Origin of the sequence: Amycolatopsis acidiphila (assembly GCF_021391495.1) — a bacterium.
Lineage (GTDB): Bacteria > Actinomycetota > Actinomycetes > Mycobacteriales > Pseudonocardiaceae > Amycolatopsis_E > Amycolatopsis_E acidiphila.
Window position 1 is genome coordinate 6,536,597 of the sequence record NZ_CP090063.1, and the last position, 112,869, is coordinate 6,649,465.

Consider the following 112,869-nt stretch of genomic DNA (forward strand, 5'->3'; position numbering starts at 1 on the left):
CGCGATCCTGGTGGAGCGCTTCGGCGAGGACGCCGACCTGATCGGCGAGCTGCGCGAGAAGATGTGGGCGCAGGGGCGTCTGGCGTCGAAGGTGCGCGCCGGCAAGGAGACCGACGGCGCCAAGTTCGCCGACTACTTCGACTTCTCCGAGCCGTTCACGAAGATGCCCTCGCACCGCGTGCTGGCGATGTTCCGCGGCGAGAAGGAGGAGGTCCTCGACCTCACCATCGAGCCCGAGGAGCCGTCCGACGAGCCGCGGGTCGGCCCGACCGAGTACGAGCGGCGGATCGCGCAGCGCTTCGGCGTCGCCGACCAGGGCCGTCCCGGCGACAAGTGGCTGCTCGACACCGTCCGCTGGGCGTGGCGCACGAAGATCCTGCTGCACCTGGGGATCGACCTGCGGCTGCGGCTGCGGCAGTCCGCCGAGGACGACGCGGTGCGCGTGTTCGCGGCGAACCTGCGTGACCTGCTGCTGGCCGCGCCGGCCGGCACGCGCTCGACGATGGGTCTCGACCCCGGGTTCCGCACCGGCGTGAAGGTCGCCGTCGTCGACGCGACCGGCAAGGTCGTCGCGACGCACACCATCTACCCGCACCAGCCCGCCAACAAATGGGACGAGTCGATCGCCGTGCTGGCGAAGCTCGCCGCGCAGCACCAGGTCGAGCTGATCGCGATCGGCAACGGCACGGCCTCGCGCGAGACCGACAAGCTGGCACTCGAGCTGATCAAGAAGCACCCCGAGCTCAAGCTCACCAAGGCCGTGGTCTCCGAGGCCGGGGCGTCGGTGTACTCGGCGTCGGCGTTCGCCTCACAGGAGCTGCCGGGCATGAACGTCTCGCTGCGCGGCGCGGTGTCCATCGCGCGCCGCCTGCAGGACCCGTTGGCTGAGCTGGTCAAGATCGACCCGAAGTCGATCGGCGTCGGGCAGTACCAGCACGACATTTCCGAGGTGTCGCTTTCGCGTTCGCTGGACGCCGTGGTCGAGGACTGCGTGAACGCCGTCGGGGTGGACGTCAACACCGCCTCGGCACCACTGCTGACCAGGGTCTCCGGGATCACCTCGAGCCTGGCCGAGAACATCGTGAGCCACCGCGACTCCAACGGCCCGTTCCGCTCCCGCGAGGTGCTCAAGCAGGTGCCGCGCCTGGGCCCGAAGGCGTTCGAGCAGTGCGCGGGCTTCCTGCGCATCCGCGAGGGCGACGACCCCCTCGACTCCTCCAGCGTGCACCCCGAGTCCTACCCCGTGGTGCAGCGGATCCTCTCGGCCGCGGGCAAGCAACTGCGCGAGCTGATGGGCAACGAGCGGGCGCTGAAGTCGGTGCGGCCCGAGCAGTTCGTCGACGAGAACGTGGGTCTGCCCACGGTCACCGACATCCTGTCCGAGCTGGAGAAGCCGGGCCGCGACCCGCGTCCGGCGTTCAAGACCGCCACATTCGCCGAGGGCGTCGAGAAGCTCGCGGACCTCAAGCCCGGGATGCGGCTGGAGGGCGTGGTGACGAACGTAGCCGCGTTCGGCGCGTTCATCGACATCGGCGTGCACCAGGACGGGCTCGCGCACGTGTCGGCGTTGTCGAAGAACTTCGTCAAGGACCCGCGCGATGTGGTCAAACCGGGAGACATCGTGAAGGTCAAGGTGCTCGATGTGGACATTCCGCGGAAGCGGATCTCGCTGACTCTCCGTCTCGACGACGAGGTCGGCGGGAAGCCCGCGCGGCAGCAGGGCCAGGGTGAGCGGCAGGGCCAGGCGCCGCGCAAGGGCGGCGGGCAGCAGTCCCGCAACCGCCGGGACTCGGGTAACGCCGCCGCTGGCGCACTGGCCGACGCACTCCGCCGAGCCGGTTACGGACGCTGATTCCCCGGACCGGTGCTCACCCTGCGTCAACGGCCGGCGGGCGTTACACGCCATCCGGCGGAACAATTCGCCCCCGGCTGGCGCAAGGGCGGGCACCGGCTCATCATCAGACCATGGGCTGGGCCGATTATCTGGCTGACCGTTCCGCCCGGCGCTGGTTCTACGGACTCGCCGGGCGCCTCGATCCGGGCTGGTCCGCTCTCGCGGTGGATCCCGGGTTGTGGCGCGCGTACGACCGGCACGCGTCCGCCGTGGCCGACGCGGTGCGCTGCGAGGATGATCTGGTGGCCCGCCAGGAGCCGGTGAGTGACCTGGTGCTGATCGCCTCCCACGCCCATGACGTGTGGACCGGGGCGGATGCGCGGGGCTGGACGCCGCCCGCCGACGTCTCCCGCTGGACGCCCGAGGAGTGGACCGGCCTGCGGTTGCTGGCGTGCTTGCGGCTGGCGGCGGCGGAACCCCGCGGTCCGCGGCTCAGCCCGGCGGCGGCGGAGTTGCGCCGTGAGTCGGTGGCGGCCCGCAAGCGCGTGCGCTGACGCGCGCCGGCCCGTGCCGCGGGCGCGAATGTCCTAACCGTTCACGGTTGGACATACGAAAGGTGCTAGCGGGGTAACGGTGCCGCCCAGACGATCCGATCCGGTGATTCACTTCCGCGTTCTGGGGCCACTCGAAGTCGCGGTGGCGGGCCGCGCAGTGACACTGGGCGGCCCCAAACCCCGCTTGCTGCTGGCGGCGCTTCTCCTGCAGCCCAACGTGGTCGTCTCCACCGACGCACTGGTCGAGGTGCTCTGGCCGGGCTCGGCGCCACGCTCCGCGGCGGCGAACATCCGCACCTACGTCCATTCCCTGCGCCGCCGGCTCGCCGAAGCCGCCCCGGAGCTCGAAGAAAGAATTCACGGCCGTGCGGGCGGTTATGTCGTCACGGTTTTCCGGAAGAGCTCGATTCCGCACTGTTCGAACGGCACGTCACCGTTGCCGAAGCCGCATCGGACCCGCACACGGCGCTCGCCGCTCTCGGCCGCGCCGCCGCGGTCTGGCGCGGGGACGTGCTGGAGGACCTTCCCCACAGCCACAAAGGGAATTTGTGTCGATCCCGGCACGTGGTTCGACGCGGAGCTGCGCACCGGCGTCGCGCTGGTGGAGCTGGCGGCGGCGTGGGGACTGGACGATCTCACGTGGCGGCTCACCGCCGCCTTCACGCCGTACTTCGATCTGCGCGGACATCACGACGACTGGCAGCACACGCACGAGATCGCGCTCGCCGCGGCCCGCCGCGCCGGAAACTTGCACGGCCAGCCGATCGTGTTGCGCAACCTCGGTCAGATCGACCTGTACCGCGACGCCGGGCTCGGTACCGTCCGCCACGTCGGTGGTCAGAACGACCGCGCGCTCGACCACCGCCATGAGACGCTGGCACTGTTCGCCCGCGCCGGGGATCCGCATGGCGAGGCGGCCGCGCGGATCGCCGTCGGCACGGTGTGGCTGGCGCAGAACTGTTACGCCACAGCGGATCGCTGGTTCTCCGACGCGTACGAGCTGGCCGCGGGGATCGGTGACCGGCACCGGGAATCCCATGCGCTGCAACGGCTCGCGCTGCTGCACCAGAGCCGGGGCAACCTCGGCGCGGCCCGCGAGGAGCTCGACCGGGCGATCGCGATCTTCGACGAGCTGGGCGACGACCACTGCGTCGGCTACGCCCACCAGAGCCCCGGCAGGCTGTACCTCGTCAGCGGCGACCTCGCGCACGCCCGGCTACTGCTGGTGAACTCCCTGTCGGTGCATCAGCGCAACGGCGACCACCGCTCCGAGGCGGAGGCGGCCGAGCTGCTCGAGCGGCTCGAGCAGCCGGTGAAGGCGCGCGAATACCTGCTGCTGTCACTGGGTATCTGGCGGAACCTGCAGGCGGGAGTCCAGGAGGCCGCGCTCACCGAACGCCTGCGGGCGCTGGGCGGTGCCGTCGATCTGCTGAGCATGCCGGGCGCCTGACCGCGGGGCATTGACCACAAACTTGGTCAAGGCCATCCTGTTCCCCACGAGCGAGTCGGGGAGGCACCGATGAGCAGTTTCGTGGTGGTCGGCGGCACCGGGCGGACCGGAAGCCGGATCGCCGAACGGCTCACCGCGGCGGGGCACGACGTCGTGGTGTCGAGCCGGGAGCCGGCGGGCGCGGAGGCGGTGCGGCTGGACCTCGCCGCGCCCGACCCGGCGGTGTTCGCCGGCGCCGACGGGATCGTGATCAGCGTCGAGCCCCCGAAGGACGCGGCCGACGCGGAGGCGGTGATGCACCACGGGGTCGCCGCCATCGCGGCGGTCGCCGCGCGGGAGGACGTCCCGGTGGTGCTCGTCTCGCAGATCTACGTGACCAGGGCGGCGGAGCATCCGGAGATGGCCGCCCGCATCGAGGCGCGGGCGCGGGGCGAGCAGACGCTGCGGGACAGCGGCGCGCAGTACACGATCGTCCGGCCGAGCTGGCTGCACGATCTCGCGACGGGCGGGGTCCGCATCGAACAGGGCGACACCGGTGAGGGCCGCATCAGCCGCGACGCGGTGGCGGCGGCCGCCGTCGCCGCGCTGTTCGACCCGTCCGCCTCGGGCAAGACGTTCGAGCTCTACGACGACCAGGAGTCCCCGGAGCCCGACTGGTCGACGGTGTTCGCGGCGCTGAGCCCGGACCCGGAGTCGGCGGACCTCTAGGGAACGTCCGCCAGCGGTTCGAGCACCGGCTTGCGCAGGTGCTGGTAGATGATCGACGTCCGGAACCCGACGATCTCCCGGCGGCTGGTGAACCGGTCGAGCAGGAACGCGTGCAGGTGGTCGATGTCCTGCGCGGTCACGTGCACGAGGAAGTCGTCGCTGCCCGCCATGGTGAACACCGACAGCACCTCCGGCAGCCGCGCCACCGACCGTTCGAACGACTGCACCACCGACCGGCTCAACGGCCGGACCTGCACCGCCACCATCGCCTGCACGCCGCGGTTCAGCGCCGGCAGGTCCACCTCCGCGTGGTAACCGCGGATCACCCCGCGGGCGCGCAACAGCCGGGTGCGCTCGAGGCAGGTCGAGGGCGCGATCCCCAGCTTGCGCGCGATGTCCCGGTTGGACTGGCGGGCGTCCTCCTGCAGATTCCGGACGATCGCCGAATCAAATTCGTCCACGTTCGTGCCGACTCCATCCTCGCCGAACGATGTTCGGCGCCAGGCCCCTCCTCGGTGATCGTCATCCTAGCTTCGAGGCATGGAGCATGAAGATGTGACGATCCGGCGCGGGCGCCGGTCGGGCTGACGATGATGATCGCCGTGCACTCGCGGGTGCTCGGCCCGGCGGTCGGCGGCGTCCGGCTGCGCCGCTACGCCGGCTGGCGCGACGGCCTGGAGGACGCGCTACGGCTGGCGGAGGCGATGACGTACAAGTGCGCCGCGGCCGGACTGTCGTTCGGCGGCGGGAAGACCGTGATCGCGCTCGACGAGGACGTCCCGCTGACCCCGACGCTCCGGCAGGCGGCGCTGGAGGACCTCGGCGAGTTCATCGAGTCCTTCGGCGGCTCGTACCTCGCGGGCCCGGACGTGGGGACCGGGCCGGCGGACATGGTGGTGCTGCGCCGGAAGACGGCCCACGCGTTCTGCGTGCCGGAGGAGCACGGCGGCACCGGGTCCTCGAGCATCCCCACCGCGGCCGGGGTGCTCGCGGCGCTGCGAGCCGGGGTGCGGCACGTGTTCGGCGCCGACTCCGTCGACGGTCTCACCGTCGTGGTCAGCGGGATGGGGTCGGTGGGTTCCCTTGTCGCGGCGGGACTTCCAGGAGCACGGATCATCGTGTCCGATGTGGACGAGACCAAACGCGACGATCGCTTCGAGTGGGTCGGCCCCGGCGAAGCGCTGCGCACGCCCGCGGACATCTTCGTACCGGCGGCTGTCGGCGGGGTGCTCGGCCCCGACACCGCCGGGGAGGTCGAAGCGCGACTGGTGGTCGGCCCCGCGAACAACCAGCTGACCACCGACTCGGTCGCGGATCTGCTGGCGGCGAAGGGAATCACGTGGATCCCCGACTTCGTCGCGAGCGCCGGCGGCGTCATCTACACACTCTGCCGCGAGATCGAAAAGCTCAGCCATGACGAGGCGATGACGCGCGTGGAGACGATCGGCGCCACCGTCGACACCATCCTCACCGCGAACACCACCCCGCTCGCCGCAGCCATGGACCTGGCGACCGCTCGACTCAAAACCACCTGACGGCTGGTCCGCGCCGATGCCCGGCGGCACCGGCGCGGACCAGCTCCCTACTCGCCCTCGGTCAGCTGCTGGTTCGCGGGCCGGTCGCTGAGACCCTTCTTCACCGAGTCGAGGATGGCGAGACCCTGGCCGACCAGGCCGGACGCCAGCTCGCCCAGCCCGTCGGCGCCGTTGAGGATGTTGACGTTCGCCCCGGACAGGCCGCGCGCCGCCTCCTTGACGATCTGCGGCAGCTGGTCGATGACCATCCGGTCGAGCGCGACCCGGTTGTTCGACGCGGCGGCTTCGGCCTGGACACGGATCTTCTCCGCCTCCGCCTGCGCCAGGATCCGCACCCGCTCCGCCTCCGCGTCGGCGGGCTTGACGACCTCGGCCACGAGCTGCTGCTGGCGCAGCTCGGCCTCGCGCTGGGCCAGTTCCGTCTGCATCGCGATCACCTCACGCTGGGCCTGCGCCTGCGCGAGCGGCCCGGCCTGCGACGCCTCGGCCTGCGCCCGGTCGACCTCCGCCTTGTACTGCGCCTGCACGACCGCGGTCTGGCGCGCGTACTCGGCCTGCCGCCGCTGCGACTCCTGCTCCGCCTCGGCCGCGGCCTGGTTGGCCTGCGCCTGCGCGATCTGCGCCTGCCGCTGGATGGCCGCGTTGTGCGGGGCCGCCATCGCGGCGATGTAGCCGAGCTTCATGTCGTCGATCGACTGGATCTGCAGCGAGTCCACGGTCAGCCCGATCTTCCCCATCTCGGCCTTCGACCCATCGAGCACCTCGGTGGCGAGCTTCTGCCGCTCGGTCACGATCTCCTCGACCGTCATCGACCCGATGATCGAGCGCAGGTGCCCGGCGAAGATCCGTCCGGTCAGCACCGACATCTGGTCCTGATCGGACAGAAAGCGCTGTCCGGCGTTGACGATGCTCTCCTCGTCGTTGCCGACCTTGAACGCGATCACCGCGCGCACGTTGAGCGCGATGCCCTGTTTCGTCACGCACGCCTCGGCCACCTCGGCCTCACACATGGCGAGCGTGAGGAACCGGACCTTTCGAAAGAACGGCATGGCGAAGCTTCCGTGCCCGGTCACGACCCGGAACGGACTGTCCCCCATGCTCCCCTTGCCGCCCGAGATCAGCATCGCCTGATCGGGCGCCGGAACGTGATAGCCGAACATTTCGCAGTCTCCTCGTCATCGAGCGCCGGGAAGGTCCGACCAGGGCACGACGCCGACGGTCCGCGCCCCGCGCGATTCGACGACGAGGACGCATGTGCCCAGCGGGAGCGGTTCCTCGGACCAGGCCAAGTAGATCTCCGTGCCACCGCGAATCCGTAACCGCACCTCGCCGGGGCCGTCGGGGCCCCGGGTCGCGTGGACGAGTTCGCCGACCCGGCCCACGGCGGAGGAATCGCCGTTCACAGTGCGAATCTACGCCTCGCGAGGATCAGCGGCAGGAGAATTCGACATCCGGGCAAATGGGGTTGATTCCCCCAAATCCCAGAAGAGTCCCGCCATCATGCGAAGCGCTTCACGCGCGACCGGCGCCAGCAGATGCTCGTCCGGCGCGTGCTGCGAGCACGCCGGGTAGGAGTGCGGAAGCCAGAGGGTGCACAGCCCCAGCTCTTCGGCGAACGCGTCGTTGGGAATGCTGCCACCGAGGTTGGGCAGCAGTGCCGGCTGCGCACCGGTCGTGGCCGCCACCGAGCTTTCCGCCCAGCGCACCCAGGCGTTGTCCGGGTCGGTCCGGGTCGGCCGCATGGTGCGGCCGACTTCGACCGTCACCATCGGAAACCCGTGCCGGTCGAGGTGTGCGCACAGGACCGGGCCCACACTGTCCACTTCGGTCCCCACGACCGAACGCAGCTGGCAGTGCGCGTGCGCCGAGCCGGGGATGGCGTTGACGGGCGTGTCCGGGTTTCCCGCCGACAGCGACAGCACCTCGACGGTGTTCCACCCGACGAGCCGTTCGGCCGGGCTCAGCCCGGGTTCACCCCAGCCGTCGTCGATCGCCGGATCGTCCGGACCGCCGCCGATTTCGATGTCCCGCAACGCTTTTCGCACGTTCTCCGGGATGTCGGGCGGCCGGAGGCCCGGCACCAGGATGCGGCCACGCGCGTCGACGATCGTGGCGAGCGCATTGGCGAGCACGGTCGCCGGGTTGCGCAGCAGGCCGCCCCAGTTCCCCGAGTGGTGCGCGCCGTCCCGGAGGTCGAGCCGCAGGGTGAACGGCGTCGACCCGCGGGAGCCGAGGAACAACGTCGGCCGGCCGGCGGCCACGCGCGGGCCGTCCGAGGCGATGAACACGTCCGCCGCGAGCTCGTCCGGACGCAGTGCGCACACCTGCCGCAGGCCGGGCGAGCCCGCCTCTTCCCCGGTCTCCACGAGGAACTTCAGGTTGAACCCCAGCTTTCCGCGCACGAGCAGGACCTGTTCGAGCGCGGCGAGGTTGATCGTGTGCTGGCCCTTGTTGTCCGCCGTGCCGCGGCCGTACCAGCGCTCGCCTTCGACGACGACGTGCCACGGGTCCAGCCCGGGCCGCCAGCGTTCCGGCTGCCCTAGTACGACGTCGCCGTGTCCGTAGCAAAGCACGGTGGGCAACGCGGCGTCCTCGTGCCGGGTGGCGATCAGGAACGGCCAGCGGCCCGCCGGGTTCGCCACGATCTCTGTCGTGCAACCGAACCGGGCCAAGGCCGGGGCGAGCTCGTCGGCGAGGTAGCACCGCAGGACGTCCTCGGCGGCCGGATTCTGGCTCTCCGTGGGAAAAGCGACGCGGCGGCGCAGCTGTTCGAGGAACTGCCCGGAATCGAAGTAGCCGCTGACGGCCTCGATCGCGGCAGCCCGGCTCCCGGCCGCCGTCACAGCTTGAGCGCCAGCTCGTCCAGCCCGCCGGCGAAGGCCTCGCCGATCTCCCGCAGCTGCTCGGTCTGGATGGTCAGCGGCGGCGACACCGCCAGCGCCTTGCCGAGCGGGCGCAGCAGCACACCCCGCTGCCGTACCAGCATTTGCAGGTCGTTCACCGCCGAGGGCAGCCGCCGCAGCAGCTCGGGATCCAGCTCCACGGCACCGAGGAGCCCGATCCCCGCCCGGACCTCGGCGACCAGCGAGTGCTCCGCGAGCGGCGCCAGCGCCTCGGCCAGCACGCCCTCCATGGTCCGGCCGCGCTCGACAAGCCCATCGCGCTCCAGCAGGTCGATGTTGACCAACCCGGCGGCGCAGGCAGCTGGGTGACCCGAGTACGTCGCGCCGTGGCGCAGCGCGTTGCCGCCCCGCTCCCAGAACGGCTCCGCGACCCGGCCGTGCGCCACGACGCCGCCGAGCGGCAGGTACCCGCTCGTCACGCCCTTGGCGAAGGTGATCAGGTCGGGCTCGGCGTCCCAGCGCTCGACGCCGAACCAGGTGCCGAGGCGGCCGAACCCGCAGATCACCGCGTCCGCGATGGCGAGCACGCCGTACTCGTGGCAGACCTCGATCACGCCCCGCAGGTAACCCTCCGGCGGCGGGAGCACGCCACCGGCACCGATCACCGGCTCGAACAGGAAGGCCGCGACGTTCTCCGGCCCGACCCGCAGGATCTCCTCGCGCAGCGCGTCGACCGAGTCGTACCGCACCCGGGAGGACGACGGCAGGATCTCGCCGAACCCGCTGCGGTTGGCCTCGATACCTGCGATACCGGTGCCGATCCCGTTGGTGCCGTGGTAGGACTGCGCGCGGCTGATCACGTGCACGCGGCCGGGCTCGCCCTGCGCGTCGTGGTAGCGGCGGGCGATCTTCACCGCGGAGTCGATGGCCTCGCCGCCACCGGTGGTCAGGAAGACCTTCGCGTCGGGCAGCGGCGCGAGACCGGCGATCCGGTTCGCGATCGCGCGGGCGGGCTCGTTCGCGAAGTCGCCGAAGATCGAGTAACCGGCGAGCTTGCGCATCTGCTCGGCCGCGGCGTCGGCGATCTCGCGGCGGCCGTGCCCCACGTTGACGTACCAGAGGCTGGCTGTGGCGTCGAGGTAACGGTTGCCGTCGGTGTCGTAGACCCACACGTCCTCGCCGCGGTCGAGGACGAACTCGCCCTCCCGCACGGCCGCCATGTCCGAGAACGGGTGCCACAGTGCTGTCTCCATGAGATCAGCATGGCGGGCGGCGGAGCACTTTTCCAGGGTTGAGGATCCCGCGCGGATCGAAGGCCTGTTTGACCGCCTGGTGCACGGACAGCCCGACCTCGCCCAGTTCGGTCTCCAGCCAGGGCTGCTTGAGCGTGCCGATGCCGTGCTCGCCGGTGATCGTGCCGCCGAGGCGCAGGCCGAGCTGCATGATCGCGTCGAAGGCCGCCTGGCCGCGTCGCACCGAGTCCGGATCGGCGGCGTCGAACACGACCGTCGGGTGCATGTTCCCGTCGCCGGCGTGGCCGCAGCACGGGATGCGCACGCCGTGCTCGTGCCCGATGGCGGCGATCCCCTCGACCAGCTCGGCCAGCCGCGACCTCGGCACGCACACGTCGTCGACCAGCTGATCGCCGAGCTCCCCGACCGCGTCGCCGACGAGCCTGCGCGCTTCGATCAGCAGGTCCGCCTCGGCCTGGTCGGTCGCGACGAACACCTCGGTCGCGCCGTGCTCCCGGGCGACCTTCGCGAACGCGTCGAGATCGTCGTGCGCCGCCGGACCGCGGTCGGACTGGGCGATGAGGACCGCGCCGACGTCGTCCGGGAAGCCGAGGTCGCGGTAGGCGGAGACGGCGTCGACGGTCGCGGAGTCCATGAACTCCAGCACCGACGGCCGCCGCCCGCTGCTCAGGTAGTCGCCGACCACCCCGCACGCGGCGGCCGGGGTGGCGAAGAAGGCGAGCGCGGTCAACGGTCTCTCCGCCGCGGACCGCAGCGCGACGGTGACCTCGGTGACGACGCCGAGGGTGCCCTCGGAGCCGGTGAACAGCCGTACGAGGTCGTACCCGGCGACCCCCTTCGCGGTGCGGCGGCCGGTGCGCAGGATCCGCCCGTCCGCCAGCACGACCTCCAGCTCCCGGACGAAGTCGCTGGTCACGCCGTACTTCACGCAGCACAGGCCGCCCGCGTTGGTGGCCACGTTGCCGCCGATGGTCGAGATCTGCCATGACCCGGGGTCGGGCGGGTAGAACAGGCCCTTCTCGGCGACGGCCGCGGACAGCACTGCGTTGATCACGCCGGGCTCGACGGTGGCGGTGTGGTTGAGCTCGTCGATCGCGAGGATCCGGTCCATCCGCTCCAGTGACAGCAGGATCGCGCCCTCGACCGCGGTGGCCCCGCCGGACATGCCGGTGCGCGCGCCCTGCGGGACGACGGGGATCCGGTGCTCGTGCGCGAACTCCAGGACGCGGGCGACCTCGGCGGTCGACCGCGGCCGGGCGAGCGCGGCGGGTCGTCCGGCGACGACGAACCCAGCGCGATCGGACCGGTAGGCCTCCAGCACGTCGGGGTCGGTGGTCACGTAATCGGCTTCGATCATCGGGCTCCCCTCGTCGGCTCGACCATAGCGTTACTCATGCTTGGCATTTCTTACTTGGTTGAGGTACCGTTTCCTCGTGCAGGTAAGAAGCTTCACCGCCGAGGCGCGGCGGACGCAGATCGTGGGGGCGGCGATCGAGGTGATCGCCGAGGTGGGCTATCCACAGGCGTCGTTCGCGCGGATCGCCGAGCGCGCGCGGCTGAGCAGCACGCGGCTGATCTCGTACCACTTCGCGGGCAAGAAAGAGCTGATCGAAGAGGTCGTGGCGCAGCTGTACCGGGAGATCGGCGGCCACATGTCCGAGCGGGTGTCCGCGGCGGCCACGCCCTTGGCGGCGCTGCACGCGTACATCGAGGGGTACGTCGAGTTCGTCGCCGGGCACCGGACGCAGATGAAGGCGCTGCTGAGCATCTTCCTCAACGGCGCGCTGGAGTTCGACCCGGCCGAGCAGGAGGCCGTGGTGCTGTCGCCGGTGGAGCAGATCCTGCGGGACGGCCAGGCCGCGGGTGCCTTCCGCCAGTGCGACCTGCGGGTGGCGGCCGCGGCGGTGCAGCGGAGCCTCGACGGGATCCCGCTGATGCTGGAGTCCCATCCGGACCTGGACCTGGAAACCTGTGCGCGCGAACTCGTGACCCTCTTCGACCACGCGCTGTGTGCGTCATGAGCGGGGAGCAGCGTGGCGGCACGCGTAACGCCGAAGCCTCACCCGCACCCGCACGGCGCCTGCGGCAGAGCGGCGTCATGGCGTTCGACATCGCAGCGCCGATCGGGTTGTACTACGTGCTCCGCGCCGCTGGGGTGAGCGTGTACCTGGCCCTGCTGGTCAGCGCCGTGCTCCCCGTACTCAGCACCGTCGTGCAGATCCTGCGCCGGCGCAGGCTCGACCAGCTGGGTGCCTTCATGGCCGGGATGATGATCATGTCCGCCCTCGTCGCGCTGATCAGCGGCAGCGAGCGCTTCCTGCTCGCCAAGGACGGCTGGCTCACCGCCGTCGCCGGTCTCTGGATGCTGGCCACCACGCGTGCGCGCCGCCCGTTCGTCTACCACTTCGCCCGGGTGCTGCTCGAGGGCAGGGTGGGTCCGCGGGGCGAGTCCTTCGAGTCGCTGTGGGACCGGCTGCCCGCGTTCCAGCACCTCTGGCGGGTGGCCTGCGTCATCTGGGGCACCGCGACCCTGCTCGACGCCGGCGTCCGCATCACGATGGCCTACACGCTGCCGGTCAACCTGGTGCCCGCGCTGAACGGCGTGCAGTACGGCGTGCTGTTCGTGCTCCTGCAGGTCGCGACCAACATCTACTACTTCCGCGCAGGCCTGTTCAACCCACGCTCCCGGCTCTACCAGCCACTTCAGCCCGCGGGCTGAACAGCCGGTTGCTTGCGCGGCTCGGGCACGATCTCGATCCGTGGCGGTGGCGGCTCGACCTGCAGCAGCGGGGTCGCATCGGCGAGGAGCTGCTGCGTGGCGTGCAGCTGATCGGTGGTGCGCCGGCGCAACGCGTCGAGCGCGTCGGCCTTGCGTTGTGCCTGATCGAGCAGCTGCCGGGCCTTCTCCTCGGCCTCGGCGACCAGCCGTTCACACCTGGCCGCCGCCTTCTTCTCCTGCTCCTCGACGGCCGCGATGGCCGCCGCCCGGCGGACCCCCATCGCCTCCTCGAAGTCCTTCTCGACGTCGTGCCGCCGCCGCGCCGCATGCTCGTCCAGCCGGTGCCTGGTCTCGGCTGCCTCGCTGGTCAGCGCCGCGACCTGGGCCCGCGTACGGCGCATCAGCTCTTCGTGCTCGGCGGTGGCCTGCTTGCGCCGCGCGTCCACCTCCGCGACCAGGTGTTCGTGCCGCTCCCGCAGCCGCTGCGCGGCCTGCTCGGCCGCCGCCCAGCTGCGCTCGGCGGCGGCACGCGCCCGCTCGGTGATCTCGGTGGCCTCGTCCTCGGCCAGCTCGACCATCCGCAGCAGCCGTTCGCTGAGCCCGTCCGCCTCGATGGGCGTGCGGCTGATGCGGTCGATCTTCGCGCGCAGCCGGTCGTTCTCACTGCGGAGATCTTCCAGCCGCCGCGCGAGGTTCTCCGCGCTGGCGGCCGCCGCGTCCCGATCGGCGATCACCATCCGCAGGTCCGCCTCGACCCGCTGCACGTACTCCCGGACCTGGCGCGCGTCGTACCCGCGCCAGGACCGGTCGAAATCCGTACTGAGCGGAACCAGATCCTCACGAGAGTCAACGCCGGCCATCAGCACCTCCCGAAGCGACAGTCCTTAGTGGACTATCAAGTCAAAACCCGTTATTGCCAAGCATCCTCTTTCCGAGGCCGTCCGTCCACCAGCATGGCCGCATCGGCGTAATTTTCCAGTGTGACGCCGTCCGCCTTCCCCTGGAGGTCACCGGTCAGCATGGACCGCCAGGGCCCGGCGAGCATCAGCTTGGTCAGCACGTTGCCCGCCGTGATCATCGCCCGGCCCTTGGGCAGGAACAGGTTTGTCCCGCCAGGCATGGGTTTCCTGTTCTCCGTGACGTAGCGGTCGAGAACGTCACGGTAGCGGGCGAACGCCCGAGCGTGCTCACCTCCGGCCGCCGCAAGCTCGGCCGCGAGGACGTAGGCGCCGACGACGGCCATGCTCGTGCCCATGCCGGCCGACCCGCCGAACGCGGCGTCGCCGACGAGCGCGACCCGGCCCCTCGACCACTCCTCGATGGTGACCATGCTCTCCCGGTCGAAGTAGAAATCCGTTGTCTCCCACATGGATTCCAGCATCCGGGGCACCTGCCAGCCCTCGCCGGCCATCGCCTCGGCGACTATCTGCTTCTGCCGGGCGACGTCGCGCCGGTCGTAGTCGAGCGGCGGCCCGGCGAAGAAGAACATGCCTCGCGTCCGCCCGGTCCGGGTCGGATAGAGCGCCGCCCGCTTGCGGCCGGGCATCACGTACATCAACTGCCAGTCCGTCAGCGGGACGTCCGCGTCCGTCGCGAAGATGACCTTGTAGTACCCCTGGTCCCGGGTGAACCCGGACGCGGGGCCGAAGGCGAGGCGGCGGACTCCCGAATGCAGCCCGTCCGCGCCCACGACGACGTCGAACCGACGTGACGTCCCGCCGGCAAACGTCACGTCCACCCCATCGGCGTCCTGACGCAGTGCGGCGATGGACTCGTCGAAGAGGTATTCGACGTCTTCGCGAGTGGCGTCGTACAAGATCCGGCCGAGGTCGGCGCGCAGGATCTCGATGTCGGCGATGATCCCGCCGGAGTGACCGCTCAGGTCGCTGCCCCAGTTCCACAGCCGCCGGTTGTCCCGGTCGACCGCACTCATTCCGACCACGCCGGTGTGGCAGGCGCGGACCTGCGGCATCAGACCCATCCGCTCGATCACCTCGCGGGCCACGCCGCGCAGGTCGACCGCCTGCCCGCCCTCCCGTGGTGCCGGGGCCCGTTCGACGACGGTGACGGTGCAGCCGTAACGGCGCAGCCAGTAGCCCAGCGTCGGTCCGGCGATGCTCGCTCCAGAAATCAGTACGTTAGTCATGCGTACACCGTACGAACACTTGCGGTACGATGTAAAGTTTCCTAGTGCACCTACTCCGAAGTGCGAGAACACAGACAAGCGCACTAGTACACTGAAGGGCTCCAGAATGCCGCACCCGTACGCCAGGATCGTCGCCGAGCTGCAGCGCCGAATCGCCACCGGCGAGCTGCGCCCGGGTGACCGGGTCCCCTCGACGCGCCAGCTGACCCAGGAATGGGGCGTCGCGATGGCCACCGCGACCAAGGCGTTGTCGACCCTGCGGCAGCAGGGGCTGGTGCGGGCGGTGCAGGGCGTCGGCACGGTCGTCGCGGACGGGCGGCGGGCTCCGCGCGCCGAGCCCGAGCAGGAGCTGACCCGAGAGCGCGTGGTGGCCGCGGCCATCCAGGTCGCCGACGCCGAGGGCATGGCGAACGTGTCGATGCGCCGGATCGCGACCGAGCTGGGCGTCGCGACGATGTCGCTGTACCGGCACGTGCCCGGCAAGGAGGAGCTGGTCGTGCTGATGGTCGACACCGCGATCGCGGAGGAGAGCCTGCCGGAGACGCCGCCGGACGGCTGGCGCGCGCGGCTCGAGCTGTCGTCGCGGCTGCAATGGCGCCTCTACCGCAAGCACCGCTGGCTGGCTCCGGCGATCTCGATGACCAGGCCGCAGGCCCTGCCGAACGCGCTCAACCACACGGAATGGTCCCTGCGGGCGCTGGCGGGCGTGGAGCCGAAGGCCAGGCTCTACGCCTACCTGACCGTCTTCGGCTACGTCCGCGGGGTGGCGATGAACCTGGAGGCCGAGGCCCAGGCGGAGCAGGACACCAGGCTGACGCCGGACGAGTGGATGGACACCCAGGAGGACTTCCTGAAGCCGCTCGTCGACAGCGGGCGGCTGCCCGCGTTCGCCGAGCTCGTCACGCACGACATAGATTTCGAGCTGGAGGACCTCTTCGAGTTCGGCCTGGCGCGGGTACTCGATGGGCTGGAGAAATTGGTCGTACCGCCGATGCGGTGACACGCAGGGTAGCTCCGTGATCGTTCCCGGGTCGACGCCGTAGCCTGACCGGGTGACCGGGACGGAAAACCAGGCCGAGGGACGTCTGATCGCCGGCCGGTACCGGCTGGAGCGCCGCATCGGCGGCGGGGCAATGGGCGTCGTGTGGCTCGCGAAGGATGAGCTGCTCGACCGGACCGTTGCGCTGAAACACCTTCTCCTGACCGCCGGACTGAGCGCCGAGGAGGCCGAACACGCGCGCAAACGCTCCTCGCGCGAGGCCCGGATCGCGGCGCGGCTGCAGCACCGGCACGCCATCACCGTCTTCGACGTCGCCGACGACGACGGCATGCCCGTGCTGGTCATGGAGTACCTGCCCTCGCAGAGCCTCGCCGAGGTGCTCACCGCGCGCGGCCCACTGCCGCCGGAGGAGGTCGCCCGCATCGGCGCGCACGCCGCGTCCGCGCTCGCCGAGGCCCACGCCGCGGGAATCGTGCACCGGGACGTGAAGCCCGGGAACATCCTGCTCGGCGAGGACGGCACCGCGAAGATCACCGACTTCGGCATCTCGCGCGCCACGGACGACGGCACCCTCACCGGCAGCGGCGCCTTCGCGGGCACGCCCGCGTTCCTCTCGCCCGAAGCCGCCCGCGGCGAGCGGCCGACCGCCGCGTCGGACGTCTTCTCCCTCGGGGCGACGCTCTACGCGATCGTCGAGGGCCGCTTCCCCTATGGCGACTCCGACAACCAGATGGCGCTGCTCTACTCTGCCGCCGCGGGCCGGGTGAACCCGCCGCAGCAGGCCGGCCCGCTGACCGCGGTGCTGGACCGGATGATGCGGGTCGACCCCGAGGAGCGGCCGACCATGGCCGAGGTCGCCACCGAGCTGGAGAAGCTGGCGAGCCCGACGCCGGAGGAGCGCCGCCGCAGCCGGGCGCTGGTCTGGGCGGGGGCCGGCGCGGTGGTGCTCGTCGCGGCCGTCGTGACCACCCTGCTGCTGGTGAACAACGGCTCCGGCGGGCAGAACGCGTCGCCGCCCGCATCGTCGGCCCAGCAGCCGGCGCCGTCCTCCCAGCAGCAGGCTCCGCCGCCGACGACCGGCCGGACGACCAGCTCGTCGTCCTCGGCTCCGCCGTCGAGCACGTCGCACCCCAGCACGAGCGCCGCGACCACCACCGATCCCGTGCAGTTCATGCGCGACTACTACGCGGCGATGCCCGGCGGGATCAGCGCCGGCTGGGCCAAGCTCAGCCCGGCGATGCAGGGGCAGGTCGGGTACCCGTACTACCAGCGGTACTGGAGTGAGATGAGCAGCTTCCAGGTCGTCAGCGGCCCCCAGCTGGTCGGCGCGAACACCGTCGAGTCCACCCTCGACTTCGTGCAGCGCGGCCAGCACTTCCGGGAGCGCCACCGGGTGACGCTGATCGAGAGCGACGGCCGCCTGCTCGTCAACAGCGACTCCTCGTCGAACGCCTAGGGCAGGTAGTACATCGGGTTCGGCAGCTTCACGCCCTTCTCGGCGTGGCCGCCCTCGAGGTCGCTGTACTGGTCGCCCAGGTTGAGCACGATGTCGGCCCCGGTCGACTCGATGTGCGCGCGGGTCTCGGACTTGTACTGCACAGTGGTGCACGTCAGCCCGCAGTCAAGGTATGCGGGCGCGGTGCCTTCGGGCTTGAAGTAGGCCTCGGCCGGCGCGGGGTAGCCCTCGTTGGCCAGGTTCTTCAGCGAGGCCGGTCCCTGGTGCTGGCTGCGCCCGGTCAGGAAGTACACCTTGACGCCGTGCTGCGCGGCCCAGTTGGCCAGGTGCAGCGTCGGCTTGATCGCCGGGAAGGTGCCGTTGTCGATCGCCTGCTGCTGCTTGACCGGGTCGAAGCCGAAGTCGTTGTCGGCCTCCCAGCCGTAGGTGACCTCGGAGGTGTCGTCGACGTCGAGCACGATCGCCGGGTTCCGCACCCCCTGCTGCAGCCGCCGCGCGAGGTACTGCTGTGCCTGGTCCGCCTGGCGCTGGGTGTCCCGGGCCCAGCGGCTGGTGTCCGACTCGTGGTGGTGCCCGGCCGCGTCCACGGTGTCGCCGTAGTAGGCCTTCACGTCGAGCTTGACCTGACCGATGTTGGCCGGCTCGTGGCTCCCGCCGCCCTGGGTGGCGAGCGCGGTGGCGCCGCCCGCGACGGTCGCCCCGATCGCGGCCGCGGCGGCGAGCTTCACCAGACCGGACATCCTGCGCACAAACATGTCTTGGCTCCCAACGTGAAGTGAACGTTAGGCAAACTACGTCATCACGCAGGAATCCGGGACGCTTGGCACAAAAAATTCACGGGCGAGCGGCCGATCCGGGTCAGCACGACCGTCGCCTCGCGCGGGCCGCCGAGCTTGAGCCGCTTGCGCAGGGCGTCCGGGTCGAGGTCCAGACCGCGCACGAGGATCTCCAGTCGGCCGATCTCGTGCCGCTTCAGCAAGGCCCGCAAGGACTTCTCCTGGTACGGCCCGTGCTCGACGATCCGGAACGCGCGCACCCCGGGCGGCGGCTCGTCGCCGGTGAGGTAGGCGATCCGCTCGTCGAGCTGCCACAGGCCGTGCCGCGCGCCGTAGTGCTTGACCAGCCCGGCCCGGACGACGGCGCCGTCGGGGTCGATGATCCACTCCCCCGGCTCGCCCGCGCCGACGTCGTCCGGCTCGTCGCTGGTGACCGTCCACTGTGGACCATCGCTGCGCAGGACCGTCGCCCGGCGCGCGGCGGTGGCGAGGTCGCCGGTCCACAGGCACGCCTCGCGGACCTGCCCGTCCAGCGACACCAGCTCGACCTCGTCCGCCCACGGCAACGCGGCCCGGTCCAGGCCCGGGGACACCTTGACCGCCAGCTCCCGCCCCGCGTACACCTCGGCGAGCTCGCCGAGCGGTGGCGCGAAGTCCTCGGGCCGCCAGCGCCGGCCCCTGGCGTCGCGGCGCGCCGGGTCGGCGACGACCACCGTGCCGCGGCTCACCGGACGCAGCGCGTCCGCCCGCACCAGGGGCACGCCGGGGCAGTTGTGCCGGGCCATCGCCAGCCGCACCTCGTCGAGGTCCGACCCGACCACGCGCCGGGCGACCCGCGCCAGCTCCGCGAGGTCGGCGCCGATCGAGCAGGTCACGTCGTGCACATCCAGGCCTTCGAGCCGGGCCGCGCGGTGCCGCGCCACCGCCGACGCGCTCGCCTGCTGCAGCGCGTCACCCGTGAACAGCCAGTCGTCCGCGTCGAGCTTCGCCCGCGCTTTCCGGCGCAGTGCCACGGTTTCCAGCACGGCGGCCGCGCGCTCGCCGACGATCCGGCGAGCGGCCTCGACGTCGGCGATGCGCGTGGGGTCCAGCTCCGCGCATCCGGCGAGCGCGTTCCTGCCCTCGGCCGAGCGCAGGAACGCGACGTCGCCGAGCGAGAACGCGTAGGCCAACTACAGCTCGACCGGCGCGGACGGCTTGCGGCCGGTGATCATCACGTTGTAGAACAGCTCCCGCGGCAGCACCTTCGACAGCAGCTTGCGGTCCAGCGCCGACAGCCGCAGCCACAGGTGGTAGGCGAACATCCGCCACCGCACGGTCAGCTTCTCCTGCGGCACCGCGGCTTCGAAGGTGCGGATCGGCCAGCCCGCCAGCGCCGCCGCGAACTCCTCGGTGACCGCCTTGACGTCCACCGCGCCGGCGCCGAGCGACATCCGCTCCAGCTCGCTCGGGTCGAAGGTGTGGATGTCGACCACGGCCTCCAGCGCGGCGGCCCGCGAGGACTCGTCGAGCTCCTCCTGCGGACGGCGCCACGAGTTCAGCGGGCCGAGCTTCGTCACGTTCGTGGTCAGCCACCAGGTGAACTGGCCCAGCTTGCGGGCGTAGAAGTCGCCGACCTTCGTCGGCTCGCCCGCGAACACGAACCGCCCGCCCGGCTTGAGCACCCGCAGCACCTCGCGCAGCGCGGCGGGCACGTCCGGGATGTGGTGCAGCACCGCGTGCCCCACGACGAGGTCGAAGCTGTCGTCCGGGTACGGGATCCGCTCCGCGTCCGCGACCCGGCCGTCGACGTCGAGGCCCAGCTTCTCCGCGTTGCGCAGCGCCACCTGCACCATGCCCGGCGACAGGTCGGTGACCGAGCCCTTCTTGATCACGCCGCCCTGCATCAGGTTCAGCAGGAAGAACCCGGTGCCGCTGCCCAGCTCCATCGCCGTCGGATAGGGCTGGCCGTCCTCGCCCGCGACCGCGTTGAACACGTCGGTGGCGTAGGAGATGCAGCGCTCGTCGTAGGAGATCGACCACTTCTCGTCGTAGGTGCCGGCCTCCCAGTCGTGGTAGAGGACGTTGGCCAGCTTCGGATCGGCGTAGGCGGCCTGGACCTCTTCGGCGGTGGCGTGCGGGTTCGGGGCGGGATCGGACACGTCATTTCCCTTCGAAGGTGGCCTTGCCCGGGCCGTTCTCGATGAAGGACTGCATCCCGTTGGTCTGGTCCTCGGTGGCCCAGAGCGCGGTGAACAGGTACGTCTCGAGCTTGAGCCCGCTCGCGAGGTCGCCGTCGAGACCGCCGTCGATCGCCGCCTTCGCGTTGGCGAGCGCGACCGCGGGGCCGTTCGCGAACTGCGCGGCCCACTTATGCGCGGCGGTGTAGACGTCGTCCGGCGCCACCAGCTCGTCCACGATGCCCAGGCTCAGCGCCTCCTCGGCCTTGGCGAACCGGCCGGTGAACACCAGGTCCTTCGCCTTGCTCGGGCCGACCAGCCGCGCGAGGCGCTGCGTGCCGCCGGCACCGGGGATGATGCCGAGCAGGATCTCCGGCTGGCCCACCTTCACGTTGTCCCCGGCGATCCGCCGGTCCGCGGCCAGCGCCAGCTCCAGGCCGCCGCCGAGGGCGTAGCCGGTGATCGCGGCGACGGTCGGCTTCGGGATCGCGGCCACCGCGGCGACCGTGTTCTGCAGAGCCGTGCCGAAGGAGCGCATCTCGGCGTAGGACCGGGCGGCCATCTCCTTGACGTCGGCGCCGCCGCAGAAGGTCTTCTCGCCGCCGTAGAGGATCACCGCGCGCACGTCGGCCCGCTCGGTGGCCTCCTCGGCCGCCTCGCCCAGCTCGGCCTGCACCTGGTTGTTGATGGCGTTGACCGGCGGGCGCTCCAGCCGGATCGTGCCGATCCCGCCGTCCACCTCGAGCCGTACGAACTCGCCCACGCTGGCTTCCTCCTCAAATGGTTACTGGCCGGTACCCTACCGCCGCCGCGCGAAGAACCGGTCGCCCGAGCGCTCGAGCAGCAGGTCCTGGTCGAACGTCTTGGACAGGTTCTCCGCCGTCAGCACATCGTCGATCAGCCCGGCCACCACCGCACGGCCGTCGCGCAGCAGGAGCGCGTGGGTGAAGCCGGGCGGGATCTCCTCGACGTGGTGCGTCACCAGCACCATCGCCGGGGCGTCGGGGTCGAGCGCCAGCGCGGACAGCCGCGCCACCAGGTCCTCGCGGCCGCCCAGGTCCAGGCCGGCGGCCGGCTCGTCCAGCAGCAGCATCTCCGGGTCGGTCATCAGGGCACGCGCGATCAGGACCCGCTTGCGCTCGCCCTCGGACAGGGTGCCGAAGGTGCGCTCCGCGAGATGCGTCACACCGAGCGCGCCGAGCAGCTCCAGCGCGCGGTCCATGTCGAGGGTGTCGTACTCCTCGCGCCACCGGCCGAGGACCGCGTACCCGGCGCTGACCACGACGTCCCGGACCAGTTCGTCGCCGGGGACGCGGCCCGCGAGCGCGGCCGAGGTGAAGCCGATGCGCGGGCGCAGCTCGAAGATGCCGACCTTGCCGATCCGCTCGCCGAGCAGGTCCACGGTGCCGGTGGTGGGGTGCAGCTCCGCGGCCGCCAGGCGCAGCAGCGTGGTCTTGCCCGCGCCGTTGGGGCCGAGCACCACCCAGCGCTCGTCCAGTTCCACGGCCCAGTCGAGGCCCGCGAGCAGTTCGGTGCTGCCGCGGCGGACCCCCACGCCCGACATCCGCACCACGAGGTCGTCAAGGTTGTCCGTCTCGCTCACGCGCCCATTGTGGTCATAGTTGCCGGTCCCCATGGCAGCGGCCCCGTACCAGAACGTGAGACGTCACGAGGGGTAGCCGGAAGCCGTGGCAGGATGCGGTTCGTGATCGCTTCGCCGTCCCAGCAGCTCGCGGGTGACTTCTGGCGTGATCGCACCGTCGACCTGCTCCTGGTCGCGTCCTGCGGCTGTACCGGCCCGTCCGCCGTGTCCCGCAGTCCACTAGTTCCAGGAGCCTTCGTTGACCCAGTCCGTCCTCGACATCGAGATCCATCCGCAGCTGTCCGGCGTGCTCACGCACGAGCTGCTCGACCCTTCGCGTCTACTGTGGACCTCCAGTCAGCTGGCCGCGCTGACCGGCCGGGTCGCGCGTGAGCTGACCGGCCCGCTGCACGAGATCCTGCACTTCGACGTCGACCAGCGCTGGTGGGCCCGCCTCGCGCTGACCGACGGCGTGGAGCTGTGGCTGCTGTCCTGGCTGCCCGGCCAGCAGACCAAGCCGCACGACCACGGTGGCGCCGCCGGCTCGTTCACCGTCCTGCGGGGCGAGGTCACCGAGGAGTACCGCTACCCCGGCGGGCCGATCCGGACCCGCACCCACGGGACCGGGACGGGCATCGGGTTCGGCGCGGGACGCGCACACCAGGTGACCGGCGCCGGGACCGAACCGGCCGCGACCGTGCACGCCTACTCGCCGCCGCTGGTGCCGACCAGGGAGTACCGGTCGCTGGCCGATGTGCCGGCCGAGATCCCGCCGCTGCCGGTGATACTCGAACGATGAGGGATGACGACCGCAGGGAGGAATCACTCCGATCGGCACAGCCGGCTCGTGCCTCGCGGCCATTGTCGCTCACCGAGGAACGAGGGGAGGCGAGAACGGCCGTGAGCGTGGAGGAGATGCTCGCGGCCGCCCGGTCCCGGCTGGACCGGGTCGACCCCGCGGGCGCGCGGGCGCTGCAGGAGCAGGGCGCGCTGATCGTGGACATCCGGCCGGCCGACTACCGGGCGGCCGAGGGCGAGATCCCCGGCTCGGTGCCGATCGAGCGCATCCACCTGGAGTGGCGGCTCGACCCGGCGGGCTCGCACCGGTTGCCCGAGGCGCGGGCCGAGCGCCCGGTCGTGGTGGTCTGCAACGAGGGCTACGCGTCGAGCCTCGCGGCGGCGTACCTGCAGCGCCTGGGCGTCCGGGCGACCGATCTCGACGGCGGCTTCCGGGCCTGGGCCGCGGCCGGGCTGCCCACCCGGGACGGCCCCACCCCGGCCGTGCCCTGACGCGTCCCGCTACGCCAGGACCACCTTCCCCAGCTCCGCCGCGGTGGCCAGCAACGGATGCTTCGGCAGCACCCGCACCGTGTAGCCGAGCGAACCGGCGTGCGGCAGCCGCAGCGTCGCGGTGAACAGGCCGATGCCGGCCTGTGTCATCGGCACCGTGACCGGCTCGTGCAGGTCGTCGGTGTCCCCGACGCGGCCGACCACCGCCTGGACGTCCACTTCGGACACGTCCAGGCCCGCGAGGTCGATGCGCGCCTGCACGTGCACCTCGCTGCCCACGACGAGGGTCTCCGCGGTCAGCTCGGTGTCGAAGATCTTCACCTGCGGCCACAGCGTGTCGATCCGCTTGCGGTACTCCGACAGCGACCGCGCGCCCTCGAAGGAGTTCCGGGTCGCGGCGTCGACCGTGCTGGCCGCCGGGTGGTAGCAGGTCTCGACGTACTCCCGCACCATCCGCGACGCCTGCACGCGCGGCCCGAGGGTGTCCAGCGTGTGCCACACCATCGACATCCAGCCCTCGGGCACGCCGTTCCCGTCGCGGTCGTAGAACAGCGGCGCGACCTGCTGCCCGAGCAGGTCGTAGAGCGCCGCGGACTCCAGCTCGTCCCGGCGCAGCGGGTCGCGGATGCCGTCGGCGGTCGGGATCGCCCAGCCGTTGCTGCCGTCGTAGCACTCGTCCCACCAGCCGTCCCGGATCGACAGGTTGAGCCCGCCGTTGAGCGCCGACTTCATGCCCGACGTGCCACACGCCTCCAGCGGCCTCGTGGGGTTGTTCAGCCACACGTCGCAGCCGCGGTAGAGGTACCGGGCCATCGACATGTCGTAGTCGGGCAGGAACACCATCCGGCGCCGGACGTCCGGGTCGTCGACGAACCGGACGATCTGCTGGATCAGCTGCTTGCCGCCCTCGTCGGCCGGATGCGACTTGCCCGCGACGACGATCTGGATCGGCCGGTCCTCGTCCAGCAGCAGCGCCCGCAGCCGTTCGGGGTCGCGCAGCATCAGCGTGAGCCGCTTGTAGGTGGGGACGCGGCGGGCGAACCCGACGGTCAGCACGTCCGGGTCGAACACCGTGTTGATCCAGCCCAGCTCCAGCGCCGACGCGCCGCGCTGCAGCCACGCGTCGCGCACGCGGCGCCGCACCTCCGCGACGAGCTTCTGCCGCAGATCCCGCCGCAGCGCCCACAGCTCCTCGTCGGACACCCCCTGCCGGCTCGGCAGCTGCCCACGGTGTCCCCATTCCTTGTGCTTACCGCCGAGCAGCGCGGTCAGCTCGCGGGCGACCCAGGTCGGGCCGTGGACGCCGTTGGTGACCGACGTGATCGGCACCTCGTCCTCGTCGAACCCGGTCCACAGCCGGGCGAACATCCGCCGCGAGACCTTGCCGTGCAGGGCCGACACCCCGTTGGCGCGCTGCGCGAGCCGCAGGCCCATGTGCGCCATGTTGAACATGCCCGGGTTGTCCTCCGCGCCGAGCGCGAGCACGCGGCGGGTCTCGATACCGGGCAGCAGGCGCCCGTCGCCGAAGTAGTGCTGCACGAGGTCCACCGGGAAGCGGTCGATCCCGGCGGGGACCGGCGTGTGCGTGGTGAACACCGTGCCGGCGCGCACCGCGGAGAGCACCTCGTCCAGGCCCAGTCCGTGCTCGGCGATGATCTCGCGCGCCCGCTCCAGGCCCAGGAAACCGGCGTGGCCCTCGTTGGTGTGGAACACCTCCGGCTGCGGATGCCCGGTCAGCTCGCAGTACCGGCGCACCGCGCGCATGCCGCCGATCCCGGCCAGGATCTCCTGGCGGATGCGGTGGTCGGCGTCGCCGCCGTAGAGCCGGTCGGTGACCCGGCGCAGGTCCTCGTCGTTCGCGTCGACGTCGGTGTCCAGCAGCAGCAACGGCACCCGGCCGACGTGCGCCTGCCAGACCTGCGCGTACAGGTCGCGCCCGCCGGGCATCGCGACGTCGACCAGCACGGGCTCGCCCGCCTCGTCGGTCAGCAGCTCCAGCGGCAGTGCGTTCGGGTCGATGACCGGGTAGTGCTCGAGCTGCCAGCCGTCCAGGGACAGCCCCTGGCGGAAGTAGCCCGCGCGGTACAGCGGTCCGACGCCGATCATGGGAACGCCCAGGTCGGACGCGGCCTTGAGGTGGTCCCCCGCGAGCACGCCGAGGCCGCCGGAGTAGTTCGGCAGGGCCTCGTGCACGCCGAACTCCATGCAGAAGTAGGCGATGCCCTTCGGCGCGTCCGCCGCGGCCTGGTGCTCCTGGTACCAGCGGTCTTCGGTGAGATAGCGCTCGAGATCCTCCGTCGCCGCGCGGGCCCTCGCCAGGAAGTCCTCGTCCGCGGCCAGCCTCTCGAGCCGGGCCGGTGCGACGGCCAGCAGCATCCGCAGCGGGTCCCGGACCCGGCGGAACAGCTCGTCGTCCATGGACGCGAACAGGTCCCGGGTCGGCGGATGCCAGGTCCAGCGCAGGTTGGTCGCCAGGGCCCGCAGGCCGGCCAGCGATTCCGGCAGGCTCGCGCGAACGGTGAACCGACGGATTGCTCTCATGAGGATCGACGATATCGGTTACTGTCCTGTGTCCGAAGCTGATCAGGGAGCGGGTGGGATGCGCGCAGGGGGACTGGCTGTCGCGATGGCCGGGGTGCTGGTACTCGGTCTCACGGCGTGCGGCGGTGGTGCAACGAACACCGCGGCCGCTTCGGTGGCAGGCCTGCCCGTCACCCACTTCCAGAGCGGCCTGCGCGCGAACGCTCCCACGCCCGACCTGCAGGTGGAGAACGCCGGCGACGACGAGGCCGACAAGCTCGCGACCGCCACGATCGCCGACGTCGAGGACTACTGGAGCAAGCAGCTGCCCGACGACTTCGGTGTCGCCTTCGAGCCGGTGAAGTCGCTGCTGTCCTACGAGTCGAACGGCGCCAACCAGGAGAACGGCTGCGGCGACACGAAGCGGAACGTGAACGCGTTCTACTGCGGTCAGGACGACTCGGTCGCGTGGGACCGGGGTGTGCTGCTGCCCACGATGATCCAGCAGTTCGGGCCGTTGTCGGTGGTGACGGTGCTGTCGCACGAGTTCGGCCACGCCGTGCAGTACCGGCTGCAGGACAAGGCCGGGATCACCCGCAGCACGCCGACGATCGTCAAGGAGCAGCAGGCGGACTGCTTCGCGGGCAGCTACTACCGGTGGGTCGCCGAGGGCAACAGCAAGTACTTCACGGTGTCCACCGCGGAGGGGCTGAACTCGGCCCTGTCCTCGCTGTTCCTGGTGCGCGACAGCGCGGGGACCTCGGCCGAGGACAGGCAGGCGCACGGCACGGCGTTCGACCGGATCTTCGCGTTCCAGCTCGGCTTCGAGAAGGGGCCGAAGGAGTGCGCGGGGATCAACATGGAAAACCTGCAGCCGCGGCTGACCGAGCGCCCGTTCGACCCGGACGACAACAACAAGGGCACGCTCGACATCGACGAGCAGACCGTCGGTTACCTGCAGGACAGCCTGAACGCCGCGTTCGCCGGGGCGAATGTGGCGGCGCCGAAGATCGTCGACGGGGGTGGCAGCTGCCAGGGTGGGCCTGCCACGCCGCCGGCGTCGTACTGCTCCTCCGACAACACGGTGAACATCGACCTGGCGACCCTGGCGGAGCTCGGCAAGCCGGTGGACCAGGACGCGGAGTGGAACGGCCAGGACAACGGTGGTCGAGGTGACTTCGCGGCCCTGTCGGAGATCGCCTCGCGGTACGCGCTGGCGATCCAGAACGGCGTCGGCGCGTCACTGGACAACGCGAACGCCGGTCTGCGGACGGCATGCCTGGTAGGCGCCTGGGCCGCGGCGGCGAACAAGCTGGGGGACACGAAGCTGCGCCTTTCCGCGGGTGATCTCGACGAGGCGATCTCGGACCTCCTGCGCCCGGACAGCCTCGTCGCGGCGGACGTCAACGGCAAGCGGGTCGATGCGGGCTTCACCAGGGTCGAGGCCATGCGCACGGGATATCTGGAAGGTTCCTCGCCGTGCAGTAAGCAGTACGGCTGAGGTCAGCTGCCCAGCCCCCAGCCGAGGCTCCCCCGACGCTGCCCAGCGCCCACCAACGGCGACCCGGCAACGGCAGCCAGGAATGGCCGCGCCCGGCCGCCCCCTTACCCCGATCCCCGCGTCCTTCAGCGGTCGGGGTGGGGCGGCCCACCTCGCGCTCCGCGCGAGGTCCCCGAAACCCCCGCGCCGCGCGCGGGGGAAAAGATCAAGAGAGTCCTCGCCGGACGGGCAGGCTCAAAGATGAGCCAGGAAAACCGCCTACGTCACCTTCTCGACGTGGTCGAGTCGTGTGGCCATCCCGTCGCCTGCGGTCTGTGCATATCACTTTGACCCAGACCCGCAAGCTTTGGTCTTTGAAGCTGCGGAATCGTCCCGTGTCAGGCGACGGGATGACCACCCAACTCTGGGGGTTTACCTGAGCTACCGCTCAGAACAGGGCCGACGCCAGGTCGCGCCTCGCCTTGGCCACTCGCTCGTCCGCCGGGTCGAAGAGGTCGAACAGGCCCACCAGGTGCTCCCGCACTCGGTTGCGGTCGTCGCCGAAGGTGCGGCGGACCGTGCCGATCAGCCGCGCGAACGCGTCCTCGACCTTGTTCTCCGCGACCTCGAAGTCCGCAGCCGCGAGCTGGGCCTCCAGGTCGTCCGGGTTGGCGTTCGCGCGGGCCACGGCCGACGGGTCGGCGGCCTCCGCACGGGCGGCGAAGCGCACCTGCGTCAACGCCGCCTTCGCGAGCTCGTTCGCCGGCTCCACGTCGAGGATGCGCTGGTACGCCGCCTCGGCAGCCGCGTAGTCGCCGCGCTCGAAGGCGTCCTCGGCCTCGGTGAAGCGCGGGTCCTCCGGCTCCTCGACCTCTTCGGGCCGGGCGTCCTGAACCCCCGGCAGCTTGTCCTTGAGCGCGTCGAGCAGGGCGCCCAGCCACTTCTTGATCTCGGGCTCCGGCAGCGCGCCCGCGAACGCGTCGACCGGCTGGCCGCCGGCGATCGCGACGACCGTCGGGATGGACTGCGCGCCGAACAGCTGCGCGATCCGCGGGTTCGCGTCCACGTCGACCTTCGCGAGCACCCACGCCCCGCCGGACTGCGCCGCCAGGCGCTCCAGCACCGGGCTGAGCTGCTTGCACGGCCCGCACCAGTCGGCCCACAGATCGACGATCACCAGCTGCTGCAGGGACCGTTCGACCACGTCCGCCTGGAACGAGGCCTCGGTGACCTCGAAGACGGCACCGCCGCCACCGGCAGGCGCCTGCGGCCCTGCCCCGGGCGGCGAGGCGGCCGGCTGCTGGCGCGCGGCGTCCGCGCGTGCCTTCAGCGCGGACAGATCGACCGCACCCGACAGCGCGGCCGACATGGCTGCTGAGTTCGCTGCTGATCCGCGTGGGTTCGTCACGGTTCCATCCTGGCACGCGTTCCCGCGGGAATCACCGCAGGTGCTGTTCCACCCGCTCGACCTTCGCCGTGAGCTGCCCCTCATAGCCCGGCCGGATGTCGGCCTTCAGCACGAGCGACACCCGCGCGGCGCCCTCACCTGCCGCCTCGACGGCGCGTTTGACCACGTCCATGACCTCGTCCCAGTCGCCCTCGACGTTGGTGAACATGGCGTTCGTCGAGTTCGGCAGGCCCGAGTCCCGCACCACCTTGACCGCCCGCGAGACGGCTTCGCTCACCCCGCCGTCCGGGTCTCCGCCGGCCGGGCTGACGCTGAATGCGACGAGCATGGCGTTCCCTTCCCTCGTTATGGGCACTACCCTGCCCCATCGACCGGATACGCGCTGGTAGCTTCCCAGCTCATGAACCGCCCACTGCCGTTCGACCCGATCGCCCGCGCCGCGCAGCTGTGGGAGGACCGGGTCGGCCCTTCCGGCACGATGGCCGCGGTCACCGGGCTGATGCGCGTCCAGCAGATCATCCAGTCCGCCGTGGACGGCGCGCTGAAGCCCCACGGGCTCACCTTCGCCCGCTACGAGGCGCTGGTGCTGCTGTCCTTCGCCCGGCGCTCGAGCCTGCCGATGCGGGTGATGGGCGAGCGCCTGCAGCTGCACCCGACGAGCGTCACCAACATCGTCGACCGGCTGGAGCGCGACGGGCTGGTCAAGCGGGTCCCGCATCCGACGGACCGGCGCACGACGCTGGTCGAGATCACCGACGACGGTCGCGCCCGGCACGTCGAGGCGACCAAGGCGGTCACGTCCATCGACTTCGGCCTGGTCGGCCTCACGCCGAACCAGACCACTCAGCTCACCGAGCTGCTGACCAAGATCCGCAAGGCGACCGGGGACTTCGAGGACTAGCGGAAACAGCCCCCGCCCCGGACGACGGGGCGGGGGCTTTCCGGAATCAGGCCGCGGCGGTCTCGCGGACGAACAGGCCGGTGCCGCCGTAGCTGAGCCGGCCGGGGCCGTCGAGCTTGCCGGTGCGCAGCGCCCACTTCTCGAACCACCAGGTGAACAGCGGCGGGATGCTGGCCAGCAGTGCCATCAGCAACGTCTTCGGCTTCCACCCGAGGGGCTTGAACACGGCGAGCGTCACCAGCACGTAGCAGATGAAGATCACCCCGTGGACCATGCCCAGCACCGGGACGCCACCCTCGTGGGACGCGGAGAAGCCGTACTTCAGGATCATCCCGATCACCAGGGCGGCCCAGGAGAACGCCTCGGCGACTGCGGCCACGCGGAATACGAGAGCGGCCTTGCTGGACACTGCTTTCCTCCTCAGTGGATTACACACAAAAATCGCCCGGCTACGTGACTCCGTAAGAGACGGATCCCTTACGTCAACCACACTGTCGGACGTTTCGGTGTCCAGTGTGCGCCGTGACCGCGCTCACCGGAACATCGGGGGTCGTGATTGTTCTCACGGCCCCCGATGCCCGTGACTAGCTCGCGCAGGGCGAAAGTGGCGCCCCACCAGGGCCGGTCGCCCAGTTGGCACTGGTGGCATCCGTGGTGAGCCGGAAGTCCAGCGTGGAGCCACGGGTCAACTGCTCGAGCCCGATGTAAGCACGGTCACTGCCGACCCCGTTCACCCGCAGCCCCTGCACGTACTGGGTCCGCGCCGCGTCCGCACCGCCGGCTTCGAGCACGATGTCCCGCCCGTTTTCCAGGTGCACCACGGCCTTCGGGAACTGCGGCGCGCTCAGCACGAACTGTCCGGTGCCCGGCACCGCGGGGTAGAGCCCGAGTGAGCTGAAGACGTACCAGGCCGACATCTCGCCCAGATCGTCGTTGCCGGTCACGCCGTTGGGCGCGTTCGTGAACAACGTGTGCGCCGCCCGGAGCACCGCGGAGGTCTTCCACGGCTGCCCGACGAGGGTGTACATCCACGGCGCGTGCAGATCCGGTTCGTTGTTCGGGTTGTACCGGAACTGGTTGTAGTAGTTGTACGGCCCGGTGACCCATTCGTCGCGCACCGTGCCCGCCGGATCGGCCAGCAGGTCGGGGTAGGCGAAGAAGTCGTCGAGCCGGGCCGCGGTCGCCTGCGGCCCGCCCATCCGCTGCACCAGCCCGGGGATGTCCTGCTGGGTCAGCCACTGGTACTGCCAGGCCGTGCCCTCGTGGAACCCGTCCTGGCCTTCCGGCGTGTACGGCCCGGTCGCCGGGGTGAACCAGTCGCCGCCGGTGACCTTGGGCCGCGGGAACCCGGTGAACCCGCGGTCGGAAACGGTGCTGTCCCACAGGTTCTGGTAGCTGTGCCCCTTCGCCGCGAGCTGCTGCGCGTCCTGCGTCCGGCCGAGGCCGCCCGCCATGATCGACAGCGAGCAGTCCGCCAGCGCGTACTCCAGGGTCGCCGAGGCACCGTGCGCCGGGTCGGTGTCCTGGCCCTTCTTCGGGAAGTCCGGGTCGTACTGGACGAACCCGTTCGCCTGGTAGCTCTCGTTGCCCGCCCGGCCCTGGAACGGCGACGAGGCAGGCGGGAGCTGCGTGGAGTTCTGCAGCAACGCCTGGTACGCCTGGCCTTCCATGCCACGCAGGGCGCCGAACCGCCACAGGTCGACCAGGAACGGCGTGACCGGGTCGCCGGTCATCGTGTTCGTCTCCTGGTTCGCGTAGGCCCACCGCGGCAGCCAGCCGCCCTGGTCGTGGATCGCGAGGAGGCTCCGCGCGATGTCCCGTGCCCGGTCCGGCCGCAGCAACGCCAGCAGCTGGTTCTGCGAGCGGTAGGTGTCCCAGAGCGAGAAGTACTGGTAGTACGTCCAGCCCACGGCGCGGTGGACCTGGTCGTCGAAGCCGCGGTAGCGGCCGTCGACATCGTTGCCGGTCAACGGTTGCAGCAGCGTGTGGTACAGGGAGGTGTAGAACACCGTCCGGTTGTCCGTCGAGCCGCCAGTGATGTCCACAGTGGACAACTCGCGTTGCCAGGTTCGCTGGGTGGTGGCCTTCACACGGTCGAAGGACTGGCCGCCTTCGGCCGCCAGGTTCCTTCGGGCGCCGTCGGCGTCCACATAGGAGATCGCCGTGGTGGCGGTGACCGAGCCGGGGTCGGCGAAGGTGAGCCACGCGCCGCGCAGGCCCGCCCCGCCGGAGGACTCGCGGCTGCCCGGGGTGCCACCGGTCGGCGACCAGGTGCCGTAGGAGGCGAACGGCTTGTCGAAGGTGGTCCGGAAGTACGTGGTGTACGGCTTGCCGCCGCAGAACGCCTGCGACTCCACGGTTCCCTCGACCGTCCGGTCGTCCACGACCCGGACGCCGCTGCCGGTCACCGGTTCCTTGTCGTTCGCCTGACCGGTGTTGACGAACACGTGGGCCGGACCGGCCTGGTCGAACGTGTAGCGCTCGACACCGGTGTGGGTCGTCGCCGTGGTCTCGACGTCGATCCCGCCGTAGCCGGTGAGGTGCACCTTGTAGTAGCCGGGCTTGCCGACCTCGCCGTCGTGGGTGTACGGCGAGGCGTACCGGGTCTGGTCGAAAGTGGACGGATCGGCGGGATCGAAGGTGCCGGTGGTGGGCAGGGTCGACACCAGTCCGCCCTGTTCCCAGCACCCGGCGCCGGAGAGGAAGAAGTGCCCGAACCCGCGGATCGCGGTGTCGGTGTACTGGTATCCCGCGTAGTGCGAGCCGATCGGGCTCACCTGGGTCATCCCGAACGGCGCCGAGGCGCCGGGGAACGTGTTGCCCTCGTCCTGCGTGCCGATGAACGTGTTGACCGCGTCGAGCGCGTCCGTCGGCGCGGCCGCCGCCACTGGAGTGACGACGGCCGCCGGAACGAGGGCGGCAGCGAGCACTGCCACCAGTTTCCGCATGGCTATCCGATTCCGATCGCGAACACGTGCAACTGTCCGCCCGAGACGCTTGACGGCAGGGTGACGCTCTTGACCGTCTTGCCCGCCGCGAGCGCGATCGGCGCGCTCGCGAACACATAGGTGTTGATCTGCTGCGAATCGCCGCCGACGCTGTTGCGGTACGGCGTGCGGAACGCAACCTGGTTGCCGAACGCCGGCTGCGCGGCACCGGCACCGAGTGTCCAGTCCGAGAACCCGAGGTTCGCGGTGCTGGTGGTGCCGTCGGTGTAGGTGACCGTCACGGTGCCGGACGCGTTGCCGTTCGCCGCGGCACCGAGGAACGCCAGCTGCCCGCTGCCCGACACGTTCACCGTCTGGCCCTGTGCGATCACGTTGTCCGGCGAACCGGCCGGGTAGTTCGGCCAGCTGTAGGACAACCCGTTCACCGTCACCGTGCTGCCCGCCTTGGCACCGGCCGCGGCCAGTGCGTCGGAGGAGTAGCTGAAACCGACGCCGTCGAAGTTCGCGGCTGCGGGCTTGGCGTCCGGCGAGATACCCGCGTTGTTCACCGTGGCGAGCCAGCTGCCGGGCTGTGCCACGAGCACGCCGAGCGTCGCCGTCAACGACGACTGCCCGCTCGCGCTCATCGTGATCGGCACCTGGTACGAACCTTCGGCGGTGCCGCCCGCCACGCTCACCGTGACGTTCGCCTGAGCCTTGCCGCCGGCGGGAACCGCGAGGTCACCGGAGGACGGGGTGACCGTGACGCCCGCCGGCGGCGCGGCAGTCCAGTGCCAGGTCCGGGCGGTGCCGGACAGGTCCTGCGCGCCGACCGCCGCGGTGCCGGTGGCGCCACCCGGCACCACCACCCGAGCCGGGTCCACAAAGGACCTCGCCGGTGTCTCACCCTCGCGGAACGAAGGCGGGGCGTCACTCGGCGAGCTGCCCCACGAGGTGTTCGGCGTGCCGGACAGCGTGTAGTCGAGCGTGCCGCCGGTCGTGACGAACGACTCCGGCAGCCACGGCTTGGTCGTCGTGGCGCCGTTGACCTTCAGTGTGGACACGTACTGGCCGGCGCCGCTGGAGCTGATCGTGATCTTCTTGCCGGCACCGGTGGTCAGCACGACCTTCGAGAACAGCGGCGAGCCGAGGACCAGCTCCGCGCGACCCGGGATCTCCGGGTACATGCCCAGTGCCGACCACACGTACCAGGAGGACATCTGCCCGAGGTCGTCGTTGCCGACCAGGCCCTCCGGGTTCGGGTTGTACAGCTCGGTCATCGCCCGCCGCACGATCGCCTGTGTCTTGTACGGCGCACCGGCGAAGTCGTACAGCCACGGCGCGTTCGCGTTGGGCTCGTTGCCCATGAACGCGTGCGGGTCCGCCGTGCCGGCGTTGAGCTCGGTGAAGAACTCGTCCAGACGGGACTGGACCGCCTGGTCCCCGCCGAACGCCGTGATCAGGCCCGCGGCGTCGTAGGGCACCATCCAGCTGTACTGCGCGCCGTTGCCCTCGACCCAGCCCGAGGAGCTGGCCGGGTCGTACGGCGTGCTGAACGTGCCGTCCGCCTGGCGCGGCTGCAGATAACCGCTCGCGGGGTTGTACAGGTTCTGCCAGTTCTGCGCCCGCTTCATGAAGTTCTGGTACGTCGAGCTGTCGCCGAGCCGCTGCGCGAGCTGCGCGATGGAGAAGTCGGCACTCGTGTACTCCAGCGTGTCCGCGCCGGCGCCCGGCACGTACCCGAGGTTCTGGTAGTCCGCCAGCCCCGGGCGTTCGGTGTAGCCCTGGGTGTTCGGCTGCGTCGCGCCGCGGATCATGGACAGCAACGCGTTGTTCGCGTCGAAGTCCTTGGCCCCGAAGGCGTACGCGCTGGAGACGATGATGTGGTACGGGTCGCCGTTCATCACGCCCGTGTAGTCGTTCGCCACCGTCCAGCGGTCCCAGGACCCGCCCTGCGCGGCATACGCGGTCATCGACCGGGCGATGTCGGAGGTCTCCTTGGGCGCCAGCATCGCCAGCAGCTGGATCTCCGAGCGGTAGATGTCCCAGCCGGAGAAGTTGGTGTACATCGCGTGGCCCTTGTCGGCGCTGTGCACGCGGCCGTCGAAGCCGGTGTACTGCCCGTCGGCATCGGAGAACACGTTGGGCTGGATCAGCGAGTGGTACAGCGCGGTGTAGAAGGTGGTCTTGTCCGCGTCCGAACCGCCGGTGACCTGGACCTGGTTGAGCCGGTCGTTCCACGCCTCGCGCGCCGCGGTGGCGACGTCGTCGAAGGAGCGGTGGTTGTTCTCCGTCTTGAGGTTCGCCTGCGCGCCGTCGGTCGACACGAACGAGACGCCGACCTGGACGTTGACCTGCGCGCCGGGCGCGAAGGTCACGTAACCGCCGCTGCCGGGACCGCTGACGGTGGTGTTCGTCGGCTTCTTGGACTCCGAGCGCGCGACGTTGGCCTGCGGTGCGACCTTCGCCTGAGCGCCGCCGTTCGCGGTCGCCTGGTTCGGCGTGACCGTGCCGTTGCGCCAGGTGCCGATCGAGGCGAACGGGGTGTCGAACTTCGCGTAGAAGTAGACGCGGTAGTGCGAGTCCGTGCCGCAGAACCGGCCGCTGGACGCCCAGCCGCTGACGCTGTCCCTGCCGATGGTGACCTGCGCGTCGTCCGTGCCCATGATCGAGCCGGAGCTGTTGATCAGCAACGTCGCCGGGCTGTTCTGCGGGTAGCTGAACCGGCCCGAGCCGGTGCGCTGGGTGGCGCTCAGCTCGACGTTCACGCCGCTGTCGAGCTTGACCGCGTACTTGCCTGCGGTCGCCTGCTCGTTCACGTGCGAGAACGGCAGCGTGTAGCGGCCGGGGTCGGTGGCGGGCGAGGTCGTGACCTGGCCCGCATAGGGGATGAACGGGATGTCTTCATAGGTGTCGCAGCCCGCGCCCGACAGATGCGTCAGGCTGAAACCCTTGAGGGCGGTGCTGTCGTAGTAGTAACCGCCGTGCTGTTCGGTGACCGTGTCCGGGCTCCACTGCACCATCCCGAACGGCACCACCGCCCCGGGGAAGGTGTTCCCCGCGCCGCCGCCCGTGCCCTGGTCCTCGCCGCCCGGCCGGGTGCCGACGAAGGGGTTGACCCACTTCGCCAGATCCTGCGCGGGCGCCGCGTCCGCCTGCACGGCCGGCATGACCATTGAGGTAACCACGAGGCCGGCGGCGAGCGCCAGCCCCCTTCTGACTCGCGAAAGCCTCATCCGGCACCCACTCACGTCTGCCTCCTGACAACCTTGTCGCGCGAGTCACTTTCGTTACCGGCTGACGAGGCGGTCAAGGATCGTGACGGATCCTGTCTTGTTCCGGACAGCCCGATACTCCAAGTGGCGCAAGGGATGCGGAGGGCATCGCACGCACACCATTGACAACCGGACGGCGACGGTGTGGAATCCGCTGCATTATGACAACGTTGTCGGACGGGCATCGTGGGCCGGTCAGTCGCCGGGCCACGATGAGTGACGTCGCCCGGCTGGCGGGGGTCAGCATCAAGACCGTGTCCCGGGTCGTCAACGACGAACCCGCGGTGCATCCGGAGACCGCCCGGCGGGTGCTGGCCGCCATCGAACAGCTCGGGTTCCGGCGCAACCTCGGCGCCCGCAACCTCCGCCGCGGCTCCACCACCGGCACCATCGGCCTGGTCGTGGAGGACGTCGGCAACCCGTTCTACTCCGAGCTCAACCGGGCCGTGGAGAAGATCGCCGGTTCCTACGGCCGGCACGTGCTGACCGGTTCCTCGGACGAGAACTCCGAGCGGGAACGCGAGCTGGCGCTGGAGTTCTGCTCGCGCCGCGTCGACGGGCTGCTGATCGTGCCCGCGGGCGCGCAGCACCACTACCTGGTGCCGGAGATGCGGGCCGGTACGCCCGTGGTGTTCCTCGACCGCCCGGCCGGCGACATCGTGGCCGACACCGTGCTGGTGGACAACCTCGGCGGCACCATCGAAGCGGTCGCGCACCTGGCGCGCCAGGGACATCGCCGCATCGCGTTCCTCGGCGACCGGCCGGACATCTTCACGGCCGGCGAGCGCCTGCGCGGGTTCCGCGAGGGCTGCGTGCGCGCGGGACTGCGCTACGACGAACGGCTCGCGGTGCTGCGGGCGCCGACGCGGGAGAACGTGCTCGACGCGGTGAACCGCCTGCTGACCGGTCCCCGCCGCGCCACCGCTGTCATCGCGGGGAACAACCGGGTCGCCGTGCACCTGCTGCGCGCGCTGACCCACGTGACCCCGCGCCCGGCGCTGGTGAGCTTCGACGACTTCGAGCTCGCCGACCTGCTCGACCCGCCCGTCACCGTGATCGGCCACGACGTGGGCCGGCTCGGCAAGGCGGCGGCCGAGTTGTTGTTCGCCCGGATCCACGGCGAGGATTCCCCGCCGAGAAAGGTAGTTCTGCCCGTGCACCTCGTACCCCGCGGCTCCGGTGAGGTCGCCCCGTGACCAGCCCCAGCAAGCTTGCGGCCAACCAGCCGCCCCAGTTCTACCGCGGCGGCGCGGCCATCGCCGCCCTCCGAGGCGCCGCCGACGGCAAGGAGTTCGGCCCCGAGGACTGGGTCGCCTCCACCACGACGCTGTTCGGCCAGGAGGAAACCGGCCTGTCCCGGCTGCCCGACGGCCGGTGGCTGCGGGACGCGGTCCGCGCCGACCCGGAGTCCTGGCTCGGCGCCAAGCACGTGGCGGCTTTCGCCGGCTCCACCGCACTGCTGGTCAAGCTGCTCGACGCCGGGCAGCGGTTGCCGGTGCACTTCCACCCGTCGAACTCCTTCGCCCGGAAGCACTTCGACTCCCACTTCGGCAAGACCGAGGCCTGGATCGTGGTCGGCACGAGCGGGGACGACCCGCGGGTCTACCCCGGCTTCCGGGAGAGCGTGGACCCGGCGACGGTCGGCGAGTGGGTGCGGGAGCAGGACGGTGCCGCGATGCTCGGCGCGCTGAACAGCGTGCCGGTCAAGCCCGGCGACAACGTCTACATCCCCTCGGGCCTGCCGCACGCGATCGGCGCGGGCGTGTTCGTCGTCGAACTGCAGCAGCCGACGGACTTCTCGCTCACCATCGAATGGCGGGACTTCCTGCAGAGCCCGGAGAAGGGCCACCTCGGCCTCGGTTTCGACACCGCGTTGCAGGCGCTGGACACCTCGGCGCGCGACCCGGAGTCGATCATCACCCGCACCGGGGCCACCGATGAGTCCATTGTGGAGCTCCTGGTGCCGGGGGCGGCGGAGTTCTTCCGCGCCGACCGGCTGCACCCGAAGCCCTCGCTGGCGCTGGACCCGTCGTTCACCGTGCTCGTGATGCTCGACGGCCAGGGCACGCTCAAGACCGAGCACGGCGGGGACCTCGCACTGGCCAAGGGCGACACCGTCGTGGTGCCCTACGCGGCGGGGCAGGCCGAGCTGTCCGGCGAGCTGACGACCATCCGCTGCCGACCCCCAGCACCGGGAGCCTGACATGACCGACGCCGTCCTCCTGGACGCCCAGAACATCGTGAAGCACTACGGCTCGGTCGAGGCGCTGCGCGGCGCGTCGTTCCAGGCGAGAGCGGGCGAGGTCACCGCGCTGATCGGCGACAACGGCGCCGGGAAGTCGACGTTGATCAAATGCCTCTCCGGCGCCGAGCAGCCGTCCTCGGGGCGGATCCTGCTGGACGGCGAGCAGGTGCACCTCGACACCCCCACCACCGCGCGCAGGATGGGCATCGAGACCGTGTACCAGGACCTCGCGGTCGCGCCCGAGCTGGACCCGGCCGCGAACCTGTTCCTGGGCCGGGAGATCCACCGCCGTAGCATCCTCGGCAAGCTCGGGATGCTCGACAAGGCGGAGATGCGGCGCCAAGCGGTCGAGGAGTTCAAACGACTCGGCGTGACGCTGCAGAGCACGGACGTGCCCATCGGGTCGCTTTCGGGCGGGCAGCGCCAGAGCGTCGCGGTGGCGCGGTCGGTGGTGTGGGCGAGCAAGGTCGTCTTCATGGACGAGCCGACCGCGGCGCTCGGCGTGGTGCAGCGCGAGCGCGTGCTGGACGTGATCCGCCGGGTCCGCGACCAGGGCATCGCGGTGGTGCTGATCAGCCACAACATGCCCGAGGTGCTCTCGGTGTCGGACCGGATCGAGGTGCTGCGCCTCGGCACCCGGGTGGCCCGCTTCCAGGCCGCGGACACCAAGCTCGAGGACCTCGTGGCGGCGATGACCGGCGCGCTGACTCAGGAGGAGGCGGCATGAGGACTGCTCGCAGGTCCGGATCATCGAGCACCATGTTCGCCGACGACATGACACCGGCGCGGCTTGCCGCGCGCCACGAGGAGGCGGCATGACGGCCACCGAGGAGATCCAGTCCACTGTGGACGGCGGTGTCGGCAAGCGCTCGCTGGGCCAACGGCTGATCGGCGCGAACACGTTCTGGATCGCGCTCGTGCTGGTCGCGCTGATCGTGGTGTTCAGCGTGCTCAAGCCGGGCCAGTTCGCGACCGTCTTCACGTTCCAGACGCTGCTGATCGAGACCTCGGTCCTGCTCGTGCTCTCGGTCGGGATGACGTTCGTGATCATCACCTCCGGGATCGACCTGTCCGTCGGCTCGGTGCTGATCTTCGCCGGGATGGTCTGCGGCAAGACGATGGAAGCGCTTTCCCCGGGCGGCAACGCCAGTGCCGCCGGCTGGGGCGTGATCGTCGTCGGGCTGGTCGTGGCTGTGCTGTCCGGCACGATCTGGGGCCTGATCAACGGGTTCCTCATCGCGGTCGCGAAGATCCCGCCGCTGATCGTCACCCTCGGCACGATGGGCGCGGCGCTCGGCGCGGCGTACCTACTCAACAACGGTTCGGACGTGCGCAGCGTGCCGACGGTGCTCAACAAGACGCTCGGCTACGGCACGTCGTTCGGCGGCATCCCGAACCTGGTGCTGGTGGCGGTGGTCATCACGCTGATCGGCGCGTGGCTGCTGCACACGACGAAGTTCGGCCGCTACACCTACGCGGTCGGCTCGAACGCCGAGGCCGCCCGCCGGTCGGGCATCGGGGTCACGGCGCACCTGCTCAAGGTGTACCTGCTGACCGGTTTCCTGGCCGGCATCGCGGGGTTCATGTCGCTGGCCTACTACGCCTCGACCACGATCACCGCGCACACCACGGACAACCTGAACGCGATCGCGGCGACGGTGATGGGCGGCACGAGCCTGTTCGGCGGCATCGGCTCGGTGCTCGGCACGGTCATCGGGGTGTTCATCCCGGCCGTGCTGAAGAAGGGGTTCAACATCACCCAGGTGCCGGACTTCTGGCAGATGATCGCGGTCGGCGCGGTGCTCATCGCCGCCGTCTGGTTCGACCAGCGCCGCCGTCGGCAGCGCAATTCCCGGTAACTACTACAACGAAGTAGAGGTCAGCATGAAGAAGGTGCTCACGGCGGGAACGGCCGTCGCGGCGGCGGTCCTGCTCGCGGCCTGTGGCTCCGGCCAGGTCGGCGGGTCCGGCGGCGGCGACAGCGTGCAGAACAACAAGCAGCTCGCGCTGATCCCCGGTGTGCAGGCCGAACCGTTCTACATCTCGATGCAGTGCGGCGCGGAGGCCGAGGCGAAGAAGCTCGGCTACACCGTCACCACCTCGGCACCGCAGAAGTTCGACGCGGCACTGCAGACGGAGAAGGTCAACGCGCTGGGCTCCAGCCCGCCGGCCGCGCTGCTGATCGCCCCGACCGATGACACGGCGATGCTCGCGCCGATCCAGCAGGTCGCCAACCGCGGCACGAAGATCGTGCAGGTGGACACGGCGCTGAAGGACTCGAGCCTGGCCGTCTCGTCGATCTCCTCGGACAACGTCGAGGGCGGCAAGCTCGCGGCGCAGACCCTGGCGCAGCTGGTGGGCGACAAGCCAGGTTCGGTGCTGGTGCTCGACACCATCGCGGGCACCTCGACCACCGCGGCGCGGGCGCAGGGCTTCAGCGACGAGCTGAAGAACCACCCGAACCTGAAGTCGATCGGCATCCAGTTCACCCAGAACGAGCCGGAGCAGGCGGCGGCGAAGGTCACCGCGGCACTGGCCTCGACCCCGGACCTGATCGGCATCTTCGCCACCAACCTCAACACCGGTGAGGGTGCGGCGACCGGGCTGCGCAACGCGGGCAAGATCGGCCAGGTCAACCTGGTCGGCTTCGACGCCAGTCCGTCCGAGGTGGACGGTCTGCGCAGCGGCGAGTACCAGGCGCTGATCGCGCAGGACCCGGCCATGATCGGCCAGCAGGGCGTGGACCAGGCCGTCGCGGCGCTGGAGAACAAGCCGGTGACGAAGACGCTCACCGCGCCACTGCACTCCCTCACCAAGGCGAACATGGACGCCAACTCGCAGTACTTCTACAAGCAGCAGTGCTGAGCCGGGAGTGGGCGGACAGCGTGTGCTGTCCGCCCACTTCTCACATCTGCTTCAGGTGCTCCGCGAGCCACGTGCGAGTGGCCCGCCAGAGCCCGGCCCCCAGCGAGATCCGCGCGACGCCGAGCGCGGCCGGATCGGCGTCCGGGATGCGGTTCCCGTTGACCGCCGCGGGGCTCACGGCCCGCACGAACTCCCCCAGCACCTCCGGGGAACGGATCGCGATCGGGTACACGCAGTCCGCGCCCGCCGCGAGATACGCCTTCGCCCGCTCGATCGCCTCCGGCAGCGCCGCCTGCTGGTCCCCTCGAGGAACAGGTCGATCCGCGCGTTGAGCACCAGGTCCTGGCCGGCGGCCTCCCGCACCGCGGCGAGCCGGTCGGCCTGCTCGCCGACCGCGCGGATCCCGCCGCGGGCGTGGTCGGTGTCCTCCAGGTTGCACCCCACCGCGCCGGCGCCGAGCAACCGCTCGGCCAGCTCGGCGGCGGGCAGCCCGTATCCCGACTCGGCGTCCACCGTCACCGGGACCGAAACCGCCCGCGCGATCCGCGCCGCCGCGGCGAACATCTCCTCCGCCGGCGCCTGCTCCCCGTCGGCGTAGCCGAGCGCGGCCGCCACGGCGACCGAACTCGTGGCCACCACGGGAAACCCGGCCTCTTCGACGAGCCGTGCGCTGTCGGCGTCCCAGGCGTTCGGCAGCAGGAGAGGGTTGCCGGGGACGTGCAGGGCGCGCAGCGCCGCGGCCGTCACCGGGGCACCGGCGTGCGGCTGGTGACGTTGAGCCGGTTGAAGGCGTTCATCGTGGTCACGGCCCAGGCGACGGCGGCGTACTGCTCCTCGGTGAGCACCGCGGTCGCCTGCTCGTACACCTCGTCCGGCACGTCCTGCGTCTGCGACAGCTTGGTCATCGCATCGGTCAGCGCGAGCGCCGCACGCTCCTGCTCGGTGTAGCGATCGGTCTCCCGCCACGCGTCGAGCAGGTAGATCCGCTGTTCGGTCTCGCCGTGCTCGCGGGCGTACTTCACGTGCATGTCGAGGCAGAACGCGCAGCCGTTGAGCTGCGAGGCCCGGATCTTGCACAGTTCGAGGATCAACGGGTCGAGGCCGGCGTCAGCGGCCAGCTTGTTCACGGAGTTGTTCAGTTCGATCAGTTGCTTCAGCAGTTCCGGCTGCTTGCGGCTGAGTGGGTATCGCGTGCTCATGCGTTCACGCTATCGTCGACTGGCACACGAGTATGGTCCAGTCTCATGGCGGATTCGTGGTCCAGTTCGGGTTGGGACGTGCACCTCGACTGGCGGCCGGGCAGCGGGCGGCAGGGGCTCGCGGACGCCGTGCGCCGGGCGGTCCGGGACGGACGGCTCGGCCCCGGGACGGCCCTGCCGTCGACCCGCGCGCTCGCGAAGGACCTCGGGATCGCCCGCGGCACCGTCACCCGGGTGTACGCCGACCTCACCGTCGAGGGCTACCTGCGCACGAGCCAGGGCGCGCCGACGCGGGTCGCCGCGGTGAGCTCGCCGTCGTCGCTGAAGGAAAAGGCGGGCCCGCGGGCCGCGCCGTGGGTGCCGGACGCCCGCTGGGACCTCTACCCCGGGCGTCCGGATCTGTCGTCTTTCCCGCGTGCCGCTTGGCTTTCCGCGACCCGCCGGGTGCTTCAGGAGGCGCCGGCGAGCGTGTTCGACTACGGCGACCAGCACGGTTCGGCGGTGCTGCGGGAAGCGCTCGCGCGTTACCTGTCCCGCAGCCGCGGTGTCCTCGCCGAGCCCGACCGCATCATCGTCTGCGGCGGGTTCAGCCACGGCCTGTCGGCGCTCGCGCGCGTCCTGCACGAGCGCGGTGACGCGGAGGTGGCCTTCGAGAACCCTTCGCTGCCCCAGTTTCGCGACCACGTGACGCGGGCCGGTTTGGAGGTCGTCGCCGTCCCGGTGGACGAGCACGGGCTGCGAGTGTCCGAACTGGACAGTCCCGCCGTCGTCGTGACACCCGCGCACCAGTATCCGTTGGGCGTCACGCTGGCCCCGGAACGCCGGACGGCGCTGGCCCGGTGGGCCACCGGCACCGGCGGGCTGGCGATCGAGGACGACTACGACGGCGAGTTCCGGTTCGACCGCCGTCCGGTCGGCGCGCTGCAAGCCCTTGCGCCGGAACGGGTCGTGTACGCGGGCACGGTCAGCAAGACGCTCGCGCCCGCTCTGCGGATCGGCTGGCTCGTGCTGCCGCGGTTCCTGGTCGAGCCGGTGCGCGCGGCGCTGGCCGACACCGGCTGGCGGCCGCCGGTCGTGGACCACCTGGTGCTGGCCGAGATGCTGAACTCGGGGGCGTACGACCGGCACGTGCGGCAACGGCGGCTCGCCTACCGCAGGCGGCGCGACCGGTTGCTGTCCCTGCTGCCGCCGGGGATCACGGCGGTCGGCATCTCGGCGGGGCTGCACGTGCTGCTCCTGCTTCCGGCAGGCCTGTCCGAGGAGCAGGTGGTCCGTGCGGCACTGCGCGAGTCCGTCGCGATCGACGGGCTCGGGCGGCACTGGTTCGGCGAGGCCGAGCGGCTGCCGGGCGTCGTGCTCGGCTACGCGACCCCGGCGGAGCACGCCTTCGGCCCGGCGATCGAGACGCTGATGAAGGTGATCACGCCATGAGCTGTTCGGGGCCCCGCGCCGGGTTTTCCCGTTCTGACTTCGGCCGCATGGAGAAGCTGGAGGTGCCGCCGCAGCTGCGGATGCTGCCGGTGCGCCCGGCTCGCGAGCGAGGCCGACGCGGCGATCCTGCGTGGTCTCGCGCCGGGGCCGAGGCCGGTGCTGGAGGACTGGGAACGCCCGATCCTCGAGCGCGTCTCGGTGGGGTTGCCGTGGACGATGCCACCGATGACCGTCGAGGTGGGCGTGTCCGGCGGGGAGACCCTGGACTTCGGCGGCGGGGCCGAGGTGATCGCCGTGCCCGGGCATACCGAGGGGAGCATCCAGGACCGCGCCCGCACGGCCGAGTCGTTCCGCCGCCCGGCCGCACTGGACGTGGACACGGCCTGCTTCGGCCACGGCGACCCGACTCGTCGGGCGGCGCGGGGAAGCGGCCCCGCGAGGTGCCGGAGGGGTTGAGCTGAGCGATCCGCCCTGGGCGCACGAACCCGTGGAAGTCGTCCCCCACGACCCGCGGTGGATCACCGCGGCCCTCGCCGAACGCGAGTCGCTGGCCGCGGTTCTCGGGCCGTGGCTGGTCGACGGCGTCGAACATGTCGGCTCCACGGCCGTACCCGGGCTCGCGGCCAAGCCGATCGTCGACCTGATGGCCTCCGTCACCGACGCTGCGGCAGTGGCAGCTGAGGCAGCGAGCCGACTCGCGGCGGCGGGGTGGCATTTCGTGCCACCGGAACTGGACGGGCGGCCGTGGCGGCGGTTCTTCGTCAAGCCGGACGCCACCGGCCGCCGTCGGGCGGCCCACCTGCACCTGGTCGCCTCCGGCCACCCCCGGTGGGCGGACCAGCTCGCCTTCCGGGACCTGCTGAGGCGGGACGGCAACGTGGCCGAGCGGTACGAACAACTCAAGCTCGGCCTCGCGAAGCGACACGGGCACGATCGCGAGGCCTACTCGCGAGCGAAGGGCGAGTTCATCGCCCGGGCGCTCGCCTAGTGGTCCGTCTGGGTTTTGATCTGGTGGAGGGTGGTGCGGCCGCGTTGGACCTTGGTGATGATGTCTTCGGCGGTTGCCTTCCACACGAATGGCTTGGGGTCGGTGTTCCAGTGTTCCGCCCAGGCGGTGATGGCCTGTTTGAGGTCGTCAACGCTGGTGAACGCGCCGCGCCGAAGTCGTTTGTCGGTCAACTCTTTGAACCATCGCTCGACCACGTTCAGCCAGGAACTGGAGGTCGGGGTGACATGCAGATGCCAGCGCCGACGGTCCTTGTGGGCCAGCCATTTCGTGACCTCGGGTGCGGTGTGCGCGGAGAGGTTGTCCAGCACCACATGCACGCCCAGCCCACGCGGAACGGTCTTGTCGATCTGTTTAAAGAACCGCAGCACGTCCGCGCCTGCATGGCCCTTGCGCAGCTCGGTAAGGACTTCGCCGGTGCCGATGTTCATCGCCGCGAACAGGTCGATCGTGCCGTGCCGCTTGTAGTCATGGGTCATCGTCTGCGCACGACCGCGTTTCATCGGCAACGACGGCTGGGTCCGATCCAGGGCCTGGCACTGTGTTTTCTCGTCGAAGCTGAACACCACCGCACGAGCCGGCGGCCGCAGATACACCCCGACCACATCGACCAGCTTTTCTTCGAACTGCGGATCATTACTGATCTTGAACGTGTCCACCTTCCACGGTTTCAAGCCGTGGTCGGCCCAGATCCGCGCCACCGAGTCCTTGCCGATCCCGACCCGGGCAGCCATCGTGCGCGTGGTCCAGTGCGTGGCCCCACCCGGAGGCGAGTCATGCGCGGTGGCGTGCAGCACCTCTTCCACAGTGCCGGCGGGCAGACTGGGCTTGCGTCCACGCCCCTGGGCAATACGCCCGACACCCGCGACACCGGCCTCCGCGAACCGGGACCGCCAGCGGCGCACCGCATCAGAGTCCACACCCGACCGGCGTGCGATCTCCTCGTTGGCCACACCATCCGCCGCCCACAACAACGCCCGCGCCTGCACCACCTGCCGGTGCGGCAACCTCGACGAGGCCGCCACCCGACTCAGATCGGCACGCTGCTCATCCGTCATCGGCAAGGCCGCAGCAACCATGACCAGCATCATACAAACCACCACGACAAATCACAGACACACCACTAGTCCCCCTCCGCCGGGCCCGGGTGGGCGAGGTCCGGCGGCACCGGCTCGTTCGGGGCGTAGGCCGGCGGCCGGCCGTCCGCGAGCGCCGCCGCCGAGTCGACCAGGCCGAAGCGGTCCCGCACCTTGCCCAGGAAGTCCGGCTCCGACAAGCGCACCAGCTTCGAGCGCTTGGGCGCGCCGTACACAGTGATCCAGTCGCCCGGGTCGAGCACCCCGCGCAGCTGCCCGTCCACGCTCACCGCCACCTGGCCCGAGTGCTCCAGCACCAGGATCCCCACCCGCTGCGAGCTGTCGAGCACCACGCTCCGGTTGAACACCATGTGCGCGGCGACCGGCGTGAACACCAGCGCGTCCAGATGCGGCGACACGATCGGCCCGCCCGCGGCGAAGCTGTACGCCGTCGAGCCGGTCGACGACGCCACGATCAGCGCGTCGGCCGAGTAGGACGCGAAGAGCTTCCCGCCGACGTACACCGCGAGGCTGGCCTGCCGGTCCCGCGCGAGCTTCTCCGCCACGATGTCGTTGAGCGCCAGCACGTCCAGCGGCACCCCCCAGCCGGCCGCGCTGTTCATCCCCGGCCGCACGTGCGGCGGCGGCAGCATCGGCCCGCGCCCGTACCGCAGCATCGCCTCCATCCCGTCCGGGATCTCCAGCGGCCGCGACGCACGCATGGTCAGCGTCATCCGGGCGTCGACGGTCATCTCGCCGCGGTGCACCGCGTCCAGCGCGTTGGTCAGGTCGTTCGTGCTCACCTCGGTGAGAAACCCGACACGCCCGACGTTCACCCCCAACACCAGCGCGCCGGTCGGCCCGGCGACCCGCACCCCGCGCAGGAACGTCCCGTCCCCGCCGACGGTGACGATCAGGTCGGGGCTGCCGGCCCGCGCCGCCTCTTCCCTGGCGTTGAGGCGGTGGCCGTGGACGTCGTCCCACACGTCGATGTCGGCACACGGGATGTCGTGCGCCGCCGCCCAGCGCCGCACCTCCCTGGCCGCCGCGAGGGCCACCTCCTTGCCGCCGTGAACGACGAGACCGATCCGCTCGACAGGCACCATGCTTCCTATTGTCCGGACCGGAGCTGATCGAGCAGCGCATCGGCCGCCGCATAGGGGTCCAGCGTCCGGTCCACGACCTTTTCGGCCAGCTCGTTCAGGTGACCACCGCCGCGGGTGTCCGCGAGTTCGGCCCGCAACCGCCGCAACGCGATCGCCTCCACCTCGCTCGCCGCGCGGTGCACCCGCCGCCGCACGAGCTCGCCGTGCCCGCCGAGCCAGTCGTGGTGCTCGGCGAGCGCGCGCACCAGCTCGTCCGCCCCCTCGCCGCGGGAAGCCACGGTCGACACGATCGGCTGCCGCCAGCTCTCGCCGCGGACCTCCCGCCGGGCCATCGAGATCATCTGCTTCAGGTCCCGGACGACGGTCTCGGCGCCGTCGCGGTCGGCCTTGTTCACGACGAACACGTCCGCGATCTCCAGCACCCCGGCCTTCGCCGCCTGGATGCCGTCGCCCATCCCCGGCGCGAGCAGCACCACGGTGGTGTCGGCGAGCTTCACGACGTCCACTTCGGACTGTCCGACCCCGACGGTCTCGATGAGCACCACGTCGAACCCGGCCGCGTCGAGCACCCGGACGGCCTGCGGTGTGGCCCAGGCGAGCCCGCCGAGGTGGCCGCGGGTGGCCATCGAGCGGATGAACACACCGGGGTCGGTGGCGTGCTCGGTCATCCGGATGCGGTCACCGAGCAGCGCGCCGCCCGAGAACGGCGACGACGGGTCGATCGCGAGCACCCCGACCCGCTTGCCCTCCTTGCGCAGCGCGGAGAGCAGCATCGACGTCGAGGTCGACTTGCCGACTCCCGGCGGCCCGGTCAGCCCGATCACCCGGGCGTGCCCGGTGTGCGGGGTCAGCGCGGCCGCCACCTCACGCAGGCGCGGATGAGCGTCCTCGACCAGGGAGATCAGCTTGGCGACAGCGCGCGGTTGGCCCTCTCGTGCGCGGTCGACCAGCTCGGCGACTTTCAACGGCGGCATGCCGCCATCTAAGCGGAGGGAACCCTCAGCAGCAGCGCGTCGCCCTGACCGCCGCCGCCGCACAGGGCGGCCGCGCCGAGGCCGCCGCCGCGGCGGCGCAGCTCGTTGATCAGGTGCACGGCCAGCCGGGCGCCGGAAGCGCCGATGGGGTGCCCGAGCGCGATCGCACCGCCGTTGACGTTGACCCTGTCCGTGTCCAGGCCGAGCTTCTGACTGGACACGACACCCACCGCGGCGAACGCCTCGTTGATCTCCACCAGGTCCAGCGCGCTTACGTCGAGCTTCGCCTTCGCCAACGCGGCCTTGATCGCGTTCGACGGCTGCTCGTGCAGGCTGGCATCCGGACCCGCGACCACGCCGTGCGCGCCGATCTCGGCGAGCGGGGTGATGCCCAGCTCCTCGGCCTTCTCCCGGCTGGCCACGACGACCGCCGCCGCTCCGTCGGAGATCTGCGAGGAGGAGCCCGCGGTGATGGTGCCGTCGGGGGCGAACGCGGGACGCAGCTTCGCCAGGCCCTCGGCCGTCGTGTCGCCGCGGACGCCCTCGTCGGTGTCGAAGACGACCGGTTCGCCCTTGCGTTGCGGAATCGAGACGGGGGCGATCTCCTCCTTGAACACGCCGGAGGCGATCGCGGCCGCAGCCCGCCGGTGCGAGCGCGCGGAGAACTCGTCCTGCTGCTCGCGGGTGATGCCGTAGCGCGAGTTGTGCTTCTCGGTGGAGGAGCCCATGGCGACCTGGTCGAACGCGCAGAACAGTCCGTCGTAGGCCATGTGGTCCACCAGCGTCGTGTCGCCGTACTTGAAGCCCGAGCGCGACTTCGGCAGCAGGTGCGGCGCCTGGGTCATCGACTCCTGGCCGCCCGCCACGACCAGGTCGAACTCGCCCGCGCGGATCAGCTGGTCGGCCAGCGCGATGGCGTCGAGGCCGGACAGGCATACCTTGTTGATGGTCAGCGCGGGCACGTCCATCGGGATGCCGGCCGCGACCGCGGCCTGCCGGGCCGGGATCTGGCCGGCGCCGGCGGTGAGCACCTGGCCCATGATCGTGTACTGCACGGCTTCCGGCGCGACGCCGGCCCGCTCGAGCGCGGCCTTGATCGCCACCCCGCCCAGCTGCGCACCGGAGAAGTCCTTCAGGGAACCCAGCAGTCGACCGATCGGGGTACGCGCGGCCCCCAGGATCACCGAACCGGACACAACAGCCTCCAAGAGCGAACGACGGCGGTCATCTCGACGATACCCGGCAGCCCCACCCGGTACAGGTGTGAGCCGCGGCACGGGACCCGCCCGGGCCCAGCCCCTATGCTCCCGGTTATGGATGACGCGCTGAAAACGCTCGTGACCACCATCGATCACGTCGGCATCGCCGTGCCGGACCTCGATGCGGCGATCGATTTCTACGCGGAGAACTTCGGCATGCGCGCCACGCACACCGAGGTCAACGAGGAGCAGGGCGTCCGCGAGGCGATGCTGCACGCGCCGGGCGACGAGTCCGGCCCGGCGATCCAGTTGCTCGCGCCGCTGCGGCCCGACTCGACGATCGCGAAGTTCCTCGACAGCAAGGGCCCCGGGCTGCAGCAGGTCGCCTACCGGGTGCAGGACGTGGAAGCAGCCGCGGAAACTTTGCGCGCCAAGGGTTTGCGCCTGCTCTACGACAAGGCCAAGCGTGGCACCTCGAACAGCCGGGTCAACTTCGTGCATCCCAAGGACGCCGGCGGCGTGCTGGTGGAACTGGTCGAGCCCGCTAAGTAGCCGGGCGCGCCATCAGCGCGTCCGCGATGAAGTTCAGCTCGCGCTCCATCAGGCCCGGCGGCTGGTCCTCGTGCCGCGCGACCGAATGGCGGTAGCTCACGGCGAGTGCGAGCAGCCCGGCGGCGCTGTCGACGTCAGCGACGGCGACCCCGCCCTCGCCCGCGGCGAGGATCACCGCCCGCACCTGCCGCACCAGCACCTGGAACCGGTCGTGCAGCGCGTCGCGCACCGCGCGGTGCGTGTCGGCCTCGCGCCAGAGCAGGTGCGACAGCATGCGTGAGCGGGCGAGCCGGGCGTCCAGCTCGGAGACCAGACGCCGCAAGCTCTCCGCGATGTCCCCCGGCACCACCACCAGCGCCGGGTCGATCTGCTCGTCGGGCAGGCGTTTGATCAGCGCGCCCAGCAGGTCGGCCTTGCGCCGGAAGTAGTAGTGCACCAGACCTTTCGGCACGCTCGCGCGTTCCGCGATGCGCGAGGTCGGCGTGGCGTCGAAACCCGATTCGGCGAACAGCTCCTCGGCCGCGGCGAGAATGCGCTCCCTCGCCGGGGGTTCTTCCTTGCTCAGTGCTGGCCCGCCATCCTGCCGTGGCTGGCGTTCGCGACCGGCAGCGCCGCGGCGCCCGCGATCGCGGTCAGCCCGCCGATGATCCACGCCGACCACGAAGCGGCGGTCAGATCCGTGTAGCTCATCACCCAGGGCGAGATGAACAGCAGTGCGCCGAGCACGATCTGCAGCCCTTCGCCGTAGACCAGTCCCGGCATCGCCAGCGACAGCAGACCGTCGAGCGCGATCAGCGCGCCCAGCACGATCATCGTCCACATGACGGCGTTGTCGGTGTCCACCCACAGGAAGGACAGCACCGCCACCACTCCCAGTACGACCTCGGCCCAGTCGTGCGGACGCATCCATGCACGCGTCGAGGTTTCGGCCATCGTGATCACCTCCTGGAAAGCATCGTCGCCTTCCCGCTCATAGTGCGCCTTGGTTGGCCGCCCGGTCAAGAATCATGGGTGGCGCGCGAGGTTACCGGCCAGTAATGTCAGGCTCCCGCAGTCACGCACGAAAGGGCCCCTCCATGACGCAAGGGACGCTGAAGGAGATCCGGGACGCGATTCTGTCCGGCGATCTCGACGCGGTCGGGTCGCTCGAGCTGCCCGAGTCCTACCGGGGTGTGACGGTGCACTCCGACGAGACGGGCATGTTCGAGGGCAGGGCGACCCGCGAGAAGGACCCGCGCGAGTCGCTGCACGTCGACGACGTGCCACTGCCCGAGCTGGGCCCGGGCGAGGCACTGGTGGCGGTGATGGCCAGCGCCATCAACTACAACACCGTGTGGACCTCGATCTTCGAGCCGGTTCCCACGTTCAAGTTCCTGCAGCGCTACGGCAAGCTCTCGCCGCTGTCGAAGCGGCATGACCTGCCCTACCACGTGGTCGGCTCCGACGCCGCCGGCGTCGTGCTGCGCACCGGGCCCGGCGTGCACCGCTGGAAGGCCGGCGACGAGGTCGTCGCGCACTGCCTCAACGTCGAGCTCGAAGCGCCCGACGGGCACAACGACACGATGCTCGACTCCGAGCAGCGCATCTGGGGCTTCGAGACGAACTTCGGCGGCCTCGCCGAGATCGCGCTGGTCAAGGCGAACCAGCTGATGCCGAAGCCGCGGCACCTGACCTGGGAGGAAGCGGCCTGCCCCGGCCTGGTCAACTCGACCGCGTACCGGCAGCTGGTGTCGCGCAACGGGGCCGACATGAAGCAGGGCGACGTCGTGCTGATCTGGGGCGCCTCCGGTGGCCTGGGCTCGTACGCGACCCAGTACGCGCTCAACGGCGGCGCGATCCCGGTGTGCGTCGTGTCGAGCCCGGAGAAGGCGGAGATCTGCCGCAAGCTCGGCGCAGACCTCGTCATCGACCGGAGCGCGGAGGGTTACCGGTTCTGGCAGGACGAGCAGACCCAGGACCCGAAGGAGTGGCAGCGGTTCGGCGCGAAGATCCGCGAGCTGACCGGCGGTGAGGACCCGGACATCGTGTTCGAGCACCCGGGCCGCGAGACGTTCGGCGCGTCGGTCTACGCCGCGCGACGGGGCGGCACCATCGTCACCTGCGCGTCCACGTCGGGCTACCTGCACCAGTACGACAACCGGTACCTCTGGATGAACCTCAAGCGGATCATCGGCTCGCACTTCGCGAACTACCGCGAGTCCTGGGAGGCGAACCGGCTGATCGCGAAGGGGCTGATCCACCCGACGCTGTCGAAGACCTACAGCCTGGAGGAAACCGGGCAGGCGGCGCTGGACGTGCACCGCAACGCCCATCAGGGCAAGGTCGGCGTGCTGTGCCTGGCGCCGGAGGAAGGCCTCGGCGTGCACGACGCCGAACTGCGCGAACGGCACCTCGGCGGCATCAACGCGTTCCGCGACGCGTAGCGGCCCATAACGAAGCCACTACAGCCCGCGGCTACTCTCATAGTCATGAGCCTTGGCGAGGAACGGGAGCTTGTACCGCTGGGCGCCGGCTTCGACCTGGCGAAACGCGGTTACGACCGGCATCAGGTGGACGAGCACCTGGAACGGCTCGACGGCGACCTGAAGATGCTGGCCGCCGACCGCGACGCGGCCATCACGCAGGCGGGCGATCTGGCGCGCCAGCTGGAGCAGGCCCGCGGCGAGATCGACAACCTGCGTGGCCAGGTCGAACGGCTCGGCCAGCCGCCGACGACCGTCGAAGGCCTGTCCGAACGCCTGCAGCGCATGCTCCGGCTCGCTCAGGACGAGGCGGCCGACACCCGGGCGCGCGCGGAGGCCGAGGCGGGTCACATCCGGGCGAAGGCGGAGGCCGACGCGAGCGCCATGCGCGCGCGGTACGAGCAGCTGCTGTCCGAGCTCGACGCGCGGCGCAAGGAGATGGAGACCGAGCACCGCAACGTGCTCGAGACCGCCCGCGCCGAGGCCGAGGCGATCACCCAGAAGGCCAAGGACGAATGCGACCGCCTCGGCGCCGAGGCCGAGCAGCGGCGCACCAAGGTCGAAGAGGACTTCGAGATCGCCATGGCGGCGCGGCGCAAGGAGGCCATGCGCGTCCTCGCCGAGCAGGAGGCCGCCAGCAAGGCCGACGCGGAGCGCCGGGTCCGCGAGGCCACCGAGGAAGCGACCGCAATCCGCACGACGGTTGCCGAAGAGGAGAAGACGACCAAGGCGGAGCTCGAACGCCTTCGCCGCGAGTCGATCGAGGACGCCAACCGCCGCAAGCAGGCGTCGATCACCGAGGCCAACGCCCGGCTCGCCGAAGCGACCGACGAGGCCCAGCGCCGCGTCCGCGAGGCGACCGAGGAGGCCAACAAGCGGATCAACGCCGCTGCGGACCGCGTCGAGGCGTTGCGGTCGTTGCGGGCGGGCATCGCGGACCAGGTCAAGGCGGCGCGGGCAGTGCTCGCCGAGGCGAGCTCGGTGCTCGGCGACGGTGCTTCCGGGGGCGAGGTGCCGCCGGACGAACATCCCACGAAGCCGGCCGCGCCACGCCCGGCGCCGGGCCCGGCAAAAGCTAACCCGAACAGGGCTGCGAGCAAACCGACTGGCGAGTAACCTTCACAGCCACGCGATGTGCGTGCACTTGCCGGAGGGACTCGGATGGCGGCTTACCAGACTGTTGTAGTAGGTACGGACGGTTCGGACTCGTCTTTTCGCGCGGTCGACCGCGCGGCGGCGGTGACGGCGGACTCGGGCGCGCAGCTCGTGATCGTCTGCGCGTACTACCCGGCCAGCCGCGGCGATGTCGAGAAGGCGCAGGACGTGCTCCGCGACGAGGCCTACCAGGTGGTCGGTTCCGCTCCCGCGGAGGACACGCTGCAGTCCGCCCGCGACCGCGCGGCGAAGCAGGGCGCGGCGAACGTCGAGACCATCGCGGTCCTCGGTGAGCCGGTGGAGGCGCTGCGCAAGGTCGTCTCGGAACGCTCGGCGGACCTGCTCGTCGTCGGCAACCGGGGGCTCAACACGCTCACCGGCCGCATCCTGGGCTCGGTGCCCTCGGAGGCGGCGCGCAAGTCCGGGGTCGACGTGCTGATCGTCCACACGACGTAGCGATTCCGTGGACCAAGAGCGCCTCGAACGCATCCTACTCGGCGGCGAGCGCCGGTACACGCGGCTGGAGGTCGCCGAGAAGGCGGGCGTGCCCATCGAACGGGCGACCCGCTTGTGGCGCGCGCTCGGCTTCGCCACGGTCGCGGACGACCAGGTGGTGTTCACCGACGCCGACGTGGAGGCGGTGCGCACGGCCGACCAGCTGATCTCGTCGGGGTTGCTGGACCCCCGCGTCGAGACCTCGGTGACCCGCGCGCTGGGGCAGCACCTCTCGCGGCTGGCGGAGTGGCAGGTGTCCATGTTGTGGACGCTGATCACGGAGAACGAGGAGCTCGGGCGCGACGACCGGCAGGTGGCGCTGCTGGTGGAGCGGCTGGTGCCCGAGCTGCAGCGCGTGCAGGACTTCGTGTGGCGGCGGCATCTGGCTGCCTTCGCCGGGCGCGCGCTGGCGTCGCCGGAGGAGGACCTCGAGGCGCGCACGGAGGTGGCGGGCTTCGTCGACATGGTCGGGTACACGCGGTTGACGAGGCGGATCGGCGAGGCGGAGCTGAGCGGGATCCTGGAGCGCTTCGAGGCCCTGGCGACGGAGGTCGTGGCCGAACACCGCGGCCGGATCGTGAAGATGATCGGCGACGAGGTGCTGTTCGTGGCCGACAGCCCGGTCGATGCCGCGGAGATAGCGCTGAGCCTGACGGAGCGGACCTCGGCGGACCCGGAGCTGCCGGAGGTGCGCGCGGGCCTGGCGGCGGGCCGGATCCTCAGCCGTTTCGGGGACGTCTACGGGTCGGTGGTCAACCTGGCCGCCCGCCTCACGTCGATCGCCCGCCCGGGCACGATCCTGGTGGACCGCGAACTGGCACGGGACCTGGCCTCCGCGCGGGGCTACTCGGTCCGCCCACGCCGCCCGGCCTCGGTGCGCGGCTATGCGAGGCTGCGCCCCTACGCCCTCCGCCGCGCTTGAGGCGGGGTTTGGCGGGGTTTGGCGGGGGTTGGGGGGTTTCGGTGGGGGTTTCGGTGGGGCTCGCTCCGCCGCCGGGTTTCGTGGGCGGCCATGGTGCGCGTTCTCGGTGCCCGGCTACGCACGGCTGCGCCGCTCCGCCCCCCGCGGTTGAGCAGGGTCCGGCGAAGTGAACTCACGCCGTACGGACTCCGTGCGCAGCCACGCGAGACTGCACACCACGCCCCCCGGCAGTTGATGCAGGGTCCGGGTCCGCCTTAGCTCGCTCACGCCGCAAGGCCTCCGTGCGCAGCCACGCAACACTGCGCCTCACGCCCCCTGGCGGTTGACGCAGCCTTCCGGCGGGGTTCGCTCACGTCGCAAGGCCTCCGTGCACGGCTACGCGAGCCTGCGCCCCTTCGCCTCCAGCGCGGTTCGGGGCGATTCGCTCACGCCGCCGTCCTCACGGCGCGCGCGGTCCCATCGCCCAGCCCGCCCGCGCGTTTCCCGCCGCCGAAACGCCAGGCGTTCGCTCACCCGGCGTCCGGCGTCCGCTCGCCCAGCGTCCGGACAGCCTGCGCTCTGTCCCATCGCCCGATGAGACGCGCCGCCCATCCTGCGGGCCCGGGTTGTCAGGCCGGGAGGACGGCGTACTGGCGGACGTAGAGGTCGGTGTACGTCACCGGGCCGCGGGGGCCGGGGACCTTGTCCAGGTTGATGCCCGTCTCCGGGACGGCCAGCAGCTTGAAGCCGTCGAGCAGGCGGGTCGGCGCGTTCCAGAAGACGCCCGTACCCGTGTAGCCGTCGAAGAAGGACTCCGCCGTCGCGGCGTCCTCGGTCGCGATGCCGGCAGCCAAGCCGGAGGTCTGCTCGTTCGCGATGCGCACCGCCTCCTGCAGATTCTCGACCTGGGCGACCGTCACTGTCGCCTCGTGGTCGGAGTCCAAGGCCCACTCGTAACCGATCGCATGCTCGTGCGGCGCCAGCGACGGCGTCACGTTCCGCTCCGCGAGCGCCGCCGAGACCACCGGCCACACCTGATCGTGCACCGCCGAGTGGATGAGCAGCAGGTTCAGCCGGTTGCACACGCCCAGCCTGTCGAGGCTGTCGAACACGAGCGACCGCACCTTCTCCACGTCCGCCGCGACGTCGACGTACAGCACGCCGCCACCGTCGGCGTGGGCGAGCGTGCGCACGCCATGCGTGGCCGCCTCGGTGGCCAGCGCGCGCGTGCTCTCGCCGCTGCCACGCAGGATCACCAGCGGCACCAGGTTCGGCAGCTGCACCAGCGCCGCCGCGGCCTCGCGCTCCACCCGTGGCACCAGCTGGATCACATCGGAGTCGATACCGGCCTCGGCCAGCCCGGGGGCGATCACGACGTCGAGCAACCGCTGCGCCGAACCCAGCGCGGCCGAACCCGTGCGCAGCACACCCGCGTTGCGCGACTTGACCAGCTGCGACGCCACGTCGACCGTCACGTTCGGCCGCGCCTCGTAGTTCGCGCCGATCACGCCGACCGGACGCCGCCGCTCCACCAGCCGCAGCCCGCCGTCCAAAGCAGACACCGGAATGGACCGCTCCTGGTGCGGCGCGCCGGCCAGCAGCCGCAGCTGTTCGGCCATGCCGGTCAGCCTGTCCTCGGTGATGGTCAGCCTGTCCAGCAGCCCCGCGCTCATGCCTTCCTCGTGGGCCTTGGCGACGTCCGCGCGGTTGGCCTCGAGCACCGCCGCACGGCCTTCGAGCAGAAGACGCGCCATCGCCGTCAGCGCGGCGTCGATCGCTTCGTCCGGCGCCGTGGCCAGCGACGGAGCCGCCACCTTGGCCGCCCGCGCACATTCCTCGACTGCTTTGGCCACCTCGTCGGACACAGCGCACCTTCCTTTCGCCGCTTTCGCGCACTCCAGTGTGCCGTACGGGCAGCTCAGGACTGCAGCGCGGGCTCGAGGAGCCAGGTGCCGCCGACGACCAGGCAGGTGACCGCGATGACCACGAGGATCAGCAGCCACAGCGCCGCCGGCACCCCGGTCAGGCGCGCGAGCTGGTCCGCGTCGGAGTCGCGGGCCGCGCCACGGCGCCGCTTCCGCTGCAGCTCGCACACCGGCCGGATGCCACCGAAGAGCAGGAACCAGGTGATGAGGTACACGAACCACGCCTGCACCTGCGGTCCGGCGATCAGCGCGAGCACGGCGAGCCCGGCCGCCGTGAGCACGACGGACAGCACACCGTAGGCGTTGCGCACCATCACCAGCACCCCGAGCAGGAGCAGCGCGGCGACGGCGAGCAGCACCGTGATGCGATTCGCGGCGAGCAGTCCCGCGAACCCGAGCCCGAGCACGGCAGGCGCCGGATATCCGGCCAACGACGTCAGCACCATGCCGGGACCGGACGGACGGCCACGCGAGACCGTCACCCCTGACGTGTCCGAGTGCAGCTGGATGCCCTGCAGGCGCCTGCCCGCGAGCACGGCGACCAGCGCGTGCCCGGCCTCGTGCACGATGGTGACGACGTTGCGTGCCAGTCGCCATGGCGAGCCGGACAGCACCAGCAGCAAGGCCAGGCCGCCGGTGACCAGCGGCACCCAGACCGTGGGGTTCGGCTGCGCGCCGAAGATCCCGGTCGGTGATACGACGTCGCCCGTGTCCGCGAGTTGCACGGGCGCAGCTCACCACATCGGGTGTCTACGTCCTGTTACCACCCCCGTCCGATTCACAGGTCCATCTCCTTTGTCGTGGGTGCGCGCTTCGTCAGCGGGCACGCCGAGCGCGGTGCGGGTGCCGGGGTTGCCACGCCGGGCGGCCCCGAGTGCGCGGTCCGTCGACGGGCACGGCAGGCGGAGCCCTGGGGCGCCTCATCGGGAGGTGCCGCCTCACCGGCAGGCGAACCGCCCGCGGTCTGTGTGCCGCCTGATCTCGAGCCGCCCAGGGCGGCCGGGCAGGTGGCCTTCCGATGTGTGCGCGCTTCACGGGTGGGCACACCCTGGCCCCGCTCCGGGTGCGGACAGGCCTCCAGGCGGCCGGGATGGACACGCCAAGCAGGCCCCGGTGAGTGCAGGCCTCACCGGCGAGCGCACGTCGCCCCGATCCGAGCCCCCGGGATGGCCACCCAGGCAGCCCCCGCTGAGCGCGCGGGCCGCGGCGGGCGCACCTCCCCCGGCCCGGGTGCTAGCCCGTCCACCCGGGCTGACTACGCCAGGCACCCCAGCGTGAGCGCAGGCTCATCGGCAAGTGCACCTCGCCCCGATCCGAGCGCCCGGGATGGCACGCCAAACAGCCCCTTGAGCGCGCGGGCCACCAGCGGGCACACCTCCCCCGATCCGGGTGCTGGCCCGTCCGCCCGGACTGACTACGCCAGGCGGGCCTCCCGGTGGGTGCGCAGCAGTAGGGCCACCCAGCTTCGATAAGGACGCCAACGGTCGGCGACCTCGGCAAGGGCTGCGGGACTCGCTTCGGGGAGGGCGTAGAGCTCCCGCATCTCGGCGTGAAGGCGTTCTTCGCTGTCGGGAAACACATCGGGATGACCAGCGCCACGGACGAGAATCAGCTGGGCCGAGAACGGGCCGGATACCGGGCAGCCGCTGCAGCTGCCGTAACGCTTCGTCGGGTTCGAGGGCACGCAGGGATTCCGCGTCGAGCACACCCTCCTGCGCGGCACGCGCTATCGCGCGCAGGCGTTCGATCTTCACCTCCGGCAGCCCCAGCGGCTGCTCGATCGCCTGCAACGCCTCGGGAGCCGGGAAGGACGCCAGCTGCCGGCCATCGACCTCGACGAGCTCGCCGTACCGCTCCGCTATTCGTTGTTTGATCCGGGCGGCCTGGGGCATCCGGATCCGGTTCGTGATGATCGTCCAGCACGCCGCCTCGTACGGCGAGTGGAACAACACCTGCCGCAGCCCCGGATACCGCGCCTGTAGCTCACCGACCACCGGATCCGCCTGCCCGATCGCGGAGAAACCGCTGCCGTCGACGTCCAGCGACAGGATCCGCCGCACCTGACGGACCGCCGCGGCAGCCACTTCCTCCCCCACCGCAACGGAAACCTCGACCCTGCCGGGCGCTCGTTGCCGGATCAGGACGCCGGCGTGCTCCCAGCTCCCTTCGACCGGGAACGCCAGGCGCAGCAGGCCGGGCTCACCCGCGGCGTCCGGCCGCGCGCCCGGGGTGAACCACTCCAGGAAGCGGCCGGATGCCGTGAGGTCGAACGGGCCCTCGGCGCGCAGTTCGGTGGGCTGGTGCAGGGTGCTGGTCATCGGGTACCTCCCATGGTCGGGTTCGGATCTGCCGACCATAGCGACGACCACCGACAGTTTCGGAAGGTCCGAAAACCGGTTGCCCGGGTCGCTACCGTGATGGCCATGGGAACCTTGTTGGAGTCCTGCGTCGTGTGCGCCCGGCTACGGCCGCGGCTCACCTGAACGCAGCGGCTGCCCACATCTTACTGACGAGCCCTCGTGCGCGCCGTTTCCTCCTGCACTCCGGCCGCTGCGTCATGAGCGCTTCTTCCCTTCTCATGACGTGGAGTCCTCATGCCCGCGGCACCCCGTGCCGGGTGCTCCGGCGTCGTGCATTTCCTTGCCGTGCCCCGAATCGCCGTCCAGCTCGTCCGGTCCTGCGCACTCGATCGCAACGATCTCGTCGTCGAGTTCGGCGCCGGCCAAGGCGCTATCACCACCCATCTGGCTGAAACAGGAGCGCAGATCCTCGCCGTCGAACGTGATCCCGCCTTCGTCCGCAAGCTGCGCAATCGCTTCCGCGAGTACGGCAACGTGCGAGTCGTGCCTGCCGACGCACAAGTGGTTCCCTTGCCACGCAGACGATTCTCTGCAGTGGCCAGCATCCCGTACGCGTTGTCCACCACCCTCCTGCGGCGGCTACTCAGCCCTCAGCACACGAATCTTCGCCAAGCCGCGCTGATCGTCGAGTGGGGCTTTGCCAGACGCGTGGCAGCCGCAAGCCCACGAGACCTCGAACAAGCCTGGTGGTCGACGCGTTTCGAAATACGCGTCGCTTCCCGGATCCCCGCGGACTGCTTTTCCCCGCCCCCACGCGTCAATTCCGCACACCTCGTGCTCAAGCGACGGGAAAACGTTCCCGTTCGGGCATTGTGGACGGTGATCGCGGCCGCTTATCGCAACCCGCAGCGTCCGGCTCGCACCGTCATCGGGCATCCAGGAGTTCTGCGTGTGGTCGGAATCGAGCCGGCGCAGCCGGCCGGCAGCGTGGCCCGCGGACGAGTGGGCAGAACTGGCCAGGAAGCTCGTCGCCGACCGCAGCACGCACTGGCCCCAGCTTAGTACTCCAGCCGGACTTCGTGATCGGTGCTGGTGAGGGGGTGTCGGAGATGGGTGCGGCCGCCAGTTGATCATGGTCGGTTGTGTGGACTTCCCAAGATCGGCTGGCGGCCGCGGGCCCCAGCATAAACCCTGCTCGCTGGCAGGCGATGTTCGATGAGCTGACCGCGCGGATCGCGGGCCGTTTCAGCCGGGTCGAGCCCCGTCGTCGGGCGGAGAAACTGTTGCTGGGTCTGGTGTCTGAGCTGCCGCGGAAGAACTGTTGGACCATCGCCGAGCATGTCGGAGACGCGACACCAGACGGCCTGCAGCACCTGCTCGCGCGGGCGGTGTGGGATGCCGACGCGGTGCGTGACGACCTGCGCGACTACGTCTGCGACCACCTCGGCAGCCAGAACGCAGTCCTGATCGTCGATGAGACCGGAGACTTGAAGAAGGGCACGCGCACCGTTGGGGTGCAACGTCAATACACCGGAACCGCCGGTCGGATCGAGAACTCGCAGGTCGCGGTGTATCTGACGTATGCCACGACGGCCGGGCACGCGTTTATCGACCGGGCCTTGTATCTGCCGAAGTCCTGGACGAGCGACCGCGAACGCTGCGCCGCGGCTGGGATCAGCGAGAACATGCAGTTCGCGACCAAACCCGCCCTGGCCACCACCATGATCACCCGAGCCCTCGATGCCGGAGTTGATGCGCCGTGGGTGACCGGCGACGAGGTCTACGGCGCCGACCCCACGCTGCGCGCGGAACTGGAGCGCCGTGGCGTCGGCTATGTGCTGGCCATCGGATGCGACCGCCGCGTCACTACCGGAGCGGGGACGTTCCGCCCGGACGAGTTGGCCACCCGACTACCGAAACATGTGTGGCAACGCCTGTCGGCCGGTACCGGGGCGAAGGGACACCGCTTCTACGACTGGGCTTTGGTCGACATTGATCAGGATGCCGAGGTGGGCGGGCATCGGTGGCTGCTGATCCGACGCAACCGCCGCACCAGAGAGTTGGCGTTCTACCGCTGCTACGCGCCCACCCCCGTCGCGTTGCCCGTTCTGGTTCGCGTGGCTGGAACCCGCTGGCGTGTCGAAGAATCCTTTCAAACCGGCAAAGGTCTGGCAGGCCTGGACCAGCACCAGGTCCGCCGCTGGCTCTCATGGCATCGCTGGACCGTTCTGGCGATGCTCGCGCACGCGTTCCTCACCGTCCTCGCCGCGACCGAACCCACCCAGACACCAACATCCACCCGCTGGATTTCCTTGACCTGCAACGAAGTCCAACACCTGTTCGCCACGATCACCACCACGCTGATCACAGGCACCACGCACCACCTACGCTTCTCAGCCTGGCGCCGACAGCATCAACACCGAGCCCGACAGGCCCACTACCAGCGGCAATCCACCCGAGAACCATAAACATCACGATCTACGGCTGGAGTATTAGACGAAGAATCCGCTGAGAATTCTCAGCAAATTCTTCTCAGCTGTTTTCTGGGTTGTTCCACAGGTTTTTCACAACAACGAGCACGATGGTGGATGCCATGAGCGAGAACGACTTCCGGCCGGGCCACGCGGGTGGATACCAGCCGCAGCAGCAGAGCCACCCGTACTACGGGCAGCAGCAGCCCAATCCCGCCGTGCAGGTCCTCGCACCGCCGCCGCGCCGCAAGGGCAAGCGGGTCGCGGTTCTGATCAGCGCCACTGCGGTCGCGGCCGCACTGGTCGGCGGCGCGAGCGGGGCCGCGATCGTCGGCTTCGAGAGCGGTTCGGCTGCCGCGCCGACCTCCACGACCGCCGCCCAGACCGTCTCCGGTTCGACGAACACCGACGTCAGTGCCGTCGCCGCGAAGGTGCTACCCAGCGTCGTCGAGGTGAACGTCACCACCAGTCAGGGTGAAGCCATCGGGTCGGGGGTGATCCTCAGTTCCGACGGCAAGATCCTCACCAACGCGCACGTGGTGTCCGACGCGGGAAGCGTCACCGTCACCCTGTCCGACGGCACCAAGTACCAGGCGAGCGTGCTCGGCGCGGACACCACCGCCGACATCGCCGTCCTGCAGGCGAAGGGCGCCAGCGGCCTCACCGCCGCCACCCTCGGCGACTCCAGCCAGCTGCAGGTCGGGCAGGAGGTCGTGGCCATCGGCTCCCCCGCCGGCCTGCAGAACACCGTCACGTCCGGCATCGTCAGCGCGCTCAACCGGCAGCTGTCGGACATCGGCACCGGCGATGGGCAGCAGTCCTCGCCGTTCGGGCAGACGGCCGACCAGACGAGCGGCTCGCCCAGCTACACCGCCATCCAGACCGACGCCGCCATCAACCAGGGCAACTCCGGTGGCGCCCTGGTCAACATGGCCGGACAGGTCATCGGCATCAACTCGGCGCTCTACAGCCCTTCGTCGTCCGCGGGATCGGTCGGCATCGGCTTCGCCATCCCGATCAACGACGCGAAAACCATCGTGAGCCAGATTGAGAACGACTGAGCCGGTCGGGGAGCAGCGGAACGGGTCGCGGTCGGGGCGGCCCGTTCCGCTGTGTCGTGGCACGGACACAGAGGCGGCGCGTTAAGGTTTTTCGGTGACCGACCGTCTTGTCTGGATCGACTGCGAAATGACGGGGCTCGACCTCGCCAAAGACGCACTGATCGAAATCGCCGTCCTGGTGACCGACGCCGAGCTGAACATCCTCGGCGAAGGTCTCGACCTCGTCATCCATGCGGACGACGAGCAGCTGGGCAACATGCCCGACGTGGTCCGTGAGATGCACGCCAAGTCGGGGCTCACCGAAGAGGTCCGCCGCTCGACGGTCACCCTCGAAGAGGCCGAGCAGCAGGTCCTCGCCTATGTGCGCCGGTACGTGCCGGACCCGAAGAGCGCGCCGCTGGCCGGCAACTCCATCGGCACCGACCGCGGGTTCATCGCGCGGGACATGCCCGCACTCGACAGCCACCTGCACTACCGGATGGTCGACGTCTCCTCGGTCAAGGAGCTCGTCCGCCGGTGGTACCCGCGCATCTACTACGCGAAGCCGGAGAAGGGCCTCGCGCACCGCGCGCTCGCGGACATCCGGGAGTCCATCGGCGAGCTCGACTACTACCGGAAGACAGCCTTCGTGCCGCAGCCAGGGCCGACCAGCGACCAGGCGCGCGCCGCGGCCGCTGAAGTGCAGCAACGCCACGGTGGGTAACCCCCTGCGAAACCGCCGGAGCGGCACGCTACGATATCCCGGCTGAGGTTGACCGGTCACCGGTTCCTCGCGTGGTGGGTGTAGCTCAGATGGTAGAGCACCTGGTTGTGGTCCAGGATGTCGCGGGTTCGAGTCCCGTCACTCACCCAATGGCCCCACCGTGGTTGTCGCTTCGCGGCTGCCCCGGTGGGGTTTCGTCGTTTCTGCGGGGGGCCGGCCCCAGGTGGGACCCTCTGTGAAGGGGGGTCGGTGGGGCATGCTAATCTTTTCGAGTCGCTGAGGGGAGACCTGAGGCGAGCTGAGCAAGCGCCATTAGCTCAACTGGCAGAGCAGCTGACTCTTAATCAGCGGGTTCGGGGTTCGAGTCCCTGATGGCGCACCATCACCCCAGGTCTTCGGCCTGGGGTTTTTGCTTTCAAGATCACGCCCTGGAGGGTGTCAGCCGCGGCAGGGTGGCGATTTTCCGGCCGACGGACACGTCGTGCGTGAGCGATGGCCGAGCGTGACCGAACTGGGGCGGCGATCTGGTGGGGCGTGAGCCTGCTCGTCGGCGACACGGAACGCCTGACTTATCCGCAAGCATTCCAGCCGCCGGCCGCTCCGCGTTGCTCACCGTGGCGACATTGGCACCTGTCCTATGACCTGAGGTCTACGCTAAGGATTCGCTCGACAGAGACGCTTTGCGGGACCTGCTCGGCGAGGTGGGTGACCTACAGGCCGATGCCGCCGACAGCAGGCGCTCGCTGATCGTTCTACGTGGTGCTCGTCGGCGCTACTCGTTCACGATCGACGGTCCGGACGATGTCGAGCCAGAGGACGTGCCGCCCGAGGTGACCAACGCCGTCCTCGGGGCCCGCCACCTGTACTCGATCATGGTCGAAGGCACCGCCTTGTCGGAGATTCCACACGCACTTCGCTTCGCCAAGCGGCTTGCTCTGGTGGTCAACGGCGCGATGATCGACCAGCAGACCAGCACGCTGTGGTCGCGCTCGAAGTCATGTCATCCAGAAACCGCCCCGCGAGACCCGCGCGTCGGTTGGCCTGGTCTGGTGCTGCCTGCGTGAGGACGTCCCAGATGACGCACCAGCCTTGTTCACCTCAGCGGCTGAACGTCTGTTGCCCGAGGCGCTGCCGCGCCGCTTCGGGGAGTACGAACCATTCCAAGCGTGGCGTGCAGCGACTTCGTCCCAAACGTGCGCCGGTTTCCGCTGGCAGGAGGGAAAATGTTGCGCTCGCGTTAAGGGTCTGCGCTGACTGGTTTCACCATCTGGTCGCGCTTGTGGTTCCCGAATCGGGCGACCTATAGTTCGGCAGACGTCAGACGTCCTATCGAGGAGGCAGTCGTGGCGGAGCAGCTCGGCAGGCCGGCCGCGTGGGCATCGGCGTGATGGTCCACATGGGAACGTCCTCGGTCAAGGAGACCGCGCTGGACGACGCGCGGGCTGTCCGAGTTCCTGATGCGCGCGCAGCGGCTGGGCTGCCGTTCTCGCGCGTCTGCTGGGGAACCGACCACCCCGCTGGCGGCAGACCGACAGTGTCGCTGCCCAAGCTCGCGCTCGTCATCGACCGGCCGGCGTCGCGGGAACCGCGTCGGAGAGGACAAGAGTCATGACGAAGGACCTCCGGACTTTTCTGACCGACCTGGTGAAGCAGGACCCGGGAAGCCTCAAGCGGGTGTCCGCGCCCGTCGACCCCCGGTTCGGTATCACCGCGTACGGGGCGTTCTACGACAAACGCGCCGAATACCCCGCTCTGCTGTTCACGGATGTGTCCGGGGTGGACGTCCCGTGCCTGACCAACCTGGTGGCCACCCACGACCGGATGGCGCTGGCGCTGGGTGTGCCGGTCGAGACGCTGACCCACTCCTCGATCGCCGGTCAGGGCCGTGCCGCGCAGCCGCCGGTCCAGGTCCCCGCAGGGCAGGCCCCGGTGCAGGAGGTGGTGTGGCGCGGCGACGAGGCGGACCTGACGCGCCTGCCGATTCCCACGCACAACGAGCTCGACGGCGGCCCGTTCCTCACCGCCGCCGTCGCGGTCATGCGGGACCCGGAGTCGGGCCGGCTCAACGCGGGGATCTACCGCCACCACGTCTACGACGGCAAGCGCATGGGCGTCTGGTTCTTCGGCTCGCACGACGGCGGGACCATCCACCGCCGCCACGCCGAACGCGGCGAGCCCACGCCGATCGCGATCGTCATCGGGCATCACCCCGCGTTCCTGATGGGCGCGGTGTCGCGGGTGCCGGGCGTCGGCGGCGAGTACGAGGCGGCCGGCGCGTTCCTCGGGGAACCGGTGGAGCTCGTCGAGGCGCTGACCTCGGACCTGCTCGTGCCGGCGCGGGCCGAGATCGTGATCGAGGGCCACATCCTGCCCGGCGACCTGGCCGAGGAGGGCCCGTTCGCGGAGTGGCCTGGCCACTACGTCGGCGGCGGGCGCAAGCCGGTGATCGAGGTCGACGCGATCACGATGCGCCGGGACGCGATCTTCCAGGACATCCAGGCCTCCGGCCGCGAACACCGGCTGATGGGCGCCCTGCCCCGGATCGCAAGTGTGCACGAAGCCGTGCGGCAGAAGGTTCCCGGGCTCAAGGCGGTCAACATCCCGCTGCACACCCGGATGCACTGCTACCTCTCCATCCGCAAGGAGCTCGACAGCGACCCCACCCGCGCCGCCTTCGCCGCGTTCAACACCGAACCGGAGAACCTGCGCGCGGTCGTCGTCGTGGACGACGACATCGACGTCTACGACGAGCGCGAGGTCTCCTGGGCCATCGGCACCCGTTTCGACGCGGCACAGGACCTGCAGATCATCCCGCGCTGGAACGGCCCCGGCGGGCTGCTGCCGACCAACTGGACCTACGACGCCGAAGGCGGCCGCAGCCCGCGCATGTCCTCCGCCGTGATCATCGACGCGACGAAGCCCGCGCCCCCGATCGTCTTCCCACCGCGGGCGCGCGTGCCGGAAGAGGCGGTGTCCGCCGTGGACACCGCAGCCGTGCACGACGTCACCTCCACCGATCTGTGGGACCAGCGACTTCCTTGAACGGAGGAGGAGTTCGATGCCACGAACCAACATCGGTGACGAGGTGCGCGCCGACGAACCCCGGGGGTGGCTGCGCAGCCTGGGCCGCACGGAATGGGCGGCGCTCGGGGTCACCATGCTGTTCTGGACCTTCGACGGCTACGAGACGTTCGCGCTCATCACCACCGGCCCGGCGTCGCTGCGCGACCTGCTGCCCGCGTCCGGGCTGGCGCACCTGTCCCAGTACTTCGCCTACCTGCTCGCGATCAGCCTCGCCGGCTGGACGATCGGCGGCGTGGTCGGCGGGTTCGCCGGGGACCGGTTGGGCCGCCGCCGCACGATGATCGGCGCCGTGGTGCTGTACGGCCTGTTCACCGGGTTGTCCGCGCTGGCGCAGAACTGGGAGACGCTCGCGGTCACCCGGTTGCTCACCGGGCTCGGCATCGGCGCGGAGTGGGCGGTGGGCGTCTCGCTGCTGCAGGAGATCCTCCCGGCGCGCGCCCGCACCAAGGGTGCCGGGCTCCTCCAGGGCACCTTCTCCGCCGGTGGCCTGCTCGTCTCGCTGCTGTGGGTGCTGTTCAACTCCTCGCAAACCGTTTCGTGGCGCTACATCTACCTCGTCGGCGTGCTGCCCGCGTTCCTCGTGATCGCGTTGCGCCGCGCGATCCCCGAGTCGCGGAAGTGGACCGCGCAGCGGCGCGCCTCGGCCCGCGAGCTCATCCAGCAGCTCGCGGCACCGGTGCTGCGCAAGCGGCTCGGCCTGGCGCTGCTGGTCTCCGTCGCGATCACGGTCGGCTTCTGGGCCAGCAGCTCCTACATCCCCACCTACGTCGGCGCGCTCGCCCCGGGACCGCGCGCGAGCTTCTACACCGGCTGGGCGTCGGCCCTCTACAACGTGGGCGAGATCGCGGGCTGCGTGGTCTTCGGCTTCTGGGCGGAGCGCTGGGGACGGCGGCTGACCACCGTCGGCTACTTCGTGGCCGCAGTCGTGATCATCCCGGTGGTCTTCCTGCTCGTGCACGACGCGGGCACGGCGGTCCTGCTGCAGCTGGTCGCCGGGTACGCGGCGGGCGGCATCTTCAGCTGGTACACCGTGCACACCCCGGAGCTGTTCCCCACCGCCGTGCGTGCCAGCGCGATCGGCACGATCTTCAACCTCACCCGGGTGCTCGCCTCTGTGGGCGCGCTGGTGACCGGCCTGCTGGCCTCGGTCGTCGGCGGCGTGGGCAACGCCGCCGCGCTCAGCGCGGTCGTCTACCTGCTCGGGATCGGCGCGGTACTGTTCCTGCCCGAGACGCGGGGCCGGCCGCTACCGTCCTGACCAGGCGTTGTCCGGAGCCGGCAGGCGCGTGGGATATTTCTCAAATAGGCTAGACGTCCGACGTCTGTCAACTACGGTTTCTGGAGGAGCCATGGCGACAGCACCGCCGTCCGGCTCCGGGACGGAGGGCCGCGAGTGATCACCCGAAACCCGGCCGGGGCGAAGAAGCCGGTGACCATCGAGACGGTCACCGCCGACTCCTACCGCCAGGCCAAGGACCGGCTGCGCGACGCCATCGCCCGGCTCGGCGAGGAGGGCCGGTTCCGGCTGCCCTCGGAGGCCGAGCTGAGCACCGCGCTCGGCGTCAGCCGCGCCACGATCCGCTCGGCCCTGCAGTCCCTGCAGAAGGAAGGCCGCATCCGGCGGCTGCACGGCCAGGGCACGTTCATCAACCGGCACGCGATCGGCATCGGCGCCAACCTCGCCGAGGCGAGCCCGTTCATCGACCTGCTCGAGCAGGCGGGCTACCGGCCGGGCGTGCGCACGCTCGACCAGCGGGTCGTCGCGCTCGACCAGGAGCTCGCCGCGTCGCTGGAGCTCCCCGTCGGCGACCGGGCGCTGCGCATCGAGCGGGTCTTCGAGGCCAACGGCGAACCGGCGGTGCACAGCGTCGACTACGTCCCGGCCAACCTGCTCGGCGACCACCCCGAGGAGCGGGACCCGCGGCGCTCGACGTTCGAGTTCGTCGAGGTCGGCGCCGGGCTGTCGGTCTGCTACTCCGTCGCCGAGGTGCGCCCGGTGCTGCCGCCGCGGCCGGTCGTCACCGCGCTGGACGTCAAGCGCTCGCACCCGGTGCTGCGGCTGCGGCACACCCACATCAGGGCGAACGAGCTGCCGGTGGCGGTGACCGTTGTCCACGTCAACGACGACTACCTGCGGTTCTCCGTGATCCGCACCTACCTGGACCAGTGAGCAAGCCTTCCCGGCGAACCTGAGGAGCCCCATGAGCATCAAGGTCGACATCCGCGTCCCCGTCGGCCGCCCGCTGCCCGAGCTCGCGACGTTCATCCGTTCCTGCGAGGACGCCGGGTTCCACGGTGTCGGGGTCAACGACCACCACCACTCCGGGCGCGACGTCTACGCGGTGCTCGCGCTCGCGACGGCCGCCACCGAACGGCTCACGCTGTTCCCGGCGACCAGCAACCCGGTGACCCGGCACCCGCTCGTGCTGGCCGCCACCGCGAACTCACTGGCCGAGATCGGCCCGGGCCGGGCGATGCTGACGCTGGCACCCGGCTTCCTGTCGGTGGAGAAGGCGGGCAAGCCCCAGGCCCGGCGGCAGCAGCTGGCCGAAGCGGTGACCGCCATCCGGAACCTGCTGGCAGGCCGGCCGGCCACAGTGGACGGTGCCGAGCTGCGGATGAACAACACCACCGCGACTCCGCCCAAGGTGTTCGTGCTCGCCGCCGGCCCGAAGATGCTGGAACTGGCCGGCGAGCACGCCGACGGCGTGATGATGCTGGTTGGCCTGCACCCGGACAGCATCGCGGCCGCCCGCGAGCACCTCCGCGCCGGTGAGCGGCGCGCCGGGCGCGCACCGGGCTCCGTCGAGGAGATCTTCATCGTGCCGACCGCGATCGAGAGCTTCGAGACCGCACGGGAGTGGCCGCGGCGGTTCTACCGGCCCGGCAAGCAGTTCCTGTGCTACCCCAGCGCGTCCAACCTCCGCTGGCTGCGTGCGGCGGGGCTGGACATCCCCGAGGACCACGACCCGGCCGCGATCTCCCCGGAGCTCGCCGCCGAGGTCTGCGAGGCCTTCGGCCTGTTCGGGCCGCCGGAGTACTGCGCCGACCGGCTGCTGCGGGCCCAGCAGGAGTCCGGCGTCGAGCACGTGTTCTTCTTCCCCTCGCACACCGCCGAATCCGCCTACGACCTGCCGCAGGCCGACGTGGAGGCGTTCCACAAGATCATCGGCCCCCGGCTCGCCGAATGAGCCGGGCCGCCTGAGAAGTACGAGGAGCGAGATGGACAGCCACACCGACACCAGCCCTGGCCGCGGGGCCAGGCTGCGCGTGCCGCCGTTGCTGGGCGCCGCGGTGCTGATGGCGATGAGCGCGGCCGGCCCCGGTTTCATCACCCAGACCGCGTCGTTCACCGTGCTCTACGGCGCCTCGTTCGCCTGCGCGGTGGTCGTCTCGATGATCATCGACGTCGCGGTGCAGCTGAACGTGTGGCGGATCCTGGGCATCTCCGGCCAGCGCGCGCAGGACCTCGCGAGCAAGGTGTTCCCCGGCGCGGGCCAGGTGCTGACGGTGTTCGTGGTGCTGGGCGCGGTCGTGTTCAACATCGGCAACATCGCGGGCGCCGGGCTGGGCCTGCACAACCTGCTCGGCCTCGACAGCCGGATCGGCGCGGCGATCAGCGGCTGCCTCGCGATCGGGATCTTCCTCGCCAAGTCCGTGTTCACCGCGGTGGACCGGGTGATGGTGGTGCTGGGCCTGGTCAAGATCGCACTGATCATCGTGCTCGTGGCGGTCACCGCGCCGCCGGTCGGGCAGGCGGTGGTCGGCACCGTCGCCCCGCACGGGCTGCCGTTCCTGCCGATCCTGACGCTCATCGGCGGCACGGTCGGCGGGTTCATCACCTACTCCGGCGCCCACCGGCTGATCGACTCCGGCATCACCGGCGTCGGCAACCTCAAGCGCATCAACCGCGGCGCGCTCACCGGCATCCTGGTCGCCTGTGTGCTGCGGATCGTGTTGTTCCTGGGCTTCTTCGGCGTCGTGGCCACCGGCGTGCACCTGGCCAACTCCAGCGACGCGGCCGGGTCGAGCTTCCTCGCCGCGTTCGGCAGCGTCGGGCTGCACCTGTTCGGCCTGGTGTTCTGGGCTGCCGGGATGACCAGCACGATCGGCAACTCCTACACCACCGCGACGTTCCTGCAGTCCTACGCGGCACCGGTCCGGCGGCACTTCAACCGCGCCGTGATCGTCCTCATCGGACTCGCGACGATCGTGTTCATCGCGGCGGGCCAGACCCCGCAGTCCATGCTCGTGTTCGCCGGCGCCATCAACGGGCTGGTGCTGCCGATCGGGCTGGGCATCATCATGTGGGTCGCCCTGCGCCGCCGGGACCTCATCGCCGGTTACCGCTACCCGAAGGTGCTGCTCGGCGTCGGCCTCGCGGCCTGGCTGTTCACCGCCTACGCCGCGGTCGAGTCCCTCACGTCCATCGGATCGATCTTCCACTAGGAGGGCCTGATGACCACCCCGACCACCGATCCCGCCGAGGCCCGCGCCCGCTTCCGCGCCGGGCTCCGGGTGCCCACCGCGGGCTGGGCACCCGGCTACGCACAGGCCAACATGATCATCGTCCCGCGCGACTACGCCTACGACGCGCTCCTGTTCGGCCAGCGCAACCCCAAGCCCTGCCCGATCATCGACGTCACCGACCCGGGCAGCCCGCACACCGCGCTCGCCGAGGGCGCGGACCTGCGCACCGACCTGCCCGCCTACCGGGTCTGGCGGGACGGCGAACTGGTCGACGAACCGACCGACATCACGGGGTACTGGACCGACGACCTCGTCGCGTTCCTGATCGGCTGCAGCTTCACCTTCGAGACGCCGATGCTCGCGGCGGGGATCGAGATCCGGCACATCACCACCGGCGGCAACGTGTCGATGTACAAGACGAACCGGCCCTGCCGCCCCGCCGGGCGGCTGTCCGGACCGATGGTCGTGTCGATGCGGCCCATCCCGGCCGACCGGGTCGCCGACGCGGTGCGCATCAGCGGGCAGTTCCCCGCCGTGCACGGCGCACCGGTGCACATCGGCGAGCCCGAGGCGCTGGGCATCAAGGATCTGTCCACTCCGGACTTCGGCGACCCCGTGGAGATCCGCGACGGCGAGGTGCCGGTGTTCTGGGCCTGCGGCGTCACCCCGCAGGCGGCGATCATGGCTTCGCACCCGCCGTTCGCGATCACCCACGCGCCCGGCTACATGTTCGTCACCGACACCCCCGACCACACCTACGCGGTCTGAAGGAGAACTGAGCAGATGACCGACGCACGCTGGCAGTTCTGGGTGGACCGGGGCGGCACGTTCACCGACATCGTGGCCCGGCGCCCGGACGGCGGCCTGGTCGCGCACAAGCTGCTCTCGGAGAACCCGGCCCGCTACCGGGACGCGGCGGTGGCCGGGATCCGGGCACTGCTCGGCGTGGCGGAGGGCGAGGAGATCCCGGCCGAGCAGGTCGAGGCCGTGCGGATGGGCACCACGGTGGCGACCAACGCCCTGCTGGAACGCAAGGGCGAGCCGACTGTGCTGGTGGTGACCAAGGGGTTCGGCGACTCGCTGCGCATCGCCTACCAGAACCGGCCCCGCATCTTCGACCGGCACATCGTGCTGCCGGACATGCTCTACGACCGGGTGATCGAGGTCGACGAGCGGATCACCGCCGAGGGCGAGCTGCTGCGCGCGCCGGACCTCGACCAGGCGGCCGAGGACCTGCGCCGCGCGTACGACGCCGGGCTCCGCGCCGTCGCGATCGTGCTGATGCACAGCCACCTGCACCCGGCGCACGAGCAGCAGCTCGGCAAGCTCGCCGAGCAGCTCGGCTTCACCCAGATCTCGCTGTCGAGCGAGGTCAGCCCGCTGATGAAGCTCGTGCCCCGCGGCGACACGACGGTCGTCGACGCCTACCTGTCCCCGGTGCTGCGCCGCTACGTCGACCAGGTGGCCGACCAGATGTCGGGCGTGCGGCTGATGTTCATGCAGTCCAACGGCGGGCTCGCCGAGTCCCGGCACTTCCGCGGCAAGGACGCGATCCTGTCCGGCCCGGCGGGCGGCATCGTCGGCATGGTGCGGATGTCCGCGCTGGCCGGGTTCGACCACGTGATCGGCTTCGACATGGGCGGCACCTCGACCGACGTGTCCCACTACGCCGGCGAGTACGAACGGGTCTTCACCGCGCAGGTCGCGGGTGTCCGGCTGCGTGCCCCGATGCTCGACATCCACACCGTCGCCGCGGGCGGCGGCTCGATCCTGCACTTCGACGGCAGCCGCTACCGGGTCGGCCCGGACTCGGCCGGGGCGAGCCCCGGCCCAGCGTGCTACCGCGGCGGCGGGCCGCTGACGGTGACCGACGCGAACGTCATGCTCGGCCGCATCCAGCCCGAGCACTTCCCCGCCGTGTTCGGTCCCGACGGCGACCAGCCGCTCGACGCCGAGCTGGTGCGCCGCCGGTTCGCCGAGCTGGCGGCCGAGATCCGCGAGCGGACCGGGGACGACCGCACCCCCGAGCAGGTCGCCGAGGGCTACCTGCGGATCGCGGTGGCCAACATGGCCAACGCCGTCAAGAAGATCTCTGTCCAAAAAGGACACGACGTCACCCGCTACGTGCTCACCACGTTCGGCGGCGCGGGCGGGCAGCACGCGTGCGCGGTGGCCGACTCGCTCGGCATCCCGACGGTGCTCGTCCCGCCGATGGCCGGCGTGCTCTCGGCGCTGGGCATCGGGCTGGCCGACACCACCTCGATCCGGCAGCAGTCGGTGATCGCCGAGCTGACGCCCTCGGCACTGGAGACGCTGGCGGGGGTCGCCGACCGGCTCACCGGCCAGACCCGCGCGGAACTGCTCGACGAAGGCGTGCCCGCCGACCGGATTCGCGTGGTCCGGCGCGCACAGCTGCGCTACGACGGCACCGACACCGTGGTCCCGGTGACGCTGGCCGGGTTCGACGAGATGGTGGCGGAGTTCGAAGCGGCCTACCGGACGACGTACTCGTTCCTGATGGACCGGCCGCTGATCGTGGAAGCGGTCGCGGTCGAGGCCACCGGGCTGACCGAGCAGCCCGACCTGTCCTCGCTCGGCGAACGCGACGACGGTACCGGCGCTCCGGCCGACACCGTCCGGCTCTACGCCGGCGGCGCGTGGCACTCCGCCCCGCTGTACCACCGCGAGCGGCTGCGCCCCGCGGACAAGGTGACGGGCCCGGCGATCATCGCCGAGGCGAACGCGACCACCATGGTCGACGAGGGCTGGCAGGCCACCCTGACCGCGGACGGGCACCTGGTGCTGGACCGGGTGGTGGCGCGGGCGGAGGCCGGCGCCGGCACGAAGGTCGACCCGGTGCTGCTGGAGATCTTCAACAACCTGTTCATGTCGATCGCCGAGCAGATGGGCACCCGGCTGGAGGCGACCTCGCAGTCGGTGAACATCCGCGAGCGGCTGGACTTCTCGTGCGCGCTGTTCGACCCGGACGGCAACCTCGTCGCCAACGCCCCGCACATCCCGGTGCACCTGGGATCGATGGGCGCCGGGGTCAAGGAGGTGGTCCGGCGCCGCGCGGGGCGGATGAAGCGCGGGGACGTCTACGCGGTCAACGACCCGTACCACGGCGGCACGCACCTGCCCGACGTCACGGTGATCACCCCGGTGTTCGGCCGCGACAGCGAGGAGATCCTGTTCTACGTCGCCTCGCGGGGACACCACGCCGAGATCGGCGGGATCACGCCGGGCTCGATGCCCGCCACCAGCAGCCACCTCGACGAGGAAGGCGTGTTGTTCGACAACTGGCTGCTGGCCGAGAACGGCCGGTTCGCCGAGCAGGCGACCCGCGAGCTGCTGCTGGGCGCGCGCTACCCGTCGCGCAACCCGGACATGAACCTCGCCGATCTCCGCGCCCAGGTGGCGGCCAACGCCAAGGGCGTCGACGAGGTCGCCAAGATGATCGACGTGTTCGGCCTCGACGTGGTGCAGGCGTACATGCGGCATGTACAGGACAACGCCGAGGCGGCCGTCCGCCGGGTGGTCGACACGCTCGCAGACGGCGAGTACCGATACGAAATGGACTCCGGCGCGGTGATCGCCGTGAAGATCACCGTGGACCGCGCCGCCCGCAGCGCCACGGTCGACTTCACCGGTACCTCGCCGCAGCTCACCACGAACTTCAACGCCCCGTCGTCGGTGGCCAAGGCGGCGGTGCTGTACGTGTTCCGGACCCTGGTCGACGACGACATCCCGCTCAACGACGGCTGCCTGCGGCCGCTGGACATCGTGATCCCGGCCGGGTCGATGCTCGCCCCGGAGTTCCCGGCGGCCGTGGTCGCCGGGAACGTGGAGACCTCGCAGGCGATCACCGGCACGCTCTTCGCCGCGCTCGGTGTGCAGGCGGAGGGTTCGGGCACGATGAACAACCTGACCTTCGGCAACGAGCGGCACCAGTACTACGAAACCCTCGGCTCGGGTTCCGGCGCGGGCGACGGGTTCGCCGGGGCGTCGGTGGTGCAGACGCACATGACCAACTCGCGGCTGACCGATCCCGAAGTGCTCGAATGGCGGTTCCCGGTGCTGCTCGACGCGTTCTCCATCCGCCGGGGCAGCGGCGGGCGCGGCCGCTGGAACGGTGGTGACGGGGCCGTCCGCCGCCTGAGGTTCCTGGAGCCGATGACCGCCAGCACCCTGTCCGGGCACCGGCGCGTCGCGCCGTACGGGCTGGCCGGCGGCGAGCCCGGTGCGCTGGGGCACAACCGGGTGCACCGCACGGACGGAACGGTCGTCGAACTCGCCGGCTGCGACTCGGTCGAGCTGCTCCCCGGCGACGTCCTGGAGATCGAGACCCCAGGCGGCGGCGGGTACGGCACCCCGGCGTAGCCGGTATCCGCGCCCGCTCATCCGCCCGGCCCGGTGACGGCCTCGACCGGCTTGCGCCACATCGCCAGCCGCGACGCGACGACCGTCACCGGGCCCACGATGAGCACCACCGCCGCGACCACCGCGAAGAACACCCACGGCGGACCCGACGGCAGGATCGTGCCCGCGCCGATCGCCGTCGGGAGCACGTTCACCACAGCGTTCACGACGCCCAGCAGCAGGGCCACGACCGCGACCACGCTTCCCTCGACGAGCAGCACCCGGGTGACCCGGCGCCGCGTCGATCCGGCCAGCCGCAGGGCCGCGAACTCGCGCCGCCGGGACAGCAGCGCCACGGCCAGCGCGTTGACCGACGCCACCGCGGCGTACCCGATGGCGAGCACCGCGAGCAGATAGTTGATCCACGCCTGCACGTCCAGGCCCTGCCGGTACCCGGCCGCCAGCAGCTGGGCGTCGCCGACCGTCACGTCCGGCCCGGCCACCCGCTCGGTGACGGCGGGGACGACGTCGTCACCGGACCGCGCGCGGACCAGGATCTGGGTGGGCAGTCCCGCCGAGGTGTGCGGCGCGAGCAGTGCCGTGGGCAGCAGCACGGCGGCGTCCGGGGCGGCGTCCTCGATCAGCGCCACCACCCCGCACCTGGGCCCGCGCCCCGTCGCCGAGCCGCATCGTGATCCGGTCGCCGAGCCGGACGCCCAGGTCGTCCGCCTCCGCCACGGGCAGTGCGGCGCTCGCCCCACGCAGGTCGTCCAACGATCCCGCGGCGACCGGAGTGGCGACCACGCCAGGAGCGTCGACGCCGAGCACCAGCCGTGGGTCGCTGCCGTGCCCGTCATACGGCTGCTCGACCCAGCCGCGGCTGGCGGCGAAGGACGACGCGGCCGCCACGCCGGGCACCCGCCGGACCTGGTCGAGCAGGCTCGGCGGCACGGCTCCGGTGTGGGACAACACGACGGCGTCGGCGTGGAACCGCGCGAGGTAGGCGTCCACGGCGCCCTCGTCCCGGCTGGTCTGGGCGTAGACGTTGCCCAGCGCGAACGAGACGGCGAGCGTCAGTGGCGTCACCACCGCGGCGAACTGCACGGCGCGTGTCCGTACGCCGATGGCGGCGAGTGTGCCGTCGACACCGGCGATCCGCCGGACGAACCGCGCCGACCGGTCGATGCCGCGAACGAGCAACTCCGGCGCGAACAGCCCGACCGCGACGGCACCGGTCAGCACCGAAGGACCGGCGATCGCGGACGCGGTGTCGGGATCGAGGAACGCCGCGGACGCCGCGAGCCCGACGGTGGCGACACCGAGGACGAGGGCGAGCTGCCGGCGCAGCCTGCCCAGCGTGGCCGGCTGGACCGACGCCTCGGCCAGCGCCTGCACCGGCCTGGTCCGGGCCGCCGCCCGGGCACTGACGGCCGCCGCGGCGCCCGCTGCCAGCAGAGCCAGCAGCACACCGGCGGCGAACGGCACCGGGCCCTGCCGGTACTCCAGCGCCGCGGGCACCACGCCCCGCTGCGCGGTGATCGTGAAGATCCAGGAGCCGAGGAACCTGCCCAGCAGGATCCCGCCGAGCACCCCGAGTGCCGCCACGATCAGGTTTTCCGCGACGACCAGCCGGTGCACCTGGCGCCGGGTGGCGCCGCTCGCCCGCAGCAGCGCGAGTTCGCGAAGCCGTTGCCGTACGGACAAACTGACCGTTGCCGCCACGACCAGCGCCATCACCACGGCGACCATGCCGCCGAAGACGCTGGACAGCAGGATCAGCGGCAGCCGGCTCGCCCCGATCCCGGAGAACTCCGCGGCACCCCGCGCGCTGCCGTCGAGCACAGTCACGTCCGCGGGCAACGCGCCGGTCAGCCGGACCGCCAGGTCGCCCGCGCCGACGCCGGGCCGCGGGAGCACACCGATTGCGTCGACCATGCCGGGGAGCGGCGAGTACCGCTGTGCGTCAGCGTCGCCGAAGAACACGGCTTCCCCGAGCACCGCATCGTCTGGCTGCGCGATTCCGGCGACGGTGAAGGCGCGGGGTTCCCCGGCCACGGTGAGGTCGACCCGGTCGCCCACGGCCTTGCCCGCGCGGCCGGCTGTCGCCGCGTCGAGCACGACCTCGCCACTGTCCCGTGGGGCCCGGCCGGCATTCAAGGTGTATGGCGTGAGCTGCGCCGAGGCCCAGCCGTGGCCGGTCGTGCCGCCCTGGCCGCAGCTTCCGGTCAGGCAGGCCGGGAACGACGTGTCGGGCACCGCCGCGGCCACCCCGGGCAGCTGCCGGATCGTGTCCGCGAGGCTCGCGGTCACCCGGGTCCGCTCACCGTAGGAAACCGTCTGGGACTCCTGATCCGGCAGCGCGAAGCCGGCCGATCCGGTGACCACGACCGGCGCGCCGGCGAGGCGTTGTGGTGGCGCGTCGAGCCGGAGCGCGGTCTCGAACAGCCCACCACAGGCGATGAGCAGCGCGCAGCCGATCAGCACCGCGACCAGCGTGGCGACGAACGCGCCGACGCGGAAGCGGAGACTTGCGAGTGCCAGCCGGATCACAGCCGCACCGCCTCGGGCGCACCCCGTCCGGCGAGCCGGGCGAGGTGGCCGGCGACGACGTCCGCCGTCGGCGCGTCGACCTGCTCGACCAGCCGGCCGTCGACCAGGAACAGCACCCGGTCGGCGTAGCAGGCGGCGACCGGGTCGTGGGTCACCATGACCACGGTCTGCCCGTCCCGGGTGAGCTCGCGCAGCAGTCCCAGCACCTCCCTGGCCGTCGTGCTGTCGAGCGCGCCCGTGGGCTCGTCGGCGAAGACCACCTCCGCCCGGCCGGCCAGGGCGCGGGCGATGGCGACCCGCTGCTGCTGGCCGCCGGACAGCTCGCCGGGGCGGTGCCCCGCCCGGCTGGTGAGCCCCACCCGCTCGAGGACCTGGTCGACCCGGTCGCGGTCCACCCGGCGTCCCGCCAGTACGGCGGGCAGCCCGACGTTCTCCCGCACGGTCAACGCGGGCAGCAGGTTGAACGCCTGGAACACGAACCCGACCCGGCCGCGGCGCAGCTCGGTCAGCTCCAGCTCGGTCAGCCCGGTCAGCGCCGACCCCACGAGCGTGACCAGCCCCGCGGTCGGCTCGTCGAGCCCGGCCGCGCAGTGCAGCAGCGTGCTCTTGCCGGAGCCGGACGGCCCCATCACGGCGGTGAAGGTGCCGGCCGGGAACGTCACGGTGACCCCCGCGAGCGCCTCGACGGCGTTCTCCCCGTGGCCGTAGGTCTTGTGCACGTCCACCAGTTGCACGGGTGGCTGCCCTGACGTCGTCATAGCGACGTCCTGTCCGCGGTCGCGCGATGGGCGAGCAGCCGGAGGACGGCGACGATCAGCCCGCCGCAGACCGTCCACCACAACCACCACGGGCCGTCGAGCCCTCCGCCGAGCACGCAGATCAGCAGCCAGATGACGGCCTGCACCGCGGTACCGCCCGCCCAGACGAGCGCGACCGCGCGGAGCCAGGCCGGACCACCGAACCACGACTTGAGCTGAGTCATCTGTCCACCTCGCTTTTTTCGGGAAGTCACTGGAAAGCGGGAGCCTGGCGCACCGGCGCCGGTGCGGCGGCGGGCTGCTTCGGCTTGTGGAGGAACGCGATCGCGGCGGCGATCACCCAGTAGAACTGGAAGCTGGCCGCGAACGCCGTGGCGCCCCAGCCGACCGCGCTGTAGAAGTGCGAGGCCTCGCCGCCGAAGTACACCGACGGCACGAACGCCAGGTTGAACACCGCGATGGCGAACCCGAGCACGGACACCCCGCGCGCCACGACCCGGGTGCGCCAGGTCGCCGCCGAGACCGCGATCAGGAACATGGCCGTGACGAGGCGGGCGATGGCGCCGTACATCAGGAAGGAGCCGGGGGCCAGCGGGCCGTCCTGCGTGGGGTCGACCGGGGCGACCGAGGCGATCGCGGTGCCCCCTTCCAGCGAAAGCGAGACCATCACCAGCACCGCGTAGAGCAGCGCTGTCCCGAAAGCCAGCGTGCCGACCCATTCCAGGCTCGGGTCCCGGCGGCTGACGAGCGTGCGCAGCGCGGCGGCGAAGGCCACGTAGAACGCGATCCCGATCAGGGTCAGCAGGATGCGGGTGAGGATATTGCCGTCCGGCGCTGCCCCGTCGTAGACGAACCACAATGGAATCGGCAGCACGGTGAACAGCCCGGCGAGCAGACCGAGCACGCCGGTGACGCGGCGGTGCCTCAGCTCGGCGGTGGTGGCGGGGTCGGCCATGACACGGGTCCTTTCCGGAGCCTGGGTGGAGCGACGTGTCGATCCTGCTGTCCGGCAACGGGTCCCGGCGTCATCCATCCGACTCGATCCGGCGGGGGTAGCCCGACGAAAGTTGTAGTGATCCCTCCACCCAATTGCGGACGTGCCGGCTCCGCGTGGCACGTAGGCTCCGGCCATGACGCGTTCCTGGGGGGCCGCAGAGGACCCGGCCGAGCCCGCGCCGGTCCTGCACCCGTCCGTGGCGACCGTGCTGATGGTCGCTTGCTCGGTCCTCGGCGGGCTCGGCATGTTGTGGGGACTGCGACAGGGTCCGGACGGCGTGCTCCGCTACGCCGACATCGCGGCGGGCGTGCTGTGCAGCCTCGCGCTGGTGTGGCGCTCGCGGGCGCCGATCGTCGTCGCGGCGGTCGCGGTCGTGGGCGCGGCCTTCTTCGCCTCGGCAGGCGTGGCGAACGTGTTCGCGCTGTTCTCCGTCGCGCGGCGGCGGAGGCTGCCGGTCGCGCTGGCCCTCGGCGTGCTCAACGTCGCCGCCGGGCTGGTGCTGTACGTGCTGTACCCGTCGAACACGTCGCTGGGCATCACGGCGGCGGTGAACATCGCGGTCAGCGCCGCCGCCGTCGCCTGGGGCGCGCTCGTCCAGTCGCACCAGCAACTCCTGGCCTCCCTGCGGGAGCGCGCCGAGCGGGCCGAGGCCGAGCAACGGCTGCGCGCCGACCAGATCCGCAACGCCGAGCGCGCCCGGATCGCCCGCGAGATGCACGACGTCGTGGCCCACCGGGTGTCGCTCGTCGCGCTGCACGCCGGCGGGCTCCAGGTACGCCCGGACCTGCCTACCGAAGAGGTCTCCTCGGTCGCCGGGCTGATCCGCCAGTGTGCCCAGGACGCGCTCGACGAGCTGCGCGGGGTCATCGGCATCCTGCGGACCGAAGACCTGTCGCCACTGCCGCAACCCCGGCTGGAGGACATACCCGACCTCGTCGCCGAGTCCGTGCACGCCGGGCAACCGGTGCGGCTCACGATGTCGGCGGCGGCCGACGACCCGCCGGGCGCGCTCGGCCGCGACGCGTACCGCATCGTGCAGGAGGCGCTGACCAACGCGCACAAGCACGCACCGGGCGCACCCACCACGGTCACCGTGGAAGGCGCGCCCGGTAAGGGACTTCAGGTCACGGTGCGCAACGAGCTGGCCCCCGGCGGCGAGCCGCTCCGGCTCGAAGGAGCCGGAGCCGGGCTGCTCGGCCTCACCGAGCGCGTGTCGCTGTCCGGCGGCACGTTCACCCACGGCAGGACGGCCGACGGCGACTTCCTCGTCCGGGCGGAACTGCGGTGGCCGCGATGATCCTGCGCGTGCTGCTCGTCGACGACGATCCCCTGGTCCGCGCCGGCCTCCGGATGGTGCTGTCCGCCGACGCCGCCATCGAGGTCGTCGGCGAGGCCGCCAATGGCCGGGAGGCGGTCGAGATGTCCGGCCGCCTCTGCCCGGACGTGGTCCTGATGGACCTGCAGATGCCCGTCATGGACGGCGTGCTCGCCACCGCCGCGCTCACCGAGCTGCCGGACCCGCCTGCGGTTCTCGTGCTGACCACGTTCCATCTCGACGAGTACGTCGTCGGGGCCCTGCAGGCCGGCGCCCGCGGATACCTGTTGAAGGACACACCGCCGACCGAGATCGCCCGCGCGGTGCACACGGCCGCGGCCGGCAACACCCCGCTCTCCCCCGCCGTCACGCGGACGATGCTGGCCCGGATGAGCCACACCGACGGCAACTCGGCCCGCCGTGAGCGGGCGCTGCGGCGGCTCCAACCGCTCACCGAGCGCGAACTCGAGGTGGCCGTCGCGGTCGCACAGGGGAAACCGAACGCCGAGATCGCCCGCGAAGCGCACATGAGCGAGGCCACGGTCAAGACCCACGTCTCGCGCGCGCTGATGAAGACACAGACCGACAACCGGGTCCAGGTCGCCAGGCTCGTGCACGACGCCGGGCTGCTGCCGGACGACTGAGCGGCCGTCAGTCCTTGCGCCGGGCGCGGGGACGACCGGCGTGCCCGCCGAGCAGCCCGGCCACGTGCCGGCGGACGTAGGCGCTGGTGGGAGGTTTGCGGATGACCAGGCTCCGGTAGTACAGCAGCCCGTAGAGCTGTTCCATCAGCAGCGTCTCGTCGACGTCCGCCGCCAGCTCGCCCCGTTCGCGGGCCGCTCGCAACCGCGCCACGCACGCCTCGCGGCGTGGGCCGAGCAGGTCCCTGTCGAGCCTTTCGGCCAGCGCGGTGTCGTGGTGTGCCGCGCCCAGCAACCCGAACAGCACGGGCCCGATCGTCGGCGAGGACATCGTCCGCGCCGCCCTCGTCATCTGCGCGGTCAGGTCCGCGACCACGTCGCCGGTGTCGGGGAACGACTCCGAGTCACTGCCCAGTGAGACCACCGCGTCCAGCAGGAGCACGCCCTTCGACGGCCACCAACGGTAGATCGTCTGCTTGCCCGCCCCGGCCCGCCGGGCCACGGCCTCGATGCTGACCGACTCGTACCCGACCTCGCGGCACTGCGCGAGCGCGGCGTCGAGGATCGCACGCCGGGACTCGTCGCTGCGCCGGTACTGGTTCGCCCATGCCACGATGGCAGCCTAGCCGAGCCCGAGACGAACCGTTCCGGTCACCTCTTCCGCCTCGGCGCGACCGCCGCGCGGGTGCACAGGTACAGGTGGATCGCGATCGCCGTGGTGACCACCGCGACCAGCACGACCAATCCTGCGATGAGATAGGCATTGTCGTGCAGGAAGTCACCGGCGCCGACGGCCTGGTTGGCGTCCATCGCGAGCCCCTCTCCGGGTTCAACGGCGCTGAGCCCGAGACGGACCGGTTCGCCTTGACCAACTCTAGGGGCATACCTGACCAAGGTCAAGACGGACCGTCTCGTGTCAGGCTCGGCGACCCGCCGCCGTGCTTACGGTGAAGGGGACGAGAAGGGGGATGGACATGTCGAAGAAAGAGAAACCAGGTCGACGTGACCCGGAGTCGGCGACCAACTCGGCGGTCCGGGGGGCTGCCGTCCTGGGTGACCGGCAAGGACTCGGTGAAACGCGGCACCCTCCGACCAACTCTGCGGTCGGGGGTTGCTGTCCTGGGTGACCGGCAAGGGCGGCAAGCGCGACCGATCGAAGCACGAGGACCGGCTACCGGAACCCGCCGGACGCCCAGCTCGCGCAGGCCGGGGCCCACCAGCTGTCCATTATGGACGGGTCACACGCGTTCAACGAGGGCCGAGCCGGAAAGGTGGGGAAGGCGCGCGCCTTCCCCACCTGCCGGCGTCAGTCCGCGGACAGCGCTTCGTCCCGGGTCGCGAAGACCGGGATCTCCTGGTCCAGGCCCGTCAGCTGGAGCGGCCGCGCCGTGGCGCTGCTCTCCGCGACGACCCGGAGCTTGGTGTGCGTGCCGGCCTCCTGGTGGGCGGCGACCAACGCGGTCAGCCCGGCGGAGCCGAGGAAGTCCACACCACCGAGGTCGACGACCAGGATGCCGGGCCGCTCGCGCAGCGCGGTCAGCAGGTGCTTCTCGAACTCCGGGGCGGTGACCATGTCGATGTCGCCGGAGACCGCGAGTACCGCGGCCTGCCCGTGCTTCTCCACGACAACGCGCACGGTCTGCCCGTTCGGGGGCTCGGCTTGTGGTGACGGATCGACTGAACTCACGGCGTCAATATCTCACAGGTCAAGAGAGAACTCAGGATCAGCGGTGCATGGCGTGGCCGAGGTCGGGGCTCAGTGGCAGCCGCCCGGCGAGACCGGCCACCTCGATGGCCCGATCGACGCAACGGGTGCCGCCGACCAGCCGTAGCGCGACGCCCGCGGCGTCGGCACGGTCGGCGGCGCGCAGCAGCTCGGCCAGTCCCGCGGTGCCGAGGAACGTCACCCGGGAGAGGTCGAGCACCACCCGGGTGGACACGGCGGCCCACACGGGCTCGAGCGCGACGGACAGCTCGGGCGCCGACGCGGCGTCGACCTCGCCATCGACCTCGACGACGAGACTGCCCGGCTCGGGCTGGGTGGAACTGATCTGCAGCAAGGGCGGGGTGGGAACGGCGGTAGCCGCCATGGAGCACCTCCGAAAGCGGTTGATCCTGCCTGGTCACGCACTGTTCGAGGGCCCCCTCGGGTGCGGACAACGGCTGTGGTCTCAACCGGTGATGGCCCCTGTTTACCATGGACAGACAGGTCTGTACACCCCTAGGGTGATCAGGATGACCGTCCGTCAGGCCGCCGCCAGGGAACGCATTCTGACCACGGCCTACGAGCTGTTCTCCCGCCGCGGCATCCGCGCGGTCGGGGTGGACGAGGTCGTACGCCGGGCCGGGGTCGTCAAGGCCACCCTGTACCGGCACTTCCCGTCGAAGGACCAGCTGGTGCTGGCGTTCCTCGCCCGCCGGGAGCAGCTGTGGACGCGCGAGGCGATCGACGCCGGCGCCCGCGGCCGGGCGGCCACCGGCGAGGGCCGGCTGCTCGCCGTCTTCGACGTGCTCGACGAGCTGTTCCATGCCGGCACCGAGCTCGCGTCGTGCTCGTTCATCAAGGTCCTGCTGGAAATGGGCGCGGAGCATCCCGTCGGCCAGGCGTGCGTGGGCTACCTGGAGAACGTGCGCGCGCTGTTCCGGGACTGGGCTGAGGAGGCGAAGCTGCCGGATCCGGCGGGATTGGCGAAGTCATGGCACCTGCTGGTGAAGGGCGCGATCATCGGGGCGGCGGAGGGCGACCTCGAAGCCGCCCGCAGCGCCCGGGTGCTGGCGGAGTGCCTGCTGGAGCTCGAACGCGCGAAAGCCCGCTGACCCCGTCCCAGGGTCAGCGGGCTTTCGCCGGTACGGGCTCAGGCCGCTTCGGCGCGCGTGCGGCGAAACAGCTTGCGCCGCTCGCCGTCGGTCGTGCCGCCGAAGATTCCGTGGTCCAGGCCGGTGTCCAGGGCGTACTCGAGACACTCGGCGCGGACCGGACAGCGCGCGCAGACAGCCTTCGCCTGCGCGACCTGCCGGGCACCCGGGCCCATTTCGGACACGGGGAAGAACAGTTCGGGGTCCTCGTCCCGGCAGGCGGCCCGCTCCTGCCAGTTGCTCTGATGTGGCATCTCCTTGCCGCCTCCTCTCGTAGCGTGTGCCAGGCATGGCTCCGCCGCTCCTGCGATCGGTGAAAATGCACGAGACGTGCGGACCATCCGCGTATTAAACACGAAGTGCCCGGGCTTTCTTCCCACCCTTGAGTTGTGGTGTTCCGCACTAGGCGGTACCCCGGCCGCCCCGGGCCCAACCTCATCGGGGTCGATCTCCGGCGCTTTTTCCCGGTTTTTTCGCACACCCTCGTCCGACCTGGGCTTTTGCCGCCGATTCGCGTCGTCCAACGTGCTAAGTTGGAATACCGGACGAGGAGGTTGGATGGCACCGCGGAAGTGCTCGATCGCCAATGCGCTCGGCGTCGTCGGCGAGCGGTGGACACTGCTGGCGCTGCGCGAGGTGATGCTCGGCCAGCGGCGGTTCGACCAGATCGCGGCCAACACGGGGGCGAGCCGGGACATCCTGGCGGCGCGGCTGCGCAAGCTCGTCGAGCACGGCGTGCTTTCGAAGGAGCAGTACGAGGAGCACCCGCCACGGTACGAGTACGTGCTGACCGAGGCGGGACAGGCGCTGCAGCCGATCCTGCACGGGCTCATGCAGTGGGGCGACCGGTATGTGACCGAGGGCCCGGCACCGACGGTGTGGGAGCACACCTGCGGCGCCGAGCTGCGCACGAAGGCGGTGTGCGAGAACTGCGGGGAGCCGGTCGGCGCAGGCGGGTCGAGGCTCGTGCGGCTGGGTGGCGTGCCGCAGTAGTCAGCGGCGCGGGCCGAAGCGCATCGCGAAGTCCTGGGCGGCGATGGTGGCGAACGGCCGGTAGGGCCGCAGCCAGGCGAGCCCGCCGCTGACCCGCCACGAGCCCTTCGCGAAGCTGATCCTGCCGCCGGCCCGGACCGGGGTGCGGGCCAGTGCCGTGTTCAGCGTCTGCAGCACCACACCCGTCACCGGGAACGGCAGCCTCAACCCCGGCGTCACCCGCCGCACGGTGGCCTCCGCCAGCAGCGAGCCGTTCGTCGCGCTTCCCGTGAACGAAGGCTCGTGCTCGATCTCGAACTCCGCCAGCTCCTTCGGGATCCCCACAGCTCACGGCCACCCGCCCGGGACGCGGGGCTGTCGACCCAGATGTCGGTGATCGTCAGGCCGAGCCGCCTGCCCCGCCGCACGACGACCGCCGCCAGCAGTTCGTGGTACGGCAGCAGACCGCCTGGCAGGTAGTCGACGAACGCGGTGGCCACGACGGCCCTGCCCAGCACAGTCACCGGCCGCACCCGCGGCGGCAACGGTGGCAGCGCCGACGACGGCACCAACCAGGCCGAGACGTAGCCGTGGCCGCGCAGGTCCCACGGCTCGGCGGGGTAGTCCACTCTGCTCCTCACCTCGGGCTGACCGGCAGACGCAGCGCACCCGGCGCGGCCTCGGGGACGACCGGGTTCTTCGGCGCGACCGGCTCGAGCCGCACGTACGGCGCGCCCTGCGGTGGCCGCCGGTCGGCCTCGCCCTTGTTGGGCCACAACGACATCGCACGCTCGGCCTGCGCGGTGATCGTCAGTGCCGGGTTCACGCCGAGGTTCGCGGAGATCGTCGAGCCGTCCACGACGTGCAGTCCCTCGTAGCCGTACAGCCGGTGGTACGGGTCGACCACGCCTGTCGCGGGAGAGTCACCGATGGCGCAGCCGCCGATGGAGTGCCCGGTCAGCGGGATGTTCGCCAGATCGCTCCAGGCCCCGCCCGCGATCCCGCCGATCTTGTCCGCGACCCGGCGCGTCGCCTCGTGTCCGGCCGGGATCCACACCGGGTTCGGCTCGCCGATCCCCTGCCGGGTGGTCATCCGCCTGCCGAACAGGCCGCGCCTGGTGTAGGTGGTCAGCGAGTTGTCGAGGCTCTGCATCACCAGCAACGCGATCGTCCGCTCCGACCAGTGCCGCGGGTTCAGCAACCGGCGCAGGTCACGCCGGTGCCGCGCGAGCTCGCGCAGGCCGAGCCGCCACCGGGCGCGGCCCTCCTGCGCGTCGACGAGCACCGTCATCAGCAGGCCCATCAGGTTGCTGCCGTGCCCGTAGCGCACCGACTCGACGTGGGTGTGCGCGTCCGGATGCATCGAGGACGTGATCGAGACGCCCTCGGAGTAGTCGACGTCGCCGCCGCGCGCCTTCGCCGCGAGCACCGCCTCGGAGTTCGTGCGCGAGAGCGTGCCGAGCCGGTCGGAGACGGCGGGCAGGCTGCCACGGTCGCGAAGCCGGTGCAGCAGCCGCTGCGTACCGAGCGCCGCCGCGGAGAACACGACCTGCCCGGCGGTGAACCTGCCCTTCGCGCGGCCGCCGGTGCGCTTGGTGTGCACTGCGAAACCACCGCCGGGCAACGGCCGGACGTCGGTCACGGTGGTCAGCGCGTGCACCGTCGCACCCGCCCGCTCCGCCAGGTACAGGTAGTTCTTGACCAGCGTGTTCTTCGCGTTGTGGCGGCAGCCGGTCATGCACTCGCCGCAGTGCGTGCAGGCGCTGCGGGCGGGCCCGAGACCGCCGAAGAACGGGTCGGGCTCCTGCTCGCCAGGCCGGTCGCCGAAGAACACCCCGACCTGCGTGGGGTGGTAGGTGTCGCGCACGCCCATGTCCTCCGCGACCGCACGCAGCACGCGGTCGGCCGGGCTCACTCGCGGATACCCGCGCACGCCGAGCATGCGCTTGGCCTGGTCGTAGAACGGCGCGAGCTCGTCGCGCCAGTCGGTGATATGGCCCCACTGCTTGTCGCGGTAGAACGCTTCGGGCGGCTCGTACAGCGTGTTGGCGTAGACCAGCGAGCCGCCGCCGACGCCCGCGCCCGTCAGCACCAGGACGTCGCGCAGCAGGGTGATCCGCTGGATCCCGGTGCAGCCGGCGCCGGGCGCGAACAGGTAGTCCCTGAGGTGCCAGGAGTTCTTCGCGAACTCGTGGTCGGCGAAGCGCCGCCCCGCCTCCAGCACGCCCACCCGGTAGCCCTTCTCGGTGAGCCGGAGCGCGGCCACGCTGCCGCCGAAGCCGGAACCGATGACCACCACGTCGTAGTCGAACTCGCCCACCTCACGCCACCGTCGCCGCGCGCTCGCGGTACGCCGACAGGTCGGCCCTCGCCGTGCGGCGGTGGTACTCCCAGACCAGGCCGGGCCAGTTCGTCGAGATGCGGCCGTTCTCCTCGCGGTACCAGCTGCGGCAGCTGCTCCACACGCTGTGGGAGAGCCGCTGCTGCACCTCGGCGTCGAACCGCTCCGCGACATCCCTGCGAACGTCCACACAGGACACCCGGCCGACGGCGATCTCCCGCAGGATCTGCAGGACGTAGCGGCACTGGTGCTCCATCATGTAGATGATCGAGTTGCCGCCGAGGTTCGTGTTCGGCCCGTAGATCAGGAACATGTTGGGGAAGTCCGGCACGCTGATGCCCAGGTACGCGTGGGCGCCGCCGGCCCACTCCTGCGACAGCTCGCGCCCGCCCGCGCCGCGGATGTGCATCGGCGCGAGGAACTCCGTCGCCTTGAAACCGGTGCCGAAGACGATCACGTCGGCCTCGTGCTCACCGGCCTCGGTCCGCACGCCGGCCGGCGTGATGCCGGTGATCCGGTCGGTCACGACCTCGACGTTCGGCTGCGCCAGCGCCGGGAACCAGTCGTTGGAGAACAACACGCGCTTGCACCCGACCCGGTAGTCCGGGATCAGCCGGGCGCGCAGCCGCGCGTCCGGCACCTGCCTGCGCAGCTGCAGGCGGAACAGCAGCTCGACGATCCTGCCGAGCGGCTGCACCGAGGTCAGCGCCATGGTCAGCAGCTCACCGGCGCTCCAGGTGCCCAGCCGGCCCACGAGCTGGCTGAGCGGCAGCGCGCGGAAGATCCGGTGGTGCCAGCGGGTGTAGGCGCGGTCGGCCTTCGGGATGACGTACGGCGCCGAGCGCTGGAAGACGGTCAGCCGGGCGACCTTCGGCTGGATCTGCGGCACGAACTGGATGGCGCTCGCCCCGGTGCCGATCACGGCGACACGCTTTCCGGCGAGGTCGACCTCGTGGTTCCACTCGGCGGAGTGAAAGATCTCGCCGGCAAAGGTGTCCGCGCCCGGGATGTCGGGCATCGCGCGCCGGGACAGCTGGCCGACGGCGGGAATGAGCACGTCGGCCTCGAAGGTCTCGCCGTCGCCGGTCTCGACCCGCCACCGGCCGGTCCCGGAGTCGAACTCGGCTCCGGTGACCTCGGTGTTCAACCGCACCCTGTCGAGCACGGCCTCATCCTTCGCGGTGCGGCGCAGGTAGTCGAGGATGTCGGGCTGCGTCGAGTACCGGCGCGGCCAGGCCCGGTTCGGCGCGAAGGAGAACGAGTAGAGCGGCGAGGGCACGTCGCAGGCGGCGCCGGGGTAGGTGTTCTCCCGCCAGACGCCGCCGATGTCGCCGGCCTGCTCGAAGACCGTGAAGTCGGTGAAGCCGGCCCTTTTCAGCATGATGGCCATGCCGAGGCCGCCGAACCCGGCCCCGATGATGGCAACCGTCGGCCGCCGGGAGGACATCGTCGTCTCGTTCACGAACAGGACGGTAAGCGTTCGCCAGGACCCGGCCAAGACAACAGCGGACATTCGATCCATAATTTCGGCCATGACGCAGCTGGCCGAGCCGGTCGTCCGGCACTGGGACTTCCCCCGCGTGATCGCGAGCGTCTGCCTGCTCGCCCGGTTCGCGGTCGAGCACGGCCTCGGCGAGGACGAGGTGCTGGCGGGCAGCGGCCTCGCCCCGGCGCAGCTCGCGGACGCCACCGCCGAGGTCGACGCGCGCCAGGAGCTGCAGGTCGTGCGCAACCTCGCGGCGGCACTGCCCGACGCCGGGCTCTCGCTCGGCCGCGAGTACCACGCGACGGCCTTCGGCATCTTCGGCTTCGCGTTCATGAGCAGCCCGACGGTGCGCGACGCGGTCAACCTCGCGCTGCGCTACCTCGACCTGAGCTTCGCGTTCAGCATGCCGCGTGCCGTGCTGGCGGACGAACGGGTGCGGATGGAGCTCGACGACGGCGCGTTGCCCGCCGACGTCGCCCGTTTCCTCGTCGAGCGGGACCTCTCGGCGATCCACACCATGCTCACCGAGCTGCTGCCGACCCGGGTTCCGTTGATCTCACTCGAACTACGCTTCCCCGAACCATCCACTGTGGACGAGTACGTGGCCGGTTTCGGCGTGCAGCCGCGGTTCGGGCAGCCCGCCAACATCGGCACCTTCGACGCCACCTTCCTGGACGAGCCGCTGCCGCTGGCGAACCCGCAGACCGTCGCGGTATGCGAGGCGCAGTGCCGTGCGCTGGTTTCGCAGCGGCGCCGGCGGGTCGGGATCGCACACGAGGTCCGGGTGCGCTTGACCCGGTTCGGCGCGCTGGCCGACGGGATGCCCGGCGTCGCCCGTGACCTGGGGGTGAGCACCCGGACGTTGCGCCGGAAGCTCGAAGACTCCGGCACCAGCTTCCGGGCCCTGCTCGACGAGGTACGCGAAGCCCTCGCGGAGGAGATGCTGACGACCGGCGCCCTGTCGATCGAGGACGTGGCGATCCGGCTCGGCTATGCGGAGGCGTCGAGCTTCATCCACGCCTTCAAGCGCTGGAAAGGGACCACGCCCGCGGCGTACGTGCGCCGCGTTTGACCTGGAGCGCGCTCCAGGTCCTAGCTTCGGGAACATGACCAACGCTCAACGCAAGATCGGCTCCGGGTTCGGCGCGGACACCACAGCGGCGGAGGTCCTGCACGGCCTCGACCTGTCCGGCAAGCTCGCCGTCGTCACCGGCGGCTACTCCGGCCTCGGACTGGAGACCACCCGCGCACTGACGGACGCCGGCGCGCACGTCGTCGTCCCGGCGCGGCGGCTCGACACCGCGAAGCAGGCCCTCGACGGTCTCGGCGAGGTCGACGAACTGGACCTCGCGGACCTGGAGAGCGTGCGCGGGTTCGCCGGGCGGTTCCTCGCCTCCGGTCGGCGGATCGACCTCCTGATCGACAGCGCCGCGATCATGGCGACCCCGGAGACCCGGGTGGGGCCGGGCTGGGAGGTCCAGTTCGCGACGAACCACCTCGGCCACTTCGCCCTGGTCAACCGCCTGTGGCCGGCGATCGCGCCCGGCGCGCGCGTCGTGTCCGTGTCCTCCCGCGGGCACCACTTCTCCCCCATCCGGTGGGACGACCCGTGGTTCGAGCAGGGCTACGACAAGTACCTCGCCTACGGCCAGGCGAAGACCGCGAACGCGCTGTTCGCGGTGCACCTGGACAAGCTCGGGCAGGCGTCCGGCGTGCGGGCGTTCTCGGTGCATCCGGGCAGCATCCTGACCCCGCTGCAGCGGCACGTGCCGCGCGAGGAGCAGATCGAGAACGGCTGGATCGACGAGGAGGGCAACTCCGCGGGCCGCTTCAAGACCCCGGAGCAGGGCGCCGCGACCCAGGTCTGGGCGGCAACCTCCCCGCAGCTGGCGGACCTGGGCGGGCTGTACTGCGAGGACTGTGAGGTCGCCGAGCTCGCGTCCGACGAGGAACTGCCCTCGTCCGGCGGCCGGCCACCGGTGCGGCTCGGGGTGCGCGACTACGCGGTCGACCCGGAGCAGGCCGCACGGCTGTGGGCCTTCTCGGCCGAGCTCACCGGCGTCAACGCGTTCGGCTGAGCGAGAATGGGGGCCGGACAACAGGAAGGGGCCGGCCGTGACGGACCAATGGCATCAGCCGCTGCGCCACATCAAGGGCGGTGAGCTGTCCGGGGACACCACGCAGACCAGCGGGATGCGCCGGTTCGAGGCGATCTCGGGGAAGAGCGTCGGCTCCGAGAAGGTCTGGATGGGCGAGACGCACGTCGGCCCCGCCACCAACTCCGGCGATCACCACCACGGCGAGGCGGAAACCGCGATCTACGTCAAGTCCGGGCATCCGGTGTTCGTCTTCGCCGAGGGTGAGGAGGAGGTCCGGCTGGAGGCCGGTCCGGGTGACTACGTCTTCGTGCCGCCGTACGTTCCGCACCGCGAGGAGAATCCGGGCGAAGAGGACGCGGTGGTGATCATCGCCCGGAGCAGCCAGGAAGGCATCGTGGTGAACCTGCCCAGCCTGTGGGCCCCGGTGGAAGAGTCCGCAAAGGACTGACTTCTCACATCGCGGACGTGGGCGCGGCGGTCGCCGCGGGCGCGGTACGTTCGGAGCGGTGACGACCGATCTCGCCACCGGAACACCGGACCACACCGGCAGCGTGCGCACGGTACTCGTGTCGAGCGTCATCGGCACGACCGTGGAGTGGTACGACTTCTTCCTCTACAGCACCGCGGCCGGGGTCGTCTTCGACAAGCTGTTCTTCCCTGCCGAGAACGCGTTCGTGGGCACCATGCTCTCGTTCGTGACGTTCTTCGTGGGCTTCGTCGCCCGTCCGATCGGCGGTGTCCTCTTCGGACACATCGGCGATCGGATCGGGCGGAAGCGCACGCTCGTCACGACGATGGTCCTGATGGGCCTGGCGACCGCCGTGATGGGCGTCCTGCCGACGTACCAGCAGGTCGGCGTGGCCGCGCCGCTGCTGCTGGTGCTGCTGCGGTTGTTCCAGGGCCTGGCCATCGGCGGCGAATGGGCCGGCGCGGTGCTGATGGCGGTGGAGTACGCCCCCGAGGGCAGGCGTGGCCGGTACGGCGCCTGGCCGCAGATCGGGCTCGCGCTCGGACTCGGCCTCGGCACCGGGCTGTTCGCGCTGCTGAGCAACACCCTCGACGACAGGCAGTTCCTGGCCTACGGCTGGCGGATCGCGTTCGGGCTGAGCCTGGTGCTCGTGGTGGTCGGCCTGGTGATCCGGCTCAAGGTCGGCGAAACCCCGGCGTTCGAACGGATGCGGCGGTCGCAGGGGACGGCGCGGGTGCCGTTCGTCGAACTGTTCGCGGATCGGGTCCGGCGGCGGAACACGGTGCTCGGGCTGCTGTCGCGCTGGGCGGAGGGCGCGGCGTTCAACACGTGGGCGGTGTTCTTCATCTCGTACGCGACCGGCACCCTGAAGCTGCCGCGTAACGACGTGCTGCTGCAGGTCCTGCTCGCGGCCATCGTGCTGACGGTGCTGATCATCGCGTGCGGCAGGCTCGTCGACCGCTGGGGCGCGCGCAGGATGTACACGATGGGTGCGATCGTCTACGCGCTCGCGGTGTACCCGGCGTTCGCGGCGTTCCAGACGCGGGACCCGGTGCTGATCGGGGTCGTACTGGTGCTGGTGCTCGGGGTGGTGCACGCGGGCCTGTCCACGCCGCAGGGCACGCTGTACGCGCAACTCTCCCCGGTGCGCTTGCGGTACACGGGAATGTCGTTCGTGTACCAGTTCTCGGGTATCTACGCGTCGGGCCTGACGCCGCTCGTCGTGACCGCGCTACTGGCCGCAGGCGGCGGTTCGCCCTGGCTCGCATGCGCCTACCTGGTGCTGACCGGCATCGTCGGCGCCGCCGCGACGGCGATGTTGCGGCGACGGGACTTGTATTCGGCGGGATAGGGCCGTCGCGCGGGGCCGCGTCGCCTGCGAAACGTCAAGAGCACGCCCGAGCGTGACCGACCCTCGCAGCGGCTCCCGGGATCCGGACCGTATGCTTTCGGTTGCGTCAAGCAGCTGGCGCCGAAGCTTGGGAAAGCACGGACGGCGCGAAGGTGGCGAAGCTTGATGTCTGGCGTATTTGTAGTACCCGCTTCGGAAACGACGCGGCCGATCCGGCGCAGATGAACACCTCTCCCGATCGACCCGAACCACTGCTCCGAATGGATGAGGTCGCGGCCGCACTAGAAGGACTGCGCACGGACATCGCCGAGGAAGAACCTCTTCCGGCGGTACTGCGCCGGCTCGCCGAGACAGCGGTGAAAGGAATCGCGGACGCCGATGCCGTGAGCGTCACCCTGCTCGACGAGCACGGGCCGCACACCGCGGCCACCACCGAGGAGTTCATCCTCGGCATCGACCGCGACCAGTACGAAGCCGACCGTGGCCCGGCGTTGCACGCCGCCCACACCCGGCACGCGGTGCGCTTCGCCGTGCGGGACGACGCGCGGCAGTGGCCGGAACTGGTGTCCTCGGCCCGGCGAAGCGGGATCCACGCGTGCCTGTCGGTGCCGTTACTGCTGGACGCGGCCAGCGAAAGCGACGACGAGCTGCTCGGCGCGCTCAACGTGTACAGCCGGACCGCATCGGCGTTCGACCCGTTCGACGAGCGGCTCATGCAGCTGTTCACGAGCGCGGCCTCGGCCGCGATCAGCAACGCCCGCCGGTGGCACCACGCCCGGCAGCGGGTCCGGCACCTGGAGACCGCGCTCACCTCCCGAGCCGAGATCGACCAGGCGAAAGGGGTGCTGATGGCCGTGCACGGGATCACCGCGGACGAGGCGTTCGCCCGGCTGGTCGAGCAGTCGCAGCGGCAGAACATCAAACTGCGGGAGGTCGCGCGCGAGCTGGTCAACTCGGTCCGCCGCCGCTGACGCTTGGGGCCGGGGCGCACCGGGTAACGCTGAGGCGTGAACCACATCCTCTTCTCCCAGCGGGTGCCCTTTTCCTGGCTGGCCCGCGCCGTGCGCGTGCCGGGCCGGGAGCGGGAAGCGTTGGTACAGGCGGGAAAGATGGCGCTCGCGGCCGTGCTGGCGTGGCTCGCGTCGCGCCTGCTGCCGTCCCCGCAGTCGTTCATCGCACCCTACGCGGCGGTGTTCCTGATGGCCGAGACGGTCTACCGCTCGATCACGAACGCCGTGCAGCAGACGATCACGCTGATGCTCGGCCTCGTGCTCGCCTACGTCGGGGCCAGCCTGATCCCGGTACCGCTGGTGGCCCTCGGCGTCACGGTGTTCCTCGGCATGCTGCTGGGACAGTGGCAGCGGCTGGGCAGCAGCGGCGTCTGGGTGGGCGTCACCGCACTGCTGATGATCACCTACGGCACCGCGGACTCGGGGCAGTACCTGCTCGAACGCCTCGGCGAGAGCCTGCTCGGCGCCGCGGTGGGGGTCGCGGTGAACATCCTGATCCTGCCGCCGGTGCACCTGCGGCACACCCGCCGTGCGGGGCTCGCGCTCGCGGGCGAGATCCGCGAGCTGCTGTGCTCGATCGCCGGGGAGCTGGCCGACGACTGGGACACCGACACCGCCCGCGCGTGGCTCCGCCGCGCCCGGCGGCTGGACCTCAGCGTCCGGCAGGCCCAGGACGCCCTCGGCCAGGGCCGCGAGAGCACCAGATTCAACCTCCGCTGGCGGCTGCTGGCGCGACGCGGCGGCTCCGGCGCGCCCGCGAGGATCGAAGCGTCGATCGGCACCCTCGCCGAGGTCTCCGAGCAGCTGCAGCGGATCGCCGAGGCGCTGGTCACCGACGAACCGATGGACCCGGAGTTCCGGCGCCGGTTCGCCGAGGTCCTCGAAGAGCTCGCGCAAGCGATTGCGTGCTACGAGGAGTCACTGGAAGAACGCGTGGAAAGCCTGCCCGGCCGGCTCGACCTCATCCACGAGAAACAGCGTGAGCTGGTCGGCTGGGTCTACGAGGGACGCGAGCTGTCCACGGAGGCCCGGCAGACCGAGGACGCCTTGTTACTGTCCGTATCCCGCGCGCTGCGAGTCATGGCCGACGGCAGTCCGGCCATGCGTTAGCAGCTCGCGCGTCTCCTTCAGCACGTCCTCGACCGCCACCGACGCGACGAACGAGTCGTCGTGCTCGCAGCGCGGCAGGTCCTCACGGGTGACGTCGACCCCGCACACCGGGCAGTTCGTCGTCCACGAGATGAGCACGCGGTCCTGGGAGCGTCCCAGCGGGCCGGCGTTGATGACGTTGCCCATCCAGTAGATGCCCACCGCCGGTGCGCCCACCGCGCGAGCCAGATGCCGGGGACCGCTGTCGTTGCCGACGAACACGGCGCAGCTCGCGAGCACCCCGCACAGGGCGGGCAGGGACAGCCGGGTCAGCGGCCGCACCAGCTCGCCGGCCTGCCCGTCGAGCCTGCCGCGCGCGAGCCCGGTCACCTCGTCGACCAGCTCCTGCTCGTCGGGCGAGCCGATCACGGCGACACCACAGCCCTGGCCGACCAGCTCGGCGCTCACCTGCGCGAACTTCTCCGCGGCCCAGCGGCGGCGGGGGTCGGTCGCACTGGGGTGCACGACGACGAGCGGCCGCGGCAGCCCCCGCAGCTCGCCCTCGACCGTCTGGAAATCCCGCTCCCGAACGACCAGCGACGGTTCGAGCGCGACGGGGATGGCGCCCGCCAGGCCCACCACCTCGAGCGCCCGGATGACCTCGTGCTGGTAGTACCGGAACGGCACCCACCGGTCGAGCTCCGCGGCGTCCTCCGTACGCGAGCCCACGGTCCAGCGAGGCTTGAGCCGCTGGACGAACGGGTTGGACCAGCGGCCGCCCCCGTGCACCTGCACGGCGAGGTCGACCGGCCCCACCTGGTCGAAGAACTCCTGTTGTTCGGCCTCGTCGAACGGCTTCCCGGCCGGCTCGTGCACCCCGCGCGCGGGCGGCAGCGGCAGCACCCGGCTGATCGGCGACGGCCGGTCCGCGAACAACTCGGCGTGCAGCTTCGTACCCAGCAGCACGATCTCCGCGTCCGGGTAAGCGGCCTTCAGGGACTGGATGGCCGGGACCGCGAACAACAGGTCGCCGAGGCCGCCGCCACGCAGCACCGCGATGCGGTGCACGCCGGGCCACGGTTCGAGTACTGGGCCTACCGCGGGTGTGAACGTCAACGTCGCCTCCTTCTCGACTGGAGGAGATGCCCGCTGACCGGGGAAGCAAACAGAAGAAGTTTGGCTGCTCCCGATTCGGGCACGTTCTCGACGAGTGGGAAGTGGAGGTGCACATGACGGCCATCACGGCTGACCTCATCGAACGTCTTTCGCGGAACACCCCGAAAGTCGTCGTCGTCGGCGACGCCATCCTGGACGTGTGGTTGTCCGGCCACAGCGACCGGTTGTGCCGGGAGGCACCGGCACCGGTCGTGGACGTCGGCAGCAGGTCACTGTCCGCGGGCGGTGCGGCCAACACCGCGGTCAACCTGGCGGCCATGGGCGCCAAGGTCCGGTTCGTCAGCCTCGTCGGCGACGACGACGCCGGCCGCGAGTTGCGGAACCTGTTGACCGCACAAGGCGTCGACACCCAGCACGTCGTGGTTTCCGGTCAGCGACGGACGGTCGGCAAGCACCGGGTCGTCGCGGACGAGCAGGTGCTCGTGCGGTTCGACGAGGGCGACGGCGACGAGGCGGACGGCGAGGTCGCCCAGCAGGTCGGCGCCGCACTGGACCTCGCGGTCGAGGACGCGGACGCGCTGGTCGTCTGCGACTACGGCAACGGCCTGTTCGGCCCCGCCGTGCGGGAAACCGTCGCACGGGTACGGGAAACCGTGCCGCTGGCCGTCGTCGACGCACACGACTTCCGGCGCTGGCGCTCGACGAGTCCCGATCTGGTCACCCCGAACGCGGGCGAGGCCGCCCGGTTGCTCGACTCGTCGCTGCCGGAGAACGGTGCCCGCGCGGAGCTTTTCGAACGTCGCCGGGCGGAGCTGCTCGACGCGACCGGCGCGAAGGCCGTCGTCGTCACGCTCGACCGCGAGGGCGCGCTGCTGCTCACCCCCGACGGCCCCGGTTACCGGACGTGGGCCGATCCCGTGCCGGAAAGCCAGGCCAGCGGCGCCGGTGACACCTTCGTCGCCGCGTTGTGCCTCGGCGCGGCCGCGTCCCTGCCGCTGACGGCGTCGATGGAACTGGCGCAGGCGGCGGCCTGCGTGGTCGTGCACAAGAGCGGCACCTCGGTGTGCACGTGGACCGAACTGTCCGTCGCGCTCACCCGCGAGTCCGCGCTGGACCCGGACGAGCTCGAACGGATCGTGGCCGGGTACCACGAGGCCGGGCGGACGGTCGTGTTCACCAACGGCTGCTTCGACGTGCTGCACCGCGGCCACATCACTTACCTCAACGAGGCGAAACGCCAGGGCGACGTGCTGATCGTCGCCGTGAACTCCGATGACAGCGTGCGGCGGCTCAAGGGCCCGGACCGGCCGGTGAACACCGCGCAGGACCGGGCCGCGGTGCTCTCCGCGCTCAGTTGTGTCGACCACGTGACGGTGTTCGACGAGGACACCCCGATCAACCTGCTGCGACGGCTGGAACCGGAGCTGTACGTCAAGGGCGGGGACTACACCGAGAACATGCTGAAGGAGGCGCCGGTCGTGCGGTCCTACGGCGGCGAGGTACGGGCCCTTGGCTACGTGCCGGAGCAGTCGACCACCTCGGTCATCGAGAAGATCCGCACGGGCTCCGTGCTGGGGGAGGAGCCGTGAGCGAGCTTGCGAGCGAACCGTTGAATACAGCAGCGCCCGCTCGCAGGCGCGCCGAGCGCAGCGAGGTGCGGCTGTGAGCGAACTCGACGTGCTCGTCCCGACCCGTGACCGGCCGACCGAGCTCGCCGTCACGCTGTCCGGCCTGGCCGCGCAGGAGTTCGCCGGCTTCTCGGTGATCGTCAGCGACCAGTCCGACGGCGCACCCGGCTGGGAGACGCCGTCCGCGACGGCGATGATCCGGATGCTCGAACGCAACGGGCATCCGGTGCGGTTGAGCCGGAACCTGCCGCGGCGGGGGCTGGCGCACCAGCGTGGGCACCTGCTTTCCCTGTCCTCGGCCCGGTATGTGTTGTACCTGGACGACGACGTGTGGCTCGAACCCGGCGCGCTGGCCAGGATGCACTCGGCGATCACCGAGCTGGAATGCGCGTTCGTCGGCAACGCCGTGCAGGGACTGTCCTATCTGGACGATCACCGGCCGCACGAGCTGGCGCCGTACGAGGAGTGGCAGGGACGCCCGGAGCCGGAGCACGTGTCGCCCGGCAGCCCGGCCTGGGGCCGCTGGACCCTGCACAACGCGGCGAACCCCACCCATCTGTCCGACCGGGTCGCACATCGTCCTAAATGGACCTCATACAAGATCGCCTGGGTGGGCGGCTGCGTGCTCTACGATCGTGAGATGCTGGAATCGGTGGGCGGCTTCGACTTCTGGCAGGAGCTGCCCGAGACGCACTGCGGCGAGGACGTGCTGCCGCAGCTGCGGTTGCAGGCGAAGTACGGCGGCGCCGGCATCCTGCCCACCGGCGCGGTGCATCTGGAGTCCCCGACGACGGTACCGGACCGGACGTCGCAAGCATACGAGGTGGTGTCCCCGTGATGGCCCTTTCCCAGGAACGGTTGAGCAGGCGTGACCGCTTCCTCGACCAGGCCGTCCGGGAAATGTGGAAGTACGACGAACGACTTCGCGGGCTGGCGGTGGAAGCCCGTTTCGACCGCGGAATCGCACACCTGACGGGCGAGGTGGACTCCGCGGACCAGCTGGAGCTCGCCCGCTCGCTGATCGGGCGGCTCGACGGCGTGCTGGGTGTGTGGGACCGGGTGCGCGTCGCGGGGCGCGACCCGGTGATCCTCGACCTCGGTTGTGGCGCGCAGAAACAGTACCCGGGCAACTTCGGGGTGGACCTGTTCCCGACGTCCGAAGTGGACGTTCTCGCGGACGTCTCGCGCGCGCTGCCGTTCACGGACGCGTCGGTCGACCGGGTGTTCCTGGTGCACATCCTGGAGCACCTGATCGACTTCCTGCCACTGGTGGACGAGGTGCACCGGATCCTGCGGCCCGGCGGTGCCGCGTTCGTGCTCTCGCCGTGGTGGCGGTACGTGAACGCGGTCGCGGACCCGACGCACGTGCGGATGCTGGACGTGCAGACGATCAAGGGGATCTGCCGCCGACCCGGCTCGCGGCGGCTGTGGTACCCGTTGCACGCGGCCTGCGACGGCGCGACCATCTTCGCCGAGCTGCGCCCGCTGGCCGACGGGGCCGATTTCCCGGGCGAGGCGGAACTCGCCCGGTTCTTCGACTAGGAGACTAGGACTCGCGCGTCCGCTGAACAGCCGTGCCGGCGATGCCGAGCACGATCATGCCGATGCCGAGCCCGAAGTGCAGCCAGTTGTCCGCGCCGTTGACGGGCAGGAAGTTCATCCCGCTGTGGATGTCGATGACGATGCCGTACACGCACACCAGGATGTAGACGAACCCGCCGAGCACGAGGTATCCCCGGGCACCGCCCGGTCCGCGTGCGAGTACGAGGCCGGCGATGCCGAACACCAGGTGCACGAGGTTGTGCAGCACGGACACGCTGAACACCCCGAACAGCATGGCCATCGAATGGTGCCCACCGAAGGTGAGCTGGTCGTAGTCGGAGGTGATGCCGGGGATGAAGCCGAGGATGCCGACGACGAGGAAGACGGCACCGACGACGGCGGCGAAGGCTTGGACGGGTTGGCGCGCCCGGGTTCTGGTTTGCGTCATTCGCGACGAATACCCCGGCCCTGGCGACCGATGCACTACAGTTTTCCGACGTGATCGACAAAATCGCCTGGCTGCGGCTGGAGTCCGGACGAGTACTGAGCACTCGCTCGCGCGGCAAGGACGTCTACTACCTACCGGGCGGGAAACGCGAAGCCGGGGAGAGTGACGTCGACACCCTTGTCCGGGAGATCCGCGAAGAGCTGTCCGTGACGATCCTGCCGGACAGCGCGGCGCCCGCCGGCACGTTCGAGGCGCAGGCACACGGCCACGCGGCGGGCACGACAGTGCGGATGACCTGCTACACGGCCGACTACCGCGGCACTCTCGCCGCCGCGAGCGAGATCGAGGAGATCCGGTGGCTGGGCTACGCCGACCGGGACCGGGTCTCCGCCGTGGACCAGATCATCTTCGACCACCTGCACGACGCCGGCCGGCTCGGCTGAGTGCTCAGACCCTCGCCGCGGCGAGAAGGGCCTCCCCGACCTCCGCCCCCACGCGGCGCACGTCGAACTCGCGGATCGCGAGCTCCCGCCCGGCCCTGCCGAGCATCGTCCGCAAGCCGACTTCGGTGACCAGGCGGTCGATGCCGCCGGTCAGCGCCACGACATCGTCGGCGGCCACGATGGCCGCCCCGCCGGCGAGTACCTCGACAGCGTCGCCCACGGCCGTCGTCAGGCACGGCAGCCCGTGCGCCATCGCGTTCAGCAGCGGCCCCGGTGGCACCTCCTGCCGCGCCGGGAAGCAGAACACGTCCAGCCGCCGCAGCAGCGGCACGGCGTCCGCGACCGGGCCGACGAACCGGATCGGCAGCCCGCGCGCGCGGTCGATCAGTATCGCGCGGTCCGGCCCGTCGCCGGCGATCAGCACCTGCACCGAGCGGCCACGGCGGGTCAGCGCGGCGACCGCCTGCACCAGCAGGTCCAGGCCGTGTTCGGGGACGAGCGGGGCGACCGCGCCCAGGACGACGGGCACCCGGGCCCCCGGCGTGACCGGCGACGCCGGGATCTCCACCCCCGGCCGGATCCGCCGCACCCGGTGCGCGGGCACGCCGAGCTCGGTGAGCGTGTGGACCAGCGACCGCAACGGCGCGAACGCACCGGCGAGCCCCTGGTAGACGTCCCAGGCGTCGGACGGGAGCGGGCCGTCGGCGTGCAACGTCACGACGGTCGGCGCGACCGACTCCGCGGCCCGCAGCGCGGCTGCGTTCCCGCCCGGTTCGGGCAGGTTGACGTGCACGACGTCCGGCCGCAGCCGTTCCAGCGCGGCTTGCACGTCCGGCGCCCACGTCCGCCCCCTCGCCAGCGGGACGACGGTCGCGCCGGGCTGGTGCCCGAAGAACGTCGCGACCTCCTGGCTGACGACCAGACTCGGCCGGATCCACGAGGGCAGGAACCGCAGCAATCTCGCCACCTGTGCCTCGGCGACGCCGAAGGAGTCGGCGTCGACGACGAAGGCCACCTGCAGAGAGTCCACGATCTTGCGGCTACCCCTCCCCCGAAGGGGCTACGCATGGGGTACGTCACGGCGACTTCCCCCATCTCGCCTACAGGGTGGTAACGACTGGTGCATACACGGCGACTACCAGCACAAACGCGTTTCGACCGTCACTCTTCGGGGCATTCCGGGCGGTGGTCGGACCCGGGAGGTAACGATGGCTAGACACCGCTTCGACGAGAACGACAAGGACAACGACAAGAAATGGGGCGGCCCCGAGCTGGCCGAGCGCACCGAGGAGCAGCCGCAGCGGCACCGTCGTGACCGTGACAAGGCCCAGGCGCTCGACCCGGACAGCGATCGTCCCCAGCCGCCGCAGCGGTGACCGGCGGATGAGGCGGCGTGACCGGAGGGGGCACAACGGTCACGCCGCCGGTACGGCCGGCGCGGCAACGCACCGGCCGGAGTCGCACACTCTCAGCTACCCCGGCCCATTCCGCGGCAAACCTGGGTTTCACCGGGGTGCCGGGCGGGGTACGCGCCAGTCATGACAGTCGTCGTGGTCGGGCAGATCGCCCGTGACCTGGTGCTCCGCGTCGTCGAAGCGCCGGGCGCGGGACAGTCCGCCGACGTCCGGGAACGGCACGAGCTGCTCGGCGGCAAGGGCGCGAACCAGGCCGTCGGGCTCGCGCAGCTGGGCGCGCACGTCGCGCTCGTCGGCGTGGTCGGGGCGGACGGCACCGGCGAAAAGCTGCTGGCGCAGGCGAAAGCCGATCACATCGACGTCTCGCACGTGGTTCGGCGAGCCGACACGCAGACGGCGCTGATCGTGGACGTGGTCGACGATTCCGCGCACTGGCACTACCTGGAGCACATCCCCGACGAGACGCTGGCGTCCGAACGGGACGTGTTCGCGGCCTCGGAGCTGATCCGCTCGGCCAAGGCCGTCATCGTCCAGCTGCAGCAGCCGCCGGAGACCGCACTCGAAGCCGCCCGGCTGACCCGTGCGGCCGGGGCGCGCGTGGTGCTCGACGGCGCCCCCAGCGGTCTGCGCGAGGAGTTGCTCGCGCACGCCGACATCCTCCGCGCGGACCGCAAGGAGGCCGGGCTGCTGGCCGGCAAGGAGATCAGGGACGTGGCGGATGCCGTCGAGGCCGGACAGGCCCTGGTCGACCAGGGCGTGTCACTCGCCGTGCTCGACGCCGCCGGTCAGGGGAACGTCTTCGTCACCGGCAAGGGGCACGAGTTCCTGCCGCTCGCGGACGTGCCGGTCGTGGACACCACCGGCGCCGGAGACGCCCTGGTCGCGACGCTGACGTATGCGCTGACCGCGGGCGAGCCGTTGCCGGTGGCCGCCCGGCTCGCGGTCGCCGCCGCGGCGCAGACGACGCGGCACGCCGGCGGTCGCCCACGATTACAACGATCGGCACTGTACGAATCGCTCTGATCGGGTGTTTGCCAGGTCACAGTAGGGGCATTCTCGGGCATGCTGACGACTGCCCAGACCGGCCAGCCGAAGACGGCCCCGCGTCTGTACATCCCGCCCGACCAGACCGCGCCGCCGGTGCCGTGCGAGGAGTGCGGTTACACCGCCCTGCACGTCGGGCGCATCCTCGACGCCGACGGCAAGGTGCTGGCCACGATCCTCGTGTGCACCCGCTGCCGCGCCCGCAGCCCCCGCTGACTCAGGCGATCAGCTCCCGGCTCGCCACCTCGGCGGCGCCCAGCTCCTGCCCCAGCTGCATGGCCAGGTTCTGCGCCCGCGCGAGCGCCGAAGCCGTGTCGAAGACCGACCTCGTGACCGCGTCGAACGCTCGCGGCGAGAGGTCGCCGTTGCACAGTCGCTTTTCCAGCCACGCACCGAGCTCCGGCAGGCTGCGGCCGATGTTCTCGGTGAGCAACCGCAACGACGTGAGCACGTCGGAGATCTCCGCGGCGCTGCCGATCGTGGCATGACCGTCCAAGCCCGACGCCTGCCGGTAGAGATTGCGGGTCGCTTCCTGGGCGCGCGCGGCGAAAGCTGTGACGGCCTCGTTCGGCGATACGTCCATGATCGAAATCCTTCTGTCCGGCAGGGCGTTGCTTTCAGCCGTACCCCCGGTTGTGCCGGTCAAACGACGTTTCGGCCGATTCCGGCAGGGAATCCGGCTCGCAATGATCCCCAGCACGATGGAATTCCCATGACGCACAGCGAACTCCAGCGGGACGTCCGGCAGCTCGCCGATCACCTCGTCGACGTCGTCGCGAGGCAGGACTACGACACGCTCGCCGGCCTGGTGCCCCGGGTGGTCGGCAGGCAGTCGCCGGACGGGCGGCTGTTCCGGCCGCTGCTGACCGAGCTCGCGATCGAGGTGGCGTGGCGCATCCGCGCCCTGACCGGCGGCCTGTCCGCCCGGGACCTGTTCACCATCGGCCTCTCGGCCGAGGACGAGACCGTCGCCGGTGTCGACGAACTCGACCCGCCGCTGCGCGCCACCCTGCGCGCGGTCCTCGCGGAGCTCAACGACGACCGGGAGAACTCCTTGGTACAACTGGATTTCGTGAACCAGGACCCGAACCCGCTCGGCCGCATGGACGCGCTGCTGCACCTCGTCTCGTGGGTGGGAGAGCTGCGCTGACCCGGCTACCCTTTGGCGGGAGCCGACGGAAAGGGGCAGCACGTGGCGGTCAGCACCCGATGGTGGCGTAGCGCGGCGATCTACCAGATCTACCTCCGGAGCCTGACCGACGGCAGTGGCGACGGGATCGGCGACCTCGCCGGTGTCCGCGCCCGGCTCCCGTATCTGCGCGATCTCGGCGTGGACGCCGTCTGGATCACGCCGTGGTACCCGTCGCCGATGGCCGACGGCGGCTACGACGTCGCCGACTACCGCGACATCGACCCGCTCTTCGGCACCCTCGCCGAGGCGGAAACCCTGATCGGCGAAGCACATCAGCACGGCCTGCGGCTCATCGTCGACCTCGTGCCGAACCACACCTCCGACCGGCACCGCTGGTTCCGCGAGGCGCTCGCCGCGGGGCCGGGCTCACCGGCGCGCGCCCGGTACATCTTCCGGCAGGGCAAGGAATCCGGCGCGCCGCCGAACGACTGGAGGAGCGTGTTCGGCGGCCCGGCCTGGACCCGGGTGCCCGACGGTGAGTGGTACCTGCACCTGTTCGACGGCTCCCAGCCGGACCTGAACTGGGAGCTGCCCGAGGTGCGCGCGGAGTTCACGGAAGTACTGCGGTTCTGGCTGGACCGCGGGGTCGACGGGTTCCGCATCGACGTCGCGCACGGGCTGGTCAAGCATCCGGACCTGCCCGATCTCGGCACCGACCACGAGGAGCTGGTGGAGCCGCCGGACCGCTCGGACCACCCGCACTGGGACCGGGACGGCGTGCACGAGATCTACCGGTCGTGGCGGCGGATCATCGAGAGCTACGGCGAGGACCGGATCTTCGTGGCGGAGGCGTGGGTCAGCAAGCCCGACCGGCTGGCCCGGTACGTGCGCCCGGACGAGCTGCACAGCGCGTTCAACTTCGACTTCCTGCGCTGCTCCTGGAACGCCGGCGCGTTGCGTGGCGTCATCGACTCGAGCATCGGCGCGCTGCACGCGGTCGGCGCCCCGGCCACCTGGGTGCTGTCGAACCACGACGTCGTGCGGCACGTGACGAGGTACGGCCGACCGGCCGGGGACGCGCCCGCGGACCTCGAGGTCGGCCGCCGCCGGGCTCGGGCCGCACTGCTGCTGATGCACGCGCTGCCCGGCGGCGTCTACCACTACCAGGGCGAGGAGCTGGGGCTGGAGGAGGTCGAGGACCTGCCCGAGGAGGTGCTGCAGGACCCGACCTGGGAGCGGTCCGGGCACACCGAGCGTGGCCGCGACGGCTGCCGCGTCCCGTTGCCGTGGGACGGCGGCGAACCGCCGTTCGGCTTCGGGCCGGCGGGGTCGTGGCTGCCCCAGCCCGCGCACTGGCGGAACCTGACCGCGGCGGCCCAGGAACACGACGGGGATTCGATGCTGTCGTTGTACCGCAAGGCTTTGCACATCCGTCGTGAGCACCCCGCGCTGGGCGACGGCGAACTGTCCTGGTTGGACTCTCCCGGGGACGTGCTGCTGTTCCGCCGTGAGCCGGGGCTGGTGTGCGCGGTGAACCTGTCGCCAACGCCGTTCCCGCTGCCGCCGCACGAGCGGGTCGTGCTGGCGAGCGAGCCGCTGCCGAACGGCAAGCTGTCGACGGATACGGCGGTGTGGCTGGAGGCTTAGCCGAGGTGCTGGCGAAGCTGCTGGCAGGCGTCCTCGCAGCTGCGGCACGCGTCGGCGCACACGGCACAGTGCTTGTGGTGCTCCGCGTGCTTCTCGCACTCCTGGGCGCAGGCGCGGCAGGCCTGCTCGCAGATCTCCAGCAGCTGCCGGGTCACCCCGGCCGCGTCGGCGCGACGCGACAGGATGCGTGCGGTCAGCTCGCAGACGTCCGCACAGTCGAGGTCGGTGCGGATGCAGGCCGTCAGCGATGCCACCTCGGTCTCGGCGAGGCAGGCGTCGGCACATGCCGTGCACGCCTGGGCACAGGTCAGGCACTCCTGCACACAGGCCGCGACGGCCTCGGGGTCGACGCCGCCGAGGTCGCCGGGAGAGCTTTTCAACATCGCCAGGGCTTTCGTCATGACCCGCTGCTACCCACTCCCGCCCTGGAGAAACCAGGTTTCTGCCGTCCCCGCGAGGGAACCTCCGGACGGTGTCCAGACGCGACGAAATCCGAAGCGCGGCAAGGAAGACCTTCGGCTGGTCCGAGTTGCTGCCCGACCAGCTGACCGCGATGGAACAGCTGCTCGAAAGCCGTGACGTGCTCGTCGTGATGCCGACCGGTTCCGGGAAATCCGCCATCTACCAGGTGCCCGCGCTGCTGCGGCCGGGGCCGACGCTCGTGGTGTCCCCGCTGACCGCGCTGCAGCGGGACCAGGTGCACCAGATCGCCGAGAGCGAAGCGCCCGAGGCCGTGGCGGTCAACTCGGCCCAGCGCAGTCGCGACAGCAGGCAGGCCTGGGAGTCGATCGAGGAGGGCGACGCCGAGTACCTGTTCCTCTCCCCCGAGCAACTGGCCAGGGAGGACGTCCTGGAGCGGCTCGACGAGGTGTCGCCGAGCCTGTTCGTCGTCGACGAGGCGCACTGCGTTTCGGCCTGGGGACACGACTTCCGCCCCGACTACCTGCGGCTGAGCCCGGTCATCGAACGACTCGGGCATCCGCCGGTGCTCGCGCTGACCGCGACCGCGGGCGGCCCGGTGCGCGAGGACATCGTGCGGCACCTCGGGATGCGCGACCCGGTGCAGGTGATCACCGGCTTCGACCGGCCCAACCTGTATCTCGCCGCGCAGTGGTTCGCCTCCGACGAGGAGAAGCGGCAGGCGGTGGTCGACTGGGTCGCCGGCGCCCCCAAGCCCGGGCTCGTCTACACCGCGACCCGCAAGGACGCCGAGCGGTACGCCGAGGCGCTCGGGCCCGGTGCGGCCGCGTACCACGCGGGCATGAAGGCCAACGAGCGCAAGGACGTGCACGAGCGGTTTCTCGCGGACGAGGTGGACGTGGTGGTCGCGACCTCCGCGTTCGGCATGGGCATCGACAAGCCGAACGTGCGGTTCGTCGCGCACGCGTCGGTGCCGGAGTCACTGGACTCCTACTACCAGCAGATCGGCCGCGCGGGCCGCGACGGCGAGCGTGCCGACGCGCTGTTGTTCTTCCGGCCGGAAGACCTTGGGCTGCAACGGTTCCTCACGTCCCGGAAGCTGGACGAGGACGGTGTCCGCGAGGTCGCCGAGGCGGTCCGCGAGCACGACGGCCCGGTGGCCCCGCGCCAGATCGACGAGGAGGTCGACCAGTCGCACCGGCGGGTGATGAACAACCTGAACCTGCTCGAAAAGGCCGACCTCGTCGATGTCCGCGACGGCGAGTTCGACTACCGCGACGACGCGCCCGAGGACCCGGCCGCGGAGGTCGCCGAGGTCGCGGACAAGCAGAAGGAGCTCGACCGGACCCGGCTGGAGGTCATGCGCCAGTACGCCGAGACCCAGTCCTGCCGCCGCCAGTTCCTGCTCGGCTACTTCGGTGAGGCCCTCGACGAGCCGTGCGGCAACTGCGACACCTGTGACGCCGGGACGGCCGAGGAGCAGGCCGCCTTCGCCGACGCCGAGTACCCGCCGGACGCGAAGGTCCGGCACCGCGAGTGGGGGCCGGGCCGGGTCGTGCACCGGGAGGCCGACCGGATGACCGTCCTGTTCGACGACGGTGGTTACCGGACCTTGTCACTGCCCGCCGTGGAGGAGGGCGACCTCCTGGTCGAGGACCGCTGAGCGGCCGCGGGCGGGAGCCGCGCCGAGCTCGCTCAGGGCGCGTAGCGGCCCAGCCCGAACAGGTCGTACAACTGCTGCTGGGTCTGGTCGCGAGCGGTGAGGACCCGTCGGGTGCGAGGGCGGCCGCCGGTGGACGGGTAGCGCAGCACCGTTTCGCCGATGCGCGAGAGCTGGTCGAGCAGCTCCCGCACGGACAGGTCGAGGCCGGCCCGGTCGGCCGCCCGCCGCATGAGGTGGGTGACCGCCGTCGCGAGGGCACTGACCAGCGAGTGCACGGCGATCCGGTGCTCGCTCCAGTCCCAGCGCGGCGCGGGCGCGGCGACGAACGAGCCGTTGAGCATGCGGAAGGTCGAGTCGAGGTGGTAACGCGCTCGGTAGGCGGTGACGAGGTCGACGACGGGCCAGTCGTCGTGGTCGGTGACCAGCAGCTGCTTGCCGAAGAACTCCTCGTCGAGCCGGGCGCGCGCGGCCTCGTCGGTGCGGTACTCCAGGCGTAGCTCGCCGGGCTTCGTGCCGGTCAGCCGCGCGCTCAGCACGCGATCCACCCAGCGGACGCGCGTGATGCGTGCGATATCGGTGAGCAGCTGGTCCCGCGGGCGGCGGTTGGTCCCGACCGCGAGTGCGAGCGCGAGACCGTCGAGCTGCCGGGTGGCGCTGCTCAGCGCCTGCGCGAAGCCCCGGGCCTGCGCGGCGTGCAGCCGGGCGGAGTGCGTCAGCACGACGCGCCGGTTCGCGCCGAAGACCGTGGTCCGGGTGTCCAGCGCGGTCAGCCCGGGGAACCGCTGCGGATCGACCGGGCGGCGGCCTGCGGCGGGCCGGGTCAGCAGGTCGGGAAAGTCCCCGAGGGGCAGCGCGCCGACGAAGTGCAGGCCCGAGTCCAGGTCGAGCTGCGCGTGCTGGCCGGTGTCGAAGACGACGGTCACCTCGCCGGGATGCCGGGTGCCCAGCCGGTCCACCGCGACGCCGAACGGCTCGACCCCGGGACCACCCCGGCGGTACGCGCGGGACACGAGCGGGATCGCGCCGTCCCGGGTGACGATGGCACTCAGCCCGGCGAGAGTCGCGTCCGCGGTGTCCGATTCGGCGTAGGTCGCGAAGTTCGGGATGTCCACGGCAAGCGTGATCGGATCCGGCAGGTCGGCGCGGACGCGTGCGCAGACGGCTTCTTCGATGCGTTCGAGCTGCGGCCGGGTGAGTCGTCTCGTCGTGTGCCAGAACTCTTCGTCGCTGACCGCGTCGGCGCGCAACCGGGGCCGGAAGAAGCGCACGGCGGCGGCACTTTCCCACCACTGGGCCAGCGATACGTCCAGCGCGGTGGCCCGGTGCAGCACGGCGAGGGTGAGGTAGCCGGCGACCTTCGCGCGGCGCGGGCCGAGGACTTCTTCGATCGCCTGCCGCACCTGGAGCCGCTCCAGGGTCGACCACACGGACGCTACGTCACCGAACGACAGGTGCCTGGTGGATTCTGGCAAGCCGGCCGCACTGTCGAGTGCCGCGGCCAGGTCCTCGGCTGCCCCGAGGTAACGCTGCGAGACGATCCTGGGCGCGCCGTCGACCCGTTCGGACTCCACCAGGTAGTAGTACGTCCGCCCGTTGACCCGCTTGCCGACCACCGACGCCACACTTTAGGTAATACAGCCCGCGGACGATCGTGGCAACGCAAGGAAGGTCACTGAGCTGCGGAAACCCGCCCGGGGCCGGGTGCGCCGACAGGATCACCGAAGCGGTCGTGGAGATGGTTCGCCGCACGCACCTACGTTTGCCGTATGGCATCCGCTGAACAGCAGGACCGTCCGACCGCCTCCGCGATGCGCCGCGCGCTGGCGCGTGCCCGCGACGGCAAGACGCTGGACATCGCCGAGGCGACCGTGCTGCTGCACGCCCGTGACGAGGACCTCGCCACGCTGTCCGAGCACGCGTCCCGCATCCGCGACGCCGGGCTCGCCGCGGCCGGCCGCGAGGGCGTGATCACCTACAGCCGCAAGGTGTTCATCCCGCTCACCCGCCTGTGCCGGGACCGGTGCGGCTACTGCACGTTCGCCACCGTTCCGGGCAAAGTGGACGCTCCGTTCCTCTCCCCCGACGAGGTGCTGGCGATCGCGCGCGAGGGCGCCGCGATGGGCTGCAAGGAAGCGCTGTTCACCCTCGGCGACCGGCCCGAGGACCGTTGGAAGGCGGCGCGCGAGTGGCTCGACGCGCACGGCTACGACGACACGCTGTCCTACGTGCGGGCCATGGCGATCCTCGTGCTCGAGGAGACCGGGCTGCTGCCGCACCTCAACCCGGGTGTGCTGACCTGGCAGGACCTGCAGCGGCTCAAGCCGGTCGCGCCGTCGATGGGCATGATGCTGGAGACCACCGCGACGCGGCTGTGGAGCGAACGCGGCGGCCCGCACTACGGTTCGCCGGACAAGGATCCGGCCGTGCGGCTGCGGGTGCTCGACGACGCCGGGCGCCACTCGGTCCCGTTCACGACGGGCATCCTGATCGGCATCGGCGAGAACTACGAGGAGCGGGCGGACTCGCTGTTCGCGATCCGCAAGGCGGCGCGGGCCTACGGCGGCATCCAGGAAGTCATCGTGCAGAACTTCCGCGCGAAGCCGGACACCAAGATGCGCGCGACGCCGGACGCCGACCTGCAGGAACTGGCCGCGACGATCGCGGTCGCCCGGCTGGTGCTCGGCCCGAAGACGCGGATCCAGGCGCCGCCGAACCTGATCGGCAGCCAGTACGACCTGATGGTGCGCGCGGGGATCGACGACTGGGGCGGGGTTTCGCCGCTGACGCCGGATCACGTGAACCCCGAGCGCGCGTGGCCGCAGATCGACGAGCTGGCGCGGCAGACCTCGGCCGCGGGCTACGAGCTGCGCGAGCGGTTGACGATCTATCCCGAGTACATCCTCGCCGGTGAGCCGTGGCTGGACCCGCGGGTGGCCGGGCACGTGGCGGCGCTGGCAGATCCTTCGACGGGGCTGGCGCTGGACGTCAACCCGGTGGGCAAGCCGTGGCAGGAGCCCGACGGCGGCTGGCAGGAGCAGGGGCGGACCGAGCTGCACGTCGAGGTGGACACCGTCGGGCGGACCGGCGACCGGCGCAGCGACTTCGACTCGGTCTACGGCGACTGGAACGAGCTGGCCGCGAAGGTGCCGTCCGCGCCCGCCCGGATGGACTCGGATATCGCGGCAGCCTTGCGGCGCGCGGAAAAGGACCCGGCCGGACTGTCCGATGAGGACGCTCTGGCGCTGCTGCACGCCGACGGCGCGGAGCTCGACGCGCTGGCCGCGCTGGCGGACGGCCTGCGCCGGGACGTGAACGGCGACGACGTGACCTTCGTGGTGACGCGGAACATCAACTTCACCAACGTCTGCTACACCGGTTGCCGGTTCTGCGCGTTCGCCCAGCGTCGCACCGACGCCGACGCGTACACGCTTTCTCTGTCCCAGGTCGGCGACCGGGTGGACCAGGCGTGGGAGGCGGGCGCGACCGAGATCTGCATGCAGGGCGGGATCCATCCCGACATGCCGGGGACGGCGTATTTCGACCTGGCCGCCGAGGTGAAGCGCCGCCAGCCGGATATCCACCTGCATTCGTACAGCCCGATGGAGGTCGTGAACGGCGCGTCGCGGACGAACCTGTCCATTCGCGACTGGCTGACGCGGGCGCACGAGTCCGGTGTGGACTCGCTGCCCGGCACCGCGGCGGAGATCCTCGACGACGATGTGCGGTGGGTGCTGACGAAGGGCAAGCTGCCGACGTCGAGCTGGATCGAGGTGGTCAGCACCGCGCACTCGCTGGGCATCCCGACGACGTCGACGATGATGTACGGGCACGTCGACACGCCCGCGCACTGGGTCGGGCACATCAAGCTGATCGCCTCCCTGCAGCGTCAGGCACTGGAACGCAACGGGCGGCGCGGGTTCACGGAGTTCGTGCTGCTGCCGTTCATCCACCAGAACGCGCCGATCTACCTCGCCGGCCTGGCGCGCCCGGGCACGACGGTGCGCGAGAACCGGGCGGTGCACGCACTGGCGCGGATCCTGCTGCACGGGCTGATCGACAACATCCAGTGCTCCTGGGTGAAACTCGGCGAGGAAACCTGCCGGGCGGTGCTGCAAGGTGGGGTGAACGATCTCGGCGGCACGCTCATGGAGGAGACGATCAGCCGCATGGCCGGCGCGAACAACGGCTCGTACAAGACGATCACGCAGCTCGAGTCGATGGTCGAGCCACTCGGCCGCCCACTCGTCCAGCGCACGACTTCGTACGGCCGCCCCAGCGCGGACCGCATAGCGGCGGCGCGGCTGAGCGACGGCGTGGCTGCCGCGGTCCGGAACCCCCTGCCGATCGTGAGTTGAGGGCGCGGGGCCGGAGGCCGCGGGGCGGAGGCCGCGGGGCGGAGGCCGCGGGGCCGGAGCGGAGGCCGGACGGGCGGAGGCCGCGGCGAGGCGCGGGGCGGTGCAGCGGCCGATGGCCCGGTGGGCCACGCGGCACGACTGGTAGCCGTTCAGGCCAGAGGGGCGGACGGAGCCGGAGGCATGGCCTCGCGGCGAGGGTCGAGCGGCGGAGGCTGCGAGGCCGGAGGCGGAAGGCACCGGCAGGTAGCCGTCAGGCCGCGGCGGCGGGCCGAGCGGCGGCGGGCCGAGCGGCGGCGGGCAGCAGGCCGGGCGGCGGCCAGACCACACCGCGACCGGGGACGCCGCCGGGGCGGACGGTGAAGGCCGATCGCCGGTGGCGGTGCGCTGAAAAGCCCGGGCTGGAGCCCCGGGTGGAGGCCGTGAGCAGTGGGGCGCGACTGCCGGAGGTGGCCGGATCGGCCCCGGTGCCGCCAACGGGCTGGGGAGAAGTCACGCGAAGCCAACGCCTGGCCCGGTCCACCCCCTGTGAAGCCAACGCCTGGGCCGGCCTGCCCGTGCAATGCCAGTCGTCAGATGGCTACTGAAGGTTAGGGGCAGAACAGGGTCCTTCGGCCCTGGTTGGGAGCCTCACGATCCGGGATCGTGGAGCACATCAGGAATTTCTCGTTCACGCCGGTCGCAGTGAATCGGGAAAGGCCGGGGCGGCGACTCCCACACCTCCCGCTACCCCGGCCATCCTGACAGAAACGCAGCAGCGCGAAGCACATCCACGTACCGCACGTACAACGCCGCCAGCCCGAAGCGCAACACGTCGGGCGGCCGGAAGTCGCCGATGATGCCGGACTCGGTCATCGCCGCCATGACGCGTTTCGCGTCTGGGCGGCGGATCGAGAGCTGGTTGCCGCGCCTGTGGTCGCGCGGCGTCAGCACCTCGGCGCCCGGCACGCGTTCGTCCAAGCATCGCAGGAAGAAGTCACCCAGCGCGAGCGCCTTCGCGCGCACCTGCTCGACGGTCACGTCCTCCCACACGTCCAGCGCGGCATCGAGCGCGAGCATCGACAGGATCTCCGGCGTCCCCGTCCTGGCACGGCTGATACCGGCCCCGCCCGCGTACGCCTCCGTCATGCCGAACGGGTCCGCGTGCCCGGCCCACCCGCTCAGCGGCTGGTCGAACCGCTCCTGCCATTTCTCCGCCACGTAGAGGAACGCCGGGGCGCCAGGCCCGCC

At 70.9% G+C, this 112,869-nt stretch carries 109 protein-coding genes, 2 tRNA genes and 2 pseudogenes (2 of these 113 only partly in view); 62 read left to right on the forward strand and 51 right to left on the reverse strand.

Going from position 1 to position 112,869, the window contains the following annotated elements; translation table 11 throughout:
• From LWP59_RS31990 to LWP59_RS32005, 5 genes and pseudogenes are all read left to right on the forward strand, one after another.
• Positions 1–1,852, forward strand: partial view of a Tex family protein gene (locus LWP59_RS31990; RefSeq protein ID WP_229857778.1) — the 3' portion only. 506 nt of this gene lie to the left of the window's left edge; the window shows 1,852 of its 2,358 coding nt (coding positions 507–2,358); the start codon falls outside the window, past its left edge; the stop codon is at positions 1,850–1,852.
• A gap of 113 nt (positions 1,853–1,965) precedes the next feature.
• Complete coding sequence (locus LWP59_RS31995) at positions 1,966–2,388, forward strand: DUF6401 family natural product biosynthesis protein (protein ID WP_144636610.1); 423 nt, start codon at positions 1,966–1,968, stop codon at positions 2,386–2,388.
• Positions 2,389–2,605: 217 nt separating this feature from the next.
• Positions 2,606–2,692 (forward strand): annotated as a pseudogene (locus LWP59_RS41245) (hypothetical protein); the annotation flags it as partial.
• Positions 2,693–2,802: 110 nt separating this feature from the next.
• Positions 2,803–3,258 (forward strand): BTAD domain-containing putative transcriptional regulator, encoded by a 456-nt coding sequence (locus LWP59_RS41250; RefSeq protein WP_407653132.1) that lies wholly within the window; start codon positions 2,803–2,805, stop codon positions 3,256–3,258.
• 649 nt (positions 3,259–3,907) lie between these two features.
• Positions 3,908–4,546, forward strand: a complete 639-nt coding sequence (locus tag LWP59_RS32005) for an SDR family oxidoreductase (protein WP_144636615.1) — start codon at positions 3,908–3,910, stop codon at positions 4,544–4,546.
• Here the strand turns inward: LWP59_RS32005 and LWP59_RS32010 are convergent.
• Positions 4,543–5,007 (reverse strand): Lrp/AsnC family transcriptional regulator, encoded by a 465-nt coding sequence (locus LWP59_RS32010; protein ID WP_144636617.1) that lies wholly within the window; start codon positions 5,005–5,007, stop codon positions 4,543–4,545. The two genes, LWP59_RS32005 and LWP59_RS32010, sit on opposite strands and share 4 nt — an antisense overlap.
• Before the next feature lie 132 nt (positions 5,008–5,139).
• Between LWP59_RS32010 and LWP59_RS32015 the strand changes: the two genes are divergently transcribed.
• Positions 5,140–6,081 carry a Glu/Leu/Phe/Val dehydrogenase dimerization domain-containing protein gene (locus LWP59_RS32015; RefSeq protein WP_229857775.1) on the forward strand — a complete coding sequence of 314 codons (942 nt, stop codon included), beginning with the start codon at positions 5,140–5,142 and terminating at the stop codon, positions 6,079–6,081.
• A gap of 47 nt (positions 6,082–6,128) precedes the next feature.
• On the opposite strand, the gene LWP59_RS32020 is transcribed toward LWP59_RS32015, so the two are convergent.
• From LWP59_RS32020 to LWP59_RS32040, 5 genes are read right to left on the reverse strand one after another with little or no spacing between them, the layout of a single operon-like run.
• Positions 6,129–7,241, reverse strand: a complete 1,113-nt coding sequence (locus LWP59_RS32020) for an SPFH domain-containing protein (RefSeq protein ID WP_144636621.1) — start codon at positions 7,239–7,241, stop codon at positions 6,129–6,131.
• Positions 7,242–7,256: 15 nt separating this feature from the next.
• Positions 7,257–7,484 (reverse strand): hypothetical protein, encoded by a 228-nt coding sequence (locus LWP59_RS32025; RefSeq protein WP_144636623.1) that lies wholly within the window; start codon positions 7,482–7,484, stop codon positions 7,257–7,259.
• Between the two features lie 9 nt (positions 7,485–7,493).
• Positions 7,494–8,924 carry a M20 family metallopeptidase gene (locus LWP59_RS32030; RefSeq protein ID WP_144636625.1) on the reverse strand — a complete coding sequence of 477 codons (1,431 nt, stop codon included), beginning with the start codon at positions 8,922–8,924 and terminating at the stop codon, positions 7,494–7,496.
• The gene (locus tag LWP59_RS32035) at positions 8,921–10,177 is read right to left on the reverse strand and encodes an aminotransferase family protein (RefSeq protein WP_144636627.1); all 1,257 of its coding nucleotides are present in this window, start codon (positions 10,175–10,177) and stop codon (positions 8,921–8,923) included. The genes LWP59_RS32030 and LWP59_RS32035 overlap by 4 nt, the downstream gene beginning before the upstream one ends.
• Positions 10,178–10,181: 4 nt before the next feature.
• Positions 10,182–11,534 carry an FAD-binding oxidoreductase gene (locus tag LWP59_RS32040; RefSeq protein WP_144636629.1) on the reverse strand — a complete coding sequence of 451 codons (1,353 nt, stop codon included), beginning with the start codon at positions 11,532–11,534 and terminating at the stop codon, positions 10,182–10,184.
• A gap of 76 nt (positions 11,535–11,610) precedes the next feature.
• Here LWP59_RS32040 and LWP59_RS32045 point away from each other — a divergent pair, with 76 nt between their 5' ends.
• A complete protein-coding gene (locus LWP59_RS32045) occupies positions 11,611–12,198 on the forward strand; it encodes a TetR/AcrR family transcriptional regulator (protein WP_229857774.1) in 588 nt (195 codons plus the stop codon).
• The gene (locus LWP59_RS32050; protein ID WP_144636631.1) at positions 12,195–12,896 is read left to right on the forward strand and encodes a VC0807 family protein; all 702 of its coding nucleotides are present in this window, start codon (positions 12,195–12,197) and stop codon (positions 12,894–12,896) included. The genes LWP59_RS32045 and LWP59_RS32050 overlap by 4 nt, the downstream gene beginning before the upstream one ends.
• Here LWP59_RS32050 and LWP59_RS32055 read toward each other — a convergent pair.
• Together LWP59_RS32055 and LWP59_RS32060 are read right to left on the reverse strand one after the other, a co-directional pair.
• Positions 12,881–13,756, reverse strand: a complete 876-nt coding sequence (locus LWP59_RS32055) for a DivIVA domain-containing protein (RefSeq protein WP_144636633.1) — start codon at positions 13,754–13,756, stop codon at positions 12,881–12,883. The two genes, LWP59_RS32050 and LWP59_RS32055, sit on opposite strands and share 16 nt — an antisense overlap.
• A gap of 50 nt (positions 13,757–13,806) precedes the next feature.
• Positions 13,807–15,042 (reverse strand): FAD-dependent monooxygenase, encoded by a 1,236-nt coding sequence (locus LWP59_RS32060; RefSeq protein WP_144636635.1) that lies wholly within the window; start codon positions 15,040–15,042, stop codon positions 13,807–13,809.
• Positions 15,043–15,148: 106 nt separating this feature from the next.
• On the opposite strand from LWP59_RS32060, the gene LWP59_RS32065 reads away from it, so the two are divergent.
• Positions 15,149–16,042 carry a TetR/AcrR family transcriptional regulator C-terminal domain-containing protein gene (locus LWP59_RS32065; RefSeq protein ID WP_144636637.1) on the forward strand — a complete coding sequence of 298 codons (894 nt, stop codon included), beginning with the start codon at positions 15,149–15,151 and terminating at the stop codon, positions 16,040–16,042.
• Between the two features lie 52 nt (positions 16,043–16,094).
• Positions 16,095–17,498 carry a serine/threonine-protein kinase gene (locus LWP59_RS32070; protein ID WP_144636639.1) on the forward strand — a complete coding sequence of 468 codons (1,404 nt, stop codon included), beginning with the start codon at positions 16,095–16,097 and terminating at the stop codon, positions 17,496–17,498.
• On the opposite strand, the gene LWP59_RS32075 is transcribed toward LWP59_RS32070, so the two are convergent.
• The 5 genes from LWP59_RS32075 to LWP59_RS32095 are packed head-to-tail and all read right to left on the reverse strand — an operon-like array spanning position 17,495 to position 22,069.
• On the reverse strand, positions 17,495–18,238 hold the full coding sequence (locus LWP59_RS32075) for an HAD family acid phosphatase (protein ID WP_144636690.1): 744 nt from the start codon (positions 18,236–18,238) through the stop codon (positions 17,495–17,497). The genes LWP59_RS32070 and LWP59_RS32075 overlap by 4 nt on opposite strands.
• A 59-nt stretch (positions 18,239–18,297) precedes the next feature.
• Positions 18,298–19,446 (reverse strand): class I SAM-dependent methyltransferase, encoded by a 1,149-nt coding sequence (locus tag LWP59_RS32080; RefSeq protein WP_144636641.1) that lies wholly within the window; start codon positions 19,444–19,446, stop codon positions 18,298–18,300.
• The gene (locus LWP59_RS32085; protein ID WP_144636643.1) at positions 19,447–20,415 is read right to left on the reverse strand and encodes a class I SAM-dependent methyltransferase; all 969 of its coding nucleotides are present in this window, start codon (positions 20,413–20,415) and stop codon (positions 19,447–19,449) included.
• 1 nt (position 20,416) lies between these two features.
• Positions 20,417–21,196 carry an enoyl-CoA hydratase/isomerase family protein gene (locus LWP59_RS32090; RefSeq protein WP_144636645.1) on the reverse strand — a complete coding sequence of 260 codons (780 nt, stop codon included), beginning with the start codon at positions 21,194–21,196 and terminating at the stop codon, positions 20,417–20,419.
• 36 nt (positions 21,197–21,232) lie between these two features.
• Positions 21,233–22,069: an ABC transporter ATP-binding protein gene (locus LWP59_RS32095; RefSeq protein ID WP_144636647.1), complete on the reverse strand. Its 837-nt coding sequence runs from the start codon at positions 22,067–22,069 to the stop codon at positions 21,233–21,235.
• Between the two features lie 205 nt (positions 22,070–22,274).
• Between LWP59_RS32095 and LWP59_RS32100 the strand changes: the two genes are divergently transcribed.
• Positions 22,275–22,814 carry a cysteine dioxygenase gene (locus LWP59_RS32100; RefSeq protein ID WP_144636649.1) on the forward strand — a complete coding sequence of 180 codons (540 nt, stop codon included), beginning with the start codon at positions 22,275–22,277 and terminating at the stop codon, positions 22,812–22,814.
• Positions 22,815–22,930: 116 nt separating this feature from the next.
• Complete coding sequence (locus LWP59_RS32105; RefSeq protein WP_229857803.1) at positions 22,931–23,305, forward strand: rhodanese-like domain-containing protein; 375 nt, start codon at positions 22,931–22,933, stop codon at positions 23,303–23,305.
• Positions 23,306–23,314: 9 nt separating this feature from the next.
• Here the strand turns inward: LWP59_RS32105 and glgP are convergent, their stop codons facing one another.
• Positions 23,315–25,846, reverse strand: a complete 2,532-nt coding sequence (glgP, locus tag LWP59_RS32110) for an alpha-glucan family phosphorylase (RefSeq protein WP_144636653.1) — start codon at positions 25,844–25,846, stop codon at positions 23,315–23,317.
• Here glgP and LWP59_RS32115 point away from each other — a divergent pair.
• Positions 25,845–27,326: a neutral zinc metallopeptidase gene (locus LWP59_RS32115; protein WP_144636655.1), complete on the forward strand. Its 1,482-nt coding sequence runs from the start codon at positions 25,845–25,847 to the stop codon at positions 27,324–27,326. The two genes, glgP and LWP59_RS32115, sit on opposite strands and share 2 nt — an antisense overlap.
• Positions 27,327–27,753: 427 nt before the next feature.
• On the opposite strand, the gene LWP59_RS32120 is transcribed toward LWP59_RS32115, so the two are convergent.
• Entirely contained in the window at positions 27,754–28,713 is a 960-nt protein-coding gene (locus tag LWP59_RS32120; protein WP_144644074.1) for a tetratricopeptide repeat protein, read from the reverse strand.
• A gap of 31 nt (positions 28,714–28,744) precedes the next feature.
• The gene (locus LWP59_RS32125; protein ID WP_144644076.1) at positions 28,745–29,041 is read right to left on the reverse strand and encodes a thiamine-binding protein; all 297 of its coding nucleotides are present in this window, start codon (positions 29,039–29,041) and stop codon (positions 28,745–28,747) included.
• Between the two features lie 72 nt (positions 29,042–29,113).
• Between LWP59_RS32125 and LWP59_RS32130 the strand changes: the two genes are divergently transcribed.
• A complete protein-coding gene (locus LWP59_RS32130; RefSeq protein WP_144644078.1) occupies positions 29,114–29,614 on the forward strand; it encodes a MarR family winged helix-turn-helix transcriptional regulator in 501 nt (166 codons plus the stop codon).
• Positions 29,615–29,660: 46 nt separating this feature from the next.
• On the opposite strand, the gene LWP59_RS32135 is transcribed toward LWP59_RS32130, so the two are convergent.
• The 3 genes from LWP59_RS32135 to LWP59_RS32145 all read right to left on the reverse strand — a co-directional run bounded on the left by LWP59_RS32135 (position 29,661) and on the right by LWP59_RS32145 (position 35,711).
• Positions 29,661–30,023 carry a DUF3817 domain-containing protein gene (locus LWP59_RS32135; RefSeq protein ID WP_144644080.1) on the reverse strand — a complete coding sequence of 121 codons (363 nt, stop codon included), beginning with the start codon at positions 30,021–30,023 and terminating at the stop codon, positions 29,661–29,663.
• Between the two features lie 175 nt (positions 30,024–30,198).
• Complete coding sequence (locus LWP59_RS32140) at positions 30,199–32,562, reverse strand: GH92 family glycosyl hydrolase (protein WP_144644082.1); 2,364 nt, start codon at positions 32,560–32,562, stop codon at positions 30,199–30,201.
• Positions 32,563–32,564: 2 nt separating this feature from the next.
• A complete protein-coding gene (locus tag LWP59_RS32145; RefSeq protein ID WP_144644084.1) occupies positions 32,565–35,711 on the reverse strand; it encodes a GH92 family glycosyl hydrolase in 3,147 nt (1,048 codons plus the stop codon).
• Positions 35,712–36,028: 317 nt separating this feature from the next.
• Between LWP59_RS32145 and LWP59_RS32150 the strand changes: the two genes are divergently transcribed.
• From LWP59_RS32150 to LWP59_RS32170, 5 genes are all read left to right on the forward strand, one after another.
• On the forward strand, positions 36,029–37,012 hold the full coding sequence (locus LWP59_RS32150; protein WP_144644086.1) for a LacI family DNA-binding transcriptional regulator: 984 nt from the start codon (positions 36,029–36,031) through the stop codon (positions 37,010–37,012).
• Positions 37,009–38,019 (forward strand): class I mannose-6-phosphate isomerase, encoded by a 1,011-nt coding sequence (locus tag LWP59_RS32155; protein ID WP_144644088.1) that lies wholly within the window; start codon positions 37,009–37,011, stop codon positions 38,017–38,019. The genes LWP59_RS32150 and LWP59_RS32155 overlap by 4 nt, the downstream gene beginning before the upstream one ends.
• A 1-nt stretch (position 38,020) precedes the next feature.
• Entirely contained in the window at positions 38,021–38,788 is a 768-nt protein-coding gene (locus LWP59_RS32160; RefSeq protein ID WP_144644090.1) for an ATP-binding cassette domain-containing protein, read from the forward strand.
• 88 nt (positions 38,789–38,876) lie between these two features.
• On the forward strand, positions 38,877–39,920 hold the full coding sequence (locus tag LWP59_RS32165; protein WP_144644092.1) for an ABC transporter permease: 1,044 nt from the start codon (positions 38,877–38,879) through the stop codon (positions 39,918–39,920).
• A 25-nt stretch (positions 39,921–39,945) separates the two neighbouring features.
• Complete coding sequence (locus tag LWP59_RS32170; protein ID WP_144644094.1) at positions 39,946–40,926, forward strand: ABC transporter substrate-binding protein; 981 nt, start codon at positions 39,946–39,948, stop codon at positions 40,924–40,926.
• 40 nt (positions 40,927–40,966) lie between these two features.
• Here the strand turns inward: LWP59_RS32170 and LWP59_RS32175 are convergent.
• Together LWP59_RS32175 and LWP59_RS32180 are read right to left on the reverse strand one after the other, a co-directional pair.
• A pseudogene (locus LWP59_RS32175) lies at positions 40,967–41,673 on the reverse strand (isocitrate lyase/PEP mutase family protein).
• On the reverse strand, positions 41,670–42,125 hold the full coding sequence (locus LWP59_RS32180; RefSeq protein ID WP_144644096.1) for a carboxymuconolactone decarboxylase family protein: 456 nt from the start codon (positions 42,123–42,125) through the stop codon (positions 41,670–41,672). The pseudogene LWP59_RS32175 and the gene LWP59_RS32180 overlap by 4 nt, the downstream one beginning before the upstream one ends.
• A gap of 45 nt (positions 42,126–42,170) precedes the next feature.
• On the opposite strand from LWP59_RS32180, the gene pdxR reads away from it, so the two are divergent.
• From pdxR to LWP59_RS32195, 3 genes are all read left to right on the forward strand, one after another.
• The gene (pdxR, locus tag LWP59_RS32185; RefSeq protein ID WP_144644098.1) at positions 42,171–43,556 is read left to right on the forward strand and encodes a MocR-like pyridoxine biosynthesis transcription factor PdxR; all 1,386 of its coding nucleotides are present in this window, start codon (positions 42,171–42,173) and stop codon (positions 43,554–43,556) included.
• 225 nt (positions 43,557–43,781) lie between these two features.
• A complete protein-coding gene (locus tag LWP59_RS32190) occupies positions 43,782–44,012 on the forward strand; it encodes an MBL fold metallo-hydrolase (protein WP_144644100.1) in 231 nt (76 codons plus the stop codon).
• Between the two features lie 31 nt (positions 44,013–44,043).
• Complete coding sequence (locus tag LWP59_RS32195; RefSeq protein WP_229857773.1) at positions 44,044–44,544, forward strand: GrpB family protein; 501 nt, start codon at positions 44,044–44,046, stop codon at positions 44,542–44,544.
• Here the strand turns inward: LWP59_RS32195 and LWP59_RS32200 are convergent.
• From LWP59_RS32200 to LWP59_RS32215, 4 genes are read right to left on the reverse strand one after another with little or no spacing between them, the layout of a single operon-like run.
• A complete protein-coding gene (locus tag LWP59_RS32200; protein WP_144644122.1) occupies positions 44,541–45,641 on the reverse strand; it encodes an IS630 family transposase in 1,101 nt (366 codons plus the stop codon). The genes LWP59_RS32195 and LWP59_RS32200 overlap by 4 nt on opposite strands.
• A 44-nt stretch (positions 45,642–45,685) precedes the next feature.
• The gene (locus LWP59_RS32205; protein ID WP_144644104.1) at positions 45,686–46,744 is read right to left on the reverse strand and encodes an NAD(+)/NADH kinase; all 1,059 of its coding nucleotides are present in this window, start codon (positions 46,742–46,744) and stop codon (positions 45,686–45,688) included.
• A gap of 5 nt (positions 46,745–46,749) precedes the next feature.
• Positions 46,750–47,718, reverse strand: a complete 969-nt coding sequence (gene meaB, locus LWP59_RS32210; protein ID WP_144644106.1) for a methylmalonyl Co-A mutase-associated GTPase MeaB — start codon at positions 47,716–47,718, stop codon at positions 46,750–46,752.
• An 8-nt stretch (positions 47,719–47,726) separates the two neighbouring features.
• Positions 47,727–48,914, reverse strand: coding sequence for an acetyl-CoA C-acetyltransferase (locus LWP59_RS32215; protein WP_144644108.1), 1,188 nt, complete (start codon positions 48,912–48,914; stop codon positions 47,727–47,729).
• A 117-nt stretch (positions 48,915–49,031) separates the two neighbouring features.
• Between LWP59_RS32215 and mce the strand changes: the two genes are divergently transcribed.
• The gene (mce, locus tag LWP59_RS32220) at positions 49,032–49,469 is read left to right on the forward strand and encodes a methylmalonyl-CoA epimerase (protein WP_144644110.1); all 438 of its coding nucleotides are present in this window, start codon (positions 49,032–49,034) and stop codon (positions 49,467–49,469) included.
• Here the strand turns inward: mce and LWP59_RS32225 are convergent.
• The gene (locus tag LWP59_RS32225) at positions 49,462–50,034 is read right to left on the reverse strand and encodes a TetR/AcrR family transcriptional regulator (RefSeq protein WP_144644124.1); all 573 of its coding nucleotides are present in this window, start codon (positions 50,032–50,034) and stop codon (positions 49,462–49,464) included. The genes mce and LWP59_RS32225 overlap by 8 nt on opposite strands.
• On the reverse strand, positions 50,031–50,402 hold the full coding sequence (locus LWP59_RS32230; protein ID WP_144644112.1) for an SPW repeat protein: 372 nt from the start codon (positions 50,400–50,402) through the stop codon (positions 50,031–50,033). The genes LWP59_RS32225 and LWP59_RS32230 overlap by 4 nt, the downstream gene beginning before the upstream one ends.
• 143 nt (positions 50,403–50,545) lie before the next feature.
• On the opposite strand from LWP59_RS32230, the gene ccrA reads away from it, so the two are divergent.
• From ccrA to LWP59_RS32250, 4 genes are read left to right on the forward strand one after another with little or no spacing between them, the layout of a single operon-like run.
• A complete protein-coding gene (gene ccrA / locus LWP59_RS32235) occupies positions 50,546–51,892 on the forward strand; it encodes a crotonyl-CoA carboxylase/reductase (protein WP_144644114.1) in 1,347 nt (448 codons plus the stop codon).
• A gap of 45 nt (positions 51,893–51,937) precedes the next feature.
• The gene (locus LWP59_RS32240; RefSeq protein WP_144644116.1) at positions 51,938–53,047 is read left to right on the forward strand and encodes a coiled-coil domain-containing protein; all 1,110 of its coding nucleotides are present in this window, start codon (positions 51,938–51,940) and stop codon (positions 53,045–53,047) included.
• A gap of 45 nt (positions 53,048–53,092) precedes the next feature.
• Positions 53,093–53,542, forward strand: a complete 450-nt coding sequence (locus tag LWP59_RS32245) for a universal stress protein (protein WP_144644118.1) — start codon at positions 53,093–53,095, stop codon at positions 53,540–53,542.
• Positions 53,543–53,549: 7 nt separating this feature from the next.
• Positions 53,550–54,503: an adenylate/guanylate cyclase domain-containing protein gene (locus tag LWP59_RS32250; protein WP_144644120.1), complete on the forward strand. Its 954-nt coding sequence runs from the start codon at positions 53,550–53,552 to the stop codon at positions 54,501–54,503.
• Positions 54,504–55,111: 608 nt separating this feature from the next.
• On the opposite strand, the gene LWP59_RS32255 is transcribed toward LWP59_RS32250, so the two are convergent.
• The 3 genes from LWP59_RS32255 to LWP59_RS32265 form a co-directional block, all read right to left on the reverse strand.
• Positions 55,112–56,347: an aldehyde dehydrogenase family protein gene (locus LWP59_RS32255; RefSeq protein WP_144646217.1), complete on the reverse strand. Its 1,236-nt coding sequence runs from the start codon at positions 56,345–56,347 to the stop codon at positions 55,112–55,114.
• 53 nt (positions 56,348–56,400) lie between these two features.
• Positions 56,401–57,090: a M50 family metallopeptidase gene (locus LWP59_RS32260; RefSeq protein ID WP_229857801.1), complete on the reverse strand. Its 690-nt coding sequence runs from the start codon at positions 57,088–57,090 to the stop codon at positions 56,401–56,403.
• Positions 57,091–57,693: 603 nt separating this feature from the next.
• Positions 57,694–58,725, reverse strand: a complete 1,032-nt coding sequence (locus LWP59_RS32265; RefSeq protein WP_308431743.1) for a DNA-3-methyladenine glycosylase family protein — start codon at positions 58,723–58,725, stop codon at positions 57,694–57,696.
• A gap of 276 nt (positions 58,726–59,001) precedes the next feature.
• Here LWP59_RS32265 and LWP59_RS32270 point away from each other — a divergent pair, with 276 nt between their 5' ends.
• From LWP59_RS32270 to LWP59_RS32335, 14 genes are all read left to right on the forward strand, one after another.
• Positions 59,002–59,769, forward strand: a complete 768-nt coding sequence (locus LWP59_RS32270) for an rRNA adenine N-6-methyltransferase family protein (protein ID WP_229857772.1) — start codon at positions 59,002–59,004, stop codon at positions 59,767–59,769.
• Positions 59,770–59,915: 146 nt separating this feature from the next.
• On the forward strand, positions 59,916–61,175 hold the full coding sequence (locus LWP59_RS32275; RefSeq protein ID WP_233921948.1) for an IS701 family transposase: 1,260 nt from the start codon (positions 59,916–59,918) through the stop codon (positions 61,173–61,175).
• A gap of 125 nt (positions 61,176–61,300) precedes the next feature.
• Positions 61,301–62,239: a S1C family serine protease gene (locus LWP59_RS32280; RefSeq protein ID WP_144641884.1), complete on the forward strand. Its 939-nt coding sequence runs from the start codon at positions 61,301–61,303 to the stop codon at positions 62,237–62,239.
• Positions 62,240–62,333: 94 nt separating this feature from the next.
• Positions 62,334–62,942 (forward strand): oligoribonuclease, encoded by a 609-nt coding sequence (gene orn, locus LWP59_RS32285; protein WP_144641885.1) that lies wholly within the window; start codon positions 62,334–62,336, stop codon positions 62,940–62,942.
• Positions 62,943–63,016: 74 nt separating this feature from the next.
• Positions 63,017–63,089: transfer RNA gene (locus LWP59_RS32290), tRNA-His, on the forward strand.
• A 159-nt stretch (positions 63,090–63,248) separates the two neighbouring features.
• Positions 63,249–63,324, forward strand: a tRNA-Lys gene (locus LWP59_RS32295).
• Between the two features lie 298 nt (positions 63,325–63,622).
• The gene (locus tag LWP59_RS32300; RefSeq protein ID WP_144641886.1) at positions 63,623–64,006 is read left to right on the forward strand and encodes a hypothetical protein; all 384 of its coding nucleotides are present in this window, start codon (positions 63,623–63,625) and stop codon (positions 64,004–64,006) included.
• 544 nt (positions 64,007–64,550) lie between these two features.
• Positions 64,551–65,984, forward strand: coding sequence for a UbiD family decarboxylase (locus LWP59_RS32305; protein ID WP_144641887.1), 1,434 nt, complete (start codon positions 64,551–64,553; stop codon positions 65,982–65,984).
• A gap of 16 nt (positions 65,985–66,000) precedes the next feature.
• Positions 66,001–67,284, forward strand: coding sequence for an MFS transporter (locus LWP59_RS32310; RefSeq protein WP_144641888.1), 1,284 nt, complete (start codon positions 66,001–66,003; stop codon positions 67,282–67,284).
• A 135-nt stretch (positions 67,285–67,419) separates the two neighbouring features.
• On the forward strand, positions 67,420–68,196 hold the full coding sequence (locus LWP59_RS32315) for a GntR family transcriptional regulator (protein WP_144641889.1): 777 nt from the start codon (positions 67,420–67,422) through the stop codon (positions 68,194–68,196).
• 31 nt (positions 68,197–68,227) lie between these two features.
• On the forward strand, positions 68,228–69,217 hold the full coding sequence (locus LWP59_RS32320) for an LLM class flavin-dependent oxidoreductase (protein WP_144641890.1): 990 nt from the start codon (positions 68,228–68,230) through the stop codon (positions 69,215–69,217).
• Positions 69,218–69,248: 31 nt separating this feature from the next.
• Entirely contained in the window at positions 69,249–70,475 is a 1,227-nt protein-coding gene (locus LWP59_RS32325) for an NRAMP family divalent metal transporter (protein ID WP_144641891.1), read from the forward strand.
• Positions 70,476–70,484: 9 nt separating this feature from the next.
• Positions 70,485–71,264, forward strand: coding sequence for a putative hydro-lyase (locus LWP59_RS32330; RefSeq protein WP_144641892.1), 780 nt, complete (start codon positions 70,485–70,487; stop codon positions 71,262–71,264).
• A gap of 15 nt (positions 71,265–71,279) precedes the next feature.
• On the forward strand, positions 71,280–74,876 hold the full coding sequence (locus LWP59_RS32335) for a hydantoinase B/oxoprolinase family protein (protein WP_144641893.1): 3,597 nt from the start codon (positions 71,280–71,282) through the stop codon (positions 74,874–74,876).
• Between the two features lie 17 nt (positions 74,877–74,893).
• On the opposite strand, the gene LWP59_RS32340 is transcribed toward LWP59_RS32335, so the two are convergent.
• The 5 genes from LWP59_RS32340 to LWP59_RS32360 are packed head-to-tail and all read right to left on the reverse strand — an operon-like array spanning position 74,894 to position 79,118.
• The gene (locus LWP59_RS32340) at positions 74,894–75,505 is read right to left on the reverse strand and encodes an ABC transporter permease (protein WP_222425622.1); all 612 of its coding nucleotides are present in this window, start codon (positions 75,503–75,505) and stop codon (positions 74,894–74,896) included.
• On the reverse strand, positions 75,387–77,405 hold the full coding sequence (locus LWP59_RS32345) for an ABC transporter permease (RefSeq protein ID WP_222425624.1): 2,019 nt from the start codon (positions 77,403–77,405) through the stop codon (positions 75,387–75,389). The genes LWP59_RS32340 and LWP59_RS32345 overlap by 119 nt, the downstream gene beginning before the upstream one ends.
• The gene (locus LWP59_RS32350) at positions 77,402–78,163 is read right to left on the reverse strand and encodes an ABC transporter ATP-binding protein (RefSeq protein WP_144641894.1); all 762 of its coding nucleotides are present in this window, start codon (positions 78,161–78,163) and stop codon (positions 77,402–77,404) included. Before LWP59_RS32350 ends, LWP59_RS32345 begins: the two co-directional genes overlap by 4 nt.
• Positions 78,160–78,387: a hypothetical protein gene (locus tag LWP59_RS32355; protein WP_144641895.1), complete on the reverse strand. Its 228-nt coding sequence runs from the start codon at positions 78,385–78,387 to the stop codon at positions 78,160–78,162. Before LWP59_RS32355 ends, LWP59_RS32350 begins: the two co-directional genes overlap by 4 nt.
• Before the next feature lie 26 nt (positions 78,388–78,413).
• Positions 78,414–79,118: a hypothetical protein gene (locus LWP59_RS32360; RefSeq protein ID WP_144641896.1), complete on the reverse strand. Its 705-nt coding sequence runs from the start codon at positions 79,116–79,118 to the stop codon at positions 78,414–78,416.
• 175 nt (positions 79,119–79,293) lie between these two features.
• On the opposite strand from LWP59_RS32360, the gene LWP59_RS32365 reads away from it, so the two are divergent.
• Together LWP59_RS32365 and LWP59_RS32370 are read left to right on the forward strand one after the other, a co-directional pair.
• On the forward strand, positions 79,294–80,457 hold the full coding sequence (locus LWP59_RS32365; protein WP_144641897.1) for a sensor histidine kinase: 1,164 nt from the start codon (positions 79,294–79,296) through the stop codon (positions 80,455–80,457).
• Positions 80,454–81,119, forward strand: a complete 666-nt coding sequence (locus LWP59_RS32370; RefSeq protein ID WP_144641930.1) for a response regulator — start codon at positions 80,454–80,456, stop codon at positions 81,117–81,119. Before LWP59_RS32365 ends, LWP59_RS32370 begins: the two co-directional genes overlap by 4 nt.
• Before the next feature lie 7 nt (positions 81,120–81,126).
• Here LWP59_RS32370 and LWP59_RS32375 read toward each other — a convergent pair whose 3' ends face one another.
• The 4 genes from LWP59_RS32375 to LWP59_RS32390 all read right to left on the reverse strand — a co-directional run bounded on the left by LWP59_RS32375 (position 81,127) and on the right by LWP59_RS32390 (position 83,206).
• Entirely contained in the window at positions 81,127–81,729 is a 603-nt protein-coding gene (locus tag LWP59_RS32375; protein WP_144641898.1) for a TetR/AcrR family transcriptional regulator, read from the reverse strand.
• Positions 81,730–81,767: 38 nt separating this feature from the next.
• On the reverse strand, positions 81,768–81,926 hold the full coding sequence (locus LWP59_RS32380) for a hypothetical protein (RefSeq protein WP_186383368.1): 159 nt from the start codon (positions 81,924–81,926) through the stop codon (positions 81,768–81,770).
• Between the two features lie 496 nt (positions 81,927–82,422).
• A complete protein-coding gene (locus tag LWP59_RS32385) occupies positions 82,423–82,803 on the reverse strand; it encodes an STAS domain-containing protein (RefSeq protein WP_229857649.1) in 381 nt (126 codons plus the stop codon).
• 37 nt (positions 82,804–82,840) lie between these two features.
• Positions 82,841–83,206, reverse strand: coding sequence for an STAS domain-containing protein (locus tag LWP59_RS32390; RefSeq protein WP_144641899.1), 366 nt, complete (start codon positions 83,204–83,206; stop codon positions 82,841–82,843).
• Positions 83,207–83,351: 145 nt separating this feature from the next.
• Here LWP59_RS32390 and LWP59_RS32395 point away from each other — a divergent pair, with 145 nt between their 5' ends.
• A complete protein-coding gene (locus LWP59_RS32395) occupies positions 83,352–83,933 on the forward strand; it encodes a TetR/AcrR family transcriptional regulator (protein ID WP_144641900.1) in 582 nt (193 codons plus the stop codon).
• 38 nt (positions 83,934–83,971) lie between these two features.
• Here LWP59_RS32395 and LWP59_RS32400 read toward each other — a convergent pair whose 3' ends face one another.
• Positions 83,972–84,226 (reverse strand): WhiB family transcriptional regulator, encoded by a 255-nt coding sequence (locus LWP59_RS32400; RefSeq protein ID WP_144641901.1) that lies wholly within the window; start codon positions 84,224–84,226, stop codon positions 83,972–83,974.
• Positions 84,227–84,530: 304 nt separating this feature from the next.
• On the opposite strand from LWP59_RS32400, the gene LWP59_RS32405 reads away from it, so the two are divergent.
• Positions 84,531–84,965 carry a winged helix-turn-helix transcriptional regulator gene (locus tag LWP59_RS32405; protein ID WP_144641902.1) on the forward strand — a complete coding sequence of 145 codons (435 nt, stop codon included), beginning with the start codon at positions 84,531–84,533 and terminating at the stop codon, positions 84,963–84,965.
• Here the strand turns inward: LWP59_RS32405 and LWP59_RS32410 are convergent, their stop codons facing one another.
• The 4 genes from LWP59_RS32410 to LWP59_RS32425 form a co-directional block, all read right to left on the reverse strand.
• Positions 84,966–85,289 carry a hypothetical protein gene (locus LWP59_RS32410; RefSeq protein WP_229857701.1) on the reverse strand — a complete coding sequence of 108 codons (324 nt, stop codon included), beginning with the start codon at positions 85,287–85,289 and terminating at the stop codon, positions 84,966–84,968. It lies immediately after the preceding gene.
• Positions 85,181–85,477 (reverse strand): acetoacetate decarboxylase family protein, encoded by a 297-nt coding sequence (locus LWP59_RS32415; RefSeq protein WP_308431733.1) that lies wholly within the window; start codon positions 85,475–85,477, stop codon positions 85,181–85,183. Before LWP59_RS32415 ends, LWP59_RS32410 begins: the two co-directional genes overlap by 109 nt.
• A gap of 104 nt (positions 85,478–85,581) precedes the next feature.
• The gene (locus LWP59_RS32420) at positions 85,582–87,264 is read right to left on the reverse strand and encodes an FAD-dependent oxidoreductase (RefSeq protein ID WP_144641903.1); all 1,683 of its coding nucleotides are present in this window, start codon (positions 87,262–87,264) and stop codon (positions 85,582–85,584) included.
• A 1-nt stretch (position 87,265) separates the two neighbouring features.
• Entirely contained in the window at positions 87,266–88,732 is a 1,467-nt protein-coding gene (locus LWP59_RS32425) for a flavin-containing monooxygenase (protein ID WP_144641932.1), read from the reverse strand.
• A gap of 85 nt (positions 88,733–88,817) precedes the next feature.
• On the opposite strand from LWP59_RS32425, the gene LWP59_RS32430 reads away from it, so the two are divergent.
• From LWP59_RS32430 to LWP59_RS32455, 6 genes are all read left to right on the forward strand, one after another.
• Positions 88,818–89,843, forward strand: a complete 1,026-nt coding sequence (locus tag LWP59_RS32430; RefSeq protein ID WP_144641904.1) for an AraC family transcriptional regulator — start codon at positions 88,818–88,820, stop codon at positions 89,841–89,843.
• 34 nt (positions 89,844–89,877) lie between these two features.
• Positions 89,878–90,849: an SDR family NAD(P)-dependent oxidoreductase gene (locus tag LWP59_RS32435; RefSeq protein ID WP_144641905.1), complete on the forward strand. Its 972-nt coding sequence runs from the start codon at positions 89,878–89,880 to the stop codon at positions 90,847–90,849.
• A gap of 37 nt (positions 90,850–90,886) precedes the next feature.
• Positions 90,887–91,318, forward strand: coding sequence for a cupin domain-containing protein (locus LWP59_RS32440; RefSeq protein WP_144641906.1), 432 nt, complete (start codon positions 90,887–90,889; stop codon positions 91,316–91,318).
• Between the two features lie 58 nt (positions 91,319–91,376).
• Positions 91,377–92,690, forward strand: coding sequence for an MFS transporter (locus tag LWP59_RS32445; RefSeq protein ID WP_144641907.1), 1,314 nt, complete (start codon positions 91,377–91,379; stop codon positions 92,688–92,690).
• 260 nt (positions 92,691–92,950) lie between these two features.
• Entirely contained in the window at positions 92,951–93,661 is a 711-nt protein-coding gene (locus LWP59_RS32450) for a GAF and ANTAR domain-containing protein (RefSeq protein WP_229857650.1), read from the forward strand.
• A 36-nt stretch (positions 93,662–93,697) separates the two neighbouring features.
• Positions 93,698–94,810, forward strand: coding sequence for an FUSC family protein (locus LWP59_RS32455; protein ID WP_229857651.1), 1,113 nt, complete (start codon positions 93,698–93,700; stop codon positions 94,808–94,810).
• Here LWP59_RS32455 and LWP59_RS32460 read toward each other — a convergent pair.
• Positions 94,751–95,905 carry a glycosyltransferase family 9 protein gene (locus LWP59_RS32460; protein WP_144641909.1) on the reverse strand — a complete coding sequence of 385 codons (1,155 nt, stop codon included), beginning with the start codon at positions 95,903–95,905 and terminating at the stop codon, positions 94,751–94,753. The genes LWP59_RS32455 and LWP59_RS32460 overlap by 60 nt on opposite strands.
• Positions 95,906–96,018: 113 nt before the next feature.
• Here LWP59_RS32460 and rfaE2 point away from each other — a divergent pair, with 113 nt between their 5' ends.
• From rfaE2 to LWP59_RS32475, 3 genes are all read left to right on the forward strand, one after another.
• Positions 96,019–97,494, forward strand: a complete 1,476-nt coding sequence (rfaE2, locus tag LWP59_RS32465; RefSeq protein ID WP_144641910.1) for a D-glycero-beta-D-manno-heptose 1-phosphate adenylyltransferase — start codon at positions 96,019–96,021, stop codon at positions 97,492–97,494.
• A 73-nt stretch (positions 97,495–97,567) separates the two neighbouring features.
• Positions 97,568–98,371: a glycosyltransferase family 2 protein gene (locus tag LWP59_RS32470; RefSeq protein WP_144641911.1), complete on the forward strand. Its 804-nt coding sequence runs from the start codon at positions 97,568–97,570 to the stop codon at positions 98,369–98,371.
• On the forward strand, positions 98,371–99,075 hold the full coding sequence (locus LWP59_RS32475; protein ID WP_144641912.1) for a methyltransferase domain-containing protein: 705 nt from the start codon (positions 98,371–98,373) through the stop codon (positions 99,073–99,075). Before LWP59_RS32470 ends, LWP59_RS32475 begins: the two co-directional genes overlap by 1 nt.
• Before the next feature lie 4 nt (positions 99,076–99,079).
• On the opposite strand, the gene LWP59_RS32480 is transcribed toward LWP59_RS32475, so the two are convergent.
• Positions 99,080–99,523, reverse strand: a complete 444-nt coding sequence (locus tag LWP59_RS32480) for a DUF4383 domain-containing protein (protein ID WP_144641913.1) — start codon at positions 99,521–99,523, stop codon at positions 99,080–99,082.
• Positions 99,524–99,573: 50 nt separating this feature from the next.
• Between LWP59_RS32480 and LWP59_RS32485 the strand changes: the two genes are divergently transcribed.
• Positions 99,574–99,966 carry an NUDIX hydrolase gene (locus LWP59_RS32485; RefSeq protein WP_144641914.1) on the forward strand — a complete coding sequence of 131 codons (393 nt, stop codon included), beginning with the start codon at positions 99,574–99,576 and terminating at the stop codon, positions 99,964–99,966.
• Between the two features lie 4 nt (positions 99,967–99,970).
• On the opposite strand, the gene LWP59_RS32490 is transcribed toward LWP59_RS32485, so the two are convergent.
• On the reverse strand, positions 99,971–100,996 hold the full coding sequence (locus LWP59_RS32490; protein ID WP_144641915.1) for a glycosyltransferase family 4 protein: 1,026 nt from the start codon (positions 100,994–100,996) through the stop codon (positions 99,971–99,973).
• Between the two features lie 178 nt (positions 100,997–101,174).
• Here LWP59_RS32490 and LWP59_RS32495 point away from each other — a divergent pair, with 178 nt between their 5' ends.
• The 3 genes from LWP59_RS32495 (at position 101,175) to LWP59_RS32505 (ending at position 102,641) form a co-directional block, all read left to right on the forward strand.
• The gene (locus LWP59_RS32495; RefSeq protein ID WP_186383369.1) at positions 101,175–101,342 is read left to right on the forward strand and encodes a hypothetical protein; all 168 of its coding nucleotides are present in this window, start codon (positions 101,175–101,177) and stop codon (positions 101,340–101,342) included.
• A gap of 162 nt (positions 101,343–101,504) precedes the next feature.
• Entirely contained in the window at positions 101,505–102,404 is a 900-nt protein-coding gene (locus LWP59_RS32500; protein WP_144641916.1) for a PfkB family carbohydrate kinase, read from the forward strand.
• Between the two features lie 39 nt (positions 102,405–102,443).
• Positions 102,444–102,641 (forward strand): hypothetical protein, encoded by a 198-nt coding sequence (locus LWP59_RS32505; RefSeq protein ID WP_144641917.1) that lies wholly within the window; start codon positions 102,444–102,446, stop codon positions 102,639–102,641.
• Between the two features lies 1 nt (position 102,642).
• On the opposite strand, the gene LWP59_RS32510 is transcribed toward LWP59_RS32505, so the two are convergent.
• The gene (locus tag LWP59_RS32510; protein ID WP_144641918.1) at positions 102,643–103,008 is read right to left on the reverse strand and encodes a hypothetical protein; all 366 of its coding nucleotides are present in this window, start codon (positions 103,006–103,008) and stop codon (positions 102,643–102,645) included.
• Between the two features lie 129 nt (positions 103,009–103,137).
• On the opposite strand from LWP59_RS32510, the gene LWP59_RS32515 reads away from it, so the two are divergent.
• Together LWP59_RS32515 and LWP59_RS32520 are read left to right on the forward strand one after the other, a co-directional pair.
• Positions 103,138–103,575 carry a hypothetical protein gene (locus tag LWP59_RS32515; protein ID WP_144641919.1) on the forward strand — a complete coding sequence of 146 codons (438 nt, stop codon included), beginning with the start codon at positions 103,138–103,140 and terminating at the stop codon, positions 103,573–103,575.
• A gap of 42 nt (positions 103,576–103,617) precedes the next feature.
• Positions 103,618–105,204, forward strand: a complete 1,587-nt coding sequence (locus LWP59_RS32520; RefSeq protein ID WP_144641920.1) for a glycoside hydrolase family 13 protein — start codon at positions 103,618–103,620, stop codon at positions 105,202–105,204.
• On the opposite strand, the gene LWP59_RS32525 is transcribed toward LWP59_RS32520, so the two are convergent.
• Complete coding sequence (locus LWP59_RS32525; RefSeq protein ID WP_144641921.1) at positions 105,201–105,605, reverse strand: four-helix bundle copper-binding protein; 405 nt, start codon at positions 105,603–105,605, stop codon at positions 105,201–105,203. The genes LWP59_RS32520 and LWP59_RS32525 overlap by 4 nt on opposite strands.
• Positions 105,606–105,676: 71 nt before the next feature.
• Here LWP59_RS32525 and LWP59_RS32530 point away from each other — a divergent pair, with 71 nt between their 5' ends.
• Positions 105,677–107,287, forward strand: coding sequence for a RecQ family ATP-dependent DNA helicase (locus LWP59_RS32530; protein WP_144641922.1), 1,611 nt, complete (start codon positions 105,677–105,679; stop codon positions 107,285–107,287).
• Between the two features lie 32 nt (positions 107,288–107,319).
• Here LWP59_RS32530 and LWP59_RS32535 read toward each other — a convergent pair whose 3' ends face one another.
• Positions 107,320–108,909 carry an IS1634 family transposase gene (locus LWP59_RS32535; protein WP_144641923.1) on the reverse strand — a complete coding sequence of 530 codons (1,590 nt, stop codon included), beginning with the start codon at positions 108,907–108,909 and terminating at the stop codon, positions 107,320–107,322.
• 144 nt (positions 108,910–109,053) lie between these two features.
• Between LWP59_RS32535 and LWP59_RS32540 the strand changes: the two genes are divergently transcribed.
• Positions 109,054–111,642 (forward strand): bifunctional FO biosynthesis protein CofGH, encoded by a 2,589-nt coding sequence (locus LWP59_RS32540; protein ID WP_144641924.1) that lies wholly within the window; start codon positions 109,054–109,056, stop codon positions 111,640–111,642.
• A gap of 723 nt (positions 111,643–112,365) precedes the next feature.
• Here LWP59_RS32540 and kynU read toward each other — a convergent pair.
• On the reverse strand, positions 112,366–112,869 hold the final stretch of the coding sequence (kynU, locus tag LWP59_RS32545; RefSeq protein WP_144641925.1) for a kynureninase. 666 nt of this gene lie beyond the right edge of the window; 504 of the gene's 1,170 nt are visible here — the last part of the coding sequence; its start codon lies beyond the right edge, outside the window — the gene reads right to left on this strand; the stop codon is at positions 112,366–112,368.

Excerpts from the sequence above, each read along its gene's own strand:
- LWP59_RS32125 (WP_144644076.1), bottom strand. The coding sequence starts at position 29,041 with ATGCTCGTCGCATTCAGCGTCAGCCCGGCCGGCGGAGACCCGGACGGC.
- pdxR (WP_144644098.1), top strand. The coding sequence starts at position 42,171 with ATGGCGGATTCGTGGTCCAGTTCGGGTTGGGACGTGCACCTCGACTGG.
- LWP59_RS32065 (WP_144636637.1), top strand. The coding sequence starts at position 15,149 with ATGCCGCACCCGTACGCCAGGATCGTCGCCGAGCTGCAGCGCCGAATC.
- LWP59_RS32425 (WP_144641932.1), bottom strand. The coding sequence starts at position 88,732 with ATGTCCTCCCGGCGGCCGACGGTTGCCATCATCGGGGCCGGGTTCGGC.
- ccrA (WP_144644114.1), top strand. The coding sequence starts at position 50,546 with ATGACGCAAGGGACGCTGAAGGAGATCCGGGACGCGATTCTGTCCGGC.
- LWP59_RS32355 (WP_144641895.1), bottom strand. The coding sequence starts at position 78,387 with ATGACTCAGCTCAAGTCGTGGTTCGGTGGTCCGGCCTGGCTCCGCGCG.
- LWP59_RS32365 (WP_144641897.1), top strand. The coding sequence starts at position 79,294 with ATGACGCGTTCCTGGGGGGCCGCAGAGGACCCGGCCGAGCCCGCGCCG.
- LWP59_RS32140 (WP_144644082.1), bottom strand. The coding sequence starts at position 32,562 with ATGCGGAAACTGGTGGCAGTGCTCGCTGCCGCCCTCGTTCCGGCGGCC.
- LWP59_RS32450 (WP_229857650.1), top strand. The coding sequence starts at position 92,951 with ATGGATGAGGTCGCGGCCGCACTAGAAGGACTGCGCACGGACATCGCC.
- LWP59_RS32265 (WP_308431743.1), bottom strand. The coding sequence starts at position 58,725 with ATGACCAGCACCCTGCACCAGCCCACCGAACTGCGCGCCGAGGGCCCG.
- LWP59_RS32510 (WP_144641918.1), bottom strand. The coding sequence starts at position 103,008 with ATGGACGTATCGCCGAACGAGGCCGTCACAGCTTTCGCCGCGCGCGCC.
- glgP (WP_144636653.1), bottom strand. The coding sequence starts at position 25,846 with ATGAGAGCAATCCGTCGGTTCACCGTTCGCGCGAGCCTGCCGGAATCG.
- LWP59_RS32505 (WP_144641917.1), top strand. The coding sequence starts at position 102,444 with ATGCTGACGACTGCCCAGACCGGCCAGCCGAAGACGGCCCCGCGTCTG.
- LWP59_RS32335 (WP_144641893.1), top strand. The coding sequence starts at position 71,280 with ATGACCGACGCACGCTGGCAGTTCTGGGTGGACCGGGGCGGCACGTTC.
- LWP59_RS32170 (WP_144644094.1), top strand. The coding sequence starts at position 39,946 with ATGAAGAAGGTGCTCACGGCGGGAACGGCCGTCGCGGCGGCGGTCCTG.
- LWP59_RS32435 (WP_144641905.1), top strand. The coding sequence starts at position 89,878 with ATGACCAACGCTCAACGCAAGATCGGCTCCGGGTTCGGCGCGGACACC.
- LWP59_RS32005 (WP_144636615.1), top strand. The coding sequence starts at position 3,908 with ATGAGCAGTTTCGTGGTGGTCGGCGGCACCGGGCGGACCGGAAGCCGG.
- LWP59_RS32230 (WP_144644112.1), bottom strand. The coding sequence starts at position 50,402 with ATGGCCGAAACCTCGACGCGTGCATGGATGCGTCCGCACGACTGGGCC.
- rfaE2 (WP_144641910.1), top strand. The coding sequence starts at position 96,019 with ATGACGGCCATCACGGCTGACCTCATCGAACGTCTTTCGCGGAACACC.
- LWP59_RS32320 (WP_144641890.1), top strand. The coding sequence starts at position 68,228 with ATGAGCATCAAGGTCGACATCCGCGTCCCCGTCGGCCGCCCGCTGCCC.
- LWP59_RS32180 (WP_144644096.1), bottom strand. The coding sequence starts at position 42,125 with ATGAGCACGCGATACCCACTCAGCCGCAAGCAGCCGGAACTGCTGAAG.
- LWP59_RS32240 (WP_144644116.1), top strand. The coding sequence starts at position 51,938 with ATGAGCCTTGGCGAGGAACGGGAGCTTGTACCGCTGGGCGCCGGCTTC.
- LWP59_RS31995 (WP_144636610.1), top strand. The coding sequence starts at position 1,966 with ATGGGCTGGGCCGATTATCTGGCTGACCGTTCCGCCCGGCGCTGGTTC.
- LWP59_RS32190 (WP_144644100.1), top strand. The coding sequence starts at position 43,782 with ATGACCGTCGAGGTGGGCGTGTCCGGCGGGGAGACCCTGGACTTCGGC.
- LWP59_RS32495 (WP_186383369.1), top strand. The coding sequence starts at position 101,175 with ATGGCTAGACACCGCTTCGACGAGAACGACAAGGACAACGACAAGAAA.
- LWP59_RS32525 (WP_144641921.1), bottom strand. The coding sequence starts at position 105,605 with ATGACGAAAGCCCTGGCGATGTTGAAAAGCTCTCCCGGCGACCTCGGC.
- LWP59_RS32150 (WP_144644086.1), top strand. The coding sequence starts at position 36,029 with ATGAGTGACGTCGCCCGGCTGGCGGGGGTCAGCATCAAGACCGTGTCC.
- LWP59_RS32205 (WP_144644104.1), bottom strand. The coding sequence starts at position 46,744 with ATGGTGCCTGTCGAGCGGATCGGTCTCGTCGTTCACGGCGGCAAGGAG.
- LWP59_RS32160 (WP_144644090.1), top strand. The coding sequence starts at position 38,021 with ATGACCGACGCCGTCCTCCTGGACGCCCAGAACATCGTGAAGCACTAC.
- LWP59_RS32130 (WP_144644078.1), top strand. The coding sequence starts at position 29,114 with ATGAACCGCCCACTGCCGTTCGACCCGATCGCCCGCGCCGCGCAGCTG.
- LWP59_RS32350 (WP_144641894.1), bottom strand. The coding sequence starts at position 78,163 with ATGACGACGTCAGGGCAGCCACCCGTGCAACTGGTGGACGTGCACAAG.
- LWP59_RS32480 (WP_144641913.1), bottom strand. The coding sequence starts at position 99,523 with ATGACGCAAACCAGAACCCGGGCGCGCCAACCCGTCCAAGCCTTCGCC.
- LWP59_RS32475 (WP_144641912.1), top strand. The coding sequence starts at position 98,371 with ATGGCCCTTTCCCAGGAACGGTTGAGCAGGCGTGACCGCTTCCTCGAC.
- LWP59_RS32200 (WP_144644122.1), bottom strand. The coding sequence starts at position 45,641 with ATGGTTGCTGCGGCCTTGCCGATGACGGATGAGCAGCGTGCCGATCTG.
- LWP59_RS32015 (WP_229857775.1), top strand. The coding sequence starts at position 5,140 with ATGATCGCCGTGCACTCGCGGGTGCTCGGCCCGGCGGTCGGCGGCGTC.
- LWP59_RS32075 (WP_144636690.1), bottom strand. The coding sequence starts at position 18,238 with ATGTCCGGTCTGGTGAAGCTCGCCGCCGCGGCCGCGATCGGGGCGACC.
- LWP59_RS32305 (WP_144641887.1), top strand. The coding sequence starts at position 64,551 with ATGACGAAGGACCTCCGGACTTTTCTGACCGACCTGGTGAAGCAGGAC.
- LWP59_RS32390 (WP_144641899.1), bottom strand. The coding sequence starts at position 83,206 with ATGGCGGCTACCGCCGTTCCCACCCCGCCCTTGCTGCAGATCAGTTCC.
- LWP59_RS32370 (WP_144641930.1), top strand. The coding sequence starts at position 80,454 with ATGATCCTGCGCGTGCTGCTCGTCGACGACGATCCCCTGGTCCGCGCC.
- LWP59_RS32050 (WP_144636631.1), top strand. The coding sequence starts at position 12,195 with ATGAGCGGGGAGCAGCGTGGCGGCACGCGTAACGCCGAAGCCTCACCC.
- LWP59_RS32400 (WP_144641901.1), bottom strand. The coding sequence starts at position 84,226 with ATGCCACATCAGAGCAACTGGCAGGAGCGGGCCGCCTGCCGGGACGAG.
- LWP59_RS32405 (WP_144641902.1), top strand. The coding sequence starts at position 84,531 with ATGGCACCGCGGAAGTGCTCGATCGCCAATGCGCTCGGCGTCGTCGGC.
- LWP59_RS32245 (WP_144644118.1), top strand. The coding sequence starts at position 53,093 with ATGGCGGCTTACCAGACTGTTGTAGTAGGTACGGACGGTTCGGACTCG.
- LWP59_RS32035 (WP_144636627.1), bottom strand. The coding sequence starts at position 10,177 with ATGGAGACAGCACTGTGGCACCCGTTCTCGGACATGGCGGCCGTGCGG.
- LWP59_RS32115 (WP_144636655.1), top strand. The coding sequence starts at position 25,845 with ATGAGGATCGACGATATCGGTTACTGTCCTGTGTCCGAAGCTGATCAG.
- LWP59_RS32430 (WP_144641904.1), top strand. The coding sequence starts at position 88,818 with ATGACGCAGCTGGCCGAGCCGGTCGTCCGGCACTGGGACTTCCCCCGC.
- meaB (WP_144644106.1), bottom strand. The coding sequence starts at position 47,718 with ATGCCGCCGTTGAAAGTCGCCGAGCTGGTCGACCGCGCACGAGAGGGC.
- LWP59_RS32380 (WP_186383368.1), bottom strand. The coding sequence starts at position 81,926 with ATGGACGCCAACCAGGCCGTCGGCGCCGGTGACTTCCTGCACGACAAT.
- LWP59_RS32270 (WP_229857772.1), top strand. The coding sequence starts at position 59,002 with ATGCCCGCGGCACCCCGTGCCGGGTGCTCCGGCGTCGTGCATTTCCTT.
- LWP59_RS32500 (WP_144641916.1), top strand. The coding sequence starts at position 101,505 with ATGACAGTCGTCGTGGTCGGGCAGATCGCCCGTGACCTGGTGCTCCGC.
- LWP59_RS32040 (WP_144636629.1), bottom strand. The coding sequence starts at position 11,534 with ATGATCGAAGCCGATTACGTGACCACCGACCCCGACGTGCTGGAGGCC.
- LWP59_RS32060 (WP_144636635.1), bottom strand. The coding sequence starts at position 15,042 with ATGACTAACGTACTGATTTCTGGAGCGAGCATCGCCGGACCGACGCTG.
- mce (WP_144644110.1), top strand. The coding sequence starts at position 49,032 with ATGGATGACGCGCTGAAAACGCTCGTGACCACCATCGATCACGTCGGC.
- LWP59_RS32325 (WP_144641891.1), top strand. The coding sequence starts at position 69,249 with ATGGACAGCCACACCGACACCAGCCCTGGCCGCGGGGCCAGGCTGCGC.
- LWP59_RS32330 (WP_144641892.1), top strand. The coding sequence starts at position 70,485 with ATGACCACCCCGACCACCGATCCCGCCGAGGCCCGCGCCCGCTTCCGC.
- LWP59_RS32515 (WP_144641919.1), top strand. The coding sequence starts at position 103,138 with ATGACGCACAGCGAACTCCAGCGGGACGTCCGGCAGCTCGCCGATCAC.
- LWP59_RS32105 (WP_229857803.1), top strand. The coding sequence starts at position 22,931 with ATGCTCGCGGCCGCCCGGTCCCGGCTGGACCGGGTCGACCCCGCGGGC.
- LWP59_RS32395 (WP_144641900.1), top strand. The coding sequence starts at position 83,352 with ATGACCGTCCGTCAGGCCGCCGCCAGGGAACGCATTCTGACCACGGCC.
- LWP59_RS32540 (WP_144641924.1), top strand. The coding sequence starts at position 109,054 with ATGGCATCCGCTGAACAGCAGGACCGTCCGACCGCCTCCGCGATGCGC.
- LWP59_RS32145 (WP_144644084.1), bottom strand. The coding sequence starts at position 35,711 with ATGCCGGCCGTGCAGGCGGACGCGGCGCCCGCGCAGGATCTGGCGAAG.
- LWP59_RS32055 (WP_144636633.1), bottom strand. The coding sequence starts at position 13,756 with ATGGCCGGCGTTGACTCTCGTGAGGATCTGGTTCCGCTCAGTACGGAT.
- LWP59_RS32360 (WP_144641896.1), bottom strand. The coding sequence starts at position 79,118 with ATGGCCGACCCCGCCACCACCGCCGAGCTGAGGCACCGCCGCGTCACC.
- LWP59_RS32165 (WP_144644092.1), top strand. The coding sequence starts at position 38,877 with ATGACGGCCACCGAGGAGATCCAGTCCACTGTGGACGGCGGTGTCGGC.
- LWP59_RS32280 (WP_144641884.1), top strand. The coding sequence starts at position 61,301 with ATGAGCGAGAACGACTTCCGGCCGGGCCACGCGGGTGGATACCAGCCG.
- LWP59_RS32095 (WP_144636647.1), bottom strand. The coding sequence starts at position 22,069 with ATGGGGACCGGCAACTATGACCACAATGGGCGCGTGAGCGAGACGGAC.
- LWP59_RS32020 (WP_144636621.1), bottom strand. The coding sequence starts at position 7,241 with ATGTTCGGCTATCACGTTCCGGCGCCCGATCAGGCGATGCTGATCTCG.
- LWP59_RS32310 (WP_144641888.1), top strand. The coding sequence starts at position 66,001 with ATGCCACGAACCAACATCGGTGACGAGGTGCGCGCCGACGAACCCCGG.
- LWP59_RS32275 (WP_233921948.1), top strand. The coding sequence starts at position 59,916 with ATGTTCGATGAGCTGACCGCGCGGATCGCGGGCCGTTTCAGCCGGGTC.